The following is a 115,343-nucleotide window of genomic DNA, read 5'->3' on the forward strand; positions in this document are numbered from 1 at the left end:
CGAATGGCGGAAAGACGGTACAAACATTCGTTACCTCGCGGAAGCCACACCAGACACGTCGGACTATATCAACGGACTGCTGCGTATGCACGCTGTGGACGAAATCATACTATACACCGTTCCTTTCATCGCGGGAACAGGACGGCATTTTTTCAAATCGGCTCTGCCGGAGCAACACTGGACGCTTTCCTCCTTGAAAAGCTATTCCAACGGTGTATGTCGCATTATCTATATCCTTGATAAAAAAGCAAGATAGCCAAAATGTGCGGCAAGCATACATTTCTATTTTCAGGAATAGAATAAATGTTCTGATTACAAACAATTTAAGTCGGAGATAATTTGTCCTTGTGAAAAAATATTGAATTTTATGCCTTTGAAATCCAGCACCTTGTAAAATTGAGTGTTGGATTTAATATTTTCTGCCGCGCTTTTTGCCAATTATATTTATGTGCGCACGCAGAAAACAAAGTGTAATTTTCAAAATTGACAGAACCATGAATTATTTCTTGTTGGCGGAAACCGACTTTTTCCGCCTGATAAACGAAGCCGGCGACTGCAATATGGAAACGGCATACACGGCTTTCGCCACCCAAGTGATCGAACTGTGCAACGGCGGCATGGACATGAACCTTACCGTCATCGCGCTTGCCTACATCGAAATCGAGTTGCAGCACCATCCCGTGCGTAATCTGTCAGAAGAAAAAAGAGAGATTGCCGCCTACGTCAGCAAGGCTCTGTCTTTCGTAAGAAAGATGCAGAAATTCCTTGCCACGCCCCAAGTGCCACCACTAATATCCGCCAATAACGCAACAGAAACCACCGCCAGCCTCCTGCAATGGACGGGCAATGCCATCGACCTCGTGGAACTTATCTACGGCATCGACGAGATGGGCTGCATCAACAACGGCAACATGCCGCTCAAACAGCTTGCCCCGCTCCTTTACAAGATATTCGGGGTTGAGTCGAAGGACTGCTACCGTTTCTACACCGACATCAAACGCCGGAAGAACGAAAGCCGCACCTACTTCCTTGACAGAATGCAGGAGAAATTGAACGAGAGGATGCTGCGCGATGATGAGTTGGATCGTATGAGGAGATAAAAAACAAATTCATTAGAATAAATCACATCAATTCAATTCATTATTTTGTTATATTAGAAAAAGATATTAACTTTGCATTGAAATTGATATAGTCATAATTCAGATGAACTCAATACACGATATAACAGACTACATTATCTTACGAGTAAAATCGGAAGATAGATTTGCGTCTTTAATAAATTTAAAGTTGCAGAAGTTATTGTATTATGTTCAAGCATGGTCTTATGGTATCAATAAAAAACCTATGTTTGACGGCGAGTTTGAAGCATGGATTCATGGTCCGGTAAATCGAGAAATCTACAATCGATTTAATTCTACAAAATATCTCTATTCAGAAATCAATATTGATGATTGCATGAATCACAATGTGAGTTTATCATCAGAAGACGCTGAATTTATTGACTTTATATTGGAGAATTATCTTAAATATAGCGGTGCTGAATTAGAACGATTGTCCCACAATGAGATGCCTTGGATTGAAACACGTGGAGATTTAAATGTAAATGAGCGTTGTGACAAGGTTATTACTCCAGAACTAATGATTGAGTATTATGGGAAAAAATGGGAAACTATTAAATCTTAATTCAGATTCTCCTAAATACGGAAACAAATCATTAGTTACCAAAGAACAAGAAAATGAGTTAAAGAGAAGGAAGATAACTTTTTCCTTCTCTTACTTTAAGCAGATACCTAATTTTCAGATTGGAGAGTGTTCTAAGGGATGGCATATTGGGCTTCTTGAACGATTAGGTGCTTTGGGTACTATGACACCGCAAGAAGTATTAGAAGAAAATAGAGGTAGTATTGCATTAAGATGTCATCCAATAGATTGGAGTGCTAAAAACATTCCTATTCAACGAAAAGATTTAGATTGGCTACCAAAAGAAATATTGGACAATGAGACAGATTTTCCAATAATGCAATTTTCGATAACAAAAAGTACGGGGCGTATTGTAGGTTATTTTGATCGGGATTCTTCTATATTTCACATAGTATTATTAGATCCTGAACATAATATACAACCGGCAAAGAAAACTAATTATCAAATACAACCAACTACAAAAGGGTTATCTCAATATGATGATTTATTAAATAAGTTGGAACGAATTAAAAGTATCGTATCAGATTGTTCTGATAAAAAGTGCAAATTGCATTCACATATTAGTGTTATAGAAGAATTACATGACAATATTGTTTATATAGGACTTGATAATGACTTCTATAGCACTTATCAAGAAATCTTAAAGAAAATTCCATTGCAAAAAATTTTGGAAAACGGAATCTTAGTAAGTATGGATAATGCTTAAGTTCTAAAAAAATGAAGAAAGGTTTATGGTAAGCCTTTCTTCATTTTTTTATTTACTTCTGCTGCAACAAATGCTTCAGGTTGTCATCGCCTGCGATGCGCTCCAGTTCATCCTGCACAATCTGCTTCACCTCTTCCTTGATGCGCCGGTAGTTCGCCTGCACCGTTTCCTTCATGTGGTCGTTGCCGTCCTCGTCCGTGAAATCGGTAATGACAGGAATTTTCTTGTAGGCACTTTCCTCCCGTTTGACCTTTTCGGCATCCACCACAATCTCGCAGTGGAAAATCTTCTGCTCGATGCGCTCGTTGAAGTTGTCGGACACAGAACCGACAAACATACCCTGCGTAAGACCGGAAATCTTGCTCGGCGGGATGAGCGCGTCCATCTGCGTGTTGATGGAGGTGGACACGTCCTGCCGGTTGATGGAGATGGACTGCCGTTTCTGCAACACCTTACCGAACCGTTCCGATAGTGTCTTTGCCGTTTCGCCTACCACCTGCCCGGAAAAGATATTGCCGACAGTGTTCATCACCACCTTCGCCTCCTTGTCCCCGTAGTCTCGCACCAACTGGCTGAAATCCTGAAAACCCAGACACACGGCAACCTTGTTGCTTCGGGCGGTAGCTATAAGATTGTCCAGCCCTTTGAAGTATATCGTGGGCAGCTCGTCAATGATGACCGACGACTTCAGCATCCCCTTCTTGTTGATGAGTTTCACGATGCGGGAGTTGTACAATCCGAGTGCCGCCCCGTAGATGTTCTGGCGGTCGGGATTGTTGCCCACGCATAGGATTTTCGGCTCTTCGGGATTGTTGATGTCCAGCGTAAACTCGCTGTCCGACATCACCCAATAGAGCTGCGGTGAAATCATCCTTGAAAGCGGAATTTTCGCCGACGCTATCTGCCCCATGAGCTGCTCCGCAGCCCCTCCGAGCCAAGCGTCCATGAATGGTGAAAGGTAGTTCTCCAGCTCCGGGTAAGAGGTCAGTATCGGAAATATATCCTCGTAACGGCGGTTCAGAAACTCGATGGCATGAGGAAAAGTGCAATACTTCCCGTTCTGATAGATTTTGAGATACCAGATAATGCTGGCAAACAGAATGATAGGAGACTCCACGAAGAAGTCGCCCTGCTTTTGCACCCACGTTTTATTGAGGTTGAGCATTATCGTGTAGGCACTCTCGTAAGCGTCCGTAATATCCTCCATGAAATCCGGGTGAATGGGATTGCAACGGTGTGAACGGCGCGGGTCGTCGAAGTTGATTACATAGAATTTCGGTTTCACCTTGTAGCCCTCCGGGTGGTTCAGCAAATGGTTATAGGCAATAGTGGACAAGTCGCTGAATTTGAAGTCATATACATACATCGAAAATCCCTTTTCAATCTGTTGCTTGATAAAATTGTTTACAACGGCGTATGACTTGCCGCTGCCCGGCGTACCCAACACGATGGACGCACGGAAGGGATTAACCACATTGATCCAGCCGTTGTTCCAGCGTTTCCTGTAATAGAAACGTGTCGGCAGATTGACCGAATACTCGCTTTCGATAAGCCTCGTTTCCTGCATGAAACTCTCGTTCTCGTTGTTGAAAACATCCTCCATCAAATTGTGTTTCAACAGACGGCTCATCCACAGACCTCCCATCAGCAGGCAGACATAGCCCGTTCCAATGGTAAGGACATATAGTCCCGTCACCGCTTCAAGCGGCAGCGGCAGGGGCAGCAACCACCAGTTCAGGAAAAACAGCACGAACCCGACGGCAAATGCTGTCCAGATTCTCCCCCAAGTGATTTTCTCACCCTTGACACCTTTCGTACCCAGACAGGACAGGGCAAGCAAAAGGACGGAAAACAGTTTCGTGTACAGTATGGAATGGAACAACCCCGCCGTGCGGTCGAAGTTCAGAAGGATTTTGTCCACCACGCCGATGTTCACGCCCCACATCCTGATGGCTTCGTAGCAGAACCAGTACACGTTCATGACCACTAAAATGATACTCACGGCACGCAGAAAATCCATGATTTTCGCCAATGCCCTCAAATCGTCTTCTTGTGACATACATTGATTTTTTAATTGTTGATACTCTGATTACATACCCAAGCCCTTGCGCTTTTTCTTCTTTTTGCGCTTCATTGCCCGGATGAAAGCCTCTTCCTCGGCATCGGTCGCCGGACCTTCGGGAGTGAGCAAGCCCATACCGCCCGACATGTCTTCACGGTCGTATGCGGTCTGCCCATATACCTTGTCCGCAACATCCGCCGGGATGGAAAGCGGTATAGGCGGTTGTCCGGCGTATGGCAGTGTGAAGTGTTCCTGCAAGGCATTCGCCGAAAGTTCCTTACCCATGCGCGAACCGTTCAGCACGCATCCCGTGCGGTGGTCGATGAAGGTAGCCCCATAGATGCGCCCTTCCTCTGTGTAGCGCAGCACGGTATCTATGCCCTTCTCTTTGAGCCGGGAAATAAACCTGTCCTTGTCATAAGTGCCTTGCAGCACGGAAAGGACGGTGCGTTTCGTCATGTCTGCCAGTTTCCTGTCCTTGATTTCCGATTTGGAACGGACAAACTTCTTCTGCACGGCTTCATAGCCTGCGGACTTCCCGAAGAGCGAGGACTTGAACGGATTGCCAACTTTGTTACCCCTGTCGTCCGTGACGGAATAGACCAGCCCGTGATACTCCCGTCCGCGCACGTTTCCCCTCGCTTCCTCCACCGTCATATTATATAAGGAAAGGAGCGCACGGTATTCGCCCATCGTCTGGAAGCGGTACTGCCCGTTCAGAGCCTTCACGGTGTTGCCCACCTGCTTTTTCACATCGCCAGCCGATGCATCCACCTTGCGCAACGGGTTATCCAATCCCTGATTTTTTCGTTCTGCCGGATGCAATCCATACTTCTGTTCCAGTTCCCTGCGAATACGGTCGCTGCGGCGGTAGAGAAAATCCCGGTTGAGCCTTTTACCGTTCTCGTCCACGTTGACCGTCACGATGTGCAGGTGGTGGCGGTCGATGTCCTCGTGCTTGAATACAAGATAAGGCTGGTTTCCGAAACCGAGTTTTTCCAGATACTCGCGGGCGATATTCTGCAACTCAATATCGGTCAGCACATCCTCCGGGTGCGGGTTGAGTGAGATATGCACCACCGGCTTCTCGACCTTCATCTGCGGTGGCAGGAAGGTGTGGAAACCCTCCATCGCCTTGCTTATGTCCACCGTTCCCGAACCGTCATTGTAGATGCGGTTGGTGGTGAGAAGCCGCCCCTGCGCCTCGTTAATCTTCTCCCCGTTGTAGGCAATCGCGCCGTACAACGAGTTTCCTACACTGATTTTTGCGACCATTTTGCTTCCATTTCTCTCGACAATTCCACAATCTGACGGCTCAGTTTCACGAGTTCGACGGTGTGTTGCTCCAGCTTGTAGAGCAACGCCATCGCCTTTTTCTCGGAAAAATGCAGCCTCAATTCCTTCACGACTTGGTTGTAATTCGTACCCACGGCGCGGAACTGCGCGTGAAAATCCGACAGCTTGGTGTAGTAGTCCACCAGCGTCTTGTCCACCTTCAGCACCTTGAACGGTTGCCCGAAGAAGTGCGCTTTGAGGAAAACCGACCGTGCATAGACACCCGATTTTCCGAACATGGCGAGGAAACGGTTGTGTTCCTCCTCGTTGAAACGGACGGTGTACCGGTACACCGCCGGATCAAGTTTGGGATTTCTCCCTGCTTTGCTTTTCCTTTTCTCTTTCATATCACTTTGGATTTAGCGGATTGACGGCATAAGCCGCCGCTTCTGTTCACGGCACCGCAGTTCTGAAAGGCTTTCCGACTTCGGAGGGAAAGCCCGTCCCCTGCAAGGGCAAGTGCTTTTCCGGGATGCTCAAATCATTTTGAGCGGCTGAAAAGACATCTTGCTATGTTCAGGTGAACATAAAAATCCGTCAGGGGACGGATTGGGAAAATACCTTTCAGGACTCCGGCCCGCACGCCATCGGCGAACCCTGCCGTCCGGGTGCAAAGTTACGCCCTTAAAGCGGTAATGGACAGATGCTTGACCCGGTCAATGGCTGCCAACCGGCGCAACATGCCGCCACTTGCTGGAGAAGTGATACAGGTTCAAAAATATACTTGTTTATTTGCAGCATGATTCAAGAAACGAACGGTTTGAAGATATGAGGAAAGGAACATTCAAATACCCGGACAACCGCTTCGGCGGACACTTGCCGAAACGGATACCCGAACCGTCGGAAACCCGGTTGTCCGACAATCCGATGACGTATGGATTCAATGACTTCATGACGCAATGTCGTCATTCATCACTTGTCCGCCGCACCGCTTCACCGCAGAACCGGATACGTGGTGACCCGCCCGTGTGCCTGTTCACGGAAACGGATAATGCGGTAATTCAATCCGCATGTAAACAGAAAATAAAATCATCAACAATTAAACTGAATAGAACCATGAGTAAAGAAATCTTCGTTGCATTCGCAACACAGAAAGGTGGCATTGGCAAATCCACCGTCACGGCACTCGCCGCCAGCTACCTCCACAACGTGAAGGGCTACAATGTCGCCGTCGTTGACTGCGATGATCCGCAGCACAGCATCCACGGTCTGCGCGAACATGAGACGGCACTCATCGGCGGGAGCATCTACTTCAAGGCTCTCGCGTGCGACCATTTCCGCAAGATAAAGAAGAACGCCTATCCGGTCATCAAGAGCAACGCGGTGAACGCCCTCGACGATGCGGAAAGGATGATCGCCGCCGAGGTCATGAAGCCCGACGTGGTTTTCTTCGACATGCCGGGAACACTCCGGAGCAACGGCGTGATAAAGACGCTATCGCAGATGGACTACATCTTCACGCCCCTTAGTGCCGATCGCTTCGTCGTGGAGAGTACCCTGAAATTCGTCACGATGTTCCGCGACAGGCTGATGACGACCGGGCAGGCGAAAACAAAGGGGCTTTATCTGTTCTGGACGATGGTGGACGGCAGGGAGAGGAACGACCTGTACGGCATCTACGAAGAAGTGATAGCCGAAATGGGCTTTCCGGTGCTTTCCACCCGCCTGCCCGACAGCAAGAAGTTCCGCCGCGACCTATCGGAAGAGCGCAGGAGCGTTTTCCGCTCCACTATCTTCCCGATGGACACGGCACTGCTGAAAGGAAGCGGCATCCGTGAGTTTTCCGAAGAGATAAGCGACATCATCAGACCGCAGTGAGCATGGGCAGCAGGAAAGTGAACACGGAAGGCATCGACGAGGAACTGCTGTTGGCATCCATTGGGCGGCGCACTCAGGACGGGACACTGCGTCCGGCGCAGGAAGTCCCCGCAACCGCACCGACCGAAGATGACACCGCCGTACCGGAGCCGCCACCCGCGCAGCCCGTGGCACGGGAGAGAACGCAGAGGGAAGGCGGTCGCCGGAAAAGGCAGGACGAGGACTATAACGAGCTGTTCCTGCGCCGCAACGAGATAAAGACCCGCCAGTGCGTCTATATCAGCCGCGACGTACACGGCAAAATCCTCAGAATAGTGAACGATATCGCCGGAGGGGAAATCTCCGTGGGCGGCTATGTGGATACCGTGCTGCGCCAGCATCTGGAACAGCACAAGGAGAGAATCAACGAACTGTACAAGAAACAACGTGAAGATCTGATTTGAAAATGGAAAAAGAAATGACACCGAATGAAAAAAGACCGCAGCAGGACTGCGGAGGCATGCTTGCCCAAGTGAAGGCGAGCGTGGAAATACTGTCGCTCGTCCCGGTAAGCGGCAAATGCAGCGAGAAGGACTATGAGCGTCTGTTTATCCGCGACCCCGAAGTAAAGGCGCGGGAGGGCAAGATGGCGTATGTGCGCCCGGAGTACCACGAGCGTATCATGCGCATCACCCGTGTAATCGGGCATGACCGGCTTACGCTGTCCGCCTACATCGACCATGTGCTGACGCACCACTTCAACCAGTGCGAGGACGCCATAAAGAGCCTTTACGCCCGGAATTACAATTCAGTATTCTAATTAAAACCGGAAGTATATGAATGAAACAATCAGTATGACAGACATTCTGCTGGCGGTATCGGTCGGCTGCAACCTATGGTTCCTGTTCCTGCTCCTTTACGAGCGCATCATGGAAACGCGGCTTGTCCGCTTCTTCAAGGGCATAGCCGGATTATGGCGGTCGTTGGACAGGAATGGACCAAAGAGCGTAGCGGCACATGAGGAAGTTCCCACGGCAAAGGGGGACATCATCGGCAAGAGCCGTTTCAAAATGGCATCCACCCGGACAACCGCTGCCATACCGGCGCAAGAAGCCGCCACTTCGGAAAAAGGCATTGAGCTGTCGGAGGAAGAGGCTACTTTTGACGACGGAAACACGGAAACCGCGTCCCGCCCGGCGCAAGTCCCGGAGGAAAAGCTCGATGAGACCTTCACGAGCATACCGCCGGAGGAACTGGGATACGGGGAGGACGAACCGGATGAAGACGCTTCGGACACGCCACGGGCTTCGGGCAGCAGCTTTGACGAGATCGACGACGCCTGCAAGACCGCCAAGAACCCGGATGCAACGCAGGCGCAACGTGAAAAGGCGGCCAAGGTGTTCACCGACATGGAGGGCACGGAGTTGTACGAGAAAATGATGGAAGGCTCTTCGGAGATAGGCATCCGCATCAAGGGGCTTATCGAGATTCGGCTGAAGAAATCTGAAAAGGAGTTCGTCGTGCCGGACAACATCGAGGAGTTCGACATTCGCAACTATGTATGACAACAATAAAAGAAATGAACATGAAAGAATGACATCAACCCACGCGGCGAGGAAACGCAAGGCGCATCCCCATCCGCAACGGACACGCCCACGTCCGTGGAAACAAACGGGCATCCACTAAAACCAAAGTAAAGAAACAAAGTATCAACCGCCCGACAAAGGACCATCCACCCTTTTGACGGCAAAAAACAAGAACAGTTTATGAACAAGAACATCTTGAAAAACAGAAAAGCAATCCTCTCCGCGGCACTTGTCATCGCCGCAACCGCCTCTGCTTTCGCACAGGGAAACGGCATCGCGGGCATCAACGAAGCCACCTCTATGGTGAGTTCTTATTTCGACCCCGGAACTAAACTGATATACGCCATCGGTGCGGTCGTCGGGCTTATCGGGGGCGTAAAAGTGTACGGCAAGTTTTCATCGGGCGACCCCGACACCAGCAAGACAGCCGCCTCGTGGTTCGGCGCGTGCATCTTCCTGATTGTTGCCGCCACCATCCTGCGCTCATTCTTCCTTTAATAAATAATGTATGGCTGAATACCCAATCAACAAGGGTATCGGCCGTCCGGTAGAGTTCAAGGGCTTGAAGGCACAGTACCTCTTCATCTTCTGCGGAGGTCTGCTGGCTCTCTTCGTCCTGTTCGTCATCCTCTACATGGTCGGCATCGACCAGTGGGTATGTATCGGCTTTGGCGCGGCATCGTCCTCCCTCCTTGTATGGCAGACCTTCGCGCTGAACGCCCGGTACGGCGAACACGGGCTGATGAAACTGGGAGCGGCACGGAGCCATCCCCGATACCTGATCAACCGGCGGCGGATAACCCGTCTGTTCAAACGACAACGAAAGGAAGAAACGACATGAGGAATACATCAAAAATGACAACACTGGAAAACAAGTTCCCGCTTCTTGCGGTGGAGCATGGCTGCATCATCTCAAAGGACGCCGACATCACGGTGGCTTTCGAGGTGGAGCTGCCGGAGCTTTACACCGTGACGGGCGCGGAGTACGAGGCGATACACGGCTGCTGGTGCAAGGCGATCAAGGTGCTGCCGGACTACTCCGTCGTCCACAAACAGGACTGGTTCATCAAGGAACGCTACAAGCCGGAGCTTCAGAAGGACGACATGAGCTTCCTCTCACGAAGCTTCGAGCGTCACTTCAACGAGCGTCCGTACCTGAAACACACCTGTTATCTTTACCTGACCAAGACGACAAAGGAGCGTAACCGGATGCAGAGCAACTTCAGCACGCTGTGCCGGGGACATATCATCCCGAAGGAGCTGGACAGGGAAACCACGACCAAGTTCATGGAAGCCTGCGAACAGTTCGAGCGTATCATGAACGACAGCGGGCTTGTCAGGTTGCGCCGCCTCTCCACCGACGAGATTGTGGGGACGGAGGGTAAGGCGGGGCTGGTAGAACGCTACTTCTCGCTCATGCCGGAAGGTGACATCACCTTGCAGGACATCGAACTTTCGGCAAGGGAGATGCGCATCGGCGACAACCGCCTGTGCCTGCACACCCTCTCCGATGCGGAAGACCTGCCGGGCAAGGTGGCGACAGATACCCGTTACGAGAAGCTCTCCACTGACCGGAGTGACTGCCGACTGTCATTCGCCTCCCCGGTGGGGCTTCTGCTCTCCTGCAACCATATCTACAACCAGTATGTGCTGATAGACAACAGCGAGGAAGCCTTGCAGAAGTTCGAGAAGTCCGCCCGTAATATGCAGTCACTATCTCGCTATTCAAGGAGCAACAGCATCAACCGCGAGTGGATAGACCAGTACCTGAACGAAGCCCATTCCTACGGACTGACCTCGGTACGGGCACACTTCAACGTCATGGCGTGGAGCGACGATGCGGAGGAACTGAAGCATATCAGGAACGACGTGGGCAGCCAGTTGGCAAGCATGGAATGCGTGCCGCGCCACAACACCATCGACTGCCCGACACTCTACTGGGCGGCGATACCCGGCAATGCGGCGGACTTCCCGGCGGAAGAGAGTTTCCACACTTTCATCGAACAGGCGGTGTGCCTGTTCACAGAGGAAACCAACTACCGCTCTTCGCTCTCGCCCTTCGGCATCAAGATGGTGGACAGGCTCACGGGGAAACCGCTGCACCTCGACATCAGCGACCTTCCGATGAAGCGGGGCATCACCACGAACCGCAACAAGTTCGTGCTGGGTCCTTCGGGCAGCGGCAAGTCGTTCTTCATGAACCACTTGGTGCGGCAATATTATGAGCAAGGCGCGCATGTGGTGCTGGTGGACACGGGAAACTCCTATCAGGGCTTGTGCGGCATGATCCGGCGCAAGACAGACGGGGCGGACGGCGTGTATTTCACCTACACGGAAGAGAAGCCCATATCGTTCAACCCGTTCTACACCGATGACTACATCTTCGACGTAGAGAAGAAGGACAGCATCAAGACCCTGCTTCTTACGCTCTGGAAATCGGAGGACGACAAGGTGACGAAGACGGAGAGCGGCGAACTGGGCAGTGCCGTGAGTGCCTATATTGAGCGTATCCAATCTGACCGTAGCATCGTGCCGTCGTTCAACACCTTCTACGAGTATATGCGTGACGACTACCGCAAGGAACTGGCTGAGCGTGACATCAAGGTGGAGAAGTCCGACTTCAACATCGACAACATGCTCACCACCATGCGGCAGTATTACCGGGGCGGACGCTACGACTTCCTGCTCAACTCCACGGAGAACATCGACCTGCTCGGCAAGCGGTTCATTGTCTTCGAGATAGATTCGATTAAGGAAAACCGCGAACTGTTCCCCGTCGTGACCATCATCATCATGGAAGCCTTCATCAACAAGATGCGGCGTCTGAAAGGGGTACGGAAACAACTTATTGTGGAAGAGGCTTGGAAGGCTCTCTCTTCAGCGAACATGGCTGAATACCTGCGCTATATGTACAAGACCGTCAGAAAGTATTACGGCGAGGCAATCGTGGTGACGCAGGAGGTGGACGACATCATTTCCTCTCCCGTGGTCAAGGAGAGCATCATCAACAACTCGGATTGTAAAATCCTGCTTGACCAAAGGAAATATATGAACAAGTTCGACCAAATACAGGCGTTGCTCGGACTGACGGAAAAGGAGAAGGGACAGATACTCTCCATCAACATGGCGAACAATCCTTCACGGCTCTACAAGGAGGTGTGGATAGGCTTGGGTGGCACACAATCGGCGGTCTATGCCACCGAGGTCAGTGCAGAAGAGTATCTGGCGTACACCACCGAGGAAACGGAGAAAGTGGAGGTTTACCGTCTGGCGGAGAAGTTGGGCGGCGACATCGAAGCCGCCATCCGGCAACTTGCCGAGAAGCGGAGAAACAAGGAAACAACCAACAATTAAAAATGAATTTATCAACGAAAAAAGAAAAATGCGTATGAGTTTACAGAAAGTGAAAATGCTGCAAGTCAGCAAGTGTCTGATCGGATTGGCGGTCATGATGCTGCAATCCTGCGACGTGGCCGACAACCTCCGTGATATGCTGTGCGGGAACTGGGAGAGCGTGGAGGGGAAGCCCGACGTGCTTATCTACAAGGAGGGCGAAGCCTACAAGGTGACGGTGTTCCGCCGGAGCGGTCTGCGCCGCAAGCTGAAACCGGAAACCTATCTCTTGCAGGAGGAGAACGGCAACCTGTTCATGAACACCGGCTTCCGCATCGACGTGTCCTACAACGAGGCCACGGACGTGCTGACCTTCTCGCCGGGCGGCGACTATGTGCGGGTGAAACCGCAGCCGGGACACCCGACAGAAGAATAACAACCACTAAAATCCAAAGTAACATGAGAACAAGAATAACAATGATTATCTGCCTGTGCCTGCTTTTCGCAGGCAGGGCAAGCGCACAGTGGGTCGTAAGCGATCCGGGCAATCTGGCGCAGGGTATCATCAATGCCTCCAAAAACATCATCCATACCTCCAAGACCGCCACGAACATGGTGAGCAACTTTCAGGAAACGGTGAAAATCTATCAGCAGGGCAAAAAGTATTACGATGCCCTCAAATCGGTGAACAATCTCGTCAAGGACGCCCGCAAGGTGCAGCAGACCATCCTGATGGTAGGCGACATCACCGACATTTATGTAAACAGTTTCCAAAGGATGCTCCGTGATGGAAATTTCAGACCAGAAGAGCTGTCGGCAATCGCTTTCGGTTACACGAAACTGCTGGAAGAGAGCAACGAAGTGTTGACGGAACTGAAGAATGTGGTGAACATCACCACGCTCTCCATGACCGACAAGGAGCGCATGGACGTGGTGGAACGCTGCTACTCCAAAATGAAGCGTTACCGCAACCTTGTGAGCTATTACACCAACAAGAACATCTCCGTGAGTTATCTGCGTGCGAAGAAAAAGAACGACCTCGACCGCATCATGGGGCTGTACGGGAACATGAACGAAAGATACTGGTAAGCCTATGGAGTTCGATAACCTTCATCAGATTTTACGCTCACTTTATGAGCAGATGATGCCGCTATGTGGGGACATGGCGGGTGTGGCGAAAGGCATCGCCGGGCTGGGTGCGCTGTTCTACGTCGCCTACCGGGTATGGCAGTCGCTGGCGAGAGCCGAACCGATAGACGTATTCCCGATGCTCCGCCCTTTTGCCATCGGTCTGTGCATCATGTTCTTCCCGACTGTGGTGCTGGGCACGATAAACAGCATCCTCTCACCCGTCGTACAGGGCACGGCAAAGATGCTGGAGGCGGAAACGCTGGACATGAACCGATACCGGGAGCAGAAGGACAAGCTGGAATACGAGGCGATGGTACGCAACCCCGAAACCGCCTACCTCGTGTCCAACGAGGAATTTGACAAGCAACTGGAGGAACTCGGCTGGTCGCCCTCCGACATGGTGACGATGGCGGGAATGTATATCGACCGGGGAATGTACAACATGAAGAAGAGCATCCGCGACTTCTTCCGCGAGATACTGGAACTGCTGTTCCAAGCCGCCGCCCTCGTGATAGACACCGTCCGCACCTTCTTCCTCGTGGTGCTGGCGATACTCGGTCCGATAGCCTTCGCCATATCGGTGTGGGACGGTTTCCAAAGCACGCTCACGCAGTGGATATGCCGCTACATACAGGTATATCTGTGGCTGCCGGTGTCGGACATGTTCAGCACCATACTGGCGAAGATACAGGTGCTGATGCTGCAAAGCGACATCGAGCGGATGCAGACAGACCCGAACTTCTCGCTGGATTCGAGCGACGGGGTGTACATCGTGTTCCTCTGCATCGGCATCATCGGCTACTTCACCATTCCCACCGTTGCCGGCTGGATTATCCAAGCCGGAGGCATGGGCGGTTACGGTCGCAACGTGAACCAGATGGCGGGACGTGCCGGAGGAATGGCGGGCAGTGTTGCCGGAGCTGCGACAGGCAATATGATGGGACGTGCCGGCAAATTGCTGAAATAACAATCATGTAGAATCATTGAAACAGAATTAAGAATGGAATTTAAGTCACTCAGAAACATCGAATCATCGTTCAGGCAGATACGCCTGTTCGGTATCGTCTTCCTTTCGCTGTGCGCCGTGGTGACGGTATGGAGCGTGTGGAGTTCCTACCGTTTCGCGGAGAAGCAACGGGAGAAAATCTATGTGCTGGACAACGGCAAGAGCCTGATGCTCGCCTTGTCGCAGGACTTGTCGCAGAACCGCCCGGCGGAGGCGCGGGAGCATGTGCGCCGCTTCCACGAGCTGTTCTTCACGCTGTCGCCCGAAAAGAGCGCAATTGAACACAACGTGAAACGTGCCTTGCTGCTGGCGGACAAGAGCGTGTACCACTATTATTCGGACTTCGCCGAGAAGGGGTACTACAACCGCATCATCGCCGGGAACATCAACCAAGTGCTGAAGGTGGACAGCGTGGTGTGCGACTTCAACGCCTATCCCTACCGTGCCGTGACCTACGCCACGCAGAAAATCATCCGGCAGAGCAACGTCACCGAGCGCAGCCTCGTGACCACCTGCCGCCTGCTGAACGCATCGCGGTCGGACGACAACCCCAATGGCTTCACCATCGAGGGCTTCACCATCATTGAGAACAAGGATTTACAGACAATCAAACGGTAACGGATTATGAAACGGAAAGTAAAAAGTATCAGAAAAACAATGTGGGGCGTGTACTGGAAGCTCCACGACAAACGGAAACAGCTGGTGGCAAGGCTCAAAGGGTATCTGGACGGCTTGCCGCCGGAAACACGCCGCCGCATCGTGCTGGGGATGCTCGCCGCCTTCACGGTGCTTGCCCTCTACACCTTCGGCAGAGCCATCTATGACATCGGCAGAAACGATGGCTCACGCATGGAAACGGGACACGCCGGACGGGTGGAACTGCCGACCCCGGCGGAAACAGACAATCACTTAACACCTTATTTATATGGAACAGACGAAGAATGAACCGATGAAAGAGAACAAAACCGCTCCCGACACGGGAAAGCCGAAAAAGGAGCGCGAACCGCTGACAGAGGCGCAACGGCTGAAACGGCAGAAGATGATCGTGTTGCCCGCTATGGTGCTGGTGTTCATCGGGGCGATGTGGCTGATATTCGCCCCGTCCTCCGGCAAGGAGCAACAGCCGGGAACGGACGGATACAACACCGAGATGCCCGACGCTGACAAGGCGAACAAGCAGATTATCGGCGACAAACTGAAAGCCTACGAGCATGGGGAGATGGAGGAGCGTCTGGAGAGCCGCAACCGTGCCATCGGGCAGCTGGGCGACATGTTCGACCGCGAGATAGCTGGAACGGAGGACGGGACGGACTTCGACCTCGCCAATCCGGGCGGCAAGGAGGAAAAGGCACAGCCTGCCACACCGCAGACTATCCAATCCTCCGCTGCCGCCTACCGTGACCTGAACGCCACCCTCGGCAACTTCTACGAACAGCCGAAGAACGACAATGCCGAGATGGATGAGCTGTTGGAGCGCATCGCCTCGCTGGAATCGGAACTGGAAAGCGAAAAAGGCAGGACTTCATCTATGGACGAACAGGTGGCACTTATGGAGAAGTCCTATGAGCTGGCGGCAAAGTACATGGGCGGTCAGAACGGAGGAAAGCCGGAACAGGCGGCAGAGCCTTCCACCGTGCAGAAGGGAAAGAAGAACACGGCGACACCCGTAAGGCAAGTGACCCGCCAAATCGTTTCCTCCCTTGCACAGCCCATGAGCAACGCGGAGTTTGTCGCCACCTTCTCGCAGGAACGCAACCGGGGGTTCAACACGGCTGTCGGCACTACAGAGGTATCGGACCGGAACACCATACCGGCGTGTGTGCATGGTGCGCATGGTGTGATGGACGGACAGACGGTAAGGTTGCGCCTGCTGGAGCCTATGGCGGTGGCGGGCAGGATTATCCCACGCAATGCAGTGGTGGTCGGCACGGGCAAGATACAGGGTGAGCGGCTCGACATCGAGGTCACCTCGCTGGAATACGATGGCACGATTATCCCGGTGGAGCTTGCGGTCTATGACACGGACGGACAGCCCGGTATCTTCATCCCAAACTCGATGGAGATGAACGCCGTCAGGGAGGTTGCCGCCAACATGGGCGGCTCATTGGGGAGCAGCATCAACATCTCCACCAATGCCGGGGCACAGCTCGCCTCCGATTTGGGCAAGGGGCTGATACAAGGCACGAGCCAGTACATCGCCAAGAAGATGCGCACCGTCAAGGTGCATCTGAAAGCCGGGTACAGGGTCATGCTCTATCAGGAAAAGGACTGAAAACAACAATCAATAAAAACCATTTACCACTAAAAAACCAAAAGTAATGAGAAAAGTAATCATCATGTTTGCCCTCGCTATGGGCATCGCAACTGCCAACGCGCAGGAGAATGTAACCGTTGAACAGAACAACGGAAGTAATGAACAGCCGACCTTGACGAAGGAGGTCTATCCGCAGAAGGAGGCGGACGGCGACCTGTATCACGGGCTGTCGCGCAAGCTGGCCTTCGACCGCATGATACCGCCGCACGGTCTGGAAGTGACCTACGACAAGACCGTCCACGTCATTTTTCCGGCGGAGGTGCGCTATGTCGATTTAGGCTCGCCCGACCTGATTGCCGGGAAAGCCGACGGAGCGGAGAACGTCATCCGTGTGAAGGCTACGGTACGGAATTTCCCCAACGAAACGAATATGTCCGTCATCACGGAAGACGGCAGTTTCTACACCTTCAACGTGAAGTACGCCGCCGAACCGCTGTTGCTCAACGTGGAGATGTGCGACTTCATCCATGACGGCAGCACGGTGAACCGCCCGAACAACGCGCAGGAAATCTATCTGAAAGAGCTGGGCAGCGAAAGCCCGATGCTGGTGCGCCTTATCATGAAGTCCATCCACAAGCAGAACAAGCGCGAGGTGAAGCATATCGGCTGCAAGCGTTTCGGCATCCAATACCAGTTGAAAGGCATCTACACGCACAACGGCTTGCTCTATTTCCACACGGAGATAAAGAACCAGAGCAACGTGCCTTTCGATGTGGACTACATCACTTGGAAAATCGTGGACAAGAAGATGGCAAAGCGTACTGCCGTGCAGGAGCAGATTATTCTGCCGCTCCGTGCGCAGAACTACGCCACACTCGTGCCGGGCAAAAAGAGCGAGCGCACAGTCTTCACGATGGCGAAGTTCACCATCCCCGATGACAAGTGCCTCGTGGTGGAATTAAACGAGAAGAACGGCGGCCGTCACCAGTCCTTCGTGATTGAGAACGAGGATTTGGTACGCGCGGGTACCATCAATGAACTTCAAGTGCGCTGACCATGAGAAAGTACATCGCAATAATCATCGCGTCGCTTGCCCTTTTTACGGGGCAGGCGCACGCCCAGCGGTGTCTGCCGAAGATGCAGGGCATCGAGGTGAGGGCGGACATGGCGGACGGCTTCAATCCCGGCGGCAAGGGTGGCGGGTACAGTTTCGGGGCGGCACTCTCCACTTACACGAAAAAGGGGAACAAGTGGGTGTTCGGTGGCGAATACCTCCTGAAGAACAACCTCTATAAGGACACCAAGATACCCGTGGCGCAGTTCACGGCGGAGGGCGGCTATTACTTCAAGATACTGTCGGACGCCCGAAAAATCGTGTTCGTCTATGCCGGGGCTTCGGCTCTCGCCGGATATGAGTCTGTGAATTGGGGGAAGAAAGTGCTGCATGACGGCTCCACGCTGCACGACCGGGACGCCTTTATCTACGGCGGTGCGCTGACGCTCGATGTGGAGTGCTACGTGGCAGACCGTATCGCCCTACTTGCCAATCTGCGTGAGCGTTGCCTGTGGGGTGGCGACACACGGAAGTTCCACACGCAGTTCGGGGTCGGCATCAAGTTCATCATCAACTGACACGGGCATGGAACGGACGGAAATAGATGCTGTCAGACAGATGCCGCTTGCGGACTTCCTCGCACGGTTGGGGTATGAGCCTGTCAGAAGTAGCGGTAACGAGCTGTGGTATATCGCCCCGTACAGGGGCGAGCGCACACCCTCTTTCCGTGTGAACGTGGCGAAACAGCTCTGGTACGACTTCGGTTTGGGCAAGGGCGGCGACATCTTCACGCTTGCCGGGGAGTTTCTGCAAAGCGATGACTTCATGAAGCAAGCGAAGTTCATAGCGGAAGCCGCCAATATGACGGTTGCCGGATGGGAAAAGCCCGTCTATCTCTCGAAGCCGACCGAATCCGTTTTTGAGGATGTGGAGGTCGCTCCGCTGCTCCGCTCACTGCTGACGGAGTATTTAGAGGAACGGGGCATCCCTTACGCCATCGCATCCCGTCACTGCTGCCGCTTGAACTACGGTGTGCGTGGGAAACGGTATTTTGCCGTTGGCTTTCCGAACATGGCGGGTGGCTATGAAGTCAGAAGCCGATATTTCAAGGGTTGCATACCTCCGAAGTCTGTATCACTGGTAAAGGCGAATGACATCCCGGCTGACGAGTACCTCGTGTTCGAGGGCTTCATGGACTTTCTCTCCGCTGTGACGCTTGGCGTAACCGGTAACGCTGACTGTCTTGTGCTGAACTCTGTCGCCAACGTGGAGAAGGCGACGGGGATGCTGGAGGGCTACGGGCGCATCGGCTGTTTCCTCGACCGTGACGAAGCCGGACGGCGAACGCTTGCCGCACTCACCAAGCGATATGGGGAGCGTGTCACCGACCGTTCCTCCCTCTATGACGGTTGCAAGGACTTGAACGAGTACCTGCAACTGACAACGAAAAAACAGAAAAACAACCATCTAAAAATCGAAGAAAAATGAACATACAGAACAACAGAAACAAGAGAACCAACATCTTTAAGGCAGTGGCGTTATGCCTGATAGTCGCTGTGTCATTCACCCTTGTGTCGTGTGACGACGACATGGACATCCAGCAGTCCTATCCCTTCACGGTGGAGGTCATGCCCGTGCCGAATAAGGTAACAAAGGGGCAGACAGTGGAAATCCGCTGTGAACTGAAAAAGGAGGGCGACTTCGCGGGTACGCTTTATACCATCCGCTATTTCCAGTTCGAGGGGGAAGGCTCGCTCAAAATGGATAACGGCATCACCTTCCTGCCCAACGACCGCTACCTGCTGGAGAACGAAAAGTTCCGCCTGTACTACACGGCGGAGGGTGACGAAGCGCATAATTTCATCGTGGTGGTGGAGGACAATTTCAAAAATTCATACGAATTGGAATTTGACTTCAACAACCGCAATATCAAGGATGACGGTCTTACCGCCATTTCCATCGGTAACTTCAGACCCTTGCTGAAATGATGCGTGTATTCATGACAATGCTCTGTTCACTTCTGGCGGTCTGTTCCGTGTCCGCACGGATCAGCCGCCAAGAGGGAACGGACGGGCAGGCGGCAATCTACCGGCTGCCACTTTTCGAGCGGGCGGTGCGCTGCACGAAGTATTTTGAGGGCTGGCACTCGGAAAAGCACCACCCGTATGTGGGGTACGGACACCGCTTGCTGCCGGGCGAAAGGTATTCGGCACGAACCATGACAAAGCGGCAGGCTGACGCACTCCTGCGGAAAGACATGCGGAACTTCTGCGCGATGTTCCGGCAGTTCGGAAAAGACAGTCTTTTGCTTGCCACGCTTGCCTACAATGTCGGACCATACCGGCTTTTGGGGAGCGGAAAGATACCCAAAAGCTCGCTGATCCGAAAGCTGGAGGCGGGCGACAGGAACATCTACCGGGAGTATATCGCCTTCTGCAACTACAAGGGAAAACGCCACTCCATGCTGCTCAAACGGAGGAAGGCGGAGTTTGCACTGCTGTATGTACCATAAAAGGAAGTGTGCATAAAAAATCATCCCTGCTACGGAAATGTGGTGGGGATGATAATTTCATTATGAAGCTGTCATATATATTTCCGAATAACTATATTTTCTGAAATCTTTTTGTATGACATATGTAGGGTCTGGAATAAGCCCAACTAAATTTCTTAGTCTGCTTATTAGTTGCTAATTTTGCAATACTGTAAAAATTAGGACGTTTATAACTATATGGCAATAATTAATGATAAATTTAAGCGAGCAAGATTGGACCAAAGTCCATATCTGTTTCATTTCATAAATGGACGTGACCATTCTCCTTGTGATACGTTACAAAAGATTTTAGAGGAAAAACAATTGATTAGCGATAAGGGATATATTTGTTTTTCGGCATCTCCCATAACAGCGATTAAACGTTTCTTTGAAGTAAAAACCAAAAGCACCGGACAACCTATGTATTTACCATGGGGATTAGGATTTTCAAGAGATATATTAGTTCGTGATTTTGGGGCAAGAAATGTTATTTATACGGATGGTAATGAAGATATACCAGAACACTTAAAGTGGAGAACTGATATATTAAATGTGGACTCTTATGATTTTGAATATCTACGAGAGTGGAGAATCAAAGGAAAAACATTTAATTTTTCTAATTTTCCTCAAGGAGAGATTATTGTTATTGCTCCCGATATAAACTCGTTAAACCATTTGGTCGTAAAGTTTGATATGAAGTTTACACCGTATGTAAACTATTATACTGGCGATATTGAAGAAGATTGGAGTGAAGAATTTGTAAGGGAATGGAAAGGTATCTCGGTAGATAAATTAGGAGTTGATAATTTATTAGATGATTTTGCTGTATCAGGTGCTACTATTTCACAAGAAATAGGTGAAGATATGGTGAAAAAACTAATATCTGAAACTCCTTGGAATTTACTAACAAAAAAATAATATTATCATAGATTAAAACTTGTTTTTTTGTGAATGGCATCGCAGATTGGACAGAGGTTTCTTTGCTACTTTCTTTGTCCGCCATCATGCTCACCGAAAGAAAGTAGGGCGGCTCTCGCCGCCGCCACTCAAAAGCGTGTGTAAAGTCCCGTCACCATCGTGAACATTTCTTCCAGCATATCAAAATAGATGCCCTCGTGTACGGCAATGTCCTTTTCCTTGCACTCGAAAGTCTTTTTGCTGAATGTCCTGCGGTAGAACCGCATATTGTAGAGGTCTGCCCCCGCATCATAGATGATGTCAAGGCGGTTGGCACTTGTCTTGTTCCGTGTAAGGCTCATCCGTAAGCCGTTGCCCATGTCGATGAAATCACGGCTGCCCGTCATGGCGGTAAATCTTCTTCCGCCTATCTGCTGTAATATCGTCTTGGCTATCATATCCGTTGTTTTTAGGGTTTTAAGTGTTGGCGGTGCGGACACCGCCAACTCGTTCAAAATTCTCGCATCTCGGCAATGGGTGTCTGCCGTTGCAGCCACTCCATATTATACTCGCTCGTGATGACTGCCGTATGGCTGTCGGTGGCGGTGAAACGTGTGCTTTCGTAATCATCTATCCACCCTTTGAGGGTGTCCGTTCCCCACGCTTGGGCATCGTCAAAGATACCGTCCAATGTCGTGATAGGTTCGCTGAATTTGACTATCAGCGTTTGATAGGTCGTGTTCATCGGTTGCCCTCCTTTCCCTGCTTTGCGTTCAGCCACTTGTTCCTTGCGGTTCGGCACTCGTCCAATGTGGGTTTGACACAAGCGAACAGTTCTCCGTCCGTATGGCGGTAGTCGTACTGCACAAGTGTCCGCCTGCGTCTGCCGATACCCGATTGGAAACGCTCATATTTCTCCGTACCTGCTTCCGTACAGGTGCTTACTCCGTTGATGGTCATTCGTGTTGCCATAATGTTGCTTTTTATATGATTAAAAATGTACTGACAGAACTCTGTTCTTCATCACCATTTCGGGGTTGCTCGTGTAGCGTTGATGCAGGTAGAAATGGTGTTAGCTACATGTGAGCCGAAGCCGTAAAGGAAAAACTTGTCAAGTTCGTGCTTCTCGGCAAACTCCTTCACACTTTTTCTCAATCCCTCCTCACTCGTTGTGAGAGTGAGGAGGTTTACAAATTCAATGAACATCGTGGGGATTGCATCATCCCACACACAAATCATACTTTCAATTCTTACTTCCATATCAATGTTGTTTTAGGGTTTATGCTATGCCACTTTCATCCGCTCACGGATAAGGTTGGCGTTCTTGTTCACAATGTCTATGATACGTTCGTGGTATTCGGTGTCTTGGTTGTACTTGCCGTGGCACTGCACCACCTTGAGTGTCCGCAAATCCACCTCTACGGTTTCAATTATCTCACCGCCAATCCTTGCCGAGAGTATGAGGGTGTCGGCTTTCTTGTAGTATTCACTGCCGAACACGCAGATGTTCTGTGCCTTGCCCTCGCTGTAATACTCGTCTATGCTTTCAAGCACCTTGATGATTATTTCCTCGTCCGTGATTACCAATCCGAAGAATTTGGATTTGTTGGCGATGAAATCTTCCGCATCTTTTTCCCTTTGCAGTTGCCGCTGTTGCTCACGCTCACGCCTTTCAATCTCCCAGCGGCGGCGTTGCTCGGCTCGTTCCTTCTCGTGTATGGTTTCAATCTTTCGGGTTGCGTTGTCGTGTGCCGCCATGAAATCTTCGGGGCAGATGTTCTTCGGGTTGCGGAGGTCTTGACCGAGTTTGTTGAGCATACGCAGATAGTCGCACCACATGGAGAAGTTGTCTATCCGATACTTGTGACGCTTGGCAATCAGATATGATGTCCAGCATTCATCGGCAGTACGGGCATTGAAAAGAAAGTGTTTCATAACCTCAATCTCACCGCCTTTCATAAGGGTTTCAATTCTTGGGTCTGAAAGCAAGGCTTTGAAAAGACGCACGGGGGAAATGCCGTGGAAATCGCCCTTGAAGCCATTGCGTCTGAGTTGGGGTAATACCCTCATCTTGGGATATGCACAGCTTCTTGCCACAACATCATCGTATAGGCTGTTGTGCGGTCTTATCTCCATCGCGCTGCACAATGCCCATACATCGCAGTAATAGAATGTGAAGCCACGGAGCAACGCCATGTCTGTAACCTTACCGTCGGGTGAAATCCAACGCTGCACAACCTCGTGGCAGTAGAAGTGCATCGGCTCGCCTTTCCTGCTCTCGCATCTGACCTGCATCACACGGATTACCTGATAGCCTTTGCAGGTGGTTATCACGCTGAAATACTGCGTTTCCTTGTAGATACGTTTGCGTGTGTCCTGCACTTTGAGTTTGGCATGGCATTGGGGGCAGGTGCAGCCTTCAAGGGTGTCGCACAGTGCGCTGTCGCTGTGCCACTCGTGACCGCAGTCGGAGCAGGTAATGTTCCCTTTCTTGGTGCGGTAGCCGATATGTTCAACGCAGTGGCGGTATGCCCATTCAATTTGTGTCGTTGATATGGGGCGGAGGTTGGCTGAAAGTCTTGCCACCTCTTTCTGTATCTTGGTCTTCGGTTTCATAAGCCTAAATCAAATAATGAGGGTTGGGGGTGGTTTTCTTTTCTCGCTGACGGTCTGTTGCGGTTCTGCAACTTGCGGAGTTCCTCCTCTTGGTATCTGCGGACTGCATTCTGACGTGCCTCCGCCTTTTCCTCTTCTGTGAGTTCCACAACATGGTTCACCACCACTTGGCACGCCATAGGTTTGCCCACCTCTATCTCGTTTTCCTCATAGTAGTGGATGGCTTGCCCAAATATCTCTCCGTCCGTGAAGCCGCTGCAACCGCTTTTCTGCACATAGTTCAGAATGTGGGTCACGCACTCGTCTATGTTTTTGGCAGGGTTGCGGTACTTCTTCGCAAAGAGCGTATCTTCCTCAGCCCGCTGTTCCAGATACATTTGTATCGTTCTTTTGAAATGGTCTGTTCCTTTCATATCGCTGTCGTTTTTAGATTGTCTGTTTAAGTATCTCTCTCCAATAGGTCGGCTCTACCTCGCTAAGAAGGAAGTCCATGAAGTCCCTCCGTGCGTCCTTGTTCAGTTCGTGGTACAATCTTCGGAAAGTGCTAAAATTGCCGTTGATGTACGTTTCCACCATATACACGAAGATGTTGTCCACCTCGTAATATCTGCACTGCTGCGCTACCGTCTTGCTGTTTCTCTTTGCCATGTCGGTAAGGGTTAAAGGGTTAATAACCAAAGGATGAAGCCGAAGTAGGCAATGGTGGAAAGGATAGCCACGATTACACCTATCGCCACTCGGAACACTCCGTTTACAATCTCTCTGATGATGCCCCAAAGGATGCCGAACACCCCGAAGGCGGTGCGCATCATCAAGCCGCATATCGCCAACCCGATGTATTGCGCCACTTGTCTGAAATTTGCCGTTGCTGTCATATCTTCGCTGTTTTTGATTTTTTTGTTTTTTATGCGGATTCAAGAGCTGAGGGAGTTGAGTTTCAAACTATCTTATCTGCCTCTCGTTTATCCGACATTTTTTTTATGCGTCTTTCTGTCGCATCGGTCGTTTTCGTTTCGGGTGCTTGAAAAGGTAGGGATTAGGGAATACAAGGTTTTCCGGTCAAAATACTACCCGCAGGGCTGGAGATTTTTACCGAAAACAGGAGGCTTGACCTTGCTTTCCCGTCCTATCCCGGAATTACCTTTGCGCCCAGAACGAAAATGACTGACTGATGCGGCTCACTGAAAGGCGCAAAATGGAGGTAAACGAAAACAGAGGCAGATTGGGTAGAAAAAACTTCAGGGGAAAATCCGTAAAAAGAGGAAACCGTCTGAAACCCCGTAAAAGCACCTCTTGGCATAGGCGCAAAAAGAAAGAGGCACAGCATCATCAGTCTAAACATCGTTTAGGCGTGAGGCTGTGCCTTTTTCTCCGGCTATGCGGTAGTCGGCACACGTTTGCTCAAACCCGTTTTGGGCAATGGTGTTCCGACGGACAAAACCGCTTTTACGGAAAAATCTTATGAATGAGGGGATAAAAAAATCCGGGAGTTTATATCAAAATCTCGGATTAAATAGCTACTTTTGCATACGAAGAGTTCTTTGAAGGTTACGCAACGCGCAGAAGGATAATGCAGTAGATAACTAACTAAATCGTAACCTATTACTATCAAGAGTAATTAGCCTACGCTCATTTCCAATAAATTACACTCTTTTCGTAACTTCATAGCGCAAAGATACTAAAAGTTGATGGTTATAGTAGATTATTGCGTACATTTGTCGCTCAATGTCCTAAAAATAGTTTATGGAAATCTTTCACAAAATGATTTCGGCAGCGCTCAACCTGCCGGAAAAGCAAATCAGCAATACCCTCAGGCTATTGGCCGAGGGAGCCACTATCCCTTTCATCAGCCGCTATCGTAAAGAAATCACGGGCGGCCTGGACGAAGTGCAGATAGAAGCTATCAAAACGCAGTACGATAAACTCTCCGACCTCGCCAAGCGTAAAGAGACCATTTTCGGCACCATCAGTGAACAGGGCAAACTGACACCCGAATTGCAGCAACGCATCGATGCGACCTGGGATGCCACTGCCCTTGAAGATATCTACCTGCCCTACAAGCCTAAACGCAAGACCCGTGCGGAAGCCGCCCGTCAGAAAGGGCTCGAGCCCCTCGCCCTGTTGATAATGATGCAGCGGGAGAACAACCTCAACGCCCGGGTTTCCGCCTTCGTGAAAGGCGATGTCAAAGATGCCGATGATGCCCTGAAAGGCGCCCGGGACATCATTGCCGAGCAAGTCAGCGAAGACGAACGTGCCCGCAATGCCGTGCGTAACCTCTTTGCCCGTCAAGCTGTTATCACTGCCAAAGTAGTAAAAGGAAAAGATGAAGAAGCTGCCAAATACCGCGACTATTTCGACTTCTCTTCTCCCCTGAAACGCTGCACTTCACACCGCCTGCTCGCCATCCGCCGTGCCGAGGCCGAAGGTTTGCTGAAGGTCAGTATCACCCCTGACGACGATGAATGCCTCGAACGACTCTATCGCCAGTTCGTACGCAGCACCAACGAATGCGGACGCCATGTATCCGAAGCCGTGCAGGATGCCTACCGCCGCCTGCTGAAGCCTTCCATTGAAACTGAGTTTGCCGCCCTCAGTAAAGAGAGGGCCGACGATGAAGCCATCCGTGTTTTCGCCGAAAACCTGCGCCAACTACTCCTTGCTCCGCCTCTGGGGCAAAAACGTGTCATGGGCATCGACCCCGGATTCCGTACCGGCTGCAAGGTAGTCTGTCTCGACGCGCAAGGTAATCTGGTACACAACGAAAATATCTACCCGCATCCCCCGGTAGACAAAAAAGCCGAAGCCGCATCCAAACTCCGGAAAATGATAGAAGCCTACAAGATAGAAGCTATCGCCATCGGCAATGGGACTGCCAGCCGCGAGACAGAAACCTTTGTCACCCACCAGCAGTTCGACCGTCCCGTACAGGTATTTGTCGTCAGTGAGCAGGGTGCTTCCATCTACTCCGCTTCCAAGATAGCCCGCGACGAGTTCCCCGATTATGATGTCACCGTCCGCGGCGCCGTATCCATTGCCCGCCGCCTGATGGACCCGTTGGCGGAACTGGTAAAAATCGACCCCAAATCCATTGGTGTAGGTCAGTACCAACATGATGTAGACCAGACGAAGCTGAAGAAATCGCTCGACCAGACGGTTGAGAACTGTGTCAACCAAGTAGGCGTCAACCTCAATACCGCCAGTAGTCATCTGCTCACCTACATCTCCGGGCTGGGTCCGCAACTGGCACAGAACATCGTCTCCTACCGTGCCGCCAACGGCGCCTTCTCTTCTCGCAAAGAGTTGATGAAAGTGCCCCGCATGGGAGCCAAAGCTTTTGAACAATGCGCAGGGTTCCTTCGCATCGCCGGAGGTGAGAACCCACTGGACAACACCGCCGTACACCCCGAGAGTTATGGCATCGTCAATCAAATGGCGAAGGATCTTTCGTGTACCGTACCCCAATTAATTGCCGACAAAGCCCTGCGCAATCGTATCGAAGTAGAAAAGTATATCACCCCCACTGTAGGGCTCCCCACTCTGAAAGATATTCTCCAAGAGCTTGATAAACCGGGACGTGACCCGCGCGACACGATACAGGTTTTTGAATTCGACCGGAACGTTCGCACCATCAATGACCTCCGCAAAGGCATGGTGCTTCCCGGTATCGTCAGCAATATCACCAATTTCGGTGCTTTCGTGGACATAGGCATCAAGGAAAACGGACTTGTCCATCTCTCCCAGCTTGCCAACCGATTCATCACCGATCCCACCGAAGTGGTCTCCATCCATCAGCACGTCACGGTGAAAGTACTGAGCATTGACTTCGAACGGAAACGGATACAGTTGACGATGAATGTCGAATAATGGCTTCAAATAAAGATTTCACCACAGAGATCACAGAAAACACGGAGTAAATTTAATTCTAACTCTGTGAACACTTTGTCCTCTGTGGTGAATAAAACCCCGGTATCTCCTCCAATTAGTTCCTAACAAGAATAAACGACAACCACTGTTGTACATGCCCCTATAGGAAGAGGTAACCGGGGTCAGACAAATTTTCAATATCCTTATTTCTTCTTTTCGTCCCGTGTTGCCAGATAACCGACCAACTGGTCCATCGATGCATCTTTCAGAATCACCCGCTTCCGATGATCCAGCAGATAAAGGCTCGGTGTGGCACGAATATCATAGAGCTGCCGATTACGAATATCCCCCACCTTGTTCCAGCCCACAATCCATCCTTGCGGCATGTGCGATGCCCCAACCAGCCACTCTTCCTCGTTCTCGTCCGGATAAACAGCCAGCACGCACAGCGTACCCTGCTTTACCATTTCCACAAAAGCGGGCATCTCTGCGAGGAGCTTCTCATACTCCTGACAGTTCGAACAGTCCGGATCATAGAAGAATAGTAATGTATACTCCGCCTTCAATCCACTCATCCGCCCACCTTTGCCCTTCGGGGTAACGTACGCAAAGTCCGCCGCCTTCATCCCCGGACGGTTTTTGCGCGCCTGTTTCAATCGGTCCGCCGGGCGGGCTTTCTCTAACTCGGTCAATTGTCCGGACCCCACCATCTGCTTCAGCACAGCAATGTAATAATCTTCATTGCGCATCGGCGAGTTCGGCTCGTAGAGGTACTTCTCACCCAGCAAGCAGAAACGCCGGTACGCTGTGCTATCGGCCTCCATCCTCACCATCATGGCATGCAACGCTCCCAAACTCGCCTCCGGCGCAGCATACTTCAGCGCATCGATGAAGTCGACATACAGTTGCTCCGTATCCTCGCTGTTCACCCATGCCGTGTCACCCGTCAGGTAGCTGTCCCAATAATGCTTCACGTAATAAGCCGCCCGATCCGCCGGCTCAGTCATCATCTGCAATATCTCCGGTCGCGTGTAATGTATCGTATGCACTGAGTCCTTCACCGCAGATCCGATTACAGACTCTATTCTCGCCTCTTCCTGTTCTTCCGTCTCCGAACAAGCTTTCACCAACACCACGCCAAGACAAACCACCATCAGCGCCATCAGCACCACCGTCGAGACAAACGCCGCCAGATTCTTCTTTATATTCATTTTGCTTATGTTTATCGTTTTTCATTTTCTCCATCTTCCCCTCACCATCCACAGCGCAGGCAGCACATACACCTCTCCTTTGCCCTCCTTCAGCCGCACTGCAGGCCGATACTCCCCCGGCTTTAGTTCCGGGATGGCCACAATCACTTTCTTATCCGAATATGTATACACAAGTTTGATTTCGATCACCTCCACCGGTTTCTTCTCCGCCACCAGGCACAATCTGCAATCCTCCTGATAGTGACTGAAATTAGATCCCGAAACCACCACCGGTGCCATCGGTGTGATCGTTCCGTCTCTCTTCCCGCTCAGCGGATCATATATCGCTGTAATCTCCGGAATATCCACGCCCCTCCGTATCTCTTCAATCTTCCTTATTTCTATCATACTCTTCAAAGTTTATCATTAATCATTCATCGTTCATCATTGAAAATGCTTCTCACCGGAAACCCATACTTCTTCATATCGTGCATCAAGTACATCTGCCGGCTGGGCTCCACACAAAGCGAGTAACCGTATACCGGACTTTGACTGCTTCCCGTCCAGTAACGATGACCGTGCGGAATCACAATCCGGCAGCCGTTGATGTGACTCCGGTGTCCGCACAGAGGCAGGTATACCGGTACCCCGTCGTCACTCAGAAGGCAGATATTCGTCCGGTCCTCCTCCCGTTGAAGTTCCATCGGAGCGGCGGGACTGTTCATCAGTGCCTCCATTTCGATACGCGATGGTAGCCGCCATCCCTCCGGTGAAGGGTCCAACTCATTAATCCGTGCAGGACTCTCTGCCGTGCCATCGTACCAACTGCCGCGGCAAGGCGTAAAATTTTCCTCCCATTGATCGGTAGGACAACCAAACTGAAAATATGTACCCTGATTGAGTGTAGTGCCTACCTCCAATCCCAACGGGATAGCTACCTGTGCTAATTTTCCGTCTGCCGCCAGATTACGGTCCAGCCAATATTTACCCCGGATACGCACGTAGCCGCCCTGATAAACAAGAATGTCACGCACCACGCCCGTATCATTCACCAACGAGAGCACCGTATGACGTGCCGCCGGAAATCCACCGCGCACCCGGTATCCGGCATTAGAATGTACCTTCACCGTGAACCGTCCGTCATAATGTCCCTGCAACAGTTCAGGTTCGCTCACCTCTACCCAGTCCGCCGCCTTGTCGCTCACGATACGCCACGACTGATTACTGTCCACACACACGATATACGTCCTCACTCCCTTCTCCTCCCGATAGTCCGGTGGTGTCTCTATCACCCCGCTATGGCGTGCGCAAGGATCCTCTGGCGGATATTCTATATAATAGTCAAAGCAGACACCCTGCATCAATAGCAGATCAGTTGTCTGGCTGAAAGGATATGTCCCCGTTTCGAGTGTCAGTACCAGCGAGCGCGAACGCACACTGGCAGGTTTCGCTTCAAGGTGCACTTTCAAGTTCTGGCTTCCTTTCTGTTGCAGGCCTACGGGCGGATAGACCGAATACCAACATCCACCGTCGTTAGCGTTAGCACTCTTCACGCACCAACATGCCTGTTCATTGTCAGGGATAACGGTTAGCGTCACAGCCTCGTTCTTCCGCCCGGCACTGACATAGAGCCGACGACTGACCGTCAACGTGGGATGAATACCCATCACCTGCTGACGCACCTTGAGCAAGTGTACTCCCTCGCCATTCCCTATCTCAATGGTTGCCTCCCGTTCCACGGCAGAAAAGTTGGTACGAAACTGCATCAACAGCCGGTCCCCCTCACGGCGCACGGCAAGCCAGTTATCCGGTTCACCTTTCGCATAATGCACGCTTCCCGTATACCATTGTTCGCTACACCCCTTCAACTCTACCGGAAGATCCTTTGCCATTGCGTCCGTAACCAATTCTCCCGGAAGCAATGCATCCAATGTGGCAGAATCGGTCTTCTCATTTTCCTCGTCTGTTTCCGTACCGGCAGCTATCAACTCCAACGATGCGCCATGAACAATCTCCTGTAATCCAGTTTCGGCAATACAGATGCCGGTATGACCGGCAAACAGGCGATCCACATCATCACGATGATGTATCCCGCTCAGGCAAAGCGCATGGGGGGTGAATAGCACACAGAAGTTCAACATCCCCTCCTGTACAGTGCAACGCAGCCGCCATTTCTTTTTCCGTTTCAGCACATCCGCCTCAGGGTACTTGCGCACCAGATATCCTCGTCGGTCAAAGACCAACAAGACCGCTCTCCGGCACTCTTCCGACAAATAATCCATACGTTTCAGAATCAGACTCACCGGCCACTCACGGGCAATGTGCACCTTTCGGTTTACCCGCCAATACTTCACGGCGTTGTATGTCATCCCCGAAGCGATAAATGCCATTGTTGCTATTTCCGCTATATCCATAACTTTCGTCAGTTTGTGTTTTCCATTTTTCTTTTCACCACAGATTACACAGATTTTCACAGATTCTTTATTCATACTTTACTAAATGCAACCACACGGAGAGAAAAAACGACTCCGTGTGAATCTGCGTATTCTGTGGTGAGCCTTTACTTACTTTGCACGAAGCGCAGTGCCCTCCCTGCCGGCACGCTTCCTCCTGCCTGTGCCAGGCTCAGGTAAACTTCCGCCTTTCCCCGGTCACCTTCAAGCAGACAGAGAATGCCCATGTTACACCCGGCCTCAGGCAGGGTGGCAAAGCGTTGCAGATATCTCCGGGCACGCTCCGTATCGCGGCGCAACAAGGCTACTCCGGCAGCGTTGATGCACGCCACCGGACTGTCCGGATAAAGACGTCCCGCCAAGTCCATCAAGTCATTGAATTCAGCCGAACCTACGGCATGTGCTTCTGCCAAGCGGCAGAAGTCCGCCACCGAGAATGCTTCCGGTTTGCCCGAAGTAACAACTGCCTCCCCTTCTGTCATGCCTGTTGATGGCTGTGCCGCCAAGCTTCCGTCTACGTAGCTTACCTCGTAGTCGATACGACGCAACTTCCCGAAGAAAGCTGACGACAAATAGTGATAGGCAGTCCCACCCGCCAAATCCATCAGCATTCGTTCGCGCCCGTCCACCACATCCACTGTACGGATAATGTCGAGTACAGACTCTTTGAATGCCATCTCCGACCCAACTATCAGATCGGTCAGTCCTTTCCAATCCTCCGCTATCCAGTTCACCTCAAAAGGCACTGTGCCGAAACTTTTCTCCCGCCGGATATAATCTTTCAATGCCAGTGCGCGTTGTAGGCCCAAACGTTCGTTTGCCCGATAGTCACCGTCCGGAGCCGTATAACCTGTCAAACGAATACCTTCCAGACTCACACCCGGTGTTTCTTTAAGCGGACGTGTCACAGCCAAAAGTTTGTAAACAGCTTCTACAAAGTTACGCGCATCATACTTCGTTTTCTGCCCACGACTGTAATCCAGCACGATGCTGCCACGCACCGTCTGCCGTACCTCCTCAACCTTCGGTGCCTCCGTAGCCGAAGGCGACAAAAAGCCTACCCACGAGAGCAGCATGCTGTCCGTAGGCAGATCAACCTTCACCTCGCATACGGACAAAGGGCGTACCGAGGTGGACTTTCGAGTACCTACCGGGGTTATTTTCTGTCGTACCTTTTGTTTGTTATTCACTGCCGACACCGTTTTTTTTTCCGGCGAGTCGGCACCGGCCTTCGCTCCTGCCATTCCCGGAAGCAACAGCAGACACAAGACCATGCTCAGTTCTCTTTTCATCTTATCTATCTAAAATCAATTTATTAAAAGGTGTGGATAGCCCGTATAAACCTCACACTTAGCGAGCCTCTCCTATCATTTATCATCAGTCATTTTAAACCACACTTGGAGTATTATTCTGAATGGTAGTATTATCCGTCGCATACCCATTGTCAATTACATTCGCACTCAGAACAATCTGCACATCATTGATTGTCAATGTAACATGATAGTATCCTCCTGCATTCAATGCGCCGCCAAACGCAGTAACCGTGACCGTACGGACTTCACCATCTACCGTTACCGAAATGGTCAATTTACTATCGGTCAAAGGTTGCGGAGGAAGTAAATATTCATAAACCCGGTTCCCGGATGGAATTTCTACATTCGGATTGTATACATATCCCCCCGCCGCAGGGGTCCCTCCGGTAATCGTGCCGGTAGTTATATCGACTTGCCGCTGAAGATAAAAATTGGTTGAATTATTCTTCAACACTATGTTTTCAATTTTACATTTACGGCCTGACATCACATTCGTCCCTCGGACAAATGTAAGTTTCAACCGGGCATACGCATGTTTCATATTAAGAAATTGCACTGCTTTATGATCATTATTTATCACCGCTGATCCATCAACAGCCGCAGCGGTACCGTAACACACATCTTTAGCTACGTCATAAGTTTGGGCAACCAAAGTCGCAGTCGTCGTGTTATCGACAAATGATACAGACTGATAAGGATAATATGCGTACAGCCCCACCGGACGGTGATCCACCAGTATTTCTGTGAATGCGGTCCAACCGGTTGCGCTATAAGTATAGGGAGCATCATACTGAGGTGGATATCCGTTAGCGTTCGTACGGAAAAGACCTAATTTATAAGTAGCGTTATTAATGACTCCGCGTGTGGACACTCTCGTACTCAAAGAAGCTTCCGTGACCCCGATAGGCACTTGTCTATCGGTTGGGATAGGTCCTTCTTCCTCCTTCCCACAAGAGAAAAAGAGAAACAGACTTAATGAAAGCAAACAATATTCTAATACTTGTTTCATAGGACATACAATTTATCGTTTAACACATCTTATCGTTCTGCCATCAGCCCGCGCCCAACTGGGATTTATACCGGCGGTACTCGGTGATCCTTGCATGACATTAAGCCCGTTGGCTGTTTTTCCGGAAGGGGTCCGAGACCAATAAAAAGCCCAAGCTCCGTCTTTTGATATAGTATTGTTTATTTCAGTAGATGACTGATTCCGGCTTCCCAAAGTAAGCAGGAATACACCATTATTTCCTCCGAACCAAAAACCTTTGGGAGAACTGTTATAGGTAACTCCCGCATTAATCAGATCTTGTAGTTGTCCATCAGAAGGTGTTTCCCAAGTACCGGGAGGGACTACTTGGTAACAGGGATCATTGGCTGTAGAATAATTCCCACTGTTATATTTACCTACACCGATATCGAGAGTATTCCATCCGATGAATCCTCCTTCTGTCGCACCACCATGATAATTTGTCTGAGAAGCCTCAAAATAAAAATTAGATCCGCTTTTATAAAGATTTCCCCTTGCCCATTTATAGCTCCTCACCGAGATATAATTTGGCACAATGCTAACCGTTATCTTATAATTACCGGCTGCATTGAATAAACGGTTTGTAGCACTAACCGTAATGGCGTTATTCATTTGTCCATTACCGATTTTTAAAGTAGTAAACTTAATTGTAAGTGTACGGTTACTTTGAGGGAGTATCTTATACACATTACTATTCACTGTAGTAGCATTCGGATTGGTCCATGCCACGTTCAATGTCCCGCTTGTCCCCGTTACAGGAAGAGTTGTCTGGCTCGCATTCCAAGTCACAGGGCTGTTGCTAAGTCCCGAGATAGTTGCCGCACACTGCTGAACCGTATTATTATTAAACTCTTTAGCCACTACACACAACTGAAGTTGGGCACACTGTCTCGAAAAACTAATGCCACTCAACAGGCATTGCCCGCTTGCATTGGCCGTAACATTTACCCCGGTCTTCTGACACAACATGAAATCCTGGTTATGCGTCACTGTTGTCGACCAATTACCGGACAAAGCGGCCGGAGCTGAATTGGTTCCGTATGAATAAAAGACAAACGCATACGTCCCGGGCCTTAACACCCACTGTCCGGAAACACCTGCGGGAGTGGCTGTATTCGCTACAATCGAGGCAATGCCGGAAGCATTGGTACTATAAACCGCTGTACCCGCATAATTAGCAGCCGTTATGGAATTGTTTTTATAGGCTACAACCCGAAACTGCATATTGGCCATATTGCCACGCGTCTGTACCGGATTAACGGGAAGTAAAGATTCAATTGTCGTTTCTACATCATAGCCCGAATCATAAGTACTGTCCAAAGGCTGCACTATCTTTGTCAAAATCTCTCCGGAACGGGTAACCGCACCACCTAAAAACTCATCTACCCCATCTACTTTTACGTTGATAGATACCATCTCCCCATCTCCTTCTATCGGATCATGATGTCCCGAAGGAAATCTTTCATCTTCCTCCCTGTCACACCCTGTCACTGCAAGCAAAATCAAGAACAAAGAACATGAACAAGCCATTAGGCGAATCATACTTTTAAGTATTCCCGTTTGCGTCCTGTCAATTATGCATCTCATATTTATAATCAAAATTAGTATTCCCTTGAGTCCCGTAATCATTCACTGTCAAAGCATTCGTAAGTACCATCTGTATATCTGTAATCGTCAGAGATACATTGTAGTATGATCCGGCATCCAACGAACTGCCCAATCCCGCAATATTCAAAAAACGCACTTCGTCGTCCACCGTCACAAGAACTGTTAATGTATTGCCGGCAAGTGGCTGCGGAGGCAACAAGAAGTCATAGCTCGATTGCTCCCCAATCGCTATATTCACATTCGGATTATAAACATAACCTGTTGTCACGGCAGTTCCTTCGGTTGCACCGGCTGCCGTGGTGATATCCAAATGACGTTGCGGATAAAAATCGGTATTATTAGATTTTAAAGTAATATTCTTTATATTACATGCCTTACTCTTATCATAATTCGCTCCACGCAGCAATGTCAGTTTGAGCCGGGCATAAGCGTGTTTCATAGCTGTAAACTCCACTTCCGGAGCATCATTATTAATCATGCTTGCACTCCCCACAGGTAGCCCCTTCCCATAGCACATATCTTTGTCCGCACTGTAAAGTTGCGCATTCAGGACGGCTGTTGTCGTATTGTCTACAAAGGAAACGGATTGATAAGGATAATAAGCATACAAACTCACCTCTCGATGATCCACCTTCACTTCTGTAGAAGCCGTCCATCCGGTTGCTGTATACGTATAAGGCGCATCATACTGAGGAGGGTAACCTTTGTCACCGGTACGAAACAGTCCCAATTGATAAGTGGCGTTAGCAATCAGCCCACGTGTAGTCTCCGCACCGTATTCAGGAACGGCAACAGTCGATATTCCTATAGGAATCTGCCTGTCGGATAATATTTCGGATGAAGTGTCCGTTGTAATCTCTGCCCCGCATGATATACACAATCCGCACATGGCAATAAAAAACATACTATTAATTTTCATGACCAAAAACAGTTTAAAACAGAATTTGTATGTATAGTAGCCTCACCTATCAAGTCTCCCGAAGCAGTGGTTGGCGCAGGCCAGTCAATAGTAGAAACCCCATCCGGAGCAATGACGATTCCATGCGCTCCTTGTACGGTGATCTCAATCAAGTATTTTTTCCCGGCTTCCAATTGAGATAATTTAGAACGCGGAATCCCCAATGTATATACGTCACTGTCTACTGTAAGGTCTACTTTCATGCCACAGTCAGCTACTCCCAGAATGGTTCCGATCGATCCTAATGTGCAAGGTACGATAAGAAAGCCCACCTCTACATAATCAGTTTCCAGTTCCGGAATCGTTTCGTCCACTTTCTCAGCGATTCCCGGCTCCGGGGTGGATGCATTGCCGGCATAAGTTCCGTTTGTAATATCCAGTGTTGTATATGTCAATACATTAGACACTTTTACTTTAGACAACTTGGCATCTTTGGTATACAAATGCCTGTTTATCCGAAAAACGACCCAGCTATAAGCATGATCCATATTTAAGAAAGAAATATCTACAGGAACTTTACTTCCTGCAGGCTGAGCAAAACTGGTCTCATCGGTTACCCCGGTTCCCTTCCCATAGCACAAATCCTTTGCAGCCGAATACAGTCTTGACTTTAGAGGGATGGCTGTCCGATCCGTATAATCCAATCCGTTTTCCTTATCGGCATGATAAGGATAGATTGCCCAAAGGTTTGCATAAACTCCTTCGGCCAGTGACACAGTGTTTTCATCATCAATCGGCGTCCACTTTCCTGTCACCTTGGTATATTTACAGTTATTCCTGTCCGAATATTTTCGGGTACTACCAGCTCCATTCGCCGCCACATCATCCGTCAAAAAGACACCGATAGAATCCCCCTCTCCTATCGTAGCACGAGTATTGACCTTATGCGGTTCGATTACACTCACGCTATTGATGACACAAGGTACGGTGGCATCATCGGGTATACCATCCATATTGTCATCTTGGTTGCAGGCGACCAAAATCAGTAGCAAACACCAAATCCTGATCAGATCATTTAGATTATTCATTATTCTTTTTTTACGATATTAGACTTCACCATTTTCAAAATTTTCATCTTTTGACGCATCTTATCGGGAATGCATCCCAATACCAATAATAGTTGTTTTTAACAGCATAACTCTGATTAAACTCCAGATAATAGCAACGCTTATTACTGGCGCCCGTACTGCTTCTATAATATCCCGTTCCAGGCCAATAGTTTACATTATTTTTACCTCTGTTTCCCATTGCAGGCAGAAAAACCTTATTACCGCCAAAAAATCCTCCGCTCTTACCATTCATACTTCCAGACCTATATCCACTATTTCCCAGATTCTGTAACTGGTTGGCAGTCGGAGTACACCATGTTCCTCGGGGAGCTACCTGATAGCAAGGATCATTATTGGAAGAAAAAGAGCTTCCTCCATACGTGTTATTACTGGAAGAGAGCGTATTCCAGCCAAAAAAAGATCCACCTTGTGTACCACTGTGATAACCACTTTGTGAAGACTCAAAATAAAAATTATCCCCACTCCTGTAAACATTCCCTTTCGCCCACGTAGCTCCTCCCACAGTAATACCGTTACCGGTTATCTTAACAGTTATCTTATAATTACCTCCTGCCGCAAATTGACGCCCGGAGGCATTCACCGTCACACGGTTATTATATTGTATATTACCAATTCTCAAAGTCGTGAGCTTAATGGTTAATGTACGGTTGCTCTGAGGCAGCACCTTATATACATTACTATTAACCGTAGCCGCATTCAAGCTGCTCCACGAAAAGTTTACAGCTCCCCCCGTACCGCCTGTTGAAAGGGCCGCCTGACCGGCATTCCAGGTTATGTTGTTACTATTCAGGTTGGATACAGTGGCTGCACATTGTTGAACCGTATTATTAGAAAAGTCATTGGCCGTGACAGCCAGTTGGAGCAAAGCGCACTGACGCGTAAAGCTGATTCCTCCCAATGTAAACTCTCCTTTATTATCGGGAGCTACTACAACTCCTTCTTTCCGGCAAAGCATAAAATCCTGATTGTGCGAAACGGTTGTAGACCAATTACCGGACAGCATTGCCGGTGCACTATTCAGTCCATAAGAATAGCACACAAAAGTATATGTGCCCGGCCCCAATATCCATTGTCCGGCACTATTGACAGGAGTAGCTGTCTTAGCTACAATAGCTGCGACTCCCGAACCATTTGTCTTATAAACAGCTGTCCCCGCATAATTAGCGGCAGACGAAGCATTTGTTCTGTAAGCCACTACGCGGAACTGTACATTGCCCAAGTTGGCACGGGTCGACACACTATTCTCTAATGGAATTGATTCCACTGTTGTCTCCACATCATATCCGGTATCATAAGTAGAATCCAAAGGCTGTACCAGGCGGGCAACAGTTTCTCCTGAACGCGTCACCGCCCCTCCGTAAAATTGATCAACCCCGTCCACACTCAACTGTATCGGAATCATCCGGCTTTCATCCACGGAGGGATGTTCCTCCTCCGGAGACGATAGATAAAACGTATCACTGTCCTGAGTGCAACTCACTGCGAAAAGAGAAAATGCCAGGCTTAAACCAATCATTTCCATGTACCGTCTCGTTCCGCCATTTACTTTTAGTTTATCTTTCAGTTGTATCATCTTTATCCTCCGTTTATGTTATAATTCCGTATCTACCTGAGTATTTCCTTGTCCGCCAAAATCATTGACAGTAACAACTGCCGATGACAGGATGATTCCCACATCCGTAAATGTCAGTGATACTCCATAATATTTCCCCGAATCCAAAGAACTGCCTAACGCCGAAATATCACAACTCCGAGTTACCCCGTCGACAGTGACAAGAATAGTCAATTTACTACCGGCAAGTGGTTGCGGAGGAAACATATACTCGTATGTCACGCTTTTATCGGCGGCAATATTAACGTTAGGATTATGAACATATCCGGCAGTCACAGCGCTTCCTCCGGTAGCTCCGGCAGTAGAAGCGATATCGAGGCTACGTGTCAGGTAAAAATTGGCATTATTCGATTTGAAAGTAATATTCTGTATATTACATTTCTTAGTCTTATCAAATTTTTCCCCGCGGGTCAGTGTCAACCTCAACCGGGTATATGCGTGTTTCATATTCAGAAACTCAACAAACGGATTGTATACACTAACCGGACCTCCATTCAAGGCTTCACCCACTCCATAGCAAATATCCTCTCCGGCATTGAACAACTGTGCTTGCAGGGTCAAGGTAGTGCCACTTGCCAGCCCGGCATAATTTCCGGTCGCTGTATGATAAGGATAATAGGCAAAAAAAGAAGCATTCCGATAATCTACCTTGATTACATTATCAGATCCCCACTCTCCTCCTGAATAAATATGCTTCACATTGAATAAAGGCGTATAAGTACCGGCAGTGGTCCGAAAGACCCCTAAAGCGTATGTATCATCGTTTATAATTCCGCGTGTTGAGGGCCTATCGTCGGAAGAAGCGGACACTACAGCCAGTGCCTTTTCTCCGGATACCTTGTCTTCTTGTTCACAAGAGACTAATACAAATAGGATGCAAATAAAAAATAATAGGTTTGTCTTCATACGTTTAATATTAAATTACAGTGCCCCTGAGCCACTTTGTGTAGGATCCGATGTCCAATCTTCTGTTCCCACTTTACCACCATCAATAATGATCTCTGTTTCATCTTTAATAGTAGTGGCATCACCACCGTCAAAGCTTATTGGTTGCCAGTCTTTCGTGGTAACCTCCACTATATTAATCGGTATTCCCCCTCTGATATCCAACCGGACTACGTGGCGCTTTCCTGCTACCAGTCCGGCAAGATCCGCCTGTGGCACAATCACACTGAAATCACGTTCATCGATGGTCAAAGTCAGTTTCAAGCCAGACGCAAGAGCCTGCGGAACAAACAGATAGTTACAAGTGGTATCTCTCGCCGCTTCTCCTACCCCCAATCCCGTGTCATGCATAGGTCCGGAGGTTGGATATGAATAAGAAGTAACATTTGTTGTGTTTTGCAGACTCCCGTCTTTTATATCGAACGTCCCGGTGTCAACCATCGAGTCTCCGTTGTCCAATTCTATACGTACATTGGTTATTTTACACTGCAACGGATACCTTCCGTTACGAATCATCTCCAAAGAAAGCTGAGAATAAGGTTTCTCCAATAAAAAATTGATCTGTGGTGACAGATTATTGACTGTGACAGCCACATTGTCTTTGGCATACCACCAATCCGCATCCTCCGTGTAAGCTTGGGTCTTTAATGTGGTCTGTGTAACTGCAGAAAAAGTAACTTTTCCATATGGATAATAAGCACACAGACCGGCTCTTGCCCCGCCCACCCAAACAGGGGTCTCTGACGTCCATTCGTCATCAGGCTGATAAGTGTATTTCACATTACTCTGAGGGATCACATAGTTAGCATCCGCTATCAAAAAAACTCCGATACTGCTCCCTTCAGGCAAGGGTTGAGCGGTGGCTCTTGTAGTCACATCCGCCTTGAATGAAGTGAATACGCTTAAAGGCACACTGTCCGTTTTTTCTGTCGGAAATAAAGTTCTTTCCTGCGAACAGGCAACCAATAATAACATCATTGCATATATGGCAGCCACAGAAGTATTTATATTCATATTGAGTTTCATAATTATGCTGTTCATTTTTGTATAATCATTAAGGTTGGGGAAGCGGTTCGTAATCTATACCTTCATTCAGTATTTTCTCATCCCAGTCAGTAGTGGTTACAGTCACTGATTTAATTGCGATCCCTCTCAATTTCAAAGAGACAACGTATTTTTTACCACTCTCGAAATCAGAGAGATCGCTTATCGGAATGATCACCGTTGCCGGAAACCCGCTTACATTCACTATGACGCTAAGCCCTTTAGTCGGTTCAAACGGGTCAGGCAATAATTTTGTAGGAATCATAAGCAGATCAGCCTGGTATTTTTTAGTAGGACCGTCCAAAACATAAGGAAGGTCTTTTGTGATGTTATATCCGCCCCTGAATTGTTTCTCCGTATCATCCGGATGGATGCCAACAGTACCACTCGTAATATCTATCACCGCTTTTCGAAACAAGGAGTCGTTTGCCAAAGCCACTGAATTAATACTACATATAGCCGGATAAGCATCTTCGACCCCTATATTCAATACTAAACGTGAATAAGCATGCTTAAAATGCATATCTACAAAATATTTCTTAGCATCAACTTCCTGATTAGCCACATAATACAGTTCTTTTAAAACGTCATAGTTTTGTGTCTCCATAGGAATTTTAGTACGGTCCTTATAAAGCTCATCCACTGTTTCTTCCGTATAGGGATAATACCCGCACACATCCGCCTTCTCGCTACCTAAATAAATGGTACTCGCCTCCGACTCGGCTGTCCATTGACTCTCACCGGCATTTAGCGTATATTTTCTATTATTCACAGGCGTATAACTCGTTTCGGCAGTCTGCCCATGGCAAAACAAAGCAATGGAACTTCCGGGCGTAAAAGGTACATTGGCACGAGTCTGTGGATTGCCTTCCACAATGGCAGCAGACGCAATTTCCAACTCAGTACGGGCTGTTTTGTCTTTTTTCCAATCCGGTAAGCTATCACCATCGCTGCACCCCAGTAACATGCAAACTAAAAAACTTATGTATAGTACTCCTTTCATAGTAGCTCAGTTTTAAATATGATTTTATTCAACAGGATATTTATTCCCGCCATCAACCTTATCATCTTCCCATTCCAATGCTTTGACAGTAGGCACGATTTCTGTTCCTTTGATCTTTAATCCGATAACATACTTCTCTCCCTGCCTGAACTCTCCAAGTTCGGAATACGGGATCTCCACGAGCATCTGTTGTCCATCTACCACAAGGCTGACAGACAGCCCGAATTGTCCTCCTTCCGCATCTGTCCGCTCAATTTTAAGCGGAACCGGAATCATCAGTACACGGCGTACATAAGATTCGCCAACAGACAATGTATGAGGTGAAGCTGCAGTTACTGTTGTCAAATCATAATTCCCTGTTTCCGAAGCCTGTATGCTTCCGTCAACGGCAATGTTAATAGTGCCTTTTTTTATTAAAGCGGAATTCCCCAAGGTTATTTTACTAATTTTACAAGGCATAAAGTAGTTCTCACGGCTGATCTTTAACTCCACTAAAGAATAAGCATGCACCATACTAAAAGTAATCGCAGGAGTAAAACCATTTATCATTGTATTCAATGCATAATAGATATCTTCAGTTTCCACATAATCCTGTGATTGCAATGGAATGATCGTCTTGTCCGTATACGCATCTTTATAAGGATAGTAAGCACAGACATCAGCATCGTTACCCACTAAATAAATTGTATCATTAGCCGTCGGAGGTCCCCAATGACCTTCGCTGTAAACGTATTTACGGTTGTCAATAACTTTATATCCGCTTTCAGGTTCTGTGCCCGACAGAAAAATCCCTATGGCCCCTTCCGTCAAAGATACCGGATCGGGAGCTAAACGTGTAACCACCTCCTGCTTAATGACTGCCGAAGATACCTCGAGCGGTACTCGAAGTGCAGATGCTTTCCATCTCCCGTCATCCATCTCACTGTCATCAGAACAGCTACTCAATAAAATACCTCCCACCAGGATCAATAATAAACGTTTCATAATCTTCATATTCTAATTAAAACTGGTATCATAATCACTGCCACTGCCTCCGGTCCCTGTCTGCACCTCTGTCCAATCCCTGTCAATCAAGATTTTGTTACTCAGCAAAGTTAACTTTCCACCTTTGACAACCAATGACACAGTATATTTAGTACCTCTTACAAATGTGCTCAGTTTATCGACCGGAATAGTGACGGAATAATCCATGCCATCCACCGTAAGTGTCAAGACTACGCCTTCGGAAAAAGTTTGTTGGGGCAGCAGCCAGTCAAAACTCGTATCATCTGTAACCCCTATTGCAAATCCGTCTTTTAAACCGGTCGTCACAGTGTGAATATATTGAGGTGTTTGTGTTCCGCTTCCTTCGGTTCCGGTACTGATGTCAACCGTATTGGCTGTGATTATATTTCCGGCAGAAGCCTCTATTTTTGCTTTCGTTATCTTACACGTGTTCGGATACGTAGCATCCCGTACCACAGACAATACCAAACGGGCATACGCACGCTTCAATTCAAAATTCGCAGTAGGAGTCTTTTTCCAGACTTCATCTCCCCCACTGACAGCAAAACGCATATCTTTCTCCGCCGCATAAGTCTGCATTGTCAGGCTGGCTTCTGTTTTCAACGAACTATTTTTAAACTCTACAGAGTTATAGGGAGCATAAGCACATAGCCTGGCGTAAGTGGCACCGACATATATCACAGTAGAAGCCGGCTTCCAGTTTTCTCCCGCAACACGGTTATAACGAATATTTTCCAATGCCGTATAATCCGTCTCGGGTAAACGGAAAATTCCTAATGTTCCTTCAGTCATTTCTACAGCAGTAACAGCACGAGTGTCGACCTCTGCACCGGTTGTAGCCCGGATTTCAAGAGGTATCTCTCCGTTCTCACCCCCTACAGAGTCTGCAACCTCTACTTGTGAACAAGAGCTCCAGCCTACTATTAAAAGCCACATCAGCCACAAGCGTCTTGCCAAGTGAGAATCCGGATTATGCGTATAAAGTCGTTTCATGATTCATCCTTCCTTTTTATGGTTCCGGATTATATTCACCATCTACCGGTTGATTATCCCACGGAGTATCTTTCACACTCAGTTCAAGTGCAGTACCTTTCAGTTTCAGGCTGATCTGATGAATAATGCCTTTGGTTAATGCGCCCAATTTAGTATACGCAACCGGAACTGTCATCAGTTGACCGTCCACCGTCAACTCCAGTGTCACTCCTGTATCTCCATTGTTGGCCAATGTACAGGGAATCATCAGTACATTACTTTTTATAGTCCCCGATTCAGGAACCACAATGCCATCTGCCTGCTTTGCCACATTTGTCCAATAACTGAACGCAGCATTGATTTTAGTCGATGTATAAACCGCTGTTGCCAGGTTCAGCGTAGCATTCTCAATTATATTCGCGTTCTTTATGGCTATTTTAGTTACTCTGCATGTATTAGGATAATTCTCCCGGCTAAAGACAAATTCGATTTGCGAATAAGCATGTCCCATGATAAACTCAACGCTCTTAGCGGCAGAAGTACCATTCACTGTTTTCTTACCTGCATATACCAAATCAAGTTCGGCGTCAAAAATCTGAGAAGTCAAAGAAACAGCTTCTTTAGTTGCCAAATCTAATTTCGTTGTTTTCTTATAAGCACACACATTGGCATTCTCTCCACCCAGATAAATTGTTTCCGTGTTGGGTTTCCAGCCGGAGTTATAGTCATACTGTATATTGTCTTTTTTTACATAACTGGTTCCGGATTCGCCTTCCAGAAAAACTCCGATCGAACCTGATGTAAGTAATTGTGGCGTGACGGCACGTGTCTGCACGTCACCTGTTACAAATGCAGAAGCAATCTCTAAAGGAACTTTTTGTTCTTCTACCGGAAAATCATCATTACCACAGCCCGCCAGTAAAATCAGCGATAAAGTGGCTATTATAATTGGTTTCATATCAGACTTGGTTTTCATTACTATCCTTTCTGTTACAATCAGTTATTAATCTAAAGTCGCATCGTTATCACCACCGGGTACAACAGAGGTATCCCATGGATATACTTTCACTCCCGAAATATCTACTCCCGTACCCTTGACCTCCAGGAAAATGGTAGATAAATACCCGGCTTTCAGAGCTTTCAAAGTCTCGTACGGAATCGTTACCGAATATTCACTTCCATCAATTGTCAATATCAGTTGGGTATTGTCCTCAAAATCCTGTGGAGGAAACAATTTGCTGATACTTACATCCGTACTCCCTTGAGCTATCCCTGCTGTCCCCATAGCAAGCGCAGATGTATCCAGCGTCCAACCGGAAGCTGTGCTCCCTCCCAACTGTCCCGCATCCGCAGCGGATTTACTGATATCCATGCTACGTTCCACATAAAACCTCTTTCCGCTCGTTGCGGGTTTCATCACAATCTTGGTTAACTTGCACTTCAACGGATAAGTCGAATGACAAGCAATGCTGAACTTCACACCGGCATAAGCATGCTTCAGCAAAAAGGAAGCAACCGGATTGCGGTTATTGACTGCCGCTAAAGGAGCATCGGCATAACAAAAATCATTATCCGCCGTATTATCTTTCACTGTCAAAGCAGTAACCGTACTATTATCACCATTAAAAGTGACCTTACCATACGGATAATAGACATGCAAAGAGGCGTCCGTACCGCCAACATATAGTTTATCTGCCAAACTCCATCCGGTTCCGTCGTGAGTACACTGTACATCATATTGTTGCGGAAACGTAGCAGTGTAAGGTGCCGTGCGAAATATTCCTATGCTGGCATTTGACAAAGCAACCGCACGTGTTTCAACGCCATTGTCCGCAACTGTTTCCACTCTGACAGGAACATACTCGTCCTCCCCGCCGGTATCCACCGAATCCATCCCTCCGTTGCTACAGGCAATCAATACTATTGCCATCCCGATATTTGCCAGAATGTGTTTCATCTTTCTCTGCTTTCTTAAAAACATATTTATTCCTTTCTGTCTCTTTATTGCGGCACAAACGGATTACCGGAGTCTTTGACTGCCTCTTCTACCCATCCTTCCACATCCACAGTTCCTATCTCTACTTCAGTGGGACGAATAATGACATCTATCTCATACTTTGTCCCTTCCACCATTTTCTTGTTCGTACCACAAAGCTCGGCAGCACTAATCTTACCTTTCATCTCCTTTCCATCTATTATTAGTGTAAAAGAAAGATCCCCGGTAAAATCAGCAGGCACTACCATATAATCCAGAACGGCAGGAACTGCAGCGGTTCCGATAGTTATCGGAACGGTATAGCTGAACATCACCCCCTGCACTCCTCCTTCAACGATCCCTGTAAACAGATCCAGTGTTCCGGTGATCCGTAAAGCCGCAGAAAATGTAAATGAACTGATCTCGCCATTCCCGGTATACTCTCCTTTATTCTGAGCCACATCTGTTACTCCTCTGATAAAGTTAAATCTCAGGAGCGAATAGGCTCTGCGTAAATTCAGCGTTACGGCACCTGTTGTATTCGAAGCTTCAAAAGGACAATAATAGATCTCTTTTGAAGCCGCATAGAGTTCACTGTTCATCACCACACTACTTGTCCGATCTTCTTTATAAGGATAGTAAGCCGTCAGTTTCGCCGGTCCATCGATCAACACCAGTTCTTCCCCATCCGTCTTCCAGTATGGAGTTCCATATGTATATTTTCTGTTATGAATGGCCTCGTAACCATTCGCGATATCTTTTTTCTGAAAAACCCCGATGGCATCGGTCACTGTAGTAAGCTCAGCAGCCGAACGCGTAAGTACCTCTAACCGTCCTGTTGAAACTCCGCCTATGCATAAAGAAGTGCGCTCTCCTTCTCCTGTCTTTCCGTCACCCGGAACAACGCAGTCATACTGCGAACAGGAGAAGAGCGCAACACACAGAAGAATGCAGGACTTCTGAAAACAATCTATTTTACACTTCCTTATTATCATCGTTCTTATTATTTTTATGAAATCATTCAATTCACTTCTACATCCGGTGGAGTTACTATCCCATCGGGGACTTTCCAATCGGTAGGTATAGTGACCGTTTTTATACCAAAACTACCCGCTCCGTATGCCTCATCGGGAGTGTCAGCCCCCTGACTCAAAACATCTTTAATAATCACCGTATAAGCATTGTTACGTCGTAAATACTGCACATCATTTTTATCGATATTAATATTCACCCGATACCATCCCTTATAAGGAGACTTTTCACATTGCAACAGCAGACACACCGCCTGCGTTTGTAGCAGATAGGGAGTATGGAGAGTACGCAACACCTCAGTGGCATACAAACCGCCTATGATACTGAATTGCTCTGACGCATTTTTTTCATTTGCATAAGTCAACGGCAGGAAAGCCATATCCTGCGGATCATTAAATACAGGTATTACCGGTGAAACATTACGAAGCATAGCCGATTTCAAGAGAACCGTTCCCCTTTTATCCTCAGCCACCCGGACATCTATGCGTACGGCTGCACGCAGTAGCTGTACACTCATATCCTTCCCTGCTTCCTTGAATGTTGTTCCGCTCATAAGTAAACTATTATCCGTAACGGTATATGTTCTGTCCGTTATTGACTGCAACGGCATATCTCCCCGAAGTTGCACCCGCACTGAGTTTTCAGTCTGTCCGGAACAATATGTATCAAAATCCATTCCGGGAAAATAAGCAGAAGCATTGGCAAGCACCAATACATTATAATCCGTATGATTGTCGATGCTTCCGCTTTCCGGTATAATCACCGATATTTTCCCTGTCTTAGCCAGATGATTGCCATCGACAGTTCCCTGCAAGGAACCGGCATACAACCCGTTGCCATGTTCATCGTAAATGAAAAATAAGAGCTTTACATCATTTATCACACTTTCCTCCGGACGGGCCACAGGTATTTTCCCTCCTGTATCGGATGCCCTTGTTTCCGGATTATCAGCATCGGGGATGGTATAGTTCAGCGTGAAAGCGACAGGCTTGACAGGCTGCATATCACGTCCCTCTTCACTTGAACAGGCTGTAACCCCCATCAAGCAAAATACGCTTAGAAGCATACATCCTTGCCGTATATTTCTTTTAAATCGTTTCATAAGCCAACTAATCTATGTTTAATTATGCAGTTCATCTTCCTGGCTTCCTCCGTTTCCCCAGTCATCGGGAGAACGGTCTACCTGAGTCAGTTTATAATGCACTGTCAAATTCTTTACTTTTATATAGAAGTCATCGTCATAAGCCTCACCGGCGGCAAGGTCCCCATAAGACTTTTTGGCCTTTACGGTAAGCGTACCCGCAGTGACAGTTATCTCGTAGCGTTCATTAGAGATTACGGCCGACACTGCACCGTCAGATACCTTTACAGGTGCAACCGTCGCATTACCGTTAACCGGGCTCGACGCATCAAAACTCAACTGCCAGAAAGGACCGAACGCAACATCACTTTCTATGGGAATGGATTTCAGCGAACCTGCGTAGCCGGATAAAACGAGCTTCTTTGTACCCGAAGAGAACCAGTTCTCACGGTCAAAATCAATTTCCGTATTCACGTCTATCCAGTCAATCACTTTCACATAGATATTCATCGGTACCCCCGTAGCCGCATCGTCAGGATTGTCATACCCCGGACCCGAGACATTCATAATCTGAAAAGTGTACTTATGATTGCGCAATAGTTCAACCAGTTTTTTCGGATCGTCCGGATCCGTCAGATCAATCCGGTAATAAGTGACATCCGCGTCGTCTCCATAAATTCCGCCTACCACCAAACGAGTGGTAGCCACTTTGTCGTTGCCGGCAATATATCCGGGCTGATCAAAGCCGTTATCCGAGTAATAAGTGTTTTCGTATAGATAGAGCGGTCCGGCAAGGAGCAAAGAAGACTCACTCTTCTGAAAAAGCTTGTCACCTATCGGGCGAACCCCTAATTTGGCGGGTAAAGTCGTTTTAACCACATTACGGGTCTTTTTCTCGTCTTCTGAACCTGCGGTAACCACTTCATAGGCCTCCTTTAACGGAGCCAACCTACCGCTATCCGCCGGGAAATAAGCATAAAACTCACGCAACTTAAAAATCACCTTACCATCGCTATCCAACAACTCACCCGGATTTCCCGTATGCGCGTCATCCACTTTTGCCTGTACAGCGGCTACCGAACGCAGCACCGGTACACTAAGAGTTTGTCCTACCGACTCTTTCGAAACAGTCACTCCTGACAAAAAACCATGCATAGGCAAACAATCTATCCCGGACGGATTATTCTCCACCTTGGATACCATTTTTTCCAATAATGCATTCATCTCCATCCCTAAACCTTTATAGGCACCGCTACGCACCAACTCTGCATGGCAATTCGTAAATACATGCACTTCCAATCCTTCTCCCACAGGCATAGTCACCTGAAACGTATTTTTACCGGCAACCGGAGTTCCTTCGGATGCTGATTTCAGATACAGCCGATCCCGGTCGGCTACTCCCGGAGCAAACACCAATACGTCAATGCCATTGATCACCGTCTCTTTGTTATCCGTCCCATCGGCTCCGGAAGCATACGTTCGGGGAACATTCACACGGAGGTACATGTCTTTATCCGGGTTCTGAGAGATACTTTCGGAAGTATCATCCGAACACGAAACCAAAGCCACGGCCAGAAATACCATCAGTTGACATATCAGAATTCTTTTCATGCTATACTCTCCTTTTATCAGCTTACTTACATATTACTTTCTATTGCCGCCACTTTCCATCCATTGACACGAACCTGCATAACGGGCTTCACATAATGTCCGTCAATCACCAAGTCAACATAGTTGCCCGGAACAGAAGTCAACTCAATAGGAGCACAATCAAACGAAGCGACCTTTTCATCACGAATAAACACATCTACCTTCAGGAACTTTCCTTCCGATGAAAAAGAACCGAACCAGGGAGTCAGTACATTTCCGGTACTTTCTTCGTAGTAACATTCAGGTTCAAGTATCACTTCGTCCGTATTTGCTTTATTATTATAATCTACACCACTACGCGTACCGTAAAGGTGGAACTTAAAATCTTCGGGGGAAGGAATAATACTGCTCGCGGCACGTGTTGTTCCTCCTTCTTCAACGACCTTATCCTCTACTGTCTGAGGAATCATTGTTATACGCGTACGGCATACGGCACGTACAAACGGAATGGTCACAATATTGCGGTTTTCACGCAGACCGGCATCTATGGCAATGCGTCCGTACAACAGATCGTCTACAGGCCGGCAGATTCCGCTGCCGTCGGTAATTTCTTTTAATTTCACATACCCCTCTCCTATGGGAGTATCAGGAGTATCTACATAATCAATTGCCTCATCATGTGTCCAGGCTATCAGTTCCAGACTGTCTATATCATCAAAGGTTTTCAAGAATCGATAAGGTTCGGTCAATCCTACTTCGTCCAAACCTATTTCCAGTTCCCGATATTTATGCTTCTGTTTATAAAAATGAAGTTGCGTAGGAGTAGAAACCGTTTCAAAAAAACGATTGGCTCCACCATAAATATAGCTGAAATAGATGTGCATATATCCGGCACAAGCATCCATATCATCTTTAATACATGAATTCAGCAATAGGGCAACACCCAGAAGTATCGGTAGCAGTTTCTTCATTTTAGTTTTGTATTCTTCTCTTTCCGAAAAAGAAAGGGATATAAACCGGAGCGGATTTTCTGCCCGCCCCGGATCATATAAAAAAGAGATTCTGATTACATATTTATATTGTTAACAACATATTTCCATGGCTTAACAACTACCTGTACAAGCATGTCAATATTATCCGAATTGATAGCATCTTCAATACTCTTGGCACCCAAAGTAGTAATAGTACCTGTAATATGATAGAATGTATTGCGTTCGGTAATCTTCATTGAGGTTGTTTCGTCATCGCTATAGTTGGCAACATCAGCACGATAGTAACGTTTGTCGTTAGGTTTAATCGTAATAGCAGCTTCTTTCTTAGCTTGTTCCGTTTCACCTCTCAACGCAAGTTTATATGTCGCATTCGTTTCCAGGAACGTAACCAATGCTGTTACATTCTTAGCAGTATTCCAGAAATCAGCAGCCAATTTATCATAGGTGACAGTTCCGTCAGTAGAAGTAGCAGTTTTGAAATCATCATTGTTCAAAGCTTCTTGCAACATATGTTCTGTAATAGTCGGTTCAAGCAGGGTATTTGTACCGATATAAGTAGCCTGAGTAACTACCACAGTAGCACAACCGGCATTATCCGCATAGTTAGGAGTTACATAAAAATAAGGAGAATATAATTTGTCACTCTTAACGTATACCATCGAAGCAGCTGCAGGAGTACCTCCATCAGCCAGCGCCTTTTCACCAACAACCCATGTCAGACGATATTCTTTCGCGTCAGCATTGTATTCCCCGTTATTCAATGCCGGAGTCGTTCCAGCAACTTCTGCAGTACCGGGTGCAGATTCTTTCTCACCTGCAAATGCTTTCAACCAGCCTTCCACATCCCAGTCTTTAGCAGTTGCATCCGCACTCTGCGGGAAATACCAGTCACGAGTCTGTGCCGTGAACGGAGAAACACGTCTCGGGATACGCACTACGACAATACCATCGGGATCTTTAGTACCTACCGGATTTTCCCAATCTGCATCTTTGATTGCCATCTTACCATAAGCCTCGTATACGGGATTGGTAGTAACAGAGGCATTAAAGAATACCTTCGCTAATTCACGATTCAGAGGAATCGAAACTTTAACGGTAGATCCGTTCGGGATATTCGGGTTGGTAGGAATAGCCGACACACCTGCCATGATATATTTCTTAGTCTGCGCTCCGTCTTTAGCAACAGTCAGCTCATTCAGATAACTTTTAGAGAGATTAGAGATATACGCACGGATAGCGGCTTCCGACTTGTCACCCTGATGCGCCAATGTCTGAGCGGTAGCAAGGGTCATCTGAGGATCATTCACAACCACATAAACACTGTCTCCCTGGCGTACACCGTTAAACGTACACATATTCTTCTTCGTTCCGGGAGTCGCAACATCACCGTCATTGATTGCGGCTGCCACATCCTTGTCTTCCGTATTATTGTCACCTGCCACACGCTTCACAGTCCAGTCACCTACTTTCGCGCCTTCATGCTGCGGATCATTTTCTTTGGCAAACAGATAGGCCACATACACGTTATTTTCAGTGCCTACTCCTTCTATTTCACCTTTATCCGCACGGGTGGCAGGAGCTGTAGAATTGGTAAAAGCAATGCTGATGGCATCAATAATCTCACCTTTTTGGCCGCCACCGCCAATTCCCGGTTCATCATCATTACTACATGCAGCCATTGCAAGGGCCGCCAATGTAAATGTAAATAATTTGTTTAATTTCATGTTACTAAAAAATTTAATTATAAATATGAGTTTGAAATATTTAATGTGCTCATCCGCTTTGGTTATTCCTTTCTCCCCTCCAGGCTGCGAAAGGTGAAAGGCAGAGAGAAAAATGCGGATACTCCCTGTTCCATCGTTCTGTTAACTGTCACTGTCTGTTTCGTTAATCAAAGATTCCTTTCCATCACTTTTTAATTCTATTATTACCATTCACTAATTAATTTGAACTATGTATATTATTGCATTAACTTCAATTTCTTTCTTTCGGTCAGCAATGCGGGAGCGGTGGCATCAGGTATATACAATGTCATGCCGCAATGACCGCCAATCGTAAATCCGCCCCGGCTCTGTGGCATAAAGTTCTCCGTAGCCGCTTTATAGACTATCGCTTTCTCCAAGACCTCATCAAAAGCGGCAGACTCTTCTGCGCTTCCAATCCTTTCCACATAGGCCGAAGCGTCATAAAAGAGATGTTGTCCATCCGGCAAACGATCAAAACTCTGTAAGCCGCTACGGTCTATCCACTCCCAACGTTCCACCCGGCTCTCGGCTGCACGAAGTTGCGACTTCAACATTTCCAAGCCGTTAGTCCGGATCACACTGATGGTAGCCGAACGGTAATCCCCTTCCAGATTGTTATAATAATCATAATAGGCGGCAGCCACTGCCGACAGATCCGCTTCCTTTTTATAAAGCAACGGAAACATTTGTTTGTATACCGGAGTGAAGCCCGGTGAAAGCATCTCGGCCGATGACCCGACCACATATTGTGTTTTATCTTTCAGTTCGTATGCTACCTCAAGTCCGGCCATGAAACAACCTTCGAAAAGGATGAAATTGAACTGGCCGTCCGGGATGGCTGATGCAAAATCCTGTAAAGTCATTTCAGAATGATTATCCTTGACAACCGAACGGGTCGTACCGGCCGGAACCACTGCCGTAGCTACCGGCAGCCATCCGCTGGTATGAGAGAACACGATCAATCCCGGATCAACGGAAGGATACCGGGCCATAGCCTCATTGACAACCCGTGCAAATACGGAGGCACTGGCTGAATTCTCCTGTTTATATTTAGCCAATATTTTTGTTACCTTTTCTCCCTGTTCATCAAAACAAACCTCTAACAAGCGGGTACTATCCGCTCCTTTTTTATCCTGATAAATCAATAGATGCCCCGGAAACCTGTCCCATGCCTCTGCTAATGCTGACAATTTTTCGTCGGTCTCATCGGCTAAATCATTATCCCCTCCCATATAAACCAAAAGGGTACGATCAGACAGACGTTGCTCCAACAGACCGTCCGCTTTCTCACCGACTACACAACCGGCAAGCAACAAGCAGAGCATATATCCTATGTAATACATTCTTTTCATATTCTTATTTTACGTATCTAATACGACATGACACTCGCCGGAGCTTCGGAAAATATTCCCGCAGCAAGACTCCGAATGTTTTCCCTTTATTCAGCGTTTTCAAAGATTTTTTCCGTTGATTGTTATCTTTCACGGTACGCAGGATTGAAAGAATTTCATCACGCTCCGGAAGGTCGGAAAGTTCTATATCTTTCTCAAACTGTTCCCAATCTTCGCCTACCCATTCAACTGCGATCTCCATGCGTTCGCCATATTTATTTTCAAGAAACTCCTGAAGAGCTTTGGCACGCTTCTCGGCCAGCCGTTCGTTATTCAAGGCATATCCTTCGGGAGAAGAGTAGCCGGTAACAGTAACTCCCGATATGGAATTCCGGTTATCCCGCTCAATAGAGTCCACCTGATTAACGAAATGCATCCAAGAGGCACGGTTCAACTCATGATCGGGAAGAATGCGCATTTCGTTAGTAGGAAAATAAATATCAGCTTCATAGCCCGCCTGAATAGGGACCGCCTTCCTATAGGAAGAGGCATCCGCAACCACAGGTAGCCGCTCAGATACATCCGGAACTACCCGGACGGTGTCACGAATCACAATAGTATCCACCCGTTCTACAATCAATGGCGGTATCTGCTCTGTCTGCATAGCAAAAGGCACCAGGCGGGCATCGCAATTGCAATTGGTATCCCGCATCCACACTTTCACATCTTCCATCCATGCCGCATAAGGAACTTCGATTCGATAATGAATGTGGGGCAAGGCGTGATCCCCCTCACGAAGCACAGTATAAGGAGGAATCTTCTCCAATCCCGAAGTAGTGCCCAAGGCTCGGCGTCGGCGATACATCAAATCGCTTTGAGGCCCATTGAGCACAATGGGAGGCAGCGACAACGAATCGGCGGCATTGCCCGAAGAGAGTAGCGGAAACAGATAGACCGTACAGTCCGGCGCCAGATGGACGCTGGTCAGGTCGACAGCCAGATCGACCAACAAGACAGAGTCCCGGCGTTCCAAACGATACACCTCTGTACGGACAGGCTGCGTAGATCTATCTGCCGCTAACACTGATAGAGAGATGAAAAATGAGAAACTTATGAAAAAAGCTTGCCTGATATTCATGTCTTGCCCCCTCCCCTACTTTAAAAGATAGATAATGGACACACCAACCTTGGTAGGGCCTACATAACCGGTCCGGTAATGATCGACACGCTCACCGCAGGTAGGACAATAAAACTTATCATAATCAACTTGAAGGTATCCCAAACCGATATCGACTCCGATATTCACCCGGTTGCTGATAATCCACTGATAACCATAAGTAAGCCCCCCACCATACAACTGGCCTTCAAGCCGATAGTCCTTCAGAATACCAAAAGGAAGGTTACCGAAGTTGAAGATACCTCCCGTGGCATGCACGCCCAGATAATGCCCCTTGAAAACTTCACTCAGCCAGTAACGGTATTCTACCTGCCCGACCAAATGCTTCATTTTCCGGTTTTTAGCGTACGTAAAAGGATTATATTGAATAAGACCGGCTACACTCATCTTTGAACTAAAAGCATATTCGACTCCTACATTCGGAGTAGCCGTGGCCCAGTAAAGACCATTGGCAGTCAAGCCCCACTGCTGAGCGCTCCCTATACAAGGAAACGATAAAAGTAAAGCAACAATCACCCCCAATGTGCATAGTACCTTTTTCATATTTATGGTTTGTTTGATAATTAGGGACTCTTTCTTATAATGAAAGGGAAAGCTTCAGAATTACCAACATAACCTCCTGTAAAACAGAAAAATAAAAGAGTACCGATCCGGAAATGTTTCTGATTTTTTTTATTTTCAGAAACAATTGCAGGAAGTATGAAAGTAAAGCACTGATTCATAGAGCATTGCTTGATGTTGACTCAGAAACGATTTCAGAAACATGGACGGAAAGGGCCATAAAATAGCGACACAAAGGATGGCATACGACCTGCATACATCTGATTATAAACAGATTAATCATCCTTGTGAATAGATAACGGCATGTGCCTGAAGCAGTGGGGACGGGCAGATGAAAACCGTTGGAAAAGAAATAGTGAGAAACCGGTGTATGCTTTCTTAGAAGAGTCTGTAGACAAAAAGAAGGTGTACAGGAGGATGTTTTTTTATATATGGAAAGAGAAAATGAATAATTGACAGCAAAAATAAAAAAAATTAAAAAAATATTTGCTTTATTAATAATTTAATATGTATCTTTGCAAAAGTTATTTGAGATCAGAGAGTATCTCACGGTTGGCTCTTTCATTATAAGAAAGAGTTTTTTTTGCCCTCCCCCCCCTCTTTACCGAAGACAGTTTATCACTAACCGATTGGCCTTGTCAAGCCGCGTAGTATCTATACGATCCAAATAAATGCGCGTGGTCTTCTCCGATGTGTGTCCCATGCAGTCACTGATGACCGAGACAGGCACATCATTCGCATGAGCAAGGGTCGCCCAGGAGTGACGGGCCACATAAAACGTGAGCGGCACCTCCAACCGAAGCCTGTCACCCAATTCGCGGATCTGTTTATTAAGCTTGCGTTGCTGTCGGCGGTAATCCTGATAGCTGTCACCACGGCGGAGCATCGGGAGCAGATAATCCGATGAAGAATCGGCATAGCGGTCAATCAACTCACTCAAACCGTTTTCAATTCGTATCCGCAACTCTTGTCCCGTTTTCTGCCGTTTGTAGCAAAGGTAGTCTCCTTGCAGATTTTCCTTATTTATATAGCACATATCTACAAAAGACATTCCACGCGTATAGAAACTGAACAGGAACAGATCACGAGCCAACTGCATATCGGCACGGGAAGCAGTCAAATCGACTTGCTCGATCCGTGCAATCTTCTCGCGGGAAATGGCACGCTTGGCAGTCACCTCTTCTTTAAGGTTCAGCCTCCGGAAAGGTTTCTGATCAGTATAAACCACATGGTCGGCACAGGCACGATTATAGATGGCACGCCACTGGCGGAGGTAAAACGAAATGGTGTTTGGCTGATTGCCCCGGTTGCGGAGGAAGTCGGCAAAGCGGTCGATTACTTCGGGGGTCAGTTCTTCGAACGAGAAAGGACGGTCACCCACAAACAACTCGAACGCCCGGCGGGCACTACGGTAATTGGCGGCTGTGCCCTGACGCCCTTTATTTTCCAGACCAGCTATCACGGAGTCGGCGTAGACCAGTACCTGGGTCAAATCATTGTGATAGTTGTAGACGCGTACAATGTCGTCCACCGTATAAGCACTCCCCTTCTCCGCTTCCAGCGATTCGCAAATAGCTGTCAACTCCTTCCTTATATATATAAGGTATTCGTTGGCTTCGCGAACAGTGAGCAGGCGACGGCGATTGCCACCGGTATTCTCTACCATTTCTAAACGGGTGTTGAACTCTGCCTCCCAAAATCGGTAAGGCGTATAAATCTCTCTTTTCTTTCGATGGCGTATGATCTGTATCACGAGTGGATAGCTGCCATCACGACCCTCGCGCGAGCGATTGAGCCGTGGAGTGATGGAGGTCATCTTCTTTTTTACTTTTGAAAATTTTGCAAAAGTATAACAACGTCCACTATCAATATGTTGGCAGCTTTTTGACTTCACTATCTTAAAAAATCTTATACATTTTGTTTGTACTCCCTTCCATGAAGAGAGGAGCAAATGTAGCCCAGCCCCCGGAAACGACCTAAAAATAGCCGTTGCATTTTTGCAACACCTCTCTTTTTCAGGGTGTCGCAAATATGCAACACCGGATTTCCATCGATGAAATGGGCTATTTTTGAACTACCTGCATGATTTTCTTTATTTCACCGGGAAGAGAAAAAAATCTGTCCGGATAAAAAAGGCATGGATATTATGGGGTATCATATGATCTAAACTTTCGACTACCCGATTAGCACAACAAACAATAACCTACGCCATATACGCGATATATATGAAAAGTATATACACGATAAGAAAACATGAACCCCATATTACCTGCTATTTGTTAATCAGAAGTTATCGAGACTTCAACTATAAATAACACTCAGAATGCTTTCCTTTCATTAAAAAAGCGCAGAAGCAGCACTTATCTTTGCACTGCAAAGCGTAATGTTTGCTCTCGTAGATCAATCGAATCACTTACTTGGCAATAGAATCTGAAAATTGCCATTTTGTATTTTCTATAGCTTATAGAATTCATTTTTTCCGTCCAAGTTCCAAGGTTAATCAAAAGAAGCTCAAGAATCCGTATCAGAGTAAATCGAAAAGAAAGCAAATAATGCAATACGCAATCCACAAAATCGGCATACGTAACCGATTGCAATATAAAAGATAAATATAATTCCAATTATAGATCATTTTCATATATTCAGAGAAGTCATAAACGAGAAGCAACCAGAAAAATACGCAGTGTTTTATGCCCCTTTTCTGAAAGAAAAAAGAGAGTTATCGGCTGCAAAGCAACTTGCCACCGGTTAGATGTTAACTTCCTGCCGGCACAAAGCTAACTTTCTGCCGACAAAGAATTAACTTTGTGCAATTACAAAGTTAACTTCCTATAGATAAAAAAGTGAATATCCGGTTCTTTTTTACTACCAAACTCTCTTTTCATCTGTCTTTATATCCCCGCAAAGCCCCTATTCCAAGAAAACGGAGCATTGCACGCGTCAGCAAAAAAGGAAATATCAAAGCAAATAGTTAGAATTTGAAGGAAAATCAATACGTCCTATACACACTCTCAGAATAGAATCCACCAGCCAATTCATATTTAAGCAAATCAGGAGTTCTACTTATCAAAAACATTTCTGAAAGTTTTCATTTTTTATCTGTATCTTTGCCCCAATTATATGCGGCCGGAGAAACAAATCGGTTTTAGCAACATAAACGATAGCCTAATCGTCATCAGAATCACCACCTCCGATAACCAAAGAAAGGCTATAATAGACTTACTCATTGGGGTAACTGTACCGTCTCAGGACGTGGTGCACTGCCATTGAGTAAGCAGGCTTGTGGTGAGCCTTGATGACGTATGGCGGGCGCACTACGTCTTTTTAATATATATATTTGAATTTATTTTGAAATTATTCACATTTATTATGGGGAAAAAAGGACGCTGTGAGAGTTTTGTCCACGGGACTCGCAAACATTGTGCGAATAGGACATAACCAACATCTGACATTGAAACCAAACATAAATATGAATCTTAAAAGCCTTCCTTTTCATAAAAGAAACGAGTATCTGCAAAGAAAATACCACCAGTTCAAGAATATAGAAAGTGCGGAACAACAAACGATCTATTACATCTATTATAGTACAGTGGTCTGCTTCAGTATCGGAATCCTGGCCGATCTTTGCGTCTACCTCATGCGAAATAACTTATTGCTGGCAATATGCAATATACTCTCCCTGGGATTATTTGCGTTATTCACTTATTTACTGATTCGGAAAAAAGCCCGGATCGTATCTCTACTAAACAGTGTTTTCTATACGATACAGGGCAATATACTGATCTCGATGTACAACCGTATCTACCTACCGCCGGAAGAAGCTGGATTCTTTTTGTCGCAGGACCTGATTATCGGAATGGTGACCTGCGGACTGGCTTCCATTTCCGTAAAACGCCACACGGTCATAATCCTATCCCTCTCACCGGTTTTGCTCTATCTGGGCATCGGACTCTATACATCGTCCGGCCTCTACCTTATGAATTTTCCCAGCCTGACGGTAGCTTATATTTTTCCTCCGGTAATGCTCGCCAAGTTACAGGAAATATTGCGAAGCATGCACCGGCAAAAAAAAAGGATGACTTCCGAACTAAAGCTATGGGCGGCTTTCAACGCCCTGCACCTTCAACCCAGCAACAAAGAAATACAATTCTGCTGCCTGATATTGGAGAACAAAACAACCGAAGAGATAGCTGAACTTCAATATATAGCCCCTTCGACTGTGAGAAGCAACCGGAGCCGGCTCCGACAAAAATTACAGATAGGGCAAGAGACTGATTTACAGGAGTATTTATCAGAATTAATAAAAAAAGATTTCGATTAGTTGAAAAATGTAAATTAAAACCTCTATATTTGTCACCGACAAGAATAAACGACAGCACGCTTTAGACAGAAGTGAGCGCGTTTATGAATACATTTAATTTAAAACTAAATTTCCCAAACTTGTTGTGGGAGATAGCCGGATATAATTTCCCGTCTCTATTCGGGAAACGGGCTATACTCTTTATTTTCATAGCAATATCTTTTCAAGTATCCGCCCAACGTATGGCCATCAAGACTAATACGCTGGAATGGTTAGCGGCATCTCCCAATCTGGGAGTGGAATTCCCGCTAAACGATTGGATGACAGCCGAAATTTCGGCATCGGCTAATCCCTGGAAGATTACAGATAAACTTTTCTACCGTCATGGGCGCGTACAAGCTGAAGCTAAATATTGGCTTCGGAACCTGCTGGCGCGCCATTACATCGGTATCACAGGATTCTATTCCATGTTCGACGTAGGAATAACCCCCAGGGCATATTATGGAGATGCCGTAGCTGCGGGTGTCACGTATGGATACAACTGGATTCTGTCACGCCGCTGGAACCTTGAGGTTTCAGGCGGTGTGGGTGTGGCACGCTACAGGTTGGTGCGCTACCAACCGGGAAGCACTCACGGTGAACCGAATGAATCGGGATGGGCCCCCATACCGGTTAAACTAAGTGTATCTTTTATCTATATAGCCAAATAAAATAACCCTAATGAATATCAAAAGATTTTTACTATTGGGGATAGTGGCCCTATACGCCATTATTCCGGCATGGGGACAAGCCCAGAAAGTAGAAATACGCGGAAGCGTAATCGATGATGAGGGAGAACCTGCCATCTCTATCGTAATCAGAGACCAGAATGAAAAGGGAGATGTATACGGCATCACAGACCTGGACGGAAAGTTCAAGATCATGGCAGATCCCAGTACGACCCTCCATTTCTCGGGCTTTGCCTACGCATCAAAAACAGTAAAACTTAAAGGAAAGACAACGATAAACGTAGTGATCTCGTACGAAGCATCGATGATTGACGAAGTGGTGATCACCGCCAAAAAAGTGGTGGACAAACTGCTACCGGAACCAACCGACATCGAGATCGTCGGAAATCAATACATCATCCACCCTAAAGTAAAAATTCCCAAAGAAATGTATAAGCCGAACACACGTATCGTAGTGCAACCGATGTTGGTGAATATTACCCGTAAAACACAGAGCCTGTTCCGCCCGGCAGTGGTGACCGGAAAGGAGTATGCCATCACATTGGAACGAATGATGGAATTCGACCTGAGCAGAGACCCGTTAGCACCTTTTCAGGAGAAAACGCAAAAGATTGATAAAAATGAAGTGATTGCCTACGTAGACTCCCTCTATATGGATAACCCGGACGATGAATGCCGGTGTGACATCTACATGTATCTGGTAGAATATAAAAAACTGGCATACAAAGATACAGTAGTGATAGCCAAAGGTACGGTAAATCCGATGCGTTTCTTTACGTACCAAGCGGATGGCATGAAAATCAGAGATGAAAAATACATCCCTAAACCTCAAAAACAACAAAGAGGCGACAGAGGAGAAGTGAAGCTGAACTTCCTGATCAACTCGGCAACGATAGACGAAAAGGATCCGAACAACCAAAGAGAACTGGAGAAAATGCGCTTGCGCCTGCAGGAAATAGAAAACGATCCGAACTCGGAATTCCTGTCGTTTTCCGTCAAAGGAGTATCGTCGCCAGAAGGTCCGTATCAGTCGAATCTGAAACTGGCACAAAAACGCACGGACAGTACGCTGAAACGTATCTTTGGTTTTCTGAACGGAGGCACTATAAACGCAATAAAAGACAGTACATATACAGAAGGAGTGGTGGCCTCATGGGAAGAGGTAGCAGAATTGATGGAACACGACTCACTGCCTACAGGCAAGTTACGGGAAATCATCAATTGCTATCCGGACAACATGGCCTCGCAATACAGCCGGATCCTACGACTACCGGAATACCGGAATGTCATTCTAACGACTTACTTACCACGGCTGCGCCGGGTGGAATATAGTTTCAACTATTCGGTGATGAGATTGCTGAACGATGAAGAAATACGCATAATGTATAAACAAGACTATAAAAAATTGGTGCCCTATGAATTTTGGCGGATATACCTGAATGCCGATAATGACTCTACACGGGAAGTAATCTGCCGACAAGCACTGGAACAATATCCTAAATTTATGATTATGGCCAACGAATTGGCTGCATTACTGATAGAACAAAAGAAAGCAGACAGCAAATTACTGGAACCGTTTGTCAGCAGATCGGCTCCCACAGAACTACTCTGTAATCAGGTAATCGCCTTAATGGACGAAAGAGCTTATAACCGGGCGGACTCCATTATAGACTTTTTGCCGGACAACGACATGACACAAGACGTAAGAGCCATCGTTGGAGCTTACAACGGGCATTTTGAGGATGCTTATGAACGGTTCGGAACACAAGGCGGCATAAATGAAGTGGTATTATTAATGGCCATGAAGCAAAATGAAGAAGCGTGGGAAAAGGCACAAGAACTACCGGATGAACCACTCAGCTATTATCTAAGGGCGGCATGTGCCAACAGGTTGGACAAAGTGAGCGAAGCATATGCTTTCATAAAACGGGCCCTGAACGAAGATCCGTCACTGAAAGAGATTGCGCAGATAGACGGAGACGTAACCGACCTACTGCAACAGTTGGAAGAGGAAAAGAAAGAACAGAAGGAAAAAGCGGAGAAAACAAAAGAAAAAACCGAAACGGAAGACACCGAAACGGAAGAGAACGGCTTGAATGAAGAAAGAACGATAAAGCAATGAAGAATATGAGAAAGAGCTATAAAAGAATCCTGCTGTTAGGAGTCGGTTTCGGCTTATGCGTAACTCTGGCAGCACAAGAGCAAAAGCAAGATTCAACAGCGGGAAAAAACAATATAGAGGCCTCAGAATATTTGATACCCAAACGAAAGGGAGCGGAAAAGTTCCATTCGAAGAGAGGGTCGGAGCATCTGTTTTTCTCTGTCGGATCGGGCATCGGTTATCTGTTTAACGTAGGAGGCGGACAAACCGCTCACGGACCACGGGCATCATTCATGGCAGGCAATTGGCTGACTCCCGTCATAGGATTACGGGCCGGAGGGGAATATACACAGTGGAAACAAGGAAATACGGATATGCATCTGGCAGGAGCCAATGTAGACTACCTGATCAATATCAGTGCATTTGCCGCCAGATACAACCCGAAGCGGGTATTCGAAGTGATCGGCGCTCTCGGACTCAGTTATCAGGCCACTATCATAAAAGACCAAAAAACAATCCATTCATACGGATTGAGGGCAGGATTACAAGGGAAACTGAATGTATCGTCTGCTTTTAACCTGTTTATCGAGCCACAACTGGCACTTTATCCGGACCGGGTGGACAACCAGCCATCGTGGAAAAGATATAACCTGGCAGGATCACTAATGGCAGGTATTACTTACAAACCGGCAGGATACACTACCCTGACCTTCCTTAAAGGAGGTTTTGCCTCACTGGCGGCCGGCACCGGAAACACCGGAAATGTATTGTTCGACACGGAATTCGCTTTAGGTAAATGGTTCGACAAAATTAACGGAATGCGGATCAGTGCCGGCAGTAGTACCGCCTTTTTAGATAATGAAGAAAGCGGAAGCAACCGCGATTTTAATATCAGCCTCAACATCGACTATCTGTGCAATCTCACAAGGCTTTTTTCCGACCGGGACAGCCACGTGTTCAACCTGACAGTGGCAGGTGGCATCGGGAGCTATTTTCCCGGAACGGAATCATCATCTTCCATCATCCTGAACGGCCGCATCGGACTACAGGGAGAAATCAGGTTGTCGGCCCATACCGGGCTTTGGCTGGAACCCCGAATCAATATATTTAAAGACAGAAGTTATCGGGCTGACCTTCAGGAACCCATACGGGGAACAGTGGGGTTAATGGTGGGAACAACGTATAAATTTTAGAATAAGATTCACCCCCACATACTTTATGCTCTCTCTTATGGACAAATTAATATAAACCTACATTGATGCAAGTGTTATAATGGCTGTTGTACAGCTTTTATTTTGTTTTGTTTGTGTTTAATAGTGCGCAACAAACTTACTGCGAAGTAAATGCGTCCTTGCTTTTCCACTCTGACTTACTGTGAAGTAAATGTGGTGTTTGTTTTATCAATGTCCCAGAGTTCAGCGGAACATGGGACATTTTCTTATTGTTCAAACCACCAGATTATGAGCAGTGTAAAGAGCGTTGCCAATACGGTACAAACCAGCGAACCTTCAAAACCAAATGCTCCTCCATTAATCAGATTATTTGCAGGCAGGCGAAGTGAAAACAAGGTTTCACAGAAACGATTGCCACTGACTTCAAATCCAAGCACGGGCCCTTGAATCCAGTTCCAAAAGAAATGAAGCGAAATAGGAAACCAAAGATTACGGGTGTAAAGATAGGAAGCTCCCAGTAATAACCCTCCTAACACCAGATTGAGCATGGGTAAAAAAGCCACATTGGGATTCATCAGATGGAGCAACGCAAACAAAAGGGAAGAGATGAAGAGAGAAATAAATTTATTGAGTCGCGTACGCAATAAATGTCCCAAAACATATCCGCGCATCATAGTTTCCTCGACAATGGCAACCATGGCGAAAAACAACCCGCTTAAGAGCAAATCGCTCCAATGCAAATGGACACCGACAACCTCAATCTGCCCGGTCAGCAAACAAACAGCAAAGCCAATGGCATAGATAAGCACTGCCATCAGAAAACCGTATAGGATATCTTTACCACGTCTTTTCAGACTGAATCCTAAATCGGAGAAGGGACGGCGATCAAGAAATCGCATCATCAGGAAGGTTACAATAAATACGCTCAGCAACATAGCTCCCTCCCCAATAAAGAAAGCCCCCATTCTCCACTCTTTTAATACAGAGATAGAACTCAGGATAATCCCAAACAGAGGTATAAGAATATAGAAACCCACCAGAAATAATGCAATACTTGCAAATGCCGGAATCCCTCCCGAAGAGGGGATCGGACTGTTCTCTTTTTCTTGTTGTTCCATTTTGTTAATTTATTAGTTGAAGGACAAAAATAACTATATTTTCCTAAAACTCTCAACGAGATAAAGTATGATTCGCTATATTTGTCTAAACATTTATCATAAATATGAAAATAAAACATCTGTTTATAGGAATAGCCCTTGCTGCCAATCTATTTGCAGCTACGGCACAAGAAGTTAAGAAAACATATTTCGTCAGCAAACCGGGAACTCTTATTTCGATGATGACGGAAGAAGAAGCAAACCAGGTGACTCACCTCACTCTGACAGGAAAGATCAACGCAGTGGACTTCAAGCATCTGCGCGATGAATTCAAAAATCTGCAAGTGCTCGATATAGCGAATGCAAGTATCAGTATGTATTCGGGAAAAGAAGGTACGTATCCGGATAAATTCTATATTTACATGCCAAACTTTGTTCCGGCCTATGCTTTCTGCAAGATGGAAAACGGTATTGCCAAAGGGAAACCGACCCTAAAGAAAGTGGTTCTTTCGGAAAAAATCAAGAACATTGAAGATGCAGCCTTTATGGGATGCGAGAACCTGAACATCTGCCAGATCAAAAAGAAAACTCCTCCCAACCTGCTGCCGGGAGCCTTGGCTGACAGCATCACTGCAATCTTCGTACCGCTGGGAGCAAGTGATGAATACCGGCTGAAAAATCGTTGGGATAACTTTGCGTTCATTGAAGGCGAACCATTGGAAGCTAAAATAGAGGTAGGTGCTTTGAGCACGCTGGAAAGTGAAATACAAAAAGCAGGGCTACAACCGAAAGAGATCAACTTCCTGACCATCGAAGGCAAACTGGATGCGGCCGATTTTAAACTGATACGGGATTATATGCCGAATCTGGTTGCCGTAGACATCGAAAAGACCAATGCGACAGCTATCCCGGACTTTACTTTCTCACAAAAAAAATACCTGCTCCGCGTTCGTTTACCTCATGGACTGAAAAGCATCGGACAGCGGGCTTTCAGCAATTGCGGACGTCTGTGTGGAACCGTGGAATTGCCGGAAAGCATTACAGCCATCGAATATGGTGCTTTCATGGGATGTGACAGGCTACGCTACGTAGTTGCCAAAGGAGATAAAATCACAACCATAGGAGACAATTTATTCGGGGAAGGGAAAAATAAGTTGATTTATAAACGATAAAAAAACGGGAGCATATCAAAAAACTCACCACAGAGGACACAGAGGAACACAGAAGGAATTTTAACGACACGAATAATCTGTGGAAATCAGCGCAATCTGTGGTGAGAGGACCTTTGACACAACTTCACTCCTTCTTGTTCATCGCTTTTTTATCCAATAACCTATACCCAAAAGAATAAGCAAGCCGGTGAGGATAAAGGCCCAGATGTTGGGTACGCGCGACTCGGCAGTCAAAAGATATTCGCCTGCCAAAAGACGATAGGCATCTACTTTCCAGACCCAATGACCATCCTCCCTAAAGGTTGTATTTGCCGAAAGCATTTGTCCGGGCATATTGAGTTCATATTGAATCACCACTCCAAATAACTCAACGGAACGTGTTTCCTCATCAAATTTTTTATCCACTTCCTGCTGTTTTTCTTTATAGAGAAGCGAAAAGCAATCAGTGTGAAAGTGAGTATCGAGTAATTGACAAACGAGTGCCGGAGAGAAGTCCGGATCATCATTCTGAGGCCTATATGCCTGATACAATGAATCCTTAGCCGCATTCAGACGTGAAAGATAGTCGCCCTGCTTCAGGTCAGCTATAAAAGGCCGCATCACTTCAATACTTAATTCATAGAGACTTCGGTTGTACCATTGAACAAATTGTCCTTCCAAACGATCGAGTACTTCCTTCATTTCCAATCCGTTCATTCCCCGATACGCAGTGTCATCGCCCTGAAACCAAAGTTTCTGTTCCGACTCGTTCAGATAGTTTTTCAAAGGTACAGGCCCTTTTTCTGTCAGTTCGGGATAAACACCGTTATAGGTATAATACGTATAGAACCAACGGAAATGTTTGGTCAGTGTTTCCCGCGGAGTCACCAAAGGACGAAACATCGGATTTTTAGGCCGGACCTGCTCCGAAAATAAGTCGACAGAAGCCTGCTCCCTGCTGGCACACACGTTTATCTTTTCCTTCTCTCCAAAATAATTATGCATCCGGACAGAATCAAAACGCGTCACCGTCCAACCGGAATCCAATGAGAACATAAAAGGATTTTGTGCCCGATTTCCGGCCATGAATGCAGAATCGCCAAAGGCATAAACCTCCCTACGAGCCGATCCATCAGGAAAAACCTGGGTTTTCACTTGATAATAGGTGGTGCAGGACACCATTGAAACGGCCAGCAACAATATCGGTAAAAGATTTTTTGTTTTCATACGCATCTATTTTTTAAAGATCATTCACTCTTCATTATCTGTTTATACTGAGTATAAAGCCGTTCTCGTTTAAGCATTTCCCTTTTCCGATTACGGGATGCGGTAAAGAAAAGCTCCTGCTTCTCTCCTATCGTCAAACCTCTATGCTCCCGACTGTCTGTGAAAGTATTCGATTGATAGGGCTCCGGTATGATGATTACTTCAGACGAGGGAAATGAATCAACAGACATCGTTTCCGCTATCCATATCGCCAAGAGCAAAGTTGCAGCAATGCCCGAACACCAGGCAACAAGATTCGGTCTGCGCTTGGCCGGACTTCTGAAAGAAGCCGCCTTGACAGCACGCATAATATCTTCGGTCAATGCCTCCGGATTTTCCAGAATGGGGGGTGTCTTTTTTAACTGTCCCAACCACCTTTCATAATTAATTTCTTCCTTTTTCATCTTTCTTTATTTATTTCATTCAACTTCTTACGGATACTCTTCCGGGCGAGATAGAGGTTTGTTTTGATCTGGATCGATGTGAGTCCGGTAATAATCTCGACCTCTTTGATTTCCAACTCTTCTATATCGCGCAATGTAAATACCAGCTTCTGCTTAGGAGTCAGTTGTTGCATAAAGTACAGGATATGTGCTTTCAACTCCCGGTTGACTAACACTGCTTCGACGTTATCATCGGAAAGAATGGGCAACTCGGAGAACGCAATATCGGAAAGCGCTCCGGCCGGCGAGTGTTGTAAAACCCGCAAACGATCATAACAAATATTACACGCAACCCTGTAAAGCCAGGTCGCAAAGCGAAATTCAGGACGGTATTTGTCCAACGAAAGCCAGACACGCAGGAAAGTCTCCTGTACCATATCCCGCGCTTCCTCTTCATTACACAACAAGCGGAATGCCAGGCGAAAAACAAAAGTCTGATACTCTGCCACAAGCAAAGCAAATGCACTTGCATCTTGCTTCCTGCTCCTTTCTACTAATGCCTGTATTTCCTTTTGTTCCATAAGCCACGGTATATGTTGTTTATATATGATACGTAATAAATGGAGAAAGGTAAAATAACGATGAATGATAAACTATGAACGATGAACAACAGTAAACGATAAATAAAGTGAATGCGAACAAAAAAAACGATGAACAGGTTGCGCATGAATGGGCACCTGTTCATCGTTAATCGTTCATCGTCCAAAACCGTACATCATTACTTGTACATCTTGGCTCTCAGCTCTTTGATGTGATCGGAAGTAATGTATTCGTCGTATTCCATCATCTTATCGATAATACCGTTCGGAGTCAGCTCAATCACGCGATTGGCAACGGTCTGAATAAATTCGTGGTCATGTGAAGAGAAAAGGATATTGCCTTTATAGGTTTTCAGGTTGTTGTTGAATGCCTGAATAGACTCCAAGTCGAGATGATTGGTCGGAGTATCGAGAATCAGACAGTTGGCATTGCGCAACTGCATACGGGCAATCATACAACGCATTTTCTCACCTCCCGAAAGTACACTCACTTTCTTCAGTACTTCTTCACCGGAGAAAAGCATACGTCCCAGGAAACCTTTCATATAAACTTCATTGCCCTCGCCGTATTGGCTCAACCAGTCGACCAGATTCAAATCAGTATTGAAATATTCGGTATTATCCAAAGGAAGATAAGCAGTTGTAATTGTTACCCCCCAGTTGAAATGTCCTGCATCAGGCTTCATATGACCGTTGATGATCTCAAAGAAAGCAGTCATCGCACGCGGATTACGGGAAATGAACACAATCTTGTCACCTTTCTCCACATTGAAGTTCACGTCGTTGAACAATACAACCCCTTCTTCGGTCTTCTTGCTCAAACCGGAAACTTCCAATATCTGATTGCCCGGCTCACGCTCCGGAGTAAAGATGATACCCGGATATTTACGGGAGGAGGGTTTGATTTCTTCAACATTCAACTTTTCGAGCATTTTCTTACGACTGGTAGTCTGCTTGCTCTTGGCAACATTGGCACTGAAACGGCGGATAAATTCTTCCAGTTCTTTCTTTTTCTCCTCAGCTTTGGCCTTCTGGTTCTGCTGCTGACGGAGGGCCAATTGACTGGATTCATACCAGAAACTGTAGTTACCGGCAAAAAGATTAATTTTTCCGTAATCGATATCGACCGTATGTGTACAGACAGAATCGAGGAAGTGACGGTCATGACTTACAACCAACACGGTATGTTCGAAATTAGAGAGATACTCTTCCAACCAGGTAACAGTCTCCATATCCAGGTCATTGGTAGGCTCGTCAAGCAACAGGTTATCCGGATTTCCGTATAATGCCTGTGCCAGCATCACACGCACTTTTTCCTTACCGCTCAATTCACCCATCAATGTATAATGTTTATCTTCTTTCACACCTAAACCGCTCAACAACATAGCTGCGTCACTTTCAGCATTCCATCCGTCAAGTTCGGCAAACTTCTCTTCCAGTTCGGAAACCTTCAGACCGTCTTCATCGGTAAAATCTTCTTTGGCATAAAGGGCTTCGCGCTGCTTCATAATGTCCCACAACACGGTGTGCCCCATCATTACGGTATCCATTACCGTATAAGCGTCCCACTTAAAGTGATCCTGGCTCAATACCGAAAGGCGTTCGCCCGGACCTAACGTAATGTTTCCGGTAGTCGGGTCGAGGTCACCGTATATCGTACGGAGAAAAGTTGACTTGCCGGCGCCATTGGCACCGATAATACCATAACAATTTCCACTTGTAAACTTCAGATTTACATCATTAAACAATACCCTTTTACCAAACTGTACCGAAACGTTTGAAACTGTAATCATTCTATTATTATTCCTTAATTTATTTATTATCAAATAATGCGGTGACAAAGGTAGACATTTTTAGTGAATAACGAACTATCAGTAATGTGTCAATCTGACATAAAAGTATTACCTTTGCTGCGTTTTTTGGCAAAACAAACAAACTGGCAAAGTTTTTGCTGCAAAGCCAATACATTAAAATGCCGTATTGACATGAAACTAAATCCGTTTAACAAGAATAAAAACAGAATAGATATGGACTCAAAAGAAAAAAAAACCAAGAAAGAAGAAGAGTTGACAGTAGACGATATTCAGGATACCGTTGAAGGACAGTCGCAAAACGAAGAAACCACTGAGGAAAGCACACCGCTGACCGCAGAGGAGAAATTAGAAAAAGAACTGGAAGAAGCCCATAGCCAGATCGAAGATCAGAAGGACAAATATCTCCGTCTTTCGGCTGAATTCGATAACTACCGTAAACGGACCATCAAAGAAAAAGCAGAGTTGATTCTGAACGGTGGTGAGAAGAGCATCAAAAGTATTCTGCCGGTAATCGACGACATGGAACGTGCACTGACAACTATGGAAACGGCTACGGACGTAGCTGCCGTAAAAGAGGGTGTTGAGTTGATATATAATAAGTTCCTGTCTATTCTGTCGCAGGATGGAGTGAAGGTTATCGAAACCAAAGACCAACCGTTGGATACGGATTATCACGAAGCCATCGCTGTGATCCCTGCTCCGACAGAAGAACAGAAAGGTAAAATACTGGATTGTGTACAGACCGGATATACCCTTAACGGCAAAGTAATCCGCCATGCAAAAGTAGTTGTGGGTGAATAACCGGAACACGACAAACTTGCTAATATAATTAAAATCAACGAAACTAAAATATGGCAGAAAAAAGAGATTATTACGAAGTGCTGGAAGTCACGAAAGAGGCAACAGTCGAAGAAATAAAGAAAGCATACCGGAAAAAAGCCATCCAATATCACCCGGACAAAAATCCGGGTGATAAGGAAGCAGAAGAAAAGTTTAAAGAAGCAGCCGAAGCGTATGACGTACTGAGTAATCCGGATAAACGTGCCCGCTACGACCAGTTTGGTCATGCAGGAATGAGTGGAGCAGCCGGAAACGGCGGACCGTTCGGAGGATTCGGTGGCGGAATGTCCATGGACGACATCTTCTCTATGTTCGGTGATATTTTCGGCGGCCATAGCGGCGGCGGATTCGGTGGTGGTTTCGGAGGCTTCGGCGGATTTGGAGGCGGAGGTTCTCAACAGAGAAAATTCCGTGGCTCAGACCTCCGGGTGAAGGTGAAGCTGAATTTGAAAGAGATCTCTACAGGAGTTGAAAAGAAATTCAAACTAAAAAAATATGTACCTTGTTCGCACTGTCACGGAACAGGGGCAGAAGGTAATGGCGGTTCTGAAACTTGTCCGACCTGTAAAGGTAGCGGTTCGGTAATCCGTAACCAGCAAACCATCTTAGGAACCATGCAGACACGTACTACGTGTCCTACTTGTAATGGCGAGGGAAAAATCATTAAAGACAAATGTAAGGTTTGTGGTGGAGAAGGTATCGAATACGGTGAGGAAGTAGTAACAGTAAAAATTCCCGCCGGAGTAGCAGAAGGCATGCAACTCTCTATGGGCGGCAAAGGAAATGCCGGAAAACATAACGGTATCCCGGGCGACCTATTGATTTTGGTGGAAGAAGAGCCACATCCGGAGCTGATTCGCGATGAAAACGATCTGGTATACAACTTATTGCTGAGTTTCCCTACAGCAGCTATCGGAAGTGCGGTAGAAATTCCAACCATCGACGGAAAAGTGAAGGTAAAAATCGAAGCAGGTACACAACCGGGAAAAGTGCTCCGACTCCGCGGTAAAGGGTTGCCAAGTGTAAACGGTTACGGCACAGGAGACCTGCTGGTTAACGTAAGTGTATATGTGCCGGAGACACTGAGTAAAGACGAAAAAAGTACTTTGGAAAAGCTGGAAGAATCGAAGAACTTCAAGCCAAGTACTTCAATTAAAGAAAAGATATTCAAGAAGTTCAGAAGTCTTTTCGACTAAGAAGTTTCACCGCCGATCACACTGATTTACACAGAGAATATCTCATAAAATTTGCCCGGGTATACATCGAAAGATGTAAGCCCGGGCAAATTTATATAAAACAGAATACCGGATAGTTGGATAGTATCCCGATGATTTATCAATCTGCCACCCTTTATTACATCCCGGCTTCAAAAAGACATAAAACATGCTGTTTGAAAAACGCCACATTTCTTTTTTGAGACACATCTGGGAGAAGGAAGTTCCCTCAAGGGGACTTTGCAAGCCGAAAAGCCGGGATTGAAGGCTTCGAAAGCCGGGATTTTGAGAGAATAGCGCCGGGCTTTCCGGAAAAAGAAGTAAGCATTTCCACAAAACGCTTACTTCTTTCGGGACAAATGCCTACTTCTTTCAGAAAAATCTCCCCATGTTTTTCCATATTACCCATATTCTTCACAGTCGAAAGCCGAAAAGTGACGAAAATTTCCCTGGTTGCTACTCCGAAACGAACAAAGCGAAAATGACAAATAAGCGGATATTCGGGATAATTACTGTCTATAGGTTCTGACTTTCACCGAAAGTAACGTGATTTTATCTACTTGTTTCTCCATTCAGATGACAGAAGTAAAATCACTGATTTCCTTGGGAGACGTTTTTAGCCACACTGTTTAAGAATGGGCCGAAAAAGAGCAATCCAGGAGAAGTTGAAATATCATTTTGGCAAAATGTCAGAAACCGTTTGTGTGTTTTGCAATTTTAATACCCCGGATTCTGTGTCAGATTGGGATTCATCAAACGGATTTTCTCCGGAATAGGAAATACTGTAGTATAGCCACTTTCCTCACCCGGAAGCCGGGGCCTGCTTGTATAAGCACGGGTATATTGGCGAAAACGAACCAAATCTTGCCTGCGCCAACCCTCCCAGGCAAACTCTAATTGACGTTCCGAAAGCAAACTTTCTAATGTAGCTGTCCGGAAAGGAGCATTCACACGGGCGCGAACAAGATTCAGTTCTACATCTCCATTTTCTCCGTTACGGACTTTGGCCTCACTCTTCATTAATAAAACATCGGCATAACGATAGAGTACAATATCATTTTCCATCAGTTTACCATCTTTTGTGGCGGTTTCATCAATCTCATACTTTTTCATCCGTGCGCCTGCGGTTTTTTCATAGGAGGTATTGGAGATATCGACATCCACCTTCCAAGGAAAATACTCCAGCAAAGTACCGTCATCGAGTGTGATGACCTTTCCCTTCAAATCGTAAACAACACCTGCAAAATAACATTTATCAAAACGGGGATCGACAGTTTGGGTATCATACCCAAAGGTTCGAAGTACTTCCACAGTAGCGCTTGAACCATTCTCTCCTCCCAATCCGTAGGCCTTGGCATGATTATAGTGACGGGAACGGAAAAGATATTGCATCTGGTTAGTATATAAAGTCTTACTCATTGGAATGGTAAAAATATTCTCGGCAGAAGATTCATTGTAAACAGCAAAGTTTGCTTCATAGTTATCTTCCAGACGATATCCCGCTGCAGTAATGGAATCGCAATATGCCTCCACCGTTTGCCAGGCATTGAGCCGGTTGCCATCTACTTCAAAATAGATGTCTCTTCCATCGGGATATTGTGTATCGGTCCAGTTATCATCCGCATATATCTCAGCATTCAAGACAAGTTTGGCAAGCAAGAAATGGACTACAGGACGGGTAATCCGCCCATAATAACTGCCGGAACGATTGCTATATGTTTGCGCCAATAAAGGGGCAGACTCCTGTAACTCCTTCACAATAAAATCAAAAACTTCTTTACGGTTGTTTTGTTTCACCTCTTTCAAAGGTATAGCAGATGAGAGAATTAGAGGAACACGTCCGAACAAATCCATTAAATGATAGTAATACAAAGCACGGAAAGCACGAACCTCTGCCCGGTAAGCAGGAAGTTCCGTGTCGTGATGAGTCTCCTGATAAGTATCGATTCGTTCAAGTGACTGATTGCAAAGACCTATAACCTTATATAAATATTCCCACGTAGCCTGAATAGCATCATTATCGACTCCCCAACGATGAAGAAAAAGCCCCTGCCAGAATCCTCCATCATACCAGTCACCTCCACGGGTAGGCATAATAGCCTCATCGGTGGTAAAGGTATTCAGATCGTAAATTCCCCTGCCGGTGCCCTGCAACCCCTGACTATCACTATAACCTCCTATGTTATTGTATAAGGAAGCCACTGCATTATAATACAAATCGGTGAGACTCTTGTAAGCATCCTCTTCGGGAATCTTGTCTTTAGGATTTTCATTCAGAAAGTCATCGCATGAAAACAGCAGACTAAACATCAGGATACAGACAAAGGAATATATATAGTGCCTTTTCATAATTAATCCTCCAAATTAAAAGTTAATACTCAAACCAAGCGTATAGGTACGTGCTAAAGGATATCCCCGTTTGTCATCCACTCCCAAAGTAGAATTAACGGTAGAACTGTTGATCATAGGTGACAGACCGGAATATCCGGTAATAGTAGCCAGATTATTGACAGTCAATGCGAGACGGAGGGACTGAATGTATTTTTTCCACTTCGACACCGGAACATTCCAGCCTATCGTAACATAATCGAAGTTTACATAATCGCCTTTCTCCAGCCAATAGTCCGTAGCGGTCTGGTCTTTGATATTACGTCCGGGAGCTTTCTTCATTACATTGTAATCAGGGAAAATATTCATATTCATGTAGGTCAGTGAAGTACCGTTATAGATTTTATGACCGAATGCCCCGTTTATCTGTACTGAGAGATCGAAACGTTTATAGCGAAAACTGATATTGGAGCCAAGTAAAGTCTTGGGTACCGCCTGACCTGCCACATAGCGGTCTTCTCCATCTTCAAGGCTCACCCCTCCACCGTTCAAATCGGCAATGTCATACGTATACCCACCATTTCCATCGGAAATAAGCCCTTTGCAATGAGGCAGGTAGAATACCCCTAAGGGTTGTCCTATCATCTGATACACAATATGATTATATCCACCATGAAATCCGGCTCCGTCCAGACTTGCCAGGCTTTTATACTCAGGTGCCGAAATATTCTCTCCACCATACATTCCACTTAATGAAAGCAATTTATTTTGCTGGAAAGTGACATTAACATTAATGTTCAATTCCATGTCGCGGGTCTTCAAAGGAGTGATGCCGACAGCAATCTCCGTACCGCTGTTGCGCATGGAACCTATATTTGCCAAAAGAGTGTTATAGGTAAAAGGCGGCACACTGACATTATAAAGATAAAGCATATCAGAGGTCTTGGAATTATAGTAGTTCAAAGAAAAGAGTAACCGGTTGCCAAACATACCAAGATCCGCACCTGCATTAAAAGTACGCTTTACTTCCCATTTCAAATCGGGATTGGTATTACGCATATTACCCAAAGTAACCACCTGTGAACTACCAACAGGAACAACTCCGTTAGGCTTTACCAGATTAAGCGTTGTATAAGAGTCGATGCCACTCTGATTGCCGGCCAGCCCGTAACCGATACGGAATTTCAGATTATCCACCAATGAAATACGCTTCATAAACTTCTCTTCACTGACAACCCAGGCAGCCGACACGGATGGAAAAAAGCCCCATTTATGATTGGCACCAAACTTGGAAGAAGCATCGGTACGGGCATTCACCGTAAGGATGTACCGATCGTCAAACGTATAATTGAAGCGACCGAGAAAAGATGCCAACCGCGGCTGTTCAAAATAAGAGTTCGTTCCTTCCCAAAGGCGAATGGCACCTGCCTGAAGGTTGTTATAACCAAACTGATCGGAATTGAAATTGGTCACAGTGGTGTAAAAACCGCTATAAGTCTCTTTTTGAAGTTCCGCCAGGGCCAGCACATCAAAATAATGTTTATTCCGGTTCTTTTTATAGGTCAACATCAGATTGCCAAGCAGTGATTCCATTTTCCGGGTACCTTTATATGCTTGTCCGTGTGCCCATACAGATGTAGGCAGATACTGGGAATTTTCAACAATATTATAAGTATAAGAACCAAAAAGAATCAGTTTAAGCTCGCGCAGTAAGTTAAAGGTCAGCCGGGCATGAGTACTGATATGTGAAGTCGCATCATGATCTTTCACTTCCATCCAGGCCAAAGGGTTAGTGATCTGGCTGGCATTGGTAATCTGATCCCAGGAACTGGTTTCCGGATTACGGTGATCGGGATATGTAGGATTAAAAGTTGCAGCCGAATAGAATGTTTTTTGAAGGTCAAACAAATTATGGTTCTTTTGGATAGAGCCAAACATACCTAACTCGCACACCAAGAAATCATCAAAAACATGCTGGGTCATGTTCATATTCGAAGTGAAGTTCTTCATATCCTCGTTCAATATAATGCCCTGACGATCCATAAAGCCCAACGAAACACGATAGCTTGAAGCATCCGTCCCACCATAAAATGCAACATGATGATTCTGTTGCAGACCTGTTTGCTCTATCTCCTTCAAAAAATTGGTTTCATTCCCTTTATCAAGTATTGAAATGCCCTGTTGCTGCGCCAGATTGCGAAACTCACTGCCGGAAAGCATCTCCAGATTTTTGTATACGGAGGATATGCCGAAACTACCGTTATAGCTGACTCTGGTTTTGCCCCGAATTCCTTTCTTGGTAGTGATCTCGATAACACCTGAAGCACCACGGGAACCATATTGTGCTGTCTCCGAAGCATCTTTCAAGATAGTAAAGCTTTCTATATCGGTAGGATATATAGAAGTCAACATACTGAGATCACCAAACACACCGTCAACAATAATCAGAGGGTCGTTACCACTGGTCAGTGAAGTGGTTCCCCGCAAACGTACGGCATCCAAAGCAGCCGGACCATTGGTTCCTTTTTCTATGGTGAGTCCGGGAACACGTCCACGGATAGCCTCCAGAGGATTGGTAATCTGATCTTTATTCATTCCTAACTCCGTAATTTTTTCCACCGAACCGGAAATATTCTTTTTATTCCCGGTGGCGTATCCTACAGTAATAAGAGAATCTGCCAGCCAAACAGGCTTATCCTGTGCTCGCAAAACAGAGCTGGTAAACATCAAAAATAAAGCTAAGACGAATGTTGGTATGTGAATGATTCGGTGTTGTTTCATACTATCATCATTTAAGGTTTGCATATAAAATATAACAAAAAAAGAGGGTATCTGGTTGCCCGGATCCCCTCCTTTCTTATCTTTATCTGAACGGATTATTTACTCTCGATCACCAATGTACCTTTTTTCAGGCCCTTCGCGGCAGCCTCGAGTGTAATCTTTCCTGCTTTCTCGGTAGATTGCACAATAGCTGTCATCATGCCACTGAACACTTTCATCTTCGGAGTCTGGAATGACTCGAGTGAAGCCGGATTACCATTGGCTCCTGCGCGATAAGTACCTGCCCCTTTCACCTTGAAGCTGATTTCATTGTCGGCCAACGGGCAAAGATTACCATCTTTATCAACCACCTTCACCGTTACAAACGAGAGGTCCTTACCATTAGCATCGATCACACTGCGGTCTGCCACCAACTCAATATGATCGGGCTTGCCGGCAGTATGAATTTCTTTTTCCGCAACGGCCTTACCATCCTTGTCATAAGCGACTACTTTCACGGTACCCGGTTCATACTTCGTATCCATCCACATCAGACGATAACGCTGCTGACGTTTGAAATTAGCGACAGAAGCAGAATCACCACTATTATGTACCGTAACCGAAAGGTCTTTTGTGCGTTTACCCTGGCTTTTACCATTGATAAACAACTCGGCCGAAGGATAATTGGTATATACAAATACAGGGGTCACTTCACCTTCACGTCCTTCCCAATTCCAGTGAGGCAGGATGTGCAAGGTTTCCGCATCTTTATTCCAGTGGCTGCGGTAGAGGTAATAACGGTCTTTCGGAAGTCCGGCAAGGTCGATAATCCCAAACAATGAAGAGTGACTGGGCCAATCAGTATAATACGGAGTAGGCTCACCTAAATAATCGAATCCGGTCCATACAAATTCACCAATGCAATAAGGCAGATCTTCATGCTGGATAAAATCATCTTCAGGAAGATTGGACCAACCACAGTGTTCTACATCATACGATGAAGACTGGTGGTCGTCATATTTCTGCATGGCACGACGTACCACCGGGAACTTGTAAACCCCACGTGAACTGACAGTAGAAGCAGTTTCGCTACCCAAAATAATCTGTTGCGGAAGTTTCTTGTAATTTTCCTGATATTTGTGAGGGCGGTAATTGAAACCGGCTACATCCATCACGGCAGCCATGTTGTTATTAACCACAGCATCAGGCGCATCCATACCCTGAGTAACGGGACGTGTAGGGTCTTCACGATGGCAGATGTCTTGCAGGAAACGTGAAAGTTTCGGTCCACGATCGCCGTTCCACTGATCCGGCACTTCATTACCGATACACCACATAACCACACTTGGATTGTTACGATACTGATGAATCAGATTCACCAGATCTTTTTCTGCCCATTCATCAAAAACTTTATGATAACCGTTCTGCACTTTGGCCGCTTTCCATTCATCGAATGATTCCGCCATAATCATCATACCCATCTCATCACAAGCCTTAATCAACTCAGGAGCGGGCATATTGTGTGAAGTACGGATGGCGTTACACCCCATATCCTTTAGGATACGGATCTGACGGCGAATACCGGCTTCATTGGCGATACCTCCCAACGGACCGAGGTCATGATGATTGCAAACACCCTTGAACATGGTTTTCTTTCCATTGAGGAAAAAGCCTTTGTTCGGAATGATCTCAATGGAACGGATACCGAACGGAGTAGTATATTCATCCTTCAAAGTGTTGCCTTCGTACACTTTTGAAACCGCATTGTAAAGGTTAGGAGTATCGGGGGTCCACAAAGCCGGAGCAGTAACAACAAAATCCTGTTCAAAAACATTGCCGTCGAACTGACTGCCCTGCTTCTCATTAGTTGCCACAACCTTACCATTCTTATCCTTCAATTCGGTGACAATACGGTATCCTTCAAATGTTTTGCCTGCAGGTATATCGAGTTTTGTCTTCAGATTGACTTTAGCAAATTCGTCCTTCACTACCGGAGTGGTCAACTGAGTACCCCAAGTAGGAATATGAGCATCTTCATTCACTACCAGATGTACATTGCGATACAATCCCGCACCGGGGTACCAGCGTGAAGATTCGTTTTCGTTTTCAAGACGGACAGCCAGTGTATTCTTTTCACCCGGCTTCAAATAAGGGGTGGCATCCACATAAAAACTATTGTAACCGTAAGGCCAGTAACCGGCCTCTTGTCCGTTGATATAGACATGAGCATGGCTCATAGCACCATCAAAAACCAAAGTAGCCTTCTTACCTTTACTGAATGAAGGAGCCTCAAAATCGAGACGATACCATCCTACACCTACAAAAGGAAGCCCACCGGTACGTCCGGCATGCTCCATCGCCTCTTTTTGTCCATCTTGCGAAATAGCCACATTCTGCTTATCGTTATTAATGCTGAATGGCCCGTAAATAGCCCAATCATGGGGTACCGTTACCGACTGCCACTTTGCATCATCATAAGTGGAATTACTGAAGTCCTTACTGTCTTCACGGGTAAACTTCCACCCTTTTTCAAAGGTTTGTTCCGTACGGACCTGTGCACATACCAACAGTGGCACAGCGAGCATCGAAGCAAATGCAATTTTGATTTTCTTGTTCATGATTGATCTGTTTTTATTTTAATATAAATTCCATCGTTCCGGCATGTACCAACTCATCATGGCTGATACGATAGCCTGCATGTTTCTTTCCATTCAACTTCACCTCTTTGATCAGATCGGCATCATTTCCGGGACGAACAGCCGTAATAACCAATTCTTTTTCTTTGTAATACTTCGGATCAAGCCGAATAGTCACTTTGTCGAAAGTAGGTGTAGTCAGTGTATAGTCGGGCATTCCCGGACAATCGGGATAGAGACCTATCATACTGAAAATGGCCCATGCCGACATGGTTCCGGTATCATCATTACCGGGAATACCATTAGGCTGGTCAGTGAAATATTCAGCAAGCAGCCGTTTCACCTGTTTCTGAGTACGCCACTCTTCTCCCTTGAAGTAGCTGAACAAATAAGGATAGGCAATATCCGGTTCATTAGCCGGATCGTATAGCCCCTCATCAAAGACTTTCTGCAATTTATCCACAAACTTCTTCTTACCTCCCATCAGACGGGTTAAACCTGCAATGTCATGGGGAACATAAAAAGTGTAGTTCCAGGAATTGCCTTCATGAAAACCGGGACTGGGAGCAAAATTGGCACCCTCCATCGGGTCGAACGGAGAGTAAAATGTTCCATCGGGTAAAATAGGACGCAATGTACCAAATTCTTTGCTGTAATAATGTTTATAGCCCAATGAACGGTCATAGAACAATTTTGCATCTTCTTTCTTTCCTAAAGCCTGAGCAAAACGAGACAAGGCATAATCGGCAATATAATATTCAAGTGCATGCGAAACAGAATTGTCATACTGCTCTGTCAAAGGTACATATCCTTTAGCAATGTAATCATCGATATCGGGACGCATCAGATTATCTTTACCCGGAGTCGTAGCGGACTTATACATGGCTTCATAAGCTGCCTGTACATCAAAGTCACGTAAGCCTTTCATCCAGGTATCTACGATAACGGGAATACTCGGATCACCCTCCATAGTAAGCGTTTCACGGCCGTAAAGTTCCCATTTGGGCAGCCAGCCGTGTTCTTTATACATATCGACCATCGTGCGAACCATGTCCAGTTGGCGATCAGGGAAAAGCAGGGTCATCAGCTGATGTACATTACGATAGGTATCCCAAAGAGAAAACACGGTATAACGATTTCCCTTCGTTGTAAGGATCTCACTGCCTTCCATAGCCGGATATTGTCCGTTCACATCCTGCAAAATATTCGGATGGATCAGCAAGTGATACATAGCGGTATAGAACACTGTCTTCTGCTCTTTCGTGCCACCTTCAACGAGGATACGCGAAAGATCGTCCTCCCACATGGAACGTGCTTCGGCACGAATCTGATCAAATCCTTTACCAGCCTGTTCCTTATCCAGATTAAGACGGGCATTGGCTATGCTGACAAAGGACACTCCCATGCTTACCTCGATGGTTTCGCCTTCTTCGGTATCGAAAGTAAACCATGTACCAATGTCATCGCCACTCATCTCCTTGGTATAAGCAGTATACAATTTATTCTTGCCGGACGTATTGTCCCACTGGGCTTCTACTGTCATCGGACGCATCTTTTTCCAATAGCCACGGGCACGAGGGATTTTATTGATACGCATTACAAAATAAATGGGAAACACAGCTTGCGGATTGTAGCAAAAAGTACCCAGCAGTTTAGTCCCCTCTATCTCACGCTCATTGACAAAACGGACGGTAGCTCCCGTTTCATTAGTCAACCCTTCGCCAAGATTCAGCAAAATATTACTTTCTCCTTTAGGAAAAGTGAAACGAGTGATTCCGGTACGTAAAGTGGCCGAAACCTCATTCTTGATTCCGTATTTAGTCAGGATATTCGAGTAATAACCGGGCGTGGCCTTTTCGTCTTTATAAGCACTTCCGTACTGTAAATAATCGACGTTCAGCTTTCCGGTTGTAGGCATCAACAGTAAAGAGCCCAACTCCGGACATCCCACTCCACTCAGATTGACGTGTGAAAATCCGGTAAAATAAGCATTGGTATGTTCATAAGGAGTAGACCACCATTGGCTGTCTTTATCTATTTTATTACCAACGGACTTTCCTCCCATCACATTGAAAGGGACAACCGACATCATGCCTTGCGGACAGATGGCTCCGGGATTCGTTGTTCCGTAATTCGTTGTTCCGATAAACGGGTTCACATAATCCACCGGACTCTCTTGCGCAGAAGCCACTGCTATGGACAGCCAAACGGCTGCAAGTGATACTAAATAAGGTAGTTTCTTCATTCTTTCAATACTCTATATTTATCTAATTTATACGTTCGGTTTTACCGGACCTGCGGAAAGAGTTACTTTACAACGATTTCGTCTGTAAACACCCATCCCCCGAATTCCTCTCCGGCACGAGCCTGGTAACGGACATAACGTCCTTTGGCATTTCCGTTCCATGCATAGTTCTTAAATACTACAGCATCCGATTTAACCACTTCATGCGTCTGACGGCTCAGCTCAGTGAAGTTTTCTCCATCTTCCGAGACAGAAATTATCACTTCGACAGGCAGAAATACTTCAGGACCCACTACCTGCATAAAATCAGCACCAATCAAATGCAGATCTGTCGATTCTCCCATATCGATAGTTACGTCCAAACGATCGCGGGAAATAAATCCCTGCCATGCCCCGTCGCTATAGGTCCAACTCCCACGGATTCCATCAGTCAGGGTTTTATCACCTTGTGCCGGATAAGACGAATTGTAGGGAGCATTATATTTTACGGTCTTGCCCAATGCAAGATGCTGAATCGGTTGCGCTGCTTCCGGCCGATTGCCGATCTCCTTTTTCAAATCGAACGGATGATATCCTTTGGATTGTAAATATCCTACAGCCTTTAAAGCACGGGGACGAAAATCAGTCCATGATTTCCGTTCAGGTGCAGACCAAGCCACTTCGGCCAACGCAAGAATACGAGGATAAATCATGTATTCACAATGCTCGTCAGTCTGAATATATTCTGCCCAAAGATTGGCTTGAACACCATAAATCAATTTTGCTTCATCGGGTGTAAGCGAAGCGGGAATCGGATTGTAAGAGTATACTTTTTCCAATGGCAGATATCCTCCGATGGCTTCGGGCTGAGAATAAGGAGCATCCTGATAACTATCTATATAACAGTGCGAACCGGGAGTCATAATCGCCTGATGACCGGATTTTACGGCATCGATACCACCTTGTTCACCACGCCATGACATTACAGTGGCATTAGGTGCCAATCCACCTTGCAGAATTTCATCCCATCCCAGTAACTTGCGGCCATGGGCATTGAGGAATACCTCCACACGATGAATCAGATAACTCTGTAACTCATCTACATTATCCAGTTGCTCATCCTTCATGCGTTTTTGGCATTTAGGGCAGGTTTTCCAAGCAGCTTTTCCGGCCTCATCACCTCCAACATGAATGTATTGGGAAGGGAAAAGCTCCATAACTTCCGTCAACACATCTTCAAGAAAAGTAAAGGTTTTCTCGTTTCCGACACAAAAATCGGCATTCTTATAAGGCTCTCCTGAACAAGACAGTTCCGGATAGGCAGTCAGAACCTCTTCCGAATGGGCAGGCATCTCTATCTCAGGAATAATAGTAATATGACGTTCACGGGCATAATTGACCAATTCACGAATATCATCCTGCGTATAATAACCTCCGGAAGCACCGGGAGCATCAAAACGACAATATTTCCGCCCACCTTCATTCCACCATCTTTTCCAGTTGGCTTCCGGACGCCAGGCAGCAAGTTCCGTCAATAAAGGATATTTCTTAATCTCGATACGCCAACCGGCAGCATCGGTAAGATGCAAATGCAGGCGATTAAGTTTATAATAAGCCAATGCATCTATCTGCTTTTTCACAAACTCCTTAGAACGAAAATGCCGTGAAACATCGAGCATCAGCCCACGATATTCGAAGCGTGGCGAATCCTGAATCGCTGTAGCCTGAACTGACCAGGCACCCTCCATTGCGGGTTGAGCCATTTGCAAAAGAGTCTGGACACCATAGAATAATCCGGCACCGGAAGTAGCCTGCACTGTTATTTTATGCGGAGTTACCTCCAGCATATAGCTCTCGGGAGAAGATAACTGAGGATTAGCCTTCGTTATCATAAGAGAGACCACGTTCTCTTTCGTTTGCTTTTTACCGTTTTTGAAATGGATAGGTAATGTCTCCAGATAATCCATCAACATTTTCTTCTCTTCACCTTTCAGGTTGGTATACAGCTTAGTGTCACCGGTAAATAGAAAAGTACCGCTACCTTGCTCCATCCGGAGAGGAATAGGAATGACAGACTGCGCTTTCACACCAGCTGTTGCTATCATCAAACCGGCTGCAAGCAAGAAAGTACAAATTTTCATTGTAGGTTTTATCATGATATGATTGGTTTTAGTTTTTTGTTTTCAATGTACAAATATAAGTAAAATGTCAGATTATCTGCAATCAGTCAATCATTATCTTAACTATTTCCGGGGTACGGATTCCCGGCTTCAGCTCACCATTGATATTAAAGAAGATCTGTCCCTGCCCTGTCAATGCAGCACCGGCACGGGCAACATCTTCACTCCGAACAGCCTCTTCCCACTTATCCCGGCGTGTATTATAAATCAAAATCCGGTCATTAAAACGATACCATCCTGCCGGATGCAACATATACTTTTTTGCTTCCAACTTTAGACTGTCTACAACAGTTTGTTTACCATTGGCTACGGCTGTCTTCATCATTTCCTCGCGCTGAAGAGCAGAAAAGAAAATATCTTTGTTGACTCCACCGGTACAAAGTATCAGACTGTCCGTCAGTGCTATACCGGCTCCACCACCCAAAGCGACGGGCACAGAATCATTGCCAACCGGAACAGATACCGACTGCCATTGTTGCAAAGATGGAGAATAGCAATATCCGTCAGTAGAAAGGGTTGCAGACCGTCCATCGGATGCACCGGCAAAACCTCCCCATAAATATAGAAGGGCTTCCCCCTCTTTACGTTGCCCTACACATACCGGTTGTACACGGGGAGAACCCGGAAAATCGGGAAGCCTCTGCCATCCGGTCTCCGGGTTACTCAGACTGAGGCAATAAAGTGCATTCGAAGGTTTACCATCCACATTGCCTCCGGCTACGAAAAGTGTATAATCCACTACTGAACCGCTCATATTATCCATTGTACAAGGTAAAGAAGGCAGTGTGTCTACAATCACAGTCTGTTTATCGTCAGTCAAAGAAAGGCGGTAAACAGCAGATAAGGATCTATTTTCGTTCGATCCACCCACACAAATGACCCCTTGAGGAGTCGAAACCGAAACTCCATAAGCAGCAGCAACAGGTAACTGACCGACCTGTCTCCATATAAAAACTGAGTCTGCAGAAGCGTCAGCGGCATAAATACCTTGGTAGAATTTCTTCTTTCCTCCTTCGGCTGCCGGCGTTTCCGGAAAATTACATCCGCCGGCAATCAATAACTCTCCCTGATAGATGCCGGCATAACATGCCGATACACCCAAAGAAAAACCGGGTTCTCCTTCGGGGAATCCGGTCATTTTCTGCACGCTAATCCCTTCTTCATTAGGCGCAACTTGCCGGGAGCTGCACGAAGCAGCCATCCCGGCAAGTAAACATCCAATGATAGAAAGAAAACGAATCGTTTTAGTTTCTGTCATTTCTATTTTTTCAATTCAACGTAATTTCATCTACAAATAAGAAACCCGGGTTACCTTTACCACCATGCCATGCCGGAATGGAGTGTTCCGACGTTGCAACCACTTTCACATAACGGGTTTTCACCGGATCAAAAGTCAATTTGTGCTCATAAAGCCCATTGCGATCTGTCTCTTTCATCTCGGGATATGCTTCAGAAGCAACTTTAGTAAAAGTCTTATCATCATCTGAAACCTCAATTGAGAAAGAACGTGCATCGAATACCCAGTCACCCTTCTCAACACAAGTTGTAATAGCCACACTTGAAATTTCGGTAGGTTGCTGCAAGTCAATTGTTACATCCATATCATTCTTATAGAATGCGATCCAACGGCCGGTTTTGTAGTTACCATTTCCTTTCAGTCCGTCTACTAATGTAGAAACACCACCAAACTCATATTGCTTGTTTACAGGCTGATTAGCTTTAATAGGCTTTGAAGTAGATTTACTGAAAGCAATCTTTTCAGTCAGCATTTTGCTGTTTCCGGTAGGACGAACAGCAACCGCCTTTAAAGTACAACTTTCCTTAATCGTAAGAATACTGTCACATACGGGAGAAGCTGCCGTAGGCTCAGTTCCATCTAATGTATAATGGATGGGAGCACCGTCAATAGTAGTCATCACTACATCTACTGCTCCTGTGGCCGAATTAGCAACAAACTCGGATTTCACATCAAATACATGTTTGGCATAATTATATCCTTCAGCTTCATATATATTAATCAATTGTGGCAAACGGGTCAGGAAGTTTTCATAATTCTTCTTTTCAGGATTAGACCATTGCACCTCTGCTAAAGCAGCCCAACGCGGCAACACCATATACTGAGCCTGAGAGAAAGTAGGAATGTATTCCGTCCAAAGATTAGCTTGTACACCAATAATATATTTTTGCTCTTCCGGAGTCAATGAAGAGGGCATTGGCTCATAACTATACACTCTCTCCAAAGGTAAATAACCACCAATAGCCAAAGGTTCATTCTCAGTATCTTTGGTCTGATAGTAGTCAAAGTACAGATAAGTGTTCGGAGTCATGATAACATCATGTTTCTGCTTGGCAGCCTCGATACCGCCACCTTCACCACGCCATGACATCACGGTTGCATTCGGAGCGAGTCCACCTTCCAAAATTTCATCCCAGCCGATAATCTGACGTCCGTGCTCGTTCAGGAATTTTTCTGCATGGTTGATAACAAAACTCTGCAAATACTCTTCTTTTGAATGCTTAGCATCACTCTTGATTCCCAAAGCTTTGATACGAGCCTGACACTTCGGACATTTCGCCCATTCACTCTTCGGACATTCATCACCACCAACATGAATATATTCAGATGGGAAGATATCCATAACTTCTGTCAGTACATCATCGATAAAGGTCAGTACACTGTCATTACCTGCACACAATACCTGATCGGATACTCCCCATATCTTCCAAACTTCATACGGACCACCGGTACATCCCAAATGGGGATAAGCAGCCAATGCTCCCTGCATATGTCCCGGAAGGTCAATTTCCGGAATAACAGTGATATAACGATCGGCAGCATAAGCTACGATTTCTTTTGCTTCTTCCTGAGTATAGAAACCACCATAAGGTTTTCCATCATATTCTCCTGAATTACGTCCGATTACAGTTTCCGATCTCTTTGAACCGATTTCTGTCAACTTAGGATATTTCTTGATCTCAAGTCTCCAACCCTGGTCCTCTGTCAAATGCCAATGCAAACGGTTCATGTTATGCAAAGCCATCATATCGATATATGTCTTTACTTCATCTACTGTGAAGAAATGACGTCCCACATCAAAGTGGGCACCACGATAGCTGAAACGAGGATAGTCGTTGATTTCTACAGCCGGCAATGAAGGAGTTGTACCAATGGCAACCGGAATAGACTTGCGTAACGTCTGGATACCATAGAATACACCGGCTTCAGTGGGAGCAGCAATGGTTACACCATCTGCATTCACACTCAACTGATAAGCTTCAGGGTTCTCTGATTCCATACCCAATTTAAGCAGAATGGCACCTTTACCTTCAGTTCCAGCTTCAACTGCATAATCCTTACCTGTAGCTTTCTTCAGATAGTTCGCCAGGAATTGGGCATTACGTTGCATCTTTTCATTTCCTTCCGGATAGATGATTTTCACACTACCATTCAATGTAAATGGTTGGCTTTGAGCAGTAGTAATTTCCTGAGGTAAAGGAATTACCTGGTAATTAGCTGTAGTCTCTTTGTCGTTACACGAAGAAATAAATCCCGTGAGCGCCAGTAAACCGGCAATTTTAAAAAGATTTCTCATACAAATTATTTAATAGGTGTTAGTTATAGGTATCTCGTACATGTTTCACTGTAATATTTTGCTGTTCTCCTTTCTTAATATCCGGAGACGTAATCGTTATCTTCTTGTTTTCCCCCGGCAACAGATCAAAGAAATTATCACTGAAACGGGCGCCCTGAACAGGAATCTGGATAAATACATCTTTAGCCAGCTTAGAAGACGATAAGGTCACTTCACACTTACCATCGGATTGCTTTACTTTCATAGAAACATTTGTTTGGGGCAACTCCAAATCCTTAGTCTTATTAAAGAAATAAACCTCTTCAGCTATTTTCTTACCGGTTTTATCTTTCAAAGCAAGTAGTAAGAAACTGTTTTTACGATGTTCCGATGTCACCCACTCACTCAACGGTTTACGAAAGATACAAGAAGAAACATTCGCCGGAACCTCGACTGCCCTGACAACTTCCTTATCTAATGTCTTGCCATTAAAGTCAGTCACTTTCATTTCAAGTGTAAGCTGACTCTGTTCTTCCAGCAAATCAGATATCAGATAAACACTCAAACTATCACCTTCTTGTATCGCATTGACCAGCAGTGGCGCAAAAGCTCGCTTTGCCTGATAGTGCAATGCCTTCCAATTGCCATAATAGTCTATACTTGACCAGGAAACGACAGGCCAACTATCATTAAGCTGCCAGTACAATGTCCCCATACAATAAGGCCGGTTGCGACGATGTGCTTCCATGCCATGGCGCATACCATGCCCCTGAAGTACAAGTCCGATATATACAAAGTCTTCAAACTTCTCAGGAACAACATAATCACGCTCCATATAAGTTCGTATCAAATCGTTACCGATACTGCTTTTCTGGTGTCCGTTCATTACCTCCGATTCAATCTGATAATCTTTCGGAGACGCAAAAGTAGCAATCGTCTTCATTTCAGGGAACGACTGGAAACCGAATTCGCTCATGAAACGAGGCAAATCGGTATCTAATGACTCAAAAGGCTTTTTGCCATACCACACACCCCAGTTATGACTATCGCCAGTGCCCCAGGACTCCGGACGTCCCCAATTTGCGAAATAGGGAGAAGTATGTTTGTAGAAACGCCCTTCATCAAGTTCTTTCACCTTTGCAGGCAGCAATCCCCGGAATAACTTATCATATCCCCGGAACATGTTTTCATATACTTCCGGAGTATAATTCTTTTGCCATCCCCAGTATTTTAATCCTTCCAGAATTTCATTATTCCCACACCACATGGCGAGTGAAGCGTGGTTTCGCAGACGTTTGAGATTATATTCCGCCTCCTCTTCCACTCGCTTCAAGAAAGTAGGATCACTTGGATAGGAAGTACATGCAAACATAAAATCCTGCCAGACAAGAATACCATTTTCATCTGCCAGATCATAGAAACGATCGTCTTCATAAGTTCCCCCACCCCATATACGAACCATATTCATATTAGCCTCTTTCATATCTTGAAACAGAGTCCTATAACGTTCGGTAGTTATATTGGGGAGCAACGCATCATCAGGAATATAGTTTGCTCCTTTTGCGAACATCGGGATGCCATTCACCTCAAAATAAAAAGATTCTCCATCTTTGTCTTTTTCGTTCACTACGCATATCGTGCGAAGTCCGATTCGATGCTGCCGTGCGGCGACCGTTTTGCCATCACACACCACCTGCACTGAGAAATCATACAAATGAGGTTTCCCCCACCCATTGGGCATCCAACGCACGGGGTTCTGAATATCCAATGGAATTTGGACTTGATTTAAACCCGGTTTTAATGTTACATTTTCCTTTACCATCACTTCCTCTCCTCCTTCCAATGAATAAGAGATCAAGACCTCAGCAGGCTTTTCTTTCTCAGAAATACTATTAATTTCCAATTCATTAGAGAGTTTTGCAACCTGATCTGTCAGACTAAGCTGCTTCACATGAAAATCTGCAATAGTAGCAACATCATAAAAACGAAGAGTAACAGGACGCCAGATACCGCTTGTAACCATACGGATTCCCCAATCCCATCCATAACTATAAGGAGCTTTCCTGGTAAATACACTAAGACGTTTTTCGTGGTGATCATTATCTGCCGGATAATTAAATCCATTGGAGGACCACTGTGGAAGGGTTTGTTTTATCGGAGAATGAAAATAAACATGCAGCAGATTCTCCCCTTTACGTAATACTTGTTTTACGGGAACTACATAGCCCACAAACATATTATCTGATTTCAGAATCAGAGAACCATTCAAATAAACATCCGCATAAGTATCCAGTCCCTCAAAGGAAAGCTGGGCGGCATCTCTCTTCAACTGCTCTTCTGTAACGACAAAACTGGTTTTATATTCCCAATCCTCATTTTCCACCCACTGAATCTTCTTTTCATTGGTACCATAGAACGGATCGGGTAGCAATTTATGATGAATCAAATCCTGATGAACAGTGCCCGGGACAGTAGCTGGTAGCCATTTTTCTGTCCCCACCTGTGAGAATGACCAATCGTCATTCAACATTAACACATCCGAAGTGTCCCTGTTTTGCCCATAAGCTAAACCGCAACAACATACAAGTCCATACAATAATTTTTTCATCATAAACTGCTCTCTTTTTCAAGTTTATCTTCCCCAGTCCGTACGGAACGTAGATGCCGGTAAACCATCACCATTGACCAGATTGGCCCGGGTGAAAGGCTGCCAGCCGTAACGTACACGAAGAGGATTCTTCACTTCTTTACTATATACTTTTATTTGATTTCCTACAACTTCGGCTGTAGCCGGATAATAAACATCCTCTGTTTCAGCCACTTCGAATGTCCGTAACGGTTTCCCATCCGATGAATGCATACCTTCAGCACAATCAAATGACACGTAAGCAGCACCATCACGGAACTCTACATTGCGGAACATCGGCCCCGAAGGCGTTACATTCTTCTTTCCATAAGTCTGATTCAAAGCCCAATGTGCCAAACGCTCCCCAACAGGCTGTTTGTGTTTGGGGTGTACATCAAGCGAATCACCCAGGTCACTCGATACTGCCATACCTGTATTAGGAATCTCATACATCATTCTGCGCTGGCTATCACGGAACCATGGCCATGACGGACGATTGATGCTTGACAACTGCACATAATAAAATGGCAAATCTTTATTTTCCCAGTTTTTACGCCAACTTTCAACCAATAGTTTAAACAATTTCTCGTGTGCCTCACGATTATGTGCATTCGATTCACCCTGATACCAAATAATACCTTTAATAGGATATTGTTCTAAAGGACGGATACCGGCCTCATACAGGTAACAAGGTTCATAAGGATGACGTTGCTGTTTGCTATCCGCCTTTTTCACATTAAGAGCGGCACGACCGCGTACCCAGTCTTGGATAAAGTCATTTTGAGTCCAGTTACGTAATATAGCCGGAAATTTATATTCCAATGTATTACGGTCTACCCATGCTTCGGTAGGCGAACCGCCGATTGCGTTACAAATCAATCCGACAGGTACCTTTAGACTGTCCTGCAGCATTTTACCAAAATAGTAAGCTACCGCAGAGAAAGAACCGGCAGTAGCGGGCGAACAAACTGTCCATTCGGTATCTTTATAATATTGCAGATGATTTAATGAATCCAATACGGACTCATCCCATTCAACAGCATCTGTACGCCAGCGCGCCTTCATATCGAACAAACGAATCTGATCATTGGCGGCTTGCGGAATATCCCTTTTAGCAGTTTTACTCCAACCAAGATAGAACTCCATGTTCGATTGTCCGGAACAAAGCCATACCTCTCCGGCTAATACATTATTGAAAGCTTGTTTCTGCTTTCCCGCAGAAACAGTCAAAGTATATGGGCCTCCAGCCTTCAAAGGCTGGAGAGTGATCGCCCAATCACCATTGGAAGCAGTTTTCACAGACTGTTTCTGTTTAGCTATTGCTACAGTCACTTTTTCTCCTGCGTTTGCTTTGCCACTGATAGTCAGAGGCTGCCCATGTTGAAGCACCATATTGTCAGTATACAGTTCAGATAAGTGTAATCCACCGAAATCTCCCGTAATCGCAGAATATACCGTTTTCGCAAGAATGCCGGCACCCTCTACATTAGGATGTACAGCATCCGGAAGAAGATACGGATACGGATAAAGCGGCGCATGGAAATCCATCAACTGAACCCCGGCATATTTAGCTATTGTCTCGATACTTTGCTGAATTTCTCCATGCCAATCACGGGTACCCGACTCAAAACGAGGATGACGATCGGCAATCGGTGTCAGTCGGGCAATAATAATATGACATTTAGGATTAACAACACGGAAAGAATCAATCAATGCCAGATAATCTTTCACGAAATGATCACGATAGTTCGGCCAGTCACGAGGATCCGTATCATTGATTCCCAAGTGAATAACAACAATATCACCGACAAAGGCAAGCGCTTTTTTAAATTCTTCCTGCTGCATGTAAGGGCGGTGTCCTTTATTTAATAAAGTAGCCCCTGATTTTCCGAAATTTCCAACTTCATAAGTATCGCCCAAAAGTTGCTGCAACTGTGAAGGATAAGAATCCGTTGCCGGATTTGGAAGAGTATACCCATACGTAATACTATTCCCCACGCAAGCAACTTTTATCCGCTTCTGTGCGGACAAAACTGCGCAAATCATCAAAAATAGAGATAAGAATAGTATCTTTTTCATTTCTTGTTTATATAAGGTTTAACAATATCCACCCATTTAAGGTAGCCTTTACCCAGTAAGTGTAAACCATCATTTGTATACTCAATATTCATCTTGCCGGTCTTCTCATCAACAAAATGAGAATAGAGATCAATATAGGTCACGTGTTCTCTGTCAGCCAGCCGAAGCAGCCCTTCATTAATCTTTTTCACCTCTTGCCAACGTGACGTATGTCCGCCAAACATCTTATAATGATCGGTTACCGGAAGTACACTTTGCAAATATAGCTTTGTTTTTGGAGATTCTTGTTTAATTTTTTGAGTAATCATACCAATACGATGAACAATTGTATCCGCAGAGGTGCCCCGGCTTACATCATTTATACCGATCAACAAGAATATTTTAGCGGGTTTTCCTTTTAAAATCGCATCCAGCCGATCATAAACACCCATACAGATATCACCACTGATTCCCCGGTTTTTGACATGCTTATTATTCAATAATTCACTCCATTCTCCCCCGTTAGTAATACTATTACCCAGAAAAATGATATCTTTTGAAGTCACAGGCAGCTCCTCAAACAGAGTTGCACGTTGATAATAGAACGTAGAATATTTGCGTTCCTGTGCGTTGCCCGCCATTGAGGCGAGCAACAACATCATTAATAAAATTTTCTTCATTCGTTTTTATTTTTTCTCGATCACTTCGTTTTGTCGGGCGAATAGATAAGTCCGTCCACTGCATTTTCTCCGTCAGGAGTTACAAAAACTGTAGTAAACATCCACTTCACCAACCGCACCTCGGGCATATTGAATTTGCCAACCGGCAATTTCAGGAAAACTTTATTCCAGCCTTTATTCAGATGTACGGCGATAGGCGGACGTGCCACACAATTTTCATTTCCCAACGCTATTTCATTACTCTTTGTACTATGAGTAGCTGTCCATACAGGCGGCTGTATTTCTTCATTATTGATCCAGATACGGCTGCCTTTATAGTCCCATTTACCTTGTAACGGAGCCAAGTCCATTTCCGAACGACCATAATTCTGAAATTCAGCCCATAGCCCTACTTCCTGATCTTTCGGAGAGTAAACCCATGTATAGGCATAAGCCGTATGATTCTCTTGCGGATCTTTATAGAAAGTAGGTACCATTTTCCCCCATACATGACGAAGATAGATACCCGCACCAATGGCAGGGTGTACCCCATACTCTTTTCCTTCATATAAATAAGAATCCTTCAATTCCTGTTCCGGAGGAAAGACTTTATTCAAATCTCCACCATTAGGAAATGCATCAGTAATATTCCATTTTACATTCGTCTGTTTTACATAGGCGAACGGATATCCCTTAAATGTATGCTCTTTATGCCAAAGCATACGATTCTCAAAATCAGCAAATTCTTTAAACTCCGGAGAGTCTTCAGAAGGTAAGATAGTACCATTCTTATCAAAATATTCTGTACCTCCGCCTTTCCATGCACGTTCAGCAATAGCCAGCATATTAGGATAGAAATTATTCTCAAGTATAATATTGCGTTCGTTAGCTACGTAACGGTCATTCCAGATGGCAAGAATTGTCCCTGCAATATCGTCACTTCCTTGCTCAACATTATAAATACGGCTGTTATACAATGCAATGATATCGCCAAAAGTATCAAAATGATTGAGATAATGAAACTTAGAATCAATTGCGGGAATACCTTTTTGGGCTTTTCCACGATAACTCCACAAATGCGTCATATCAATTTCGCCAGGTTTATAATGCCATCCCGGATTCCACGAAATTACTTTCTTTCCTTTGGCACGGACATATTCGACCATTTCCGGAACGAACTTTAGATTGGTAAACCGAACTTCATCCGTACCAATATGAAGATAAGGTACATCAAAAGTCTCGCAAACTTCATCTACCAGCAATTTAAGAATTTTCATTCCTTCCGGGCTCTGCATATCATGACGGAATGTACGGACAAAAGCCTCACTATGCCCCGGCATATCAAATTCCGGGATTAAAAGTATATTATGCGCTTTACAAAAAGCGACTAAATCTTTCGCTTCTTCCAATGTATAGTATTTACCCGGCATACGAGTCGTATTCACACTGTCATTCAGCATCGGAAAAATTTTACTTTCCAGCCTCCACGATTGATTTTCAGTCAGGTGCCAATGAAAGACATTAATTTTAAAACGTGAAAGAACAGCAATTTCACGTTTCAATTCTTCAATCGACATATACGTACGCCCTACATCCTGCATAAAGCCACGTATTCGGAAAGCAGGCCAGTCAACAATTGAACAACCGTTGAATGTTGCCTTTTTCTTTCGCACATCCTGTAACTGGGCCAAAGTTTGCATAGCCCAATACACACCATGCTCCGTCACAGCCTCAACCGTAACTTTACCATTATTTACCACCAGGCGATAAGCTTCGTCTGCGTTCAAAGGTACCTCTTCTAATGAAGGTACCAGTTTCACTTCAATACTTGCACGAGCTTTGTCATCAATGACTCCACCCCTATCGACAACAAAAGCTTCCCACTCTTGCCGAAGCACCGGAGTAGAAAGCTTTGTTCTGCCCAGTACAAAGCTGGAACTTAAAGGAGTGAACTTTTGCGGCTCCGGAAGCAGGTGATATTCACCTGCCCGGACCGTAGAAATTGTGCATAAGTAAATAATGAAACTGATTAAGAAAATTTGTTTATTTCTCATCGGTGTTTATTTAGTTTATGGGGGAAAATTTCTCATTTAATAATGTCTTTCAACTTCACTGCCTGGAATGTCATATGTGCCACACTGCTTTCATAAAGAATACCAACCGTTTCTTTATCAATCATAGTAAGACAAGAATAACCCCAGTTATTGCCTTCATCCAATAAAAGTTGGTGTTCGGGTGACCAAGTCACACCACCATCCAGACTGATTTTAATAGTAGTATTATAACGTCCTTTCGTCGTATTAGGATTAGAGAATATCAATAAATCCTTGCCCAAAACATTATCTTTGGCTTTCACGCTTATCAAACTAGCCATGCAAACCGATTCCGGCAATGCCTTGCGAGAAGATTCATGTTCTGTCCATGTTTTACCCAAGTCTTTTGTAATAGCCACAGCACGACTTCCACCACGATTATCACGCATATTCAACATCAATACTCCGGGCTCGACCTCGGCAACCTGAGCCTCTGTAGTATTCGTGCGTGCATAATTGTGCATTTTCCAGTTTTTACCACCATCTTTGCTATACATGATACCTGCATTGGGTACACGTGTCGAATCAATAAACTGAGTAGGGAATACCAAAGTACCGTCACTCATAGTGATGCCCCGACCCGGACCTTGCAACAGAAAATACCAAGACGGATCTTTTACCTGTTCTGTGATATTAATAGGTGCAGACCACGTTTTACCGTCATCCGTACTTTTGGCAAGAACAAGTTGCGCAGTATGATTCATATCCATACCCGGATGTGAACTCCACCATGCACGTTGGTTACCCATACCATGTGTCCAGGCAGCAACCACCCAAACATTATTTGTTTTTGTATCAACAAGGATAGAAGGGTCTCCTACTCCATTCTGACCGGCAGGCAGACCACCGAACTCCCCAAATGCCAAAGGCAAACGCATTTTCTCCCAGGTTTTTCCACCATCTGTACTACGGCTTAAACCAACATCAACATGCTCTTGCAAGTCCACGCTACTATTATACCGTACATCATAAACTCCCAGCAGTGTACCTTTATTAGTAGTCACCAATCCCGGGATACGGAATGCGGCAGAATTATCATCTCCGGCATGACGTACTCCTACCCCCATGCGGTGTTCAATTCCTTCTTGCGAAACAACATCCAACAGAGCCTTCTTACCATCCAGAGTGACCGAAGCAATATCGGCAGTCACCTTACTGGTAAGGGATGTACCCGGCTTCATTTGCAGACTAATCCAGAAATAGTTGATTCCCGGAAACAGTTTTTGGTTCCCTTTCAAAACAACTTGATTGCCAGGATTACTCACCTCCGATTTTTTTATTGAATAAGAAGGATTGGCGGCAAGCGTTTTTCCCGGAGTGTTACTGGAGATGTATCCCACAGGAGCAAAACGTTTCTTATCTCTGTCCTGCAATGCTTCTGTACCACCATAATAAAGTTTTATAGACTGAATTTCAGACAGATCCACTCCTTTACCAAAATTCAACACTACATCATTAAGAGTCTGGCTCTCTTTAGCATCCAAACGAAGATAGAACAAGACATTATCTTGTCTCTCTATCAAAATAGGAATACGGGTCTCACGAACAAAAATTGTATCTGCGGCTCGAACTACCGGTATAGCACACAGAAAACAGAAAAGCGAAAATAGAATTACAGCTTTTTTCATGGTATCGACTAATTAATATTTATGTTATCGGGAGCAAAGATAGTATTTTTTATTATACAACAGCTATATTAATTAAATATTTTATTATATACCAGCTAATTAATAAATAGCACACAAGCTAAGGGATTGTTTTTAATTCTATTTGCCATAAAAGCCTGTCTAAATTTCCTTCGTCTGTTTTTTCACAGAATACAGATACTCCCAAAAGGATAGAAAGAGACTAAGAAATCAATTATAAAACGACAAATTCCTCTGTTCAAAGTGCTAAAGGACCGAAAACAAACGTATCTAAAATGGTAATTAAACTTCATCCTGGCTACCAGGATGAACTTGGCTTGTACGAAGAAAACATTTCTCTAAAGATCAAGATATACTTTACTCTGAATCTTTCGGATTCTGAGTTTTAACTTTGTGATGAGCATATCTGAAGTCAGAATAAAAAAGAGAGAGACGTTATCTTCAATAACACCCCTCTCCTCTACTTTATTTTAATAATCTATTGAAAACCGAATTATTCTTCAGCAACCTCTCCAATCTTAGTTGGCCAATAAGGATTCTGGTATAATACAGACGTTTCTACTTTTTCATCCGGAGACAGCAATTCCATCTCGCGAACCGGCACAGGGTTGAGATAATGAGCTTTCTGCCAGGTATAACCGTCGTATACGTCATTATTGGCTTTCAAAATGGCATAAGGACGCAAATACTTAAAGGTACGTGAAGAGATATTGGAACCTTCTTCACCGGAATCTTTAAATGTAATCTCAGCACCATTCTCATCTTTGTTAGCCGACTTATACATTTCATCCCAGAAATTACATCCTTCAGGCATATAGTTTTTCGTCAGCAAGTGATCCATCGAACGCCAACGAACCAAATCATCCCAACGCATACCTTCACCAATAAATTCACAACGACGCTCACGACGTATATTTAATAAGGTAGCATCTACAACCTGGGCACCTGAATACTTACCCCAATCTGTTTCCTGATTCAAATCAGTCGCATTGATAGTTTTTGTAAAATCAGGATCCAATCCGGCACGCTCACGAATAGCTCTCCAATACTGAGCCGCTTTGCCTGCCACATTGCCATTCTTCATATAATAAGCTTCCAGATAATTTAGATAAGCCTCAACACCACGGTAAATAATACATCCTGTAGTTGATTCAGCCTTTCCCCAAACATTCTGTGCCATATCAAAGCTGGCATATTTACGAATGCGATATCCTGTCTGGTCTCTCATCTCTTCACGGTTAGACACTGGGTGTGGAGCAAACATTTTCACCGTACCCGCTTCTTCGGTTGAATATACAGGCACAAAATTACTTTCACCAAACATAAACAACTGAAGACGGTTATCACGATTTGCTTTCACATTATCCAATGTAGCATCACCTTTATAAGGAGCCGCACTGCTTGCCGCATACCAAGGTAAACCATCCTGCATCAAGAAACTTTCAACATAGCTTTTCAACAAACCATGATTAGAACCAGATGCAATCCATGCCGGAGCACCATGCATGATAGAGAAGCTACCGGTTTTTGCATATTGGCGCCAGAAAAGCACTTCATCATAGCCACTCAAATCAACAGTAGCATACATCTCAAAATAAGGATTCCATCCGGATGTAATAGAAGGATTAGCCGGGTCCGCAACTTTCGTGTTGGGTGTCAAAGTGATTTTATCTGCCACTTCTTCCGCAGCCTTCATAGCCTCTGTCAAGAAGAAATCAACTTCTGCTTCCACATCCAACGAAAAATTAGGATGCACTTTCTTTCCCGGCCAGTTGTCATCTCCCGGTACCCTTCCTGTACCTTTATGGTACCTTTCGAAAGAAGCTTCATACAATGCTACCCGTGATTTAATCAACAAAGCCGTCTCACGATTCAAACGAGTATTATTCTTAAATCCCTGACTATACATCATACTGGCAGCGTCATCCAAATCTTTCAAGATAAAACGGGCAACCAAATTACGAGGCTGACGAACACCTTTCTCCATCAGTACCGCTTTATCGTCAGGAAGAACTTCCGTTATGATCGGAAAATCACCATAATTACGCAACAGATTATAATACACAAGCGCACGCATCAAATGCATTTCTCCAATATAATGACGAATATCAGCGTCCGCTCCGGCAACTTCACCCGCTTCATATTTAGGCACAGCATTTTCAAAGAAGTAATTGCAATAACGGATATTACTAAAACTCCAGTTGCCATCACTGGAAGGAACTTTCCAAAGTCCTTTTACATAGCGGCTACTGCGCCCTCCGGCTACCATATTATCTGTTCCGCCATCATTATTGGCTATGCCTGCTCCATAACCGCCATGCGAAGAAAAATAGTTCTGATACTTCGCTATGGAATAAGCAGCGAAATGGTCTACTGTCTGAAAATAGACTTCCGGCGTGACAGAAGAAAGCGGTTCTCTGTCAAGAAAGTCATTACAGGATGTGAGTGTCAATGCCCCTCCTGCAATAAAACATGCTTGTATAAACAGATTTTTTATTTTAAGTTTCATAATACTTCAATTTAGAAATTAATGTTAACACCGACAGATATTACTCTTTGCAAAGGATACAGTTTACCGGATCCTGTTCCGGCTAAACTTCCGGTAGCCTCCGGATCGAAAATCTTAGAAAGGCTGGTGATTGTAGCCAGGTTATCTCCTGAAAGATATACACGTACAGAAGAGATTCCGGCTTTTTCTGTCCACACCCGAGGCAATGTATAACCCAACTGAACATTTTTCAAGCGCAGATACGCACCATTCTGCAAATAACGTGTCTGGACTTGGGTATTACGGCCACCACTAAAGTTAACACGTGGATAATACGCATCTAAATTAGCACCCAACGGGTCACCTTCCGGACGGAAGAAATCCCAATGTTCAGTAAATCCGGTAGATTGCCATTCATTTCCTTGTCCGTTAGCCCCCCAGAAATAACATCCGTCCAACCACAGGTCACGTTTTCCGATTCCCTGCATGAAAATGCTGAAATCGAATCCTTTCCACGCAGCATCCAACGTAATACCATATTTAAAGCGAGGGGTTGAATTACCGATAATGCGATAGTCACCGGTATCTCCTAACTTATTAGTACCATTGCTTATTTTTCCGTCACCATCCAAATCGGCATACATGATGTCACCGGCTCCCCAATTGGTTCCTAAAGAAGACTGATCAACTTTTGCCAAATGGGCATCCATCTCTTCCTGTGTTTTTGCAATGCCAATTGTTGTCAATCCCCAAATATCATTCAAGTGTCTGCCTTTATAGTACGAACCTACATCATATGAGTCATTCGGATAACGCAAAATTTTCTGTTGGTCATCAGAAAGCACTAACTTAGCTCCATAAGAAACTTCACCAATCCGGTCTCTCCAATTCAACTCCAACTCAAAACCATATGATTTCATATCCGAGTTGTTGATTTTAGGAACTGAAGTTCCCAACAGACTTGAAAGTTCAGGAGCCGGACCAATCATATCATAAGTATAACGTACGAAATAGTCGAATGAACCAGACAAACGATTATTAAAGAAAGACCAATCCAAACCGACATCCCAAGTCTCTACTGTTTCCCATGTTTTCTTAGAACTGACAATACCCGGATTTGTAGCATAGTTAGGACGTTCGCCATTTACTAACCAACCATAATTAGACCCTACAGGCATAGTCTGATAAAATGGATACCAAGCATCATTGGTATTCGTATTACCCAACTGTCCCCATGAAGCTCTTAACTTTAAACTTCCCATATTGATCTTTTCAGCAAAGCTTTCCATAAATGGTTCGCGGGCGATATTCCAACCGGCAGAAAACGAAGGGAAGAATCCCCAACGTTCTTTTCCGACAAAACGGGAAGAACCATCATATCGGCCATTAGCCTCAAACATATAGCGATCTTTATAACTCCAGTTGACACGTGCAAAGAAACCGGCTACAGAGTTGTCGGCATAACCACCATAAGCCTGTGGGTCATCAGTTGCCGTATTAATAGTCGGTACCCCCGGAGTAATCAATGTGTTTTTCTCAGCCGTAATGTTTCTGGTTTTATATAACTCTGCATTAAAACCAGCCATCACTTTAAAATAATGTCCGTTATCGAACTGTTTGAAATAGTCCGAATAAATATTTGTGGTATAATAATTTTCCTTCCAACTATATTCATTCACGCGAGAAGAACCTGCCGCATAAGAACCATATCCCATATCCCACACTGTATAATAGGGATCTCCATCTACATTGTAGGCATAAACAGGTAATACTTCCCAATGCTGATATTGAGTAGTGGTACGTACACTACCTTCAAGATTGATTTTCCAGTTTTTAATAGGCTCGAAAACCAGTTGCAACTGATTCGTATAAAAATCTTTCTGGCTATTCTGCTTTCCTCCATTTTCCATCTGTTCCACTTCACCTTCGTCCATAGGGAATCCGTTAGGATCATAAGCCGGATGCACAGGCCATTTACGAGCTAAGTTATGGAAAAAGTTTCCTGTCAAGTAAGTAGGACGTTCAAAATCCTCACGGGTCCATTTAGTAGAATACGTCACCTTGAACCAATCAGTGACAGCCGTTGTGATTTTACCATTCAGTGTGTAACGTTGAAACTTATCTGATCCATGACGCATTAAACCTTTCTGATCCAGAAAACTTCCACTAATCAAGTATTGGGTTTTGTCCGTACCACCATTAATACTAAGGTTATGTTCCTGAGATGGTGCCCAATGATCATAAAATTCTTCAAACCAATCCGTGTTTCCATTCGCATTAGCCCATTTTTGCCAAATACCTGCTCCATTATCAACTGTAGTAGCTTTCAGCGTTCCTTCTTGATAGGCTTTGATACGCTCCATTACGGCAGGTGCAAAAATATCACCGCCACCTTTATTGGCAGAAGCACGATTGAAGTACTGAGCAAAAGTGTAAGAATCCATAATGTCCGGAATGCCAATAGCATCAGAAAAACGTGCGCTACCGCTATATGACACATTTGTCTTACCGCTCTTACCACTCTTTGTAGTTACAAGAATCACACCGAACGAAGCTCTTGCACCATAGATAGAAGCCGATGCAGCATCTTTTAATACCGAAACAGATTCGATATCGTTAGGATTGACAGTATTCAGATCACCCTCAATGCCATCAATCAAAACCAATGGAGAAGAACCCGATCCATCACCGATCGTTCCGGCTCCACGAATATTCATGTTCAATGTTCCATCCAGAGAACCACCGTTATTGCCAACAGTAAGATTCAAACCGGGAACAACCCCCTGTAACGCTTGTGAAGCATTTGCTACCGGCCGTGCTTCCAATGCATCAGCACTAACCATACCTACAGCTCCCGTAACGTTCACCTTCTTTTGTGAACCATAACCTACTACAACAACCTCATCCAGAACTTCCGAATCTTCTTTCAGCACAATATTATAAGTGCTTTCAGAACCAACTTTAATAGTTTGTTGTTTATAGCCAATATAACTCACCAAGAATTGTGAATTAGGCGCCACTTTTAACGAGAACTTACCATTTAAGTCAGTAATTACTCCATTAGTGGTTCCCACTTCTACAACACTTGCCCCAATAACGGGATCTCCGGTAACATCTGTTACCACCCCCGAAATCGCCTTTACCTGTGCCATCACATTAAACGATAGCAAACAGCCCAACAAAATAAAAAGGACTTTTTTCATAAATTGATTTTTAGTTAATAAAAAAGGAAAATTATCTCTTCTAAATCTCTTAAATATAAACACCTGAAAATGAGCACAGTCCTATCGGTACTTGGTTATATGGTATAACAGAAATAAGGACAATAAATATGCAATAATCTAAACATCAATTGTTTATCTTACAAACGAAAGATTTTAAAAAAATATTTTCGTACAAATGTTCACAAACAAATTTATTATGGTGAAAAGTAGTGAATCATCAGACTATACTTTTCATCTTTTCTTGTGTTCGGAAGCCACTTTTATGTAAGTGAAATGAAGTGATCCATCTTTCAACACAAAGAAACATCTTATAACATATAATAAGGTTATTAGATATAATCTTTGGCACTTTTCAAGTTAATCAAACAGTATTTCAAAATAAAAACATATTACATTTGTCCATTTTAATGAAAGCAGTCTCATATATAATATAAGAAATCAATATTATATATATAGCACTCTTCCATAAACAATCTTTTATGAGAATCCGGAGCTGATTATCTTAGTTTTTCAATATTATTTCGGTTATATAAAAAATATATTTAAAATATACTTGTGAGTTTTTAATATAATATATATATTTGCAACGGTTTGATAGTATATAAATGAAAAGAAATAATAAATTTAACCTTTTTCATTTATTATTTAGGTAGTAAAAATACCAAGTACCGATAGAACTTAGTAAAAGCAATTATAATTATCTTTATTATTAACTAAAAAGCAATACTTATGAAGAAAACCATCTTCTTGATTTTGTGCTTATTATGCTCTATAGGAGCTATAGCTCAAACAAAATCCATCACAGGTGTGGTTACAGATGGTACCGGTGAATCTGTCATCGGTGCAAGTGTCGTTGAGGTAGGTACAACCAATGGTACAATCACTAACCTTGACGGCAAGTTCTCATTAACGATAGCTACTGGCGCTAAATTCACAGTTAGCTATATTGGTTACAAACCTCAAACAATTACTGTTAGCGCTGCAAACACTTACAATGTAGTACTGAAAGAAGATACAGAGGTATTAGATGAAGTGGTGATTACAGGATACGGTGGCTCACAAAAACGTGCAACTTTAACTACTGCTATTTCAAAGCTTGATAATTCTGTACTTAAAAATGCGGCTTTCAGTAATGCAGGACAGTCTTTACAAGGCTCTGTTACAGGTCTTCGTGTTGTTAACAAAACGGGGCAACCTGGTAGTGAACCGGATATTACATTGCGTGGAGGCGCTACTATTACAGGCGACAACAGCAAAGCTCTTATTGTAGTCGATGGTATTGTTCGCAATAGCATGAGTGATATTAATCCCTCTGATATTGAATCTATTCAGGTTTTGAAAGATGCCGCTTCAACAGCTATTTATGGTGCACGTGCCAATGGTGGTGTTATTTTGGTTGAGACTAAAAGTGGAAAAGAAGGAAAAGCATCTGTTAATTACAAATTTAAAATGGGTGTGAACTTCGCTCGTAAAGGCTATGATTTTTGCGATGCACACGATTATATTTATTATAACCGTATGGGCTACAAAAGAACCGGACGTACCAATGTCGATACACAAATGGGATATGGTATTGGTAATAACTTATTTGATATCCGCTATTTGACAGACGAAAATGCTAATCTGAAAAATGAAGGTTGGTCTTCTATGGCAGATCCATTTTATGATGGAAAAACGATCTTGTATAAAGACTACTCTGGTGAATTGGACGATGTGGTGTTTAACAATAGTGCTTTAACTCAAGATCATTATGTGAACATTACAGGTGGTAATGATAAAGGGACTTTTTCTGCAAGTTTAGGCTACTATAAAGAAGATGGTCAGATTAGAGGTACTGGTTACGAGCGCTTCAATGGTGCATTGAATGGTTCTTATAAAGTATTTCCTTTCCTGACAGTAAAGGCTAATGCGACTTACTCTTGGTCAACTCAACCGGAACTTTGGATCGGTCAATATGAATTTTTCTACCGTACACGTTCTCAACGTCCTACATGGAATCCTTGGAATGAAGATGGTACTCCGGCCTCCGGTTTTGGTACAGGTGACGGTAATCCCGATTATTATAGAGATAAATTGACGAGCGAGAACAGCACTAATAAATCAACCTACAGTGTTGGATTTGCCCTTGACATTTTACCTAAAAAATTAGTGTTAAATGGAAATGCTTCACTTTATCGTTATGACTGGCAGAGAGAGAAGTTTAATAAATCTTATCAAGCTCAATCTTCTGCAACTCCTGATAATACACGTCAGGCTGAGGCTTATGTTCAGAAATACAATCAAATTCAGTTGAACGGAACACTGACATACACAGATACTTTTGCTGAAAAACACAATCTGGAAGCAATGGTAGGAACTGAATACTTCACCTATGATCAGTTCGATTTTGAGGCCAAAACCCAAAACTCTCCAACTGACGATATTCCTACCTTGAATGCTGGTTCTACAAGGACTTATACTTCTACAACTAAAACAGCATACCGTATTCTATCAGGGTTTGGCCGTATCAATTATAACTATGACATGAGATATTTAATTTCATTTGTTGCTCGTTATGATGGTATTTCAAAACTGAAAGATAACCGTTGGGGATTTTTCCCTGGTGTATCTGTGGGTTGGAATATCATGGAAGAGAATTTCTGGAAGGATTCTAAAGTCTCAGAAGTTATTTCTAACTTGAAACCTCGTCTTAGCTATGGTGTAAATGGAAATGTAAATGGTATCGGAAATTTCGATGTATATGGTGCTTACTCTCAAGTAGGTGCAAAGACATACGGAGGTTCAACCGCATTCTACAACTCAGGCTTGGTAAACACCGGATTACGCTGGGAACAAAGTCAGTCATTTGAAGCTGGTCTGGACATCGGATTCTTAAACAATCGGTTAAGTTTCATTCTTGACTACTACAACCGTACTACTAAAGACTTGTTAACTAAACAAGCACTTCCGGGATATACAGGCTTTACAGAGATCATGACTAATATGGGAACTCTGCGTAACTATGGTTTCGAAATGGAAGTAAGAGCCAACATTCTGAATAACCCGAAAGGATTGACATGGGATGTTACAGCCAATCTGTCTTCTGTAGCAAACAAAATTGTGAAATTACCTTATAACGGCAATGAAAATAACCGTGTAGGTGGCTATGAAGTGGCAACCGGACGCAAAAAAGCCGATGGAACTCCTGAAACAAAATGGATTGCCGGCCGTCAGGAAGGTGGTAAACTGGGAGAATTGGTTGCTTACAAACAAAATCATATATTCAAAGATTGGGATGACGTGAAAAAGTATGCCAATAACCGCATCGACGAGGTAGCCAACTTATATGGTCCCGGACTTGCAGCCCAATATGCCGGAAAAGAAGGATGGCAACCGATCGAACCGGGTGATGTTTGTTGGGAAGATATCAATGGCGATGGTGTAATCAATGGATATGACCGTCAAGTAGTAGGAAATATATTTCCCAAAATTACTGGTGGATTCTCTACTACATTGGGTTATAAAAACCTCTCTTTATATGCTCGTTTCGATTACGCTTTAGGACATACCATTTATAATGATCTCGCAGCACGTTCTTTGGGACAGTATCAAGGTTCATTCAATATTATTAAAGAAGTAAAAAAGACATGGAGTGAGACCAATACTGATACAGATTTACCTGCATTCTATTACGCAGACCAGTTAAGCAAGAAAAATATTACACGTTCAAATAACGGTAATACAGCTATTGATAATAACAGTTCACGCTTCTATGAAAAGGGTGATTATCTGGCTTTGCGTGAATTGACATTAAATTATAATCTGCCTAAAGCATGGATCAGTAAAGTTGGTATGACAGATGCATCAGTCTATGTAACAGGACAGAACTTATTCTATATCACCGGATACACGGGTGTTTCTCCTGAACCGGCTGTAGATACAACTTATGGTCGTGGAATAGATAACGGACGTTATCCAACTCCGAGAACAGTTTTATTCGGTTTGTCAGTGACATTCTAAATTATATATGATTAATACAAATAGCATTATGAAGAAAATATTTACATATATGTTAGCAGGGCTTTCTCTCCTGCTGTTTTCAAGATGTGATGCACTGGATATTGAACCTACCAGTTCTATTGCGGATAGTAATTACTGGAAGACTGAAGCTCAGTTCAGTACCTTTAATGTAGGTTTGCATGCATTACTTAGAGAATGTAGTTTTAATTTTTTCTTATTAGGTGAGCCTCGTGCGGACATTTATGGAGACGTTCCCTTTGGAGGAGAAGCCACTCAAGGTATGGAACGCTTGCCTTTCAATACGATAAATAAGGAGAACACAGGAATAACCAACTTTGCAGGAATGTACAAAGTGATCAATCAGATCAATTTGATGATCGCTAAAACCAAAGAAACGACTGTACTTCCCGAAGCTACCAAAAACTATTATTTAGGTGAAGCTTATGGTATGCGGGCATATCTTTATTTTCATTTATTGCGTTCTTGGGGAGATGTTATTCTCTATCTGGATTATACGAATGGAGCCTCTTTAGACTTAAGCAACCTCTCAAAAGCAGCCTCTCCTGCAGAAGATGTGATGAAACAAATCAAAGAAGATATCATTGCTTCTGAAAAGGCATTCGGCAGTGATTACTCTTTCAAATTCGGCAGATATTACTGGTCAATGGCCGCAACACAAATGTTGAAAGGTGAAGTTTATTTATGGAGTGGGCGTCAAATGGGTGGCGGCACAACAGATTATACTACAGCCAAAACAGCTTTACAATCAATTATCAGTAATGTAAATGTCAGCTTGCAGGATGATTTCTCAAAAGTATTTGCTTACAATAATAAAGATAATGCCGAAATTATTTTCTCTATACGTAATGCAAAAGATGAGTATAACATGTGGGACGATAGATTTAGACAAAACTTAGTACCACAGCAGGCATACATGACTGCAACTTACTGTAATAAAGAAGGAATTTCATTTAAAGATTTGCCTGAAGGACAACTTAACGGTTTGATTCGTCTGCAGATAAGATACGATTTGTATAATAAGGCATTCCGTGATGGAGATACCCGTAAGGACGCTTCCATGACAGCTGTTTACCAAAAGCAAGAAGATGGCACAATTAAATATATTGCTCCTTTCTGCAATAAGTATCAGGGAGTCCTGTTGGACGGAGCTTCACAGCGCAGTTTTTTGAATGATTACCCCATTTATCGATATGCAGACTGCCTGTTATTACTTGCCGAAGCAAAAGCGCTGTTGGGAGAAGATCCGGCAACTGAGATCAATCAAGTTCGTGAACGTGCTTATGGAAAAGAGTTCTTTGAGTTAAACAAAGCTACGCTATCTTATCCGAATGATAAAGGAGACTTCTATACGGATAATAAATACATGTCTGGTGATGAAGATCCTTTGGAAGCCATTTTGAAAGAGCGCATGCGTGAATTTATGTTTGAAGGGAAACGCTGGTATGATTTAAGATTATTGGGTGCAGACTATGTGACAAAGCGCACTTCTGCCGTTGCCACCCGCCTATTATGGCCGATTAATGAAAGTGTATTGACAGACAATCCGGCGTTAAAACAGACTCCGGGATATGAAAATTGATTAGTTAATATAACGGGGAATGCCTCTGCGGACATTCCCCGTTTATTTTTCATTCTAAAAACCTATTGATTAAGTTTTATTTTTCATATCCAGGTGTCTGTTTCAGCAACGGGTTAACACTCATAATGTTAACATCAATAGGCCATAACAACTTATATTCCTCACTTGGATCCAAAAGAGGTTTATCCGAAGGATAATTTGCAGTAGCAGAGAAAGCAAGAGATTTGCCATTAGCATCATGCATACGTACTACATCAAACCATCGCTTACCTTCCCAAACAAACTCTTTATCACGTTCCTGAAGGATGGCCAATTCATTCTCTGCATAATTTCCTTCCGTATATTTATTAGCCTCATAATTGGAGCCATATGCACGTTCACGCACTTCATTAATATAATCTGCACAAGGATTTCCTAAACCATTTTCTATTTCAGCCATCATCAATAAAGCATCGGCATAACGGTAAACAATCACATCGGTATCATAAATACGATTGTTGTTCGAGTTGATAGAACCAATAGCCTTAAGCATAACACAACCGAAGCCTTCTTTATTCTTTTGGGTATAATATTCTAAGAATGTTGCATCACGACGAGTATCTTTATCGCTATAGCTTTTCCAGAAATCTTCAGTATATTCATGGCGGAATACACCTCCGGTACCCTTCAAATTTAATGTATCCGTTTCAATCTTATTATCATCACGGTCATATACCTGTCCAATGAACACTGCCTCTTGATAGAGGAACATTCCTCCCCAGTTTGTAGCTTCGCCATCAGCAAAATGTAAGGTGAAAATAACTTCTGCATTATTACGGTTAGCTGTACTAAATACATCGCTGAATTTGTTTAATAGCTGAAATTTGCCTATCACTCCATTCAGAGCTGTTTTGGCAGTTTCTAAATCCGATCTTCCAGAAGCTGTATAGCCATTTATAGAAACTTTAGCAGCCCACATATAGATTTCTGCTTTCAACATCAGAGTGGCAGCTTTAGACCACATTGTCTTATCATACTTATTGGTCACTTCTTCTGTACCAAAATAGTTTTCAGATTTACCGATATCCTCTTTTATGAAGGCCATAGTGGCCTCGGGTGTAGCACGTTCAACATAAAATTTATCCGCAGTCACTTTGCCATCCAGCAACTCGACTGTTGTAACAATAGGTACCCCGCCGTAAGTTTTATAAAGCATAAAATAATAAAGAGCTCTTAAACCATATGCTTGTCCTAAATAGGCTTTTCTGTCTGCCTCACTTAAAAAATCACATTCATTCTCAACTTTTTGAATGAAATGATTAACTTGCATAATCGGGCTATATAATCCAAACCAGTTGCTGAATCCCGGATTATCCTGGCTTAAAGTATTGGTACGCAATATGGCATAGTCCAAACTGGTGTTTTGTGAAGAACTACCAACGCGCTGTGTACCACCGCGCAATTCTCCCAAACAATAAAACATATTATAGTTACTTCTCAATTGAGAGTGCATGCCATTCATAAACCCTTCTACTTGGGCTTTATTATTCCAATAGTTGCCGCTTCCGAAATAGTCTTCCGGAGCAAGATCCAATGCATCGCATGAAGTGTAAAGCACAGACGACACAAATAAAGAAATGATATATATTATCTTTTTCATAATTTGTCTTTTTATATTTAGAAAGAAACATTAATACCAAAAATCACTGTACGAGGTAATGGATATCCTCCATTATTATCTGCTTTTTCCGGTGAGAATAGGTGTTTTGCTTCTGTCAAATAGCCTAAGTTCTGACCTGTAATAGAAAGTTCCACATTGCTCAATTTAGCCTTCTGCGCCCATACAGATGGTAATTTATAGGATAGTGAGAGTTCACGCAATGCCAAATAGTTTCCATTATAGGCAAACATGGATGAGCTACGGCAATAATTACGTTTACCCAATTGATCGGCCCATACATAAGTTGGATATTTAGCATTCGGATTTTCTGGGGTCCATGTATTTTTGGTCTCCTCAATGGTATTATAAGTACCTTGAGCACATGCCATGATCCACATTGTTTTCCAGTCCACTGCGGTGAATCCCAATGCATAGTCGAAACGTGCAGACAAGGTAAGGTCCTTCCAGCTTACAGTAGTATTGATACCTCCTGTCCATTTAGGAACAGTATTCCCAATTTTCACCATGTCATAATTATCAATAACTCCATCACCATTTACATCTTTCCATTTCACGTCACCCGGCTGAATCGGAAGGGCATTGGCTTTTTGAGAATCTGTTAATTTATTGTAACCTTCTGTTCCACCATAAAGAGGACGGCCACTTGAACCGTTATTACCTGTTGTCAAGTCAATCAAGTTAGTCGGGATTTCGTCTTGAGATTTATAAAGTCCTTCTGCCACAAACATGTATAGATCGCCCGGACGTTGACCTTCCTGATATCCACCAACCCACATTTTTTCATCTCCGTTTCCAGTATAAACCTGATAAGCACTTTGACGATTTCTTTCAAGTCCATTGTCCGGCAAAGAAACAACCTTGTTTTTGTTCAAAGCACCATTCCAGTTCAAGTTCCACTTCCAGTCTTTGGAATCAATGATCCGGAATCCTAATTCAAATTCAAATCCTTGATTCTGGAACTCACCATTGTTTGAAGTAACAGAACTTACACCTGAAGTGGACGGTACTGTGATATTAGCATATTTATCACTAGTCAAACGGTTGTAATATGTCAAGTTAGCATTGATGCGATTTTCCAGAAAACCCATATCCAAACCAATTTCAAAGGTTCTTGATTTTTCCCACATCAGATATGGGTTAGGAATGCTGCTTAACAAGAAACCGGTTGAACCATTATAGCGATTACTGCCATAAGCTCCCTGAACTGTATAATTTCCAACAAAGTTCTTGTTTACATTACCATTTAAACCAAAGCTGGCACGTAATTTACCGAATGAAAGAATAGATGCTGTGTTTTCCATAAATTCTTCTTTGCTGAACACCCAACCCGCTGATACGCCCGGAAATACTCCCCAACGGTTTTCTTTAGCGAGTTTTGAATATCCGTCACGTCTTAAAACCAAAGAAAGCAGATACTTAGATTGGTAGTCATAATTAACACGTCCAAAGAATGACATAATACGTTGACGAGAGTGTGAAGAGTCTATAGAACGCATTCCTTCCTCTTTTGAGGTGTATTCCAAATCCATAAAATCATCGGTGGGAGCTCCGGAACCAGAAGCACTGAATCCTTTGCCGTATGAATCATAGTATTCAAAACCAACCATTGCATCCAAGAAGTTGTCCTTATTGATCTGATAATTATAGTTCAATACGGCATTATATGTTTGGTCTAAAGTACGGCTATATGAAGCAGAGGTGGCGTGAGATGTAATCAAGTTACCCGGAGAGCTCAAATAGTCTTTATTAAAAGCTTCTGTTTTTTCTTCGGAATAATACCAAATGGCTCCTAATTTCAATGAGAGACCTTTCATGAAATCAATTGTGAAAGATTGATTCATCGTAAACTTATCCGTATTATTATCACGAACGAATTGCTTAAAATTGTATTGTTGGTTACCATCACCGGAGTTCGGTCCTAATAGCATATCTCCATCTGCATTATAACCACGGAAAGTAGGAGGTAATGAAAGACAGCGTGAGAAATAGTTAGCCTCAGCTGTTTGCGATGCAGGAAGTCCGTTCCAGGTCGCATCTGCAAAATTGAAACTTGAATTAGAAGTTAACCATTCCTTAAGTTTATAATCAGCATTAAAAGTAAAAGTAATTCGTTGATACCAGTTACCAACTGCTGTACCCTCACTCTTATTGTAGCCCAAGCCGGCATAATAACTTCCTTTATCATTACCACCGCTTACGCTTAAGTTATAATCCTGAGAGAATGAAGGTGTGTTTATATTAAAATCGGCAATGTCTGTGTTTTTATAAATAATTTTATCTCCATATACCGGGTCAATCATAGTCTGCCATCCTTGATTGAGCAGAAAAGATAGATTGTCTGAATAGATCATCGGACTCCAAATAGCAGAACTTGTTTTATTTCCGTCTAATGGCGTTACACCATCCTTGTCAAAATATAAATTACCTGTTCCATAAGGAGTTGCAGTAGTCAATCCGCTTAGAGAAGACCATCCTTTCACATTAGCACCGTCCGGGTGTTTCATGTCTCTAACGTACGCATTCATATAAGCAGTACGCATCCAATAAAGGTAATCACCGGCATTCATAAAGTTATAAGAATCCTTGAAGTAGTTCAAGCCAAACTTTGCTTTTAGATTTACCTCTGCTCTACCCGCCTTACCACGTTTTGTTGTTACAAGTACTACACCATCATTAGCACGTGCACCGTAAATAGCAGTTGCACCGGCATCTTTCAACACCTCCATTGATTCAATATCATCCGGATTAATATCACTCAGCGAAGAGCGTACCTGACCGTCAATTAAGATCAGTGGAGAACCGGAACCATCAAAGTTCGTACCACCACGGAGTACTAAAGTTGGAGCACTACCCGGATTACCCGAAGTCTGACTTACTGACAAACCTGCTACAGCACCAGAAAGAGCTTGAGCCGGATTAGTAAACATACCTTGTTTTAAAGTTTCCTCTTTTACTTTGGCAATGGAGTTAGTCACTTTAGAACGCAATTGTTTACCGCCATAACCTGTTACGACCACTTCATCCAGCATTTCAGAATCTTCCTTCAACTTAATATTAAAAGAATTTCTGCCCTTTACATCGATCGTTTGAGGCTGATAACCAACATAAGATACTTTGATCTTTCCATTGGGATCGACCATTAACGTAAACTTGCCGTCAAGGTTAGTTATTACACCATTGGTGGTACCTACCTCGACAACACTTGCTCCGATGACTGTTTCACCGCTAGCATCCGTAACCACACCTGTGATTGATTTCTTTTGTGCCATGGCTCCGATGGAACATAACAAGCACAAAATCAAGAAGATGGTTTTCTTCATAAGTATTGCTTTTTGAGTTAATAATAAAGATGTTTATATGTGTTTTTAAAACTGTTTACTAAGTTCTATCGGGACGGTAGGCGAAAAATGGAAAGAGAAAAGAAAGAGAGTAAGCAGAAAACAAACTGATATACAGTGATATACAGTTTATTTTTAAAGACCCAAAAGGCTAATATAAGTAAAAAAATAACTTTTTTCGGGCGGTAGACCAATGGTATAAAACAACAGATAAATGTTATAAAAATGCAATATAAACATCACTGCGGACAAAAACAGTGGAAAAAGAAAGCCATTAGAAAAAACATTGATAATTATTTATAATATATATATTTTAACACAATAGAAAAGCAATGCCACTATTAACATTTTATAGTACTAACTGATGGGTACTTGAAGGAAAACAAATTCAGCTATACTTATAGAGATAATTATTTAAAGAAAAAGCTTCATAGAGTTTATATTTAAGGCAGTACCCAAGTATACAGAAAGATACTCAGATACTGCCTTTTCAATTTGTGCAGCATGCTCGCGCAACAAAAAAGAAACTAATCGATTTTATATAATATACCTATCGATCTTCTTTATTTTCTAAATTGTTCAATTTAAGAACCCATGCATAATCACAAGGTAATTCATCTGCGTACAGAGAAGGCATTGTGATTTCAAGATCATTACCTTTTTGTTTCCAAAGGACTTTCTTATCTGATCCTAATAAAGCAATCTTAGTCTTATTCCTTGTTTGAACGTTTTTCAACACAATTTTATTTTTAGGATATTGAGGTAAAATAGCGTATACGTTTTCTCCCTTTTGGGTGAAAAAAACTTCTTTTATCGCATATCCGGGCTCCGGATCGACTGTCTGTTTCAATATAGCATCTCCACTGACGTAATGCTTCTCTTTTGATTTCCACTCCCTGTTACCCTTAGTCCATTGGCATGAACGGTTCCAAGCGCGTGTCCCATAAATCGCTTCTCCGTTTACCTGCAGCCATTTACCTATCTGCAACAAGCGTTCCTGCATTATAGGAGGAATTTTGCCATTAGCGTTCGGACCAATATCCAATAGTAAGTTTCCACCTTGGCTAACTATGTTTGCAAGCGTTAATATTAATGCTTTCGGTGAAGTGTAATCTTCCAAATCTTCATTCTGATTATATCCAAAAGAGAGGCCAATTCCACGGCACTCTTCCCATGGCTTATCAAAAGTACTGTTAGTGCTGCTATATTCTCGTGTATAATAGTCACCATGTTTTCTGCCGGTGTTATTGGCCCAGCGATCATTGACCACGATGCTGTCTTTTACCGGAGATTCTGAATACAACCAAGCTAATGTTCTTTCAGCTTGCCACTGCTTATCATTCAGTTGATCTGGACCGTCAGACCATATCAAATCGGGCTTATAACGGTTCACCAAATCTTTTAACTGAGGAAAGAAGTGCCGTTCATAAAACAAATCCATTGTCTCTTTATTATAAAGTGGATTGTCCCATTCCCTTAAAGAAAAATAGCATCCAACTTTAATGTCTGTTTTCCGTAATGCATCTACATATTCTCCTACCAAGTCACGATGCGCTCCTATCTCCATGCTATTCCATGGGCGTCCATAACTGGAAGAGGCTTCTTTACTTGGCCATAACGCAAATCCGTCATGATGTTTTGTTGTTAATACTACATACTTTGCACCAGAACGCTCAAATAGTTTAGCCCATTCATCGGGATTATAGCTGAGAGCTCTGAACATAGGAGCGAAATCGGCATAGGTGAAATCCCGTCCATACATTTCTACATGATAATCATATACTTCCGTACCTTTAAAATCACCATTACCCATTAGCGTTTTCTTGTCAAGCCAATATTTATACCATTCTGAATACGTACCTTTGGGAGACCATGCCGGAACTGAATATAATCCCCAATGAATGAAAATACCAAATTTGGCATTTTCAAACCATGCCGGAACCGGACGTTTATCAAGCGACTCCCAGTTCGGTTGATAGCTGTTTTGAGCCATTGAGGAAATAGCAACTAATAAACAAAACAGAAATA

At 45.0% G+C, this 115,343-nt stretch carries 91 protein-coding genes and 1 pseudogene (1 of these 92 cut by a window edge); 33 read left to right on the forward strand and 59 right to left on the reverse strand.

Features of this window, described 5'->3' with window-relative positions; translation table 11 throughout:
* The 4 genes from KO473_RS01995 to KO473_RS02010 form a co-directional block, all read left to right on the forward strand.
* Nucleotides 1-256, forward strand: the 3' portion of a protein-coding gene (locus KO473_RS01995) for a dihydrofolate reductase family protein (RefSeq protein WP_005861687.1). Its footprint begins 167 nt before the window's first position; 256 of the gene's 423 nt are visible here — the last part of the coding sequence; the start codon falls outside the window, past its left edge; the stop codon is at nucleotides 254-256.
* A 238-nt stretch (nucleotides 257-494) separates the two neighbouring features.
* The gene (locus KO473_RS02000) at nucleotides 495-1,100 is read left to right on the forward strand and encodes an RteC domain-containing protein (protein ID WP_005861685.1); all 606 of its coding nucleotides are present in this window, start codon (nucleotides 495-497) and stop codon (nucleotides 1,098-1,100) included.
* Between the two features lie 103 nt (nucleotides 1,101-1,203).
* Nucleotides 1,204-1,683, forward strand: a complete 480-nt coding sequence (locus tag KO473_RS02005) for a Panacea domain-containing protein (protein WP_004293873.1) — start codon at nucleotides 1,204-1,206, stop codon at nucleotides 1,681-1,683.
* A complete protein-coding gene (locus KO473_RS02010; RefSeq protein WP_004293874.1) occupies nucleotides 1,652-2,407 on the forward strand; it encodes a hypothetical protein in 756 nt (251 codons plus the stop codon). The genes KO473_RS02005 and KO473_RS02010 overlap by 32 nt, the downstream gene beginning before the upstream one ends.
* Before the next feature lie 52 nt (nucleotides 2,408-2,459).
* On the opposite strand, the gene mobC is transcribed toward KO473_RS02010, so the two are convergent.
* The 4 genes from mobC to KO473_RS23315 all read right to left on the reverse strand — a co-directional run bounded on the left by mobC (nucleotide 2,460) and on the right by KO473_RS23315 (nucleotide 6,697).
* Nucleotides 2,460-4,466 (reverse strand): conjugal transfer protein MobC, encoded by a 2,007-nt coding sequence (gene mobC, locus KO473_RS02015; protein WP_005861683.1) that lies wholly within the window; start codon nucleotides 4,464-4,466, stop codon nucleotides 2,460-2,462.
* Between the two features lie 30 nt (nucleotides 4,467-4,496).
* Complete coding sequence (gene mobB, locus KO473_RS02020; RefSeq protein WP_005861681.1) at nucleotides 4,497-5,744, reverse strand: conjugal transfer protein MobB; 1,248 nt, start codon at nucleotides 5,742-5,744, stop codon at nucleotides 4,497-4,499.
* Nucleotides 5,723-6,151, reverse strand: a complete 429-nt coding sequence (gene mobA, locus KO473_RS02025) for a conjugal transfer protein MobA (protein ID WP_004312006.1) — start codon at nucleotides 6,149-6,151, stop codon at nucleotides 5,723-5,725. The genes mobB and mobA overlap by 22 nt, the downstream gene beginning before the upstream one ends.
* Nucleotides 6,152-6,532: 381 nt before the next feature.
* Nucleotides 6,533-6,697 carry a hypothetical protein gene (locus tag KO473_RS23315; RefSeq protein ID WP_229034769.1) on the reverse strand — a complete coding sequence of 55 codons (165 nt, stop codon included), beginning with the start codon at nucleotides 6,695-6,697 and terminating at the stop codon, nucleotides 6,533-6,535.
* Here KO473_RS23315 and KO473_RS02030 point away from each other — a divergent pair.
* The 19 genes from KO473_RS02030 to KO473_RS02120 all read left to right on the forward strand — a co-directional run bounded on the left by KO473_RS02030 (nucleotide 6,696) and on the right by KO473_RS02120 (nucleotide 21,413).
* Entirely contained in the window at nucleotides 6,696-7,622 is a 927-nt protein-coding gene (locus tag KO473_RS02030) for a ParA family protein (protein WP_229034768.1), read from the forward strand. The genes KO473_RS23315 and KO473_RS02030 overlap by 2 nt on opposite strands.
* 2 nt (nucleotides 7,623-7,624) lie before the next feature.
* The gene (locus KO473_RS02035; RefSeq protein ID WP_005861676.1) at nucleotides 7,625-8,065 is read left to right on the forward strand and encodes a DUF3408 domain-containing protein; all 441 of its coding nucleotides are present in this window, start codon (nucleotides 7,625-7,627) and stop codon (nucleotides 8,063-8,065) included.
* A gap of 2 nt (nucleotides 8,066-8,067) precedes the next feature.
* Complete coding sequence (locus KO473_RS02040; RefSeq protein WP_009017933.1) at nucleotides 8,068-8,421, forward strand: DUF3408 domain-containing protein; 354 nt, start codon at nucleotides 8,068-8,070, stop codon at nucleotides 8,419-8,421.
* A gap of 16 nt (nucleotides 8,422-8,437) precedes the next feature.
* Nucleotides 8,438-9,166 carry a hypothetical protein gene (locus tag KO473_RS02045; RefSeq protein WP_005861672.1) on the forward strand — a complete coding sequence of 243 codons (729 nt, stop codon included), beginning with the start codon at nucleotides 8,438-8,440 and terminating at the stop codon, nucleotides 9,164-9,166.
* 201 nt (nucleotides 9,167-9,367) lie between these two features.
* A complete protein-coding gene (locus KO473_RS02050) occupies nucleotides 9,368-9,685 on the forward strand; it encodes a DUF4134 domain-containing protein (RefSeq protein WP_002560983.1) in 318 nt (105 codons plus the stop codon).
* A gap of 10 nt (nucleotides 9,686-9,695) precedes the next feature.
* Nucleotides 9,696-10,028: a DUF4133 domain-containing protein gene (locus KO473_RS02055; protein ID WP_005816813.1), complete on the forward strand. Its 333-nt coding sequence runs from the start codon at nucleotides 9,696-9,698 to the stop codon at nucleotides 10,026-10,028.
* Nucleotides 10,025-12,541: a TraG family conjugative transposon ATPase gene (locus tag KO473_RS02060; protein ID WP_009292472.1), complete on the forward strand. Its 2,517-nt coding sequence runs from the start codon at nucleotides 10,025-10,027 to the stop codon at nucleotides 12,539-12,541. The genes KO473_RS02055 and KO473_RS02060 overlap by 4 nt, the downstream gene beginning before the upstream one ends.
* A gap of 34 nt (nucleotides 12,542-12,575) precedes the next feature.
* Nucleotides 12,576-12,956 carry a DUF3876 domain-containing protein gene (locus KO473_RS02065; RefSeq protein ID WP_005680594.1) on the forward strand — a complete coding sequence of 127 codons (381 nt, stop codon included), beginning with the start codon at nucleotides 12,576-12,578 and terminating at the stop codon, nucleotides 12,954-12,956.
* A gap of 23 nt (nucleotides 12,957-12,979) precedes the next feature.
* A complete protein-coding gene (locus KO473_RS02070; protein ID WP_002560978.1) occupies nucleotides 12,980-13,609 on the forward strand; it encodes a DUF4141 domain-containing protein in 630 nt (209 codons plus the stop codon).
* 4 nt (nucleotides 13,610-13,613) lie between these two features.
* Nucleotides 13,614-14,618, forward strand: a complete 1,005-nt coding sequence (traJ, locus tag KO473_RS02075) for a conjugative transposon protein TraJ (RefSeq protein ID WP_005861668.1) — start codon at nucleotides 13,614-13,616, stop codon at nucleotides 14,616-14,618.
* 33 nt (nucleotides 14,619-14,651) lie between these two features.
* Entirely contained in the window at nucleotides 14,652-15,275 is a 624-nt protein-coding gene (gene traK, locus KO473_RS02080) for a conjugative transposon protein TraK (RefSeq protein WP_005861666.1), read from the forward strand.
* A 39-nt stretch (nucleotides 15,276-15,314) separates the two neighbouring features.
* Entirely contained in the window at nucleotides 15,315-15,602 is a 288-nt protein-coding gene (locus KO473_RS02085) for a TraL conjugative transposon family protein (protein ID WP_009292471.1), read from the forward strand.
* The gene (traM, locus tag KO473_RS02090; protein WP_008674619.1) at nucleotides 15,583-16,929 is read left to right on the forward strand and encodes a conjugative transposon protein TraM; all 1,347 of its coding nucleotides are present in this window, start codon (nucleotides 15,583-15,585) and stop codon (nucleotides 16,927-16,929) included. Before KO473_RS02085 ends, traM begins: the two co-directional genes overlap by 20 nt.
* 46 nt (nucleotides 16,930-16,975) lie before the next feature.
* Nucleotides 16,976-17,965: a conjugative transposon protein TraN gene (gene traN / locus KO473_RS02095; RefSeq protein ID WP_009017930.1), complete on the forward strand. Its 990-nt coding sequence runs from the start codon at nucleotides 16,976-16,978 to the stop codon at nucleotides 17,963-17,965.
* A gap of 2 nt (nucleotides 17,966-17,967) precedes the next feature.
* Nucleotides 17,968-18,543 (forward strand): conjugal transfer protein TraO, encoded by a 576-nt coding sequence (locus KO473_RS02100; protein ID WP_008675852.1) that lies wholly within the window; start codon nucleotides 17,968-17,970, stop codon nucleotides 18,541-18,543.
* A 7-nt stretch (nucleotides 18,544-18,550) separates the two neighbouring features.
* The gene (locus tag KO473_RS02105; protein WP_009017929.1) at nucleotides 18,551-19,453 is read left to right on the forward strand and encodes a toprim domain-containing protein; all 903 of its coding nucleotides are present in this window, start codon (nucleotides 18,551-18,553) and stop codon (nucleotides 19,451-19,453) included.
* Nucleotides 19,450-19,953: a DUF3872 domain-containing protein gene (locus tag KO473_RS02110; protein ID WP_008674615.1), complete on the forward strand. Its 504-nt coding sequence runs from the start codon at nucleotides 19,450-19,452 to the stop codon at nucleotides 19,951-19,953. Before KO473_RS02105 ends, KO473_RS02110 begins: the two co-directional genes overlap by 4 nt.
* A complete protein-coding gene (locus KO473_RS02115; protein WP_008674613.1) occupies nucleotides 19,950-20,477 on the forward strand; it encodes a glycoside hydrolase family protein in 528 nt (175 codons plus the stop codon). Before KO473_RS02110 ends, KO473_RS02115 begins: the two co-directional genes overlap by 4 nt.
* Nucleotides 20,478-20,693: 216 nt before the next feature.
* Complete coding sequence (locus KO473_RS02120; RefSeq protein WP_008674611.1) at nucleotides 20,694-21,413, forward strand: hypothetical protein; 720 nt, start codon at nucleotides 20,694-20,696, stop codon at nucleotides 21,411-21,413.
* Nucleotides 21,414-21,541: 128 nt separating this feature from the next.
* Here KO473_RS02120 and KO473_RS02125 read toward each other — a convergent pair whose 3' ends face one another.
* From KO473_RS02125 to KO473_RS02160, 8 genes and pseudogenes are all read right to left on the reverse strand, one after another.
* Nucleotides 21,542-21,850 (reverse strand): hypothetical protein, encoded by a 309-nt coding sequence (locus tag KO473_RS02125; protein WP_005796903.1) that lies wholly within the window; start codon nucleotides 21,848-21,850, stop codon nucleotides 21,542-21,544.
* A 53-nt stretch (nucleotides 21,851-21,903) separates the two neighbouring features.
* On the reverse strand, nucleotides 21,904-22,194 hold the full coding sequence (locus tag KO473_RS02130; RefSeq protein WP_008674608.1) for a hypothetical protein: 291 nt from the start codon (nucleotides 22,192-22,194) through the stop codon (nucleotides 21,904-21,906).
* Complete coding sequence (locus KO473_RS02135; protein WP_005861651.1) at nucleotides 22,134-22,364, reverse strand: DUF3873 domain-containing protein; 231 nt, start codon at nucleotides 22,362-22,364, stop codon at nucleotides 22,134-22,136. Before KO473_RS02135 ends, KO473_RS02130 begins: the two co-directional genes overlap by 61 nt.
* 19 nt (nucleotides 22,365-22,383) lie before the next feature.
* A pseudogene (locus tag KO473_RS02140) lies at nucleotides 22,384-22,652 on the reverse strand (hypothetical protein).
* 24 nt (nucleotides 22,653-22,676) lie between these two features.
* Nucleotides 22,677-24,008 carry a PcfJ domain-containing protein gene (locus tag KO473_RS02145; RefSeq protein WP_005861643.1) on the reverse strand — a complete coding sequence of 444 codons (1,332 nt, stop codon included), beginning with the start codon at nucleotides 24,006-24,008 and terminating at the stop codon, nucleotides 22,677-22,679.
* Nucleotides 24,005-24,421 (reverse strand): PcfK-like family protein, encoded by a 417-nt coding sequence (locus KO473_RS02150; protein WP_005861640.1) that lies wholly within the window; start codon nucleotides 24,419-24,421, stop codon nucleotides 24,005-24,007. The genes KO473_RS02145 and KO473_RS02150 overlap by 4 nt, the downstream gene beginning before the upstream one ends.
* Before the next feature lie 13 nt (nucleotides 24,422-24,434).
* The gene (locus KO473_RS02155) at nucleotides 24,435-24,656 is read right to left on the reverse strand and encodes a hypothetical protein (RefSeq protein WP_005796897.1); all 222 of its coding nucleotides are present in this window, start codon (nucleotides 24,654-24,656) and stop codon (nucleotides 24,435-24,437) included.
* An 11-nt stretch (nucleotides 24,657-24,667) separates the two neighbouring features.
* Complete coding sequence (locus tag KO473_RS02160; protein ID WP_005861638.1) at nucleotides 24,668-24,883, reverse strand: hypothetical protein; 216 nt, start codon at nucleotides 24,881-24,883, stop codon at nucleotides 24,668-24,670.
* Nucleotides 24,884-25,751: 868 nt separating this feature from the next.
* Here KO473_RS02160 and KO473_RS02165 point away from each other — a divergent pair.
* Nucleotides 25,752-27,875: a Tex family protein gene (locus tag KO473_RS02165; RefSeq protein ID WP_005819614.1), complete on the forward strand. Its 2,124-nt coding sequence runs from the start codon at nucleotides 25,752-25,754 to the stop codon at nucleotides 27,873-27,875.
* A 203-nt stretch (nucleotides 27,876-28,078) separates the two neighbouring features.
* On the opposite strand, the gene KO473_RS02170 is transcribed toward KO473_RS02165, so the two are convergent.
* The 25 genes from KO473_RS02170 to KO473_RS02290 form a co-directional block, all read right to left on the reverse strand.
* The gene (locus KO473_RS02170; protein ID WP_005819611.1) at nucleotides 28,079-29,086 is read right to left on the reverse strand and encodes a DUF5106 domain-containing protein; all 1,008 of its coding nucleotides are present in this window, start codon (nucleotides 29,084-29,086) and stop codon (nucleotides 28,079-28,081) included.
* A 21-nt stretch (nucleotides 29,087-29,107) separates the two neighbouring features.
* Nucleotides 29,108-29,473 carry a DUF4469 domain-containing protein gene (locus KO473_RS02175; RefSeq protein ID WP_005819609.1) on the reverse strand — a complete coding sequence of 122 codons (366 nt, stop codon included), beginning with the start codon at nucleotides 29,471-29,473 and terminating at the stop codon, nucleotides 29,108-29,110.
* A gap of 26 nt (nucleotides 29,474-29,499) precedes the next feature.
* Nucleotides 29,500-31,479 (reverse strand): BACON domain-containing protein, encoded by a 1,980-nt coding sequence (locus KO473_RS02180; RefSeq protein WP_032537459.1) that lies wholly within the window; start codon nucleotides 31,477-31,479, stop codon nucleotides 29,500-29,502.
* 146 nt (nucleotides 31,480-31,625) lie between these two features.
* Nucleotides 31,626-32,810: a hypothetical protein gene (locus KO473_RS02185; protein ID WP_101603016.1), complete on the reverse strand. Its 1,185-nt coding sequence runs from the start codon at nucleotides 32,808-32,810 to the stop codon at nucleotides 31,626-31,628.
* Nucleotides 32,811-32,904: 94 nt separating this feature from the next.
* Complete coding sequence (locus tag KO473_RS02190) at nucleotides 32,905-33,840, reverse strand: fimbrillin family protein (protein WP_181996055.1); 936 nt, start codon at nucleotides 33,838-33,840, stop codon at nucleotides 32,905-32,907.
* Nucleotides 33,841-33,852: 12 nt separating this feature from the next.
* Nucleotides 33,853-35,388 (reverse strand): hypothetical protein, encoded by a 1,536-nt coding sequence (locus tag KO473_RS02195; RefSeq protein WP_181996059.1) that lies wholly within the window; start codon nucleotides 35,386-35,388, stop codon nucleotides 33,853-33,855.
* Between the two features lie 40 nt (nucleotides 35,389-35,428).
* Nucleotides 35,429-36,385, reverse strand: coding sequence for a fimbrillin family protein (locus KO473_RS02200; protein ID WP_032529605.1), 957 nt, complete (start codon nucleotides 36,383-36,385; stop codon nucleotides 35,429-35,431).
* Nucleotides 36,382-37,452 (reverse strand): fimbrillin family protein, encoded by a 1,071-nt coding sequence (locus KO473_RS02205; RefSeq protein ID WP_122130674.1) that lies wholly within the window; start codon nucleotides 37,450-37,452, stop codon nucleotides 36,382-36,384. The genes KO473_RS02200 and KO473_RS02205 overlap by 4 nt, the downstream gene beginning before the upstream one ends.
* Nucleotides 37,453-37,495: 43 nt before the next feature.
* On the reverse strand, nucleotides 37,496-39,067 hold the full coding sequence (locus tag KO473_RS02210) for a hypothetical protein (protein WP_122130675.1): 1,572 nt from the start codon (nucleotides 39,065-39,067) through the stop codon (nucleotides 37,496-37,498).
* An 18-nt stretch (nucleotides 39,068-39,085) separates the two neighbouring features.
* Entirely contained in the window at nucleotides 39,086-40,012 is a 927-nt protein-coding gene (locus KO473_RS02215; protein ID WP_122130676.1) for a fimbrillin family protein, read from the reverse strand.
* A 15-nt stretch (nucleotides 40,013-40,027) separates the two neighbouring features.
* Nucleotides 40,028-41,083, reverse strand: coding sequence for a fimbrillin family protein (locus KO473_RS02220; RefSeq protein WP_181996060.1), 1,056 nt, complete (start codon nucleotides 41,081-41,083; stop codon nucleotides 40,028-40,030).
* A 22-nt stretch (nucleotides 41,084-41,105) separates the two neighbouring features.
* A complete protein-coding gene (locus tag KO473_RS02225) occupies nucleotides 41,106-42,098 on the reverse strand; it encodes a fimbrillin family protein (protein WP_122130678.1) in 993 nt (330 codons plus the stop codon).
* Between the two features lie 24 nt (nucleotides 42,099-42,122).
* On the reverse strand, nucleotides 42,123-43,082 hold the full coding sequence (locus KO473_RS02230; protein WP_181996056.1) for a fimbrillin family protein: 960 nt from the start codon (nucleotides 43,080-43,082) through the stop codon (nucleotides 42,123-42,125).
* A 12-nt stretch (nucleotides 43,083-43,094) separates the two neighbouring features.
* The gene (locus KO473_RS02235; RefSeq protein WP_122130680.1) at nucleotides 43,095-44,096 is read right to left on the reverse strand and encodes a fimbrillin family protein; all 1,002 of its coding nucleotides are present in this window, start codon (nucleotides 44,094-44,096) and stop codon (nucleotides 43,095-43,097) included.
* 16 nt (nucleotides 44,097-44,112) lie between these two features.
* Nucleotides 44,113-45,051 carry a fimbrillin family protein gene (locus KO473_RS02240; protein WP_005808946.1) on the reverse strand — a complete coding sequence of 313 codons (939 nt, stop codon included), beginning with the start codon at nucleotides 45,049-45,051 and terminating at the stop codon, nucleotides 44,113-44,115.
* A gap of 27 nt (nucleotides 45,052-45,078) precedes the next feature.
* A complete protein-coding gene (locus KO473_RS02245; RefSeq protein ID WP_122130681.1) occupies nucleotides 45,079-46,056 on the reverse strand; it encodes a fimbrillin family protein in 978 nt (325 codons plus the stop codon).
* A gap of 20 nt (nucleotides 46,057-46,076) precedes the next feature.
* Nucleotides 46,077-47,045, reverse strand: a complete 969-nt coding sequence (locus KO473_RS02250) for a fimbrillin family protein (RefSeq protein WP_005819580.1) — start codon at nucleotides 47,043-47,045, stop codon at nucleotides 46,077-46,079.
* A gap of 26 nt (nucleotides 47,046-47,071) precedes the next feature.
* The gene (locus KO473_RS02255) at nucleotides 47,072-48,184 is read right to left on the reverse strand and encodes a hypothetical protein (protein WP_005776553.1); all 1,113 of its coding nucleotides are present in this window, start codon (nucleotides 48,182-48,184) and stop codon (nucleotides 47,072-47,074) included.
* Nucleotides 48,185-48,202: 18 nt separating this feature from the next.
* The gene (locus tag KO473_RS02260; RefSeq protein WP_122130682.1) at nucleotides 48,203-49,774 is read right to left on the reverse strand and encodes a fimbrial protein; all 1,572 of its coding nucleotides are present in this window, start codon (nucleotides 49,772-49,774) and stop codon (nucleotides 48,203-48,205) included.
* Nucleotides 49,775-49,800: 26 nt separating this feature from the next.
* On the reverse strand, nucleotides 49,801-50,724 hold the full coding sequence (locus KO473_RS02265) for a FimB/Mfa2 family fimbrial subunit (RefSeq protein ID WP_005776551.1): 924 nt from the start codon (nucleotides 50,722-50,724) through the stop codon (nucleotides 49,801-49,803).
* Nucleotides 50,725-50,819: 95 nt separating this feature from the next.
* A complete protein-coding gene (locus KO473_RS02270) occupies nucleotides 50,820-52,469 on the reverse strand; it encodes a DUF5029 domain-containing protein (protein WP_122130683.1) in 1,650 nt (549 codons plus the stop codon).
* Nucleotides 52,470-52,705: 236 nt separating this feature from the next.
* Complete coding sequence (locus KO473_RS02275) at nucleotides 52,706-53,842, reverse strand: clostripain-related cysteine peptidase (protein WP_122130684.1); 1,137 nt, start codon at nucleotides 53,840-53,842, stop codon at nucleotides 52,706-52,708.
* Between the two features lie 4 nt (nucleotides 53,843-53,846).
* Entirely contained in the window at nucleotides 53,847-54,959 is a 1,113-nt protein-coding gene (locus KO473_RS02280; protein WP_122130685.1) for a DUF3868 domain-containing protein, read from the reverse strand.
* Between the two features lie 15 nt (nucleotides 54,960-54,974).
* Nucleotides 54,975-55,541 (reverse strand): DUF3575 domain-containing protein, encoded by a 567-nt coding sequence (locus KO473_RS02285; RefSeq protein WP_101603003.1) that lies wholly within the window; start codon nucleotides 55,539-55,541, stop codon nucleotides 54,975-54,977.
* 619 nt (nucleotides 55,542-56,160) lie between these two features.
* Complete coding sequence (locus KO473_RS02290; RefSeq protein ID WP_122130686.1) at nucleotides 56,161-57,375, reverse strand: site-specific integrase; 1,215 nt, start codon at nucleotides 57,373-57,375, stop codon at nucleotides 56,161-56,163.
* A gap of 1,653 nt (nucleotides 57,376-59,028) precedes the next feature.
* Between KO473_RS02290 and KO473_RS02295 the strand changes: the two genes are divergently transcribed.
* The 4 genes from KO473_RS02295 to KO473_RS02310 all read left to right on the forward strand — a co-directional run bounded on the left by KO473_RS02295 (nucleotide 59,029) and on the right by KO473_RS02310 (nucleotide 63,881).
* Nucleotides 59,029-59,880, forward strand: a complete 852-nt coding sequence (locus tag KO473_RS02295) for a LuxR C-terminal-related transcriptional regulator (protein ID WP_032530395.1) — start codon at nucleotides 59,029-59,031, stop codon at nucleotides 59,878-59,880.
* An 83-nt stretch (nucleotides 59,881-59,963) separates the two neighbouring features.
* The gene (locus KO473_RS02300) at nucleotides 59,964-60,569 is read left to right on the forward strand and encodes a DUF3575 domain-containing protein (RefSeq protein ID WP_005808963.1); all 606 of its coding nucleotides are present in this window, start codon (nucleotides 59,964-59,966) and stop codon (nucleotides 60,567-60,569) included.
* 10 nt (nucleotides 60,570-60,579) lie between these two features.
* Nucleotides 60,580-62,709, forward strand: a complete 2,130-nt coding sequence (locus KO473_RS02305; protein WP_122130687.1) for a type IV pilus biogenesis/stability protein PilW — start codon at nucleotides 60,580-60,582, stop codon at nucleotides 62,707-62,709.
* Between the two features lie 5 nt (nucleotides 62,710-62,714).
* Nucleotides 62,715-63,881, forward strand: a complete 1,167-nt coding sequence (locus KO473_RS02310) for a hypothetical protein (RefSeq protein ID WP_181996057.1) — start codon at nucleotides 62,715-62,717, stop codon at nucleotides 63,879-63,881.
* A gap of 245 nt (nucleotides 63,882-64,126) precedes the next feature.
* Here the strand turns inward: KO473_RS02310 and KO473_RS02315 are convergent, their stop codons facing one another.
* Nucleotides 64,127-64,978, reverse strand: coding sequence for a CPBP family intramembrane glutamic endopeptidase (locus tag KO473_RS02315; protein WP_101602999.1), 852 nt, complete (start codon nucleotides 64,976-64,978; stop codon nucleotides 64,127-64,129).
* 104 nt (nucleotides 64,979-65,082) lie between these two features.
* On the opposite strand from KO473_RS02315, the gene KO473_RS02320 reads away from it, so the two are divergent.
* The gene (locus KO473_RS02320; RefSeq protein ID WP_005808974.1) at nucleotides 65,083-66,129 is read left to right on the forward strand and encodes a leucine-rich repeat protein; all 1,047 of its coding nucleotides are present in this window, start codon (nucleotides 65,083-65,085) and stop codon (nucleotides 66,127-66,129) included.
* 138 nt (nucleotides 66,130-66,267) lie between these two features.
* Here KO473_RS02320 and KO473_RS02325 read toward each other — a convergent pair whose 3' ends face one another.
* The 4 genes from KO473_RS02325 to KO473_RS02340 all read right to left on the reverse strand — a co-directional run bounded on the left by KO473_RS02325 (nucleotide 66,268) and on the right by KO473_RS02340 (nucleotide 70,149).
* Nucleotides 66,268-67,335, reverse strand: coding sequence for a hypothetical protein (locus KO473_RS02325; RefSeq protein ID WP_122130691.1), 1,068 nt, complete (start codon nucleotides 67,333-67,335; stop codon nucleotides 66,268-66,270).
* A gap of 20 nt (nucleotides 67,336-67,355) precedes the next feature.
* Entirely contained in the window at nucleotides 67,356-67,778 is a 423-nt protein-coding gene (locus KO473_RS02330) for a hypothetical protein (RefSeq protein WP_022012131.1), read from the reverse strand.
* Nucleotides 67,775-68,338: an RNA polymerase sigma factor gene (locus KO473_RS02335; protein ID WP_022012130.1), complete on the reverse strand. Its 564-nt coding sequence runs from the start codon at nucleotides 68,336-68,338 to the stop codon at nucleotides 67,775-67,777. Before KO473_RS02335 ends, KO473_RS02330 begins: the two co-directional genes overlap by 4 nt.
* A gap of 197 nt (nucleotides 68,339-68,535) precedes the next feature.
* Nucleotides 68,536-70,149 carry an ABC-F family ATP-binding cassette domain-containing protein gene (locus KO473_RS02340; protein ID WP_005776533.1) on the reverse strand — a complete coding sequence of 538 codons (1,614 nt, stop codon included), beginning with the start codon at nucleotides 70,147-70,149 and terminating at the stop codon, nucleotides 68,536-68,538.
* 234 nt (nucleotides 70,150-70,383) lie between these two features.
* Here KO473_RS02340 and KO473_RS02345 point away from each other — a divergent pair, with 234 nt between their 5' ends.
* Both KO473_RS02345 and dnaJ read left to right on the forward strand, forming a co-directional pair.
* Complete coding sequence (locus KO473_RS02345) at nucleotides 70,384-70,971, forward strand: nucleotide exchange factor GrpE (protein ID WP_122130692.1); 588 nt, start codon at nucleotides 70,384-70,386, stop codon at nucleotides 70,969-70,971.
* A gap of 50 nt (nucleotides 70,972-71,021) precedes the next feature.
* Nucleotides 71,022-72,206, forward strand: a complete 1,185-nt coding sequence (dnaJ, locus tag KO473_RS02350) for a molecular chaperone DnaJ (RefSeq protein WP_122130688.1) — start codon at nucleotides 71,022-71,024, stop codon at nucleotides 72,204-72,206.
* Nucleotides 72,207-72,941: 735 nt separating this feature from the next.
* Here dnaJ and KO473_RS02355 read toward each other — a convergent pair.
* The 14 genes from KO473_RS02355 to KO473_RS02420 form a co-directional block, all read right to left on the reverse strand.
* Nucleotides 72,942-74,573 (reverse strand): RagB/SusD family nutrient uptake outer membrane protein, encoded by a 1,632-nt coding sequence (locus KO473_RS02355; protein WP_032530392.1) that lies wholly within the window; start codon nucleotides 74,571-74,573, stop codon nucleotides 72,942-72,944.
* 15 nt (nucleotides 74,574-74,588) lie between these two features.
* Entirely contained in the window at nucleotides 74,589-77,333 is a 2,745-nt protein-coding gene (locus KO473_RS02360) for a SusC/RagA family TonB-linked outer membrane protein (protein ID WP_122130689.1), read from the reverse strand.
* Between the two features lie 95 nt (nucleotides 77,334-77,428).
* Nucleotides 77,429-79,930 carry a beta-galactosidase GalB gene (gene galB / locus KO473_RS02365; RefSeq protein ID WP_032530390.1) on the reverse strand — a complete coding sequence of 834 codons (2,502 nt, stop codon included), beginning with the start codon at nucleotides 79,928-79,930 and terminating at the stop codon, nucleotides 77,429-77,431.
* 13 nt (nucleotides 79,931-79,943) lie between these two features.
* A complete protein-coding gene (locus KO473_RS02370) occupies nucleotides 79,944-82,193 on the reverse strand; it encodes a GH92 family glycosyl hydrolase (protein WP_122130690.1) in 2,250 nt (749 codons plus the stop codon).
* A 62-nt stretch (nucleotides 82,194-82,255) separates the two neighbouring features.
* Nucleotides 82,256-84,328, reverse strand: a complete 2,073-nt coding sequence (locus tag KO473_RS02375; protein WP_005819546.1) for a family 20 glycosylhydrolase — start codon at nucleotides 84,326-84,328, stop codon at nucleotides 82,256-82,258.
* A 67-nt stretch (nucleotides 84,329-84,395) separates the two neighbouring features.
* Nucleotides 84,396-85,610, reverse strand: a complete 1,215-nt coding sequence (locus tag KO473_RS02380) for a cyclically-permuted mutarotase family protein (protein ID WP_005819545.1) — start codon at nucleotides 85,608-85,610, stop codon at nucleotides 84,396-84,398.
* Between the two features lie 10 nt (nucleotides 85,611-85,620).
* Nucleotides 85,621-87,945 (reverse strand): family 20 glycosylhydrolase, encoded by a 2,325-nt coding sequence (locus KO473_RS02385; RefSeq protein ID WP_005819544.1) that lies wholly within the window; start codon nucleotides 87,943-87,945, stop codon nucleotides 85,621-85,623.
* Between the two features lie 19 nt (nucleotides 87,946-87,964).
* Complete coding sequence (locus tag KO473_RS02390) at nucleotides 87,965-90,535, reverse strand: glycoside hydrolase family 2 protein (protein ID WP_005819543.1); 2,571 nt, start codon at nucleotides 90,533-90,535, stop codon at nucleotides 87,965-87,967.
* Between the two features lie 21 nt (nucleotides 90,536-90,556).
* Complete coding sequence (locus tag KO473_RS02395) at nucleotides 90,557-92,629, reverse strand: GDSL-type esterase/lipase family protein (RefSeq protein ID WP_005819542.1); 2,073 nt, start codon at nucleotides 92,627-92,629, stop codon at nucleotides 90,557-90,559.
* Nucleotides 92,626-93,288: an SGNH/GDSL hydrolase family protein gene (locus KO473_RS02400; RefSeq protein WP_022012119.1), complete on the reverse strand. Its 663-nt coding sequence runs from the start codon at nucleotides 93,286-93,288 to the stop codon at nucleotides 92,626-92,628. The genes KO473_RS02395 and KO473_RS02400 overlap by 4 nt, the downstream gene beginning before the upstream one ends.
* Nucleotides 93,289-93,308: 20 nt before the next feature.
* Nucleotides 93,309-95,321 (reverse strand): family 20 glycosylhydrolase, encoded by a 2,013-nt coding sequence (locus KO473_RS02405; RefSeq protein WP_005819541.1) that lies wholly within the window; start codon nucleotides 95,319-95,321, stop codon nucleotides 93,309-93,311.
* Nucleotides 95,322-95,353: 32 nt separating this feature from the next.
* The gene (locus tag KO473_RS02410; RefSeq protein WP_005776517.1) at nucleotides 95,354-96,988 is read right to left on the reverse strand and encodes a sialidase family protein; all 1,635 of its coding nucleotides are present in this window, start codon (nucleotides 96,986-96,988) and stop codon (nucleotides 95,354-95,356) included.
* 511 nt (nucleotides 96,989-97,499) lie between these two features.
* Nucleotides 97,500-99,515 carry a RagB/SusD family nutrient uptake outer membrane protein gene (locus KO473_RS02415; protein ID WP_005776516.1) on the reverse strand — a complete coding sequence of 672 codons (2,016 nt, stop codon included), beginning with the start codon at nucleotides 99,513-99,515 and terminating at the stop codon, nucleotides 97,500-97,502.
* A gap of 11 nt (nucleotides 99,516-99,526) precedes the next feature.
* Entirely contained in the window at nucleotides 99,527-102,697 is a 3,171-nt protein-coding gene (locus KO473_RS02420; protein WP_005819539.1) for a TonB-dependent receptor, read from the reverse strand.
* 750 nt (nucleotides 102,698-103,447) lie between these two features.
* Between KO473_RS02420 and KO473_RS02425 the strand changes: the two genes are divergently transcribed.
* On the forward strand, nucleotides 103,448-106,717 hold the full coding sequence (locus tag KO473_RS02425) for a TonB-dependent receptor (protein ID WP_005776513.1): 3,270 nt from the start codon (nucleotides 103,448-103,450) through the stop codon (nucleotides 106,715-106,717).
* A gap of 28 nt (nucleotides 106,718-106,745) precedes the next feature.
* Complete coding sequence (nanU, locus tag KO473_RS02430; protein WP_005809006.1) at nucleotides 106,746-108,317, forward strand: SusD family outer membrane lipoprotein NanU; 1,572 nt, start codon at nucleotides 106,746-106,748, stop codon at nucleotides 108,315-108,317.
* 76 nt (nucleotides 108,318-108,393) lie between these two features.
* Here the strand turns inward: nanU and KO473_RS02435 are convergent, their stop codons facing one another.
* From KO473_RS02435 to KO473_RS02445, 3 genes are all read right to left on the reverse strand, one after another.
* Nucleotides 108,394-109,956, reverse strand: a complete 1,563-nt coding sequence (locus KO473_RS02435; RefSeq protein ID WP_005819528.1) for a RagB/SusD family nutrient uptake outer membrane protein — start codon at nucleotides 109,954-109,956, stop codon at nucleotides 108,394-108,396.
* 17 nt (nucleotides 109,957-109,973) lie between these two features.
* Nucleotides 109,974-113,297 (reverse strand): TonB-dependent receptor, encoded by a 3,324-nt coding sequence (locus tag KO473_RS02440; protein ID WP_005819527.1) that lies wholly within the window; start codon nucleotides 113,295-113,297, stop codon nucleotides 109,974-109,976.
* A gap of 568 nt (nucleotides 113,298-113,865) precedes the next feature.
* A complete protein-coding gene (locus tag KO473_RS02445; RefSeq protein WP_181996079.1) occupies nucleotides 113,866-115,308 on the reverse strand; it encodes an alpha-L-fucosidase in 1,443 nt (480 codons plus the stop codon).
* Nucleotides 115,309-115,343: the final 35 nt, after the last annotated feature.

The organism is Bacteroides sp. HF-4919, assembly GCF_018860125.1.

What these genes read in the sequence shown, in the direction of transcription:
- KO473_RS02180 (WP_032537459.1), bottom strand. Translation starts at nt 31,479, where the DNA reads ATGGATATAGCGGAAATAGCAACAATGGCATTTATCGCTTCGGGGATG.
- KO473_RS02105 (WP_009017929.1), top strand. Translation starts at nt 18,551, where the DNA reads ATGGAACGGACGGAAATAGATGCTGTCAGACAGATGCCGCTTGCGGAC.
- KO473_RS02290 (WP_122130686.1), bottom strand. Translation starts at nt 57,375, where the DNA reads ATGACCTCCATCACTCCACGGCTCAATCGCTCGCGCGAGGGTCGTGAT.
- KO473_RS02125 (WP_005796903.1), bottom strand. Translation starts at nt 21,850, where the DNA reads ATGATAGCCAAGACGATATTACAGCAGATAGGCGGAAGAAGATTTACC.
- mobC (WP_005861683.1), bottom strand. Translation starts at nt 4,466, where the DNA reads ATGTCACAAGAAGACGATTTGAGGGCATTGGCGAAAATCATGGATTTT.
- KO473_RS23315 (WP_229034769.1), bottom strand. Translation starts at nt 6,697, where the DNA reads ATGAAGTCATTGAATCCATACGTCATCGGATTGTCGGACAACCGGGTT.
- KO473_RS02010 (WP_004293874.1), top strand. Translation starts at nt 1,652, where the DNA reads ATGGGAAAAAATGGGAAACTATTAAATCTTAATTCAGATTCTCCTAAA.
- KO473_RS02330 (WP_022012131.1), bottom strand. Translation starts at nt 67,778, where the DNA reads ATGAAAAAGGAAGAAATTAATTATGAAAGGTGGTTGGGACAGTTAAAA.
- KO473_RS02040 (WP_009017933.1), top strand. Translation starts at nt 8,068, where the DNA reads ATGGAAAAAGAAATGACACCGAATGAAAAAAGACCGCAGCAGGACTGC.
- KO473_RS02405 (WP_005819541.1), bottom strand. Translation starts at nt 95,321, where the DNA reads ATGAGAAATAAACAAATTTTCTTAATCAGTTTCATTATTTACTTATGC.
- KO473_RS02195 (WP_181996059.1), bottom strand. Translation starts at nt 35,388, where the DNA reads ATGGCTTGTTCATGTTCTTTGTTCTTGATTTTGCTTGCAGTGACAGGG.
- KO473_RS02030 (WP_229034768.1), top strand. Translation starts at nt 6,696, where the DNA reads ATGACGCAATGTCGTCATTCATCACTTGTCCGCCGCACCGCTTCACCG.
- KO473_RS02320 (WP_005808974.1), top strand. Translation starts at nt 65,083, where the DNA reads ATGAAAATAAAACATCTGTTTATAGGAATAGCCCTTGCTGCCAATCTA.
- KO473_RS02385 (WP_005819544.1), bottom strand. Translation starts at nt 87,945, where the DNA reads ATGAGAAATCTTTTTAAAATTGCCGGTTTACTGGCGCTCACGGGATTT.
- KO473_RS02415 (WP_005776516.1), bottom strand. Translation starts at nt 99,515, where the DNA reads ATGAAACTTAAAATAAAAAATCTGTTTATACAAGCATGTTTTATTGCA.
- KO473_RS02230 (WP_181996056.1), bottom strand. Translation starts at nt 43,082, where the DNA reads ATGAAACGTTTATTATTGATCCTGGTGGGAGGTATTTTATTGAGTAGC.
- traJ (WP_005861668.1), top strand. Translation starts at nt 13,614, where the DNA reads ATGGAGTTCGATAACCTTCATCAGATTTTACGCTCACTTTATGAGCAG.
- dnaJ (WP_122130688.1), top strand. Translation starts at nt 71,022, where the DNA reads ATGGCAGAAAAAAGAGATTATTACGAAGTGCTGGAAGTCACGAAAGAG.
- traM (WP_008674619.1), top strand. Translation starts at nt 15,583, where the DNA reads ATGGAACAGACGAAGAATGAACCGATGAAAGAGAACAAAACCGCTCCC.
- traK (WP_005861666.1), top strand. Translation starts at nt 14,652, where the DNA reads ATGGAATTTAAGTCACTCAGAAACATCGAATCATCGTTCAGGCAGATA.
- KO473_RS02165 (WP_005819614.1), top strand. Translation starts at nt 25,752, where the DNA reads ATGGAAATCTTTCACAAAATGATTTCGGCAGCGCTCAACCTGCCGGAA.
- KO473_RS02155 (WP_005796897.1), bottom strand. Translation starts at nt 24,656, where the DNA reads ATGGCAAAGAGAAACAGCAAGACGGTAGCGCAGCAGTGCAGATATTAC.
- KO473_RS02260 (WP_122130682.1), bottom strand. Translation starts at nt 49,774, where the DNA reads ATGAAAAGAATTCTGATATGTCAACTGATGGTATTTCTGGCCGTGGCT.
- KO473_RS02205 (WP_122130674.1), bottom strand. Translation starts at nt 37,452, where the DNA reads ATGAATAATCTAAATGATCTGATCAGGATTTGGTGTTTGCTACTGATT.
- KO473_RS02355 (WP_032530392.1), bottom strand. Translation starts at nt 74,573, where the DNA reads ATGAAAAGGCACTATATATATTCCTTTGTCTGTATCCTGATGTTTAGT.
- KO473_RS02200 (WP_032529605.1), bottom strand. Translation starts at nt 36,385, where the DNA reads ATGAAAATTAATAGTATGTTTTTTATTGCCATGTGCGGATTGTGTATA.
- KO473_RS02265 (WP_005776551.1), bottom strand. Translation starts at nt 50,724, where the DNA reads ATGAAGAAACTGCTACCGATACTTCTGGGTGTTGCCCTATTGCTGAAT.
- KO473_RS02190 (WP_181996055.1), bottom strand. Translation starts at nt 33,840, where the DNA reads ATGAAACAAGTATTAGAATATTGTTTGCTTTCATTAAGTCTGTTTCTC.
- KO473_RS02420 (WP_005819539.1), bottom strand. Translation starts at nt 102,697, where the DNA reads ATGAAAAAAGTCCTTTTTATTTTGTTGGGCTGTTTGCTATCGTTTAAT.
- KO473_RS02390 (WP_005819543.1), bottom strand. Translation starts at nt 90,535, where the DNA reads ATGATGAAAAAATTATTGTATGGACTTGTATGTTGTTGCGGTTTAGCT.
- nanU (WP_005809006.1), top strand. Translation starts at nt 106,746, where the DNA reads ATGAAGAAAATATTTACATATATGTTAGCAGGGCTTTCTCTCCTGCTG.
- KO473_RS02335 (WP_022012130.1), bottom strand. Translation starts at nt 68,338, where the DNA reads ATGGAACAAAAGGAAATACAGGCATTAGTAGAAAGGAGCAGGAAGCAA.
- KO473_RS02295 (WP_032530395.1), top strand. Translation starts at nt 59,029, where the DNA reads ATGAATCTTAAAAGCCTTCCTTTTCATAAAAGAAACGAGTATCTGCAA.
- KO473_RS02175 (WP_005819609.1), bottom strand. Translation starts at nt 29,473, where the DNA reads ATGATAGAAATAAGGAAGATTGAAGAGATACGGAGGGGCGTGGATATT.
- KO473_RS02305 (WP_122130687.1), top strand. Translation starts at nt 60,580, where the DNA reads ATGAATATCAAAAGATTTTTACTATTGGGGATAGTGGCCCTATACGCC.
- KO473_RS02225 (WP_122130678.1), bottom strand. Translation starts at nt 42,098, where the DNA reads ATGAAAGGAGTACTATACATAAGTTTTTTAGTTTGCATGTTACTGGGG.
- KO473_RS02315 (WP_101602999.1), bottom strand. Translation starts at nt 64,978, where the DNA reads ATGGAACAACAAGAAAAAGAGAACAGTCCGATCCCCTCTTCGGGAGGG.
- KO473_RS02085 (WP_009292471.1), top strand. Translation starts at nt 15,315, where the DNA reads ATGTGGGGCGTGTACTGGAAGCTCCACGACAAACGGAAACAGCTGGTG.
- KO473_RS02285 (WP_101603003.1), bottom strand. Translation starts at nt 55,541, where the DNA reads ATGAAAAAGGTACTATGCACATTGGGGGTGATTGTTGCTTTACTTTTA.
- KO473_RS02245 (WP_122130681.1), bottom strand. Translation starts at nt 46,056, where the DNA reads ATGTTTTTAAGAAAGCAGAGAAAGATGAAACACATTCTGGCAAATATC.
- KO473_RS02000 (WP_005861685.1), top strand. Translation starts at nt 495, where the DNA reads ATGAATTATTTCTTGTTGGCGGAAACCGACTTTTTCCGCCTGATAAAC.
- KO473_RS02210 (WP_122130675.1), bottom strand. Translation starts at nt 39,067, where the DNA reads ATGATACAACTGAAAGATAAACTAAAAGTAAATGGCGGAACGAGACGG.
- KO473_RS02300 (WP_005808963.1), top strand. Translation starts at nt 59,964, where the DNA reads ATGAATACATTTAATTTAAAACTAAATTTCCCAAACTTGTTGTGGGAG.
- KO473_RS02375 (WP_005819546.1), bottom strand. Translation starts at nt 84,328, where the DNA reads ATGATAAAACCTACAATGAAAATTTGTACTTTCTTGCTTGCAGCCGGT.
- KO473_RS02215 (WP_122130676.1), bottom strand. Translation starts at nt 40,012, where the DNA reads ATGAAGACAAACCTATTATTTTTTATTTGCATCCTATTTGTATTAGTC.
- KO473_RS02280 (WP_122130685.1), bottom strand. Translation starts at nt 54,959, where the DNA reads ATGAATATCAGGCAAGCTTTTTTCATAAGTTTCTCATTTTTCATCTCT.
- mobB (WP_005861681.1), bottom strand. Translation starts at nt 5,744, where the DNA reads ATGGTCGCAAAAATCAGTGTAGGAAACTCGTTGTACGGCGCGATTGCC.
- mobA (WP_004312006.1), bottom strand. Translation starts at nt 6,151, where the DNA reads ATGAAAGAGAAAAGGAAAAGCAAAGCAGGGAGAAATCCCAAACTTGAT.
- KO473_RS02400 (WP_022012119.1), bottom strand. Translation starts at nt 93,288, where the DNA reads ATGAAGAAAATTTTATTAATGATGTTGTTGCTCGCCTCAATGGCGGGC.
- KO473_RS02135 (WP_005861651.1), bottom strand. Translation starts at nt 22,364, where the DNA reads ATGGCAACACGAATGACCATCAACGGAGTAAGCACCTGTACGGAAGCA.
- KO473_RS02235 (WP_122130680.1), bottom strand. Translation starts at nt 44,096, where the DNA reads ATGAAACGACTTTATACGCATAATCCGGATTCTCACTTGGCAAGACGC.
- traN (WP_009017930.1), top strand. Translation starts at nt 16,976, where the DNA reads ATGAGAAAAGTAATCATCATGTTTGCCCTCGCTATGGGCATCGCAACT.
- KO473_RS02250 (WP_005819580.1), bottom strand. Translation starts at nt 47,045, where the DNA reads ATGATAATAAGGAAGTGTAAAATAGATTGTTTTCAGAAGTCCTGCATT.
- KO473_RS02310 (WP_181996057.1), top strand. Translation starts at nt 62,715, where the DNA reads ATGAGAAAGAGCTATAAAAGAATCCTGCTGTTAGGAGTCGGTTTCGGC.
- KO473_RS02100 (WP_008675852.1), top strand. Translation starts at nt 17,968, where the DNA reads ATGAGAAAGTACATCGCAATAATCATCGCGTCGCTTGCCCTTTTTACG.
- KO473_RS02110 (WP_008674615.1), top strand. Translation starts at nt 19,450, where the DNA reads ATGAACATACAGAACAACAGAAACAAGAGAACCAACATCTTTAAGGCA.
- KO473_RS02120 (WP_008674611.1), top strand. Translation starts at nt 20,694, where the DNA reads ATGGCAATAATTAATGATAAATTTAAGCGAGCAAGATTGGACCAAAGT.
- KO473_RS02270 (WP_122130683.1), bottom strand. Translation starts at nt 52,469, where the DNA reads ATGAAATTAAACAAATTATTTACATTTACATTGGCGGCCCTTGCAATG.
- KO473_RS02240 (WP_005808946.1), bottom strand. Translation starts at nt 45,051, where the DNA reads ATGAAAACCAAGTCTGATATGAAACCAATTATAATAGCCACTTTATCG.
- KO473_RS02065 (WP_005680594.1), top strand. Translation starts at nt 12,576, where the DNA reads ATGAGTTTACAGAAAGTGAAAATGCTGCAAGTCAGCAAGTGTCTGATC.
- KO473_RS02435 (WP_005819528.1), bottom strand. Translation starts at nt 109,956, where the DNA reads ATGAAAAAGATAATATATATCATTTCTTTATTTGTGTCGTCTGTGCTT.
- KO473_RS02395 (WP_005819542.1), bottom strand. Translation starts at nt 92,629, where the DNA reads ATGAAAAAGATACTATTCTTATCTCTATTTTTGATGATTTGCGCAGTT.
- KO473_RS02445 (WP_181996079.1), bottom strand. Translation starts at nt 115,308, where the DNA reads ATGGCTCAAAACAGCTATCAACCGAACTGGGAGTCGCTTGATAAACGT.
- KO473_RS02045 (WP_005861672.1), top strand. Translation starts at nt 8,438, where the DNA reads ATGAATGAAACAATCAGTATGACAGACATTCTGCTGGCGGTATCGGTC.
- KO473_RS02060 (WP_009292472.1), top strand. Translation starts at nt 10,025, where the DNA reads ATGAGGAATACATCAAAAATGACAACACTGGAAAACAAGTTCCCGCTT.
- KO473_RS02360 (WP_122130689.1), bottom strand. Translation starts at nt 77,333, where the DNA reads ATGAAACAACACCGAATCATTCACATACCAACATTCGTCTTAGCTTTA.
- KO473_RS02035 (WP_005861676.1), top strand. Translation starts at nt 7,625, where the DNA reads ATGGGCAGCAGGAAAGTGAACACGGAAGGCATCGACGAGGAACTGCTG.
- KO473_RS02340 (WP_005776533.1), bottom strand. Translation starts at nt 70,149, where the DNA reads ATGATTACAGTTTCAAACGTTTCGGTACAGTTTGGTAAAAGGGTATTG.
- KO473_RS02370 (WP_122130690.1), bottom strand. Translation starts at nt 82,193, where the DNA reads ATGAAGAAACTACCTTATTTAGTATCACTTGCAGCCGTTTGGCTGTCC.
- KO473_RS02255 (WP_005776553.1), bottom strand. Translation starts at nt 48,184, where the DNA reads ATGAAACGATTTAAAAGAAATATACGGCAAGGATGTATGCTTCTAAGC.
- KO473_RS02170 (WP_005819611.1), bottom strand. Translation starts at nt 29,086, where the DNA reads ATGAATATAAAGAAGAATCTGGCGGCGTTTGTCTCGACGGTGGTGCTG.
- KO473_RS02055 (WP_005816813.1), top strand. Translation starts at nt 9,696, where the DNA reads ATGGCTGAATACCCAATCAACAAGGGTATCGGCCGTCCGGTAGAGTTC.
- KO473_RS02005 (WP_004293873.1), top strand. Translation starts at nt 1,204, where the DNA reads ATGAACTCAATACACGATATAACAGACTACATTATCTTACGAGTAAAA.
- KO473_RS02425 (WP_005776513.1), top strand. Translation starts at nt 103,448, where the DNA reads ATGAAGAAAACCATCTTCTTGATTTTGTGCTTATTATGCTCTATAGGA.
- KO473_RS02050 (WP_002560983.1), top strand. Translation starts at nt 9,368, where the DNA reads ATGAACAAGAACATCTTGAAAAACAGAAAAGCAATCCTCTCCGCGGCA.
- KO473_RS02070 (WP_002560978.1), top strand. Translation starts at nt 12,980, where the DNA reads ATGAGAACAAGAATAACAATGATTATCTGCCTGTGCCTGCTTTTCGCA.
- KO473_RS02440 (WP_005819527.1), bottom strand. Translation starts at nt 113,297, where the DNA reads ATGAAGAAAACCATCTTCTTGATTTTGTGCTTGTTATGTTCCATCGGA.
- KO473_RS02410 (WP_005776517.1), bottom strand. Translation starts at nt 96,988, where the DNA reads ATGAAAAAAGCTGTAATTCTATTTTCGCTTTTCTGTTTTCTGTGTGCT.
- KO473_RS02115 (WP_008674613.1), top strand. Translation starts at nt 19,950, where the DNA reads ATGATGCGTGTATTCATGACAATGCTCTGTTCACTTCTGGCGGTCTGT.
- KO473_RS02145 (WP_005861643.1), bottom strand. Translation starts at nt 24,008, where the DNA reads ATGAAACCGAAGACCAAGATACAGAAAGAGGTGGCAAGACTTTCAGCC.
- KO473_RS02345 (WP_122130692.1), top strand. Translation starts at nt 70,384, where the DNA reads ATGGACTCAAAAGAAAAAAAAACCAAGAAAGAAGAAGAGTTGACAGTA.
- KO473_RS02380 (WP_005819545.1), bottom strand. Translation starts at nt 85,610, where the DNA reads ATGACAGAAACTAAAACGATTCGTTTTCTTTCTATCATTGGATGTTTA.
- galB (WP_032530390.1), bottom strand. Translation starts at nt 79,930, where the DNA reads ATGAACAAGAAAATCAAAATTGCATTTGCTTCGATGCTCGCTGTGCCA.
- KO473_RS02325 (WP_122130691.1), bottom strand. Translation starts at nt 67,335, where the DNA reads ATGAAAACAAAAAATCTTTTACCGATATTGTTGCTGGCCGTTTCAATG.
- KO473_RS02275 (WP_122130684.1), bottom strand. Translation starts at nt 53,842, where the DNA reads ATGAAAAGAATGTATTACATAGGATATATGCTCTGCTTGTTGCTTGCC.
- KO473_RS02150 (WP_005861640.1), bottom strand. Translation starts at nt 24,421, where the DNA reads ATGAAAGGAACAGACCATTTCAAAAGAACGATACAAATGTATCTGGAA.
- KO473_RS02185 (WP_101603016.1), bottom strand. Translation starts at nt 32,810, where the DNA reads ATGAAAAGAGAACTGAGCATGGTCTTGTGTCTGCTGTTGCTTCCGGGA.
- KO473_RS02160 (WP_005861638.1), bottom strand. Translation starts at nt 24,883, where the DNA reads ATGACAGCAACGGCAAATTTCAGACAAGTGGCGCAATACATCGGGTTG.